This window comes from Nocardia terpenica (genome assembly GCF_013186535.1).
Classification (GTDB): Bacteria; Actinomycetota; Actinomycetes; order Mycobacteriales; family Mycobacteriaceae; genus Nocardia; species Nocardia terpenica.
The window spans coordinates 1,257,410-1,368,895 of the sequence record NZ_JABMCZ010000005.1 but is presented as its reverse complement, the minus strand read 5'-3'; the positions used below and the strand labels follow the sequence as shown (position 1 = coordinate 1,368,895).

Annotated in this window: 116 protein-coding genes and 3 pseudogenes (2 of these 119 only partly in view); 68 read left to right on the top strand and 51 right to left on the bottom strand. The window is 68.5% G+C overall.

Translation table 11 applies throughout. The annotated features are described in order from the left end of the window. Positions 1–1,157, top strand: partial view of an ABC transporter permease gene (locus HPY32_RS42095; RefSeq protein WP_067586578.1) — the 3' portion only. It extends 49 nt beyond the left edge of the window; only the last 1,157 of its 1,206 coding nucleotides appear in the window; its start codon lies off the left edge, out of view; the stop codon is at positions 1,155–1,157. Positions 1,158–1,176: 19 nt separating this feature from the next. Here the strand turns inward: HPY32_RS42095 and HPY32_RS42090 are convergent, their stop codons facing one another. Continuing rightward, a complete protein-coding gene (locus HPY32_RS42090) occupies positions 1,177–2,055 on the bottom strand; it encodes a hypothetical protein (protein WP_156674379.1) in 879 nt (292 codons plus the stop codon). Positions 2,056–2,461: 406 nt separating this feature from the next. Between HPY32_RS42090 and HPY32_RS42085 the strand changes: the two genes are divergently transcribed. The 3 genes from HPY32_RS42085 to HPY32_RS42075 all read left to right on the top strand — a co-directional run bounded on the left by HPY32_RS42085 (position 2,462) and on the right by HPY32_RS42075 (position 4,435). Further along, positions 2,462–2,629 (top strand): hypothetical protein, encoded by a 168-nt coding sequence (locus HPY32_RS42085; protein ID WP_156674380.1) that lies wholly within the window; start codon positions 2,462–2,464, stop codon positions 2,627–2,629. Positions 2,630–2,675: 46 nt separating this feature from the next. After that, complete coding sequence (locus HPY32_RS42080) at positions 2,676–3,695, top strand: helix-turn-helix domain-containing protein (RefSeq protein WP_067586584.1); 1,020 nt, start codon at positions 2,676–2,678, stop codon at positions 3,693–3,695. Between the two features lie 146 nt (positions 3,696–3,841). Continuing rightward, positions 3,842–4,435, top strand: a complete 594-nt coding sequence (locus tag HPY32_RS42075) for a hypothetical protein (RefSeq protein WP_197696467.1) — start codon at positions 3,842–3,844, stop codon at positions 4,433–4,435. Between the two features lie 11 nt (positions 4,436–4,446). On the opposite strand, the gene HPY32_RS42070 is transcribed toward HPY32_RS42075, so the two are convergent. Together HPY32_RS42070 and HPY32_RS42065 are read right to left on the bottom strand one after the other, a co-directional pair. Then, positions 4,447–4,944 (bottom strand): DUF3830 family protein, encoded by a 498-nt coding sequence (locus HPY32_RS42070; protein WP_067586588.1) that lies wholly within the window; start codon positions 4,942–4,944, stop codon positions 4,447–4,449. Between the two features lie 19 nt (positions 4,945–4,963). Next, a complete protein-coding gene (locus HPY32_RS42065) occupies positions 4,964–6,205 on the bottom strand; it encodes an aspartate aminotransferase family protein (RefSeq protein WP_067586592.1) in 1,242 nt (413 codons plus the stop codon). 226 nt (positions 6,206–6,431) lie between these two features. Here HPY32_RS42065 and HPY32_RS42060 point away from each other — a divergent pair, with 226 nt between their 5' ends. Together HPY32_RS42060 and HPY32_RS42055 are read left to right on the top strand one after the other, a co-directional pair. Beyond that, the gene (locus tag HPY32_RS42060) at positions 6,432–7,802 is read left to right on the top strand and encodes an NAD-dependent succinate-semialdehyde dehydrogenase (protein WP_231951913.1); all 1,371 of its coding nucleotides are present in this window, start codon (positions 6,432–6,434) and stop codon (positions 7,800–7,802) included. After that, positions 7,799–8,851, top strand: a complete 1,053-nt coding sequence (locus HPY32_RS42055; RefSeq protein WP_067586595.1) for a tartrate dehydrogenase — start codon at positions 7,799–7,801, stop codon at positions 8,849–8,851. Before HPY32_RS42060 ends, HPY32_RS42055 begins: the two co-directional genes overlap by 4 nt. A 19-nt stretch (positions 8,852–8,870) precedes the next feature. Here HPY32_RS42055 and HPY32_RS42050 read toward each other — a convergent pair whose 3' ends face one another. Then, positions 8,871–9,635: a metal-dependent transcriptional regulator gene (locus HPY32_RS42050; RefSeq protein ID WP_373686719.1), complete on the bottom strand. Its 765-nt coding sequence runs from the start codon at positions 9,633–9,635 to the stop codon at positions 8,871–8,873. Between the two features lie 157 nt (positions 9,636–9,792). On the opposite strand from HPY32_RS42050, the gene HPY32_RS42045 reads away from it, so the two are divergent. The 5 genes and pseudogenes from HPY32_RS42045 to HPY32_RS46725 form a co-directional block, all read left to right on the top strand. Beyond that, positions 9,793–10,776, top strand: coding sequence for a bifunctional riboflavin kinase/FAD synthetase (locus HPY32_RS42045; RefSeq protein ID WP_067586598.1), 984 nt, complete (start codon positions 9,793–9,795; stop codon positions 10,774–10,776). A gap of 198 nt (positions 10,777–10,974) precedes the next feature. Beyond that, a complete protein-coding gene (gene rpsO / locus HPY32_RS42040) occupies positions 10,975–11,244 on the top strand; it encodes a 30S ribosomal protein S15 (RefSeq protein ID WP_067595569.1) in 270 nt (89 codons plus the stop codon). A 370-nt stretch (positions 11,245–11,614) separates the two neighbouring features. After that, the gene (locus tag HPY32_RS42035; protein ID WP_067586601.1) at positions 11,615–13,879 is read left to right on the top strand and encodes a polyribonucleotide nucleotidyltransferase; all 2,265 of its coding nucleotides are present in this window, start codon (positions 11,615–11,617) and stop codon (positions 13,877–13,879) included. Between the two features lie 73 nt (positions 13,880–13,952). Then, on the top strand, positions 13,953–15,266 hold the full coding sequence (locus HPY32_RS42030) for a M16 family metallopeptidase (RefSeq protein WP_067595570.1): 1,314 nt from the start codon (positions 13,953–13,955) through the stop codon (positions 15,264–15,266). A 443-nt stretch (positions 15,267–15,709) separates the two neighbouring features. Continuing rightward, a pseudogene (locus HPY32_RS46725) lies at positions 15,710–16,012 on the top strand (tetratricopeptide repeat protein); the annotation flags it as partial. A gap of 1,104 nt (positions 16,013–17,116) precedes the next feature. Here HPY32_RS46725 and HPY32_RS42025 read toward each other — a convergent pair. Then, entirely contained in the window at positions 17,117–17,443 is a 327-nt protein-coding gene (locus HPY32_RS42025; RefSeq protein WP_082871810.1) for an ArsR/SmtB family transcription factor, read from the bottom strand. 94 nt (positions 17,444–17,537) lie between these two features. Between HPY32_RS42025 and HPY32_RS42020 the strand changes: the two genes are divergently transcribed. Together HPY32_RS42020 and HPY32_RS42015 are read left to right on the top strand one after the other, a co-directional pair. Next, complete coding sequence (locus HPY32_RS42020; protein WP_067586607.1) at positions 17,538–18,758, top strand: MFS transporter; 1,221 nt, start codon at positions 17,538–17,540, stop codon at positions 18,756–18,758. Between the two features lie 112 nt (positions 18,759–18,870). Next, a complete protein-coding gene (locus HPY32_RS42015; protein ID WP_171983300.1) occupies positions 18,871–20,271 on the top strand; it encodes a pentapeptide repeat-containing protein in 1,401 nt (466 codons plus the stop codon). 24 nt (positions 20,272–20,295) lie between these two features. Here HPY32_RS42015 and HPY32_RS42010 read toward each other — a convergent pair whose 3' ends face one another. Both HPY32_RS42010 and HPY32_RS42005 read right to left on the bottom strand, forming a co-directional pair. Then, the gene (locus HPY32_RS42010) at positions 20,296–20,499 is read right to left on the bottom strand and encodes a DUF397 domain-containing protein (protein WP_067586613.1); all 204 of its coding nucleotides are present in this window, start codon (positions 20,497–20,499) and stop codon (positions 20,296–20,298) included. Further along, positions 20,432–21,373 (bottom strand): helix-turn-helix domain-containing protein, encoded by a 942-nt coding sequence (locus tag HPY32_RS42005; RefSeq protein WP_082871253.1) that lies wholly within the window; start codon positions 21,371–21,373, stop codon positions 20,432–20,434. The genes HPY32_RS42010 and HPY32_RS42005 overlap by 68 nt, the downstream gene beginning before the upstream one ends. Before the next feature lie 480 nt (positions 21,374–21,853). Between HPY32_RS42005 and HPY32_RS42000 the strand changes: the two genes are divergently transcribed. Continuing rightward, entirely contained in the window at positions 21,854–22,036 is a 183-nt protein-coding gene (locus HPY32_RS42000; protein ID WP_067586619.1) for a hypothetical protein, read from the top strand. Positions 22,037–22,053: 17 nt separating this feature from the next. Here the strand turns inward: HPY32_RS42000 and HPY32_RS41995 are convergent, their stop codons facing one another. After that, positions 22,054–23,139 carry an S-(hydroxymethyl)mycothiol dehydrogenase gene (locus HPY32_RS41995; protein ID WP_067595574.1) on the bottom strand — a complete coding sequence of 362 codons (1,086 nt, stop codon included), beginning with the start codon at positions 23,137–23,139 and terminating at the stop codon, positions 22,054–22,056. A gap of 149 nt (positions 23,140–23,288) precedes the next feature. Further along, complete coding sequence (locus tag HPY32_RS41990; RefSeq protein WP_067586622.1) at positions 23,289–23,855, bottom strand: TetR/AcrR family transcriptional regulator; 567 nt, start codon at positions 23,853–23,855, stop codon at positions 23,289–23,291. A gap of 263 nt (positions 23,856–24,118) precedes the next feature. On the opposite strand from HPY32_RS41990, the gene HPY32_RS41985 reads away from it, so the two are divergent. Continuing rightward, on the top strand, positions 24,119–25,597 hold the full coding sequence (locus tag HPY32_RS41985) for an FAD-dependent monooxygenase (RefSeq protein WP_231951600.1): 1,479 nt from the start codon (positions 24,119–24,121) through the stop codon (positions 25,595–25,597). A 12-nt stretch (positions 25,598–25,609) separates the two neighbouring features. Here the strand turns inward: HPY32_RS41985 and HPY32_RS41980 are convergent, their stop codons facing one another. Beyond that, positions 25,610–26,521 carry an alpha/beta fold hydrolase gene (locus tag HPY32_RS41980; protein ID WP_171983299.1) on the bottom strand — a complete coding sequence of 304 codons (912 nt, stop codon included), beginning with the start codon at positions 26,519–26,521 and terminating at the stop codon, positions 25,610–25,612. A gap of 85 nt (positions 26,522–26,606) precedes the next feature. Next, positions 26,607–27,131: a hypothetical protein gene (locus HPY32_RS41975; protein ID WP_067586628.1), complete on the bottom strand. Its 525-nt coding sequence runs from the start codon at positions 27,129–27,131 to the stop codon at positions 26,607–26,609. Positions 27,132–27,288: 157 nt separating this feature from the next. Between HPY32_RS41975 and HPY32_RS41970 the strand changes: the two genes are divergently transcribed. Beyond that, entirely contained in the window at positions 27,289–27,843 is a 555-nt protein-coding gene (locus HPY32_RS41970; RefSeq protein ID WP_067586630.1) for a TetR/AcrR family transcriptional regulator, read from the top strand. A 35-nt stretch (positions 27,844–27,878) separates the two neighbouring features. Here the strand turns inward: HPY32_RS41970 and HPY32_RS45440 are convergent, their stop codons facing one another. The 6 genes from HPY32_RS45440 to HPY32_RS41940 form a co-directional block, all read right to left on the bottom strand. Beyond that, positions 27,879–29,369 (bottom strand): glycoside hydrolase family 76 protein, encoded by a 1,491-nt coding sequence (locus HPY32_RS45440; RefSeq protein WP_067586634.1) that lies wholly within the window; start codon positions 29,367–29,369, stop codon positions 27,879–27,881. Positions 29,370–29,656: 287 nt separating this feature from the next. Next, the gene (locus HPY32_RS41960; protein WP_082871256.1) at positions 29,657–32,239 is read right to left on the bottom strand and encodes an ATP-binding protein; all 2,583 of its coding nucleotides are present in this window, start codon (positions 32,237–32,239) and stop codon (positions 29,657–29,659) included. Then, on the bottom strand, positions 32,236–33,114 hold the full coding sequence (locus tag HPY32_RS41955; RefSeq protein ID WP_231951601.1) for an esterase/lipase family protein: 879 nt from the start codon (positions 33,112–33,114) through the stop codon (positions 32,236–32,238). Before HPY32_RS41955 ends, HPY32_RS41960 begins: the two co-directional genes overlap by 4 nt. A gap of 35 nt (positions 33,115–33,149) precedes the next feature. Beyond that, positions 33,150–33,557 (bottom strand): helix-turn-helix domain-containing protein, encoded by a 408-nt coding sequence (locus HPY32_RS41950; RefSeq protein WP_067595577.1) that lies wholly within the window; start codon positions 33,555–33,557, stop codon positions 33,150–33,152. 320 nt (positions 33,558–33,877) lie between these two features. Next, complete coding sequence (locus HPY32_RS41945) at positions 33,878–34,297, bottom strand: hypothetical protein (protein ID WP_156674381.1); 420 nt, start codon at positions 34,295–34,297, stop codon at positions 33,878–33,880. A gap of 61 nt (positions 34,298–34,358) precedes the next feature. After that, a complete protein-coding gene (locus tag HPY32_RS41940; protein WP_067586646.1) occupies positions 34,359–35,369 on the bottom strand; it encodes an ArsR/SmtB family transcription factor in 1,011 nt (336 codons plus the stop codon). Positions 35,370–35,428: 59 nt separating this feature from the next. Between HPY32_RS41940 and HPY32_RS41935 the strand changes: the two genes are divergently transcribed. Then, positions 35,429–36,670, top strand: a complete 1,242-nt coding sequence (locus HPY32_RS41935; protein ID WP_067586649.1) for an MFS transporter — start codon at positions 35,429–35,431, stop codon at positions 36,668–36,670. Between the two features lie 18 nt (positions 36,671–36,688). On the opposite strand, the gene HPY32_RS41930 is transcribed toward HPY32_RS41935, so the two are convergent. Beyond that, complete coding sequence (locus HPY32_RS41930; RefSeq protein ID WP_067586652.1) at positions 36,689–37,591, bottom strand: YihY/virulence factor BrkB family protein; 903 nt, start codon at positions 37,589–37,591, stop codon at positions 36,689–36,691. 144 nt (positions 37,592–37,735) lie between these two features. On the opposite strand from HPY32_RS41930, the gene HPY32_RS45435 reads away from it, so the two are divergent. The 4 genes from HPY32_RS45435 (at position 37,736) to HPY32_RS41910 (ending at position 40,208) form a co-directional block, all read left to right on the top strand. Beyond that, positions 37,736–37,876: a hypothetical protein gene (locus tag HPY32_RS45435; RefSeq protein ID WP_156674382.1), complete on the top strand. Its 141-nt coding sequence runs from the start codon at positions 37,736–37,738 to the stop codon at positions 37,874–37,876. After that, positions 37,873–38,637 (top strand): SDR family NAD(P)-dependent oxidoreductase, encoded by a 765-nt coding sequence (locus HPY32_RS41920; protein ID WP_171983298.1) that lies wholly within the window; start codon positions 37,873–37,875, stop codon positions 38,635–38,637. The genes HPY32_RS45435 and HPY32_RS41920 overlap by 4 nt, the downstream gene beginning before the upstream one ends. A gap of 271 nt (positions 38,638–38,908) precedes the next feature. Continuing rightward, positions 38,909–39,829, top strand: a complete 921-nt coding sequence (locus HPY32_RS41915) for an SDR family oxidoreductase (protein ID WP_067586655.1) — start codon at positions 38,909–38,911, stop codon at positions 39,827–39,829. Between the two features lie 58 nt (positions 39,830–39,887). After that, complete coding sequence (locus HPY32_RS41910) at positions 39,888–40,208, top strand: alpha/beta fold hydrolase (RefSeq protein WP_067586658.1); 321 nt, start codon at positions 39,888–39,890, stop codon at positions 40,206–40,208. On the opposite strand, the gene HPY32_RS41905 is transcribed toward HPY32_RS41910, so the two are convergent. Together HPY32_RS41905 and HPY32_RS41900 are read right to left on the bottom strand one after the other, a co-directional pair. Beyond that, a complete protein-coding gene (locus HPY32_RS41905) occupies positions 40,195–41,343 on the bottom strand; it encodes an epoxide hydrolase family protein (protein WP_067586661.1) in 1,149 nt (382 codons plus the stop codon). The genes HPY32_RS41910 and HPY32_RS41905 overlap by 14 nt on opposite strands. Next, the gene (locus HPY32_RS41900) at positions 41,340–41,948 is read right to left on the bottom strand and encodes a TetR/AcrR family transcriptional regulator (protein WP_082871258.1); all 609 of its coding nucleotides are present in this window, start codon (positions 41,946–41,948) and stop codon (positions 41,340–41,342) included. Before HPY32_RS41900 ends, HPY32_RS41905 begins: the two co-directional genes overlap by 4 nt. Before the next feature lie 189 nt (positions 41,949–42,137). Here HPY32_RS41900 and HPY32_RS41895 point away from each other — a divergent pair, with 189 nt between their 5' ends. Further along, positions 42,138–42,665 carry a DUF4142 domain-containing protein gene (locus tag HPY32_RS41895; RefSeq protein WP_067586665.1) on the top strand — a complete coding sequence of 176 codons (528 nt, stop codon included), beginning with the start codon at positions 42,138–42,140 and terminating at the stop codon, positions 42,663–42,665. A gap of 15 nt (positions 42,666–42,680) precedes the next feature. Here HPY32_RS41895 and HPY32_RS41890 read toward each other — a convergent pair whose 3' ends face one another. Together HPY32_RS41890 and HPY32_RS41885 are read right to left on the bottom strand one after the other, a co-directional pair. Next, positions 42,681–43,097: a hypothetical protein gene (locus HPY32_RS41890; RefSeq protein ID WP_067586667.1), complete on the bottom strand. Its 417-nt coding sequence runs from the start codon at positions 43,095–43,097 to the stop codon at positions 42,681–42,683. Positions 43,098–43,131: 34 nt separating this feature from the next. Further along, positions 43,132–43,644 (bottom strand): DUF2231 domain-containing protein, encoded by a 513-nt coding sequence (locus tag HPY32_RS41885; RefSeq protein ID WP_067586669.1) that lies wholly within the window; start codon positions 43,642–43,644, stop codon positions 43,132–43,134. 131 nt (positions 43,645–43,775) lie between these two features. Here HPY32_RS41885 and HPY32_RS41880 point away from each other — a divergent pair, with 131 nt between their 5' ends. Continuing rightward, the gene (locus tag HPY32_RS41880; RefSeq protein ID WP_067586671.1) at positions 43,776–44,471 is read left to right on the top strand and encodes a helix-turn-helix transcriptional regulator; all 696 of its coding nucleotides are present in this window, start codon (positions 43,776–43,778) and stop codon (positions 44,469–44,471) included. Between the two features lie 87 nt (positions 44,472–44,558). Here HPY32_RS41880 and HPY32_RS41875 read toward each other — a convergent pair whose 3' ends face one another. Next, a complete protein-coding gene (locus HPY32_RS41875) occupies positions 44,559–46,055 on the bottom strand; it encodes a sialidase family protein (RefSeq protein ID WP_067586674.1) in 1,497 nt (498 codons plus the stop codon). 302 nt (positions 46,056–46,357) lie between these two features. Between HPY32_RS41875 and HPY32_RS41870 the strand changes: the two genes are divergently transcribed. The 4 genes from HPY32_RS41870 (at position 46,358) to HPY32_RS41855 (ending at position 49,703) form a co-directional block, all read left to right on the top strand. Continuing rightward, positions 46,358–47,209 (top strand): SDR family NAD(P)-dependent oxidoreductase, encoded by an 852-nt coding sequence (locus tag HPY32_RS41870; RefSeq protein WP_309247580.1) that lies wholly within the window; start codon positions 46,358–46,360, stop codon positions 47,207–47,209. A 37-nt stretch (positions 47,210–47,246) separates the two neighbouring features. Beyond that, the gene (locus HPY32_RS41865) at positions 47,247–48,362 is read left to right on the top strand and encodes an alcohol dehydrogenase catalytic domain-containing protein (protein ID WP_067586679.1); all 1,116 of its coding nucleotides are present in this window, start codon (positions 47,247–47,249) and stop codon (positions 48,360–48,362) included. 118 nt (positions 48,363–48,480) lie between these two features. Next, positions 48,481–49,221 (top strand): 4-hydroxy-tetrahydrodipicolinate reductase, encoded by a 741-nt coding sequence (gene dapB, locus HPY32_RS41860; RefSeq protein ID WP_231951915.1) that lies wholly within the window; start codon positions 48,481–48,483, stop codon positions 49,219–49,221. After that, on the top strand, positions 49,218–49,703 hold the full coding sequence (locus HPY32_RS41855; RefSeq protein ID WP_171983297.1) for a hypothetical protein: 486 nt from the start codon (positions 49,218–49,220) through the stop codon (positions 49,701–49,703). Before dapB ends, HPY32_RS41855 begins: the two co-directional genes overlap by 4 nt. Here HPY32_RS41855 and HPY32_RS41850 read toward each other — a convergent pair. After that, entirely contained in the window at positions 49,619–50,620 is a 1,002-nt protein-coding gene (locus tag HPY32_RS41850; protein WP_067586682.1) for a GlxA family transcriptional regulator, read from the bottom strand. The two genes, HPY32_RS41855 and HPY32_RS41850, sit on opposite strands and share 85 nt — an antisense overlap. 188 nt (positions 50,621–50,808) lie before the next feature. Between HPY32_RS41850 and HPY32_RS41845 the strand changes: the two genes are divergently transcribed. After that, a complete protein-coding gene (locus tag HPY32_RS41845) occupies positions 50,809–51,477 on the top strand; it encodes a DJ-1/PfpI family protein (RefSeq protein ID WP_067586685.1) in 669 nt (222 codons plus the stop codon). 61 nt (positions 51,478–51,538) lie between these two features. Here the strand turns inward: HPY32_RS41845 and puuE are convergent, their stop codons facing one another. The 5 genes from puuE to HPY32_RS41820 form a co-directional block, all read right to left on the bottom strand. After that, a complete protein-coding gene (gene puuE, locus HPY32_RS41840; protein WP_067586687.1) occupies positions 51,539–52,450 on the bottom strand; it encodes an allantoinase PuuE in 912 nt (303 codons plus the stop codon). Between the two features lie 2 nt (positions 52,451–52,452). Next, positions 52,453–53,475: an allantoicase gene (gene alc / locus HPY32_RS41835; protein ID WP_067586689.1), complete on the bottom strand. Its 1,023-nt coding sequence runs from the start codon at positions 53,473–53,475 to the stop codon at positions 52,453–52,455. After that, positions 53,472–54,686 carry a DUF6986 family protein gene (locus HPY32_RS41830; protein WP_309247579.1) on the bottom strand — a complete coding sequence of 405 codons (1,215 nt, stop codon included), beginning with the start codon at positions 54,684–54,686 and terminating at the stop codon, positions 53,472–53,474. Before HPY32_RS41830 ends, alc begins: the two co-directional genes overlap by 4 nt. Then, positions 54,683–55,423 carry an aspartate/glutamate racemase family protein gene (locus tag HPY32_RS41825; RefSeq protein ID WP_067586693.1) on the bottom strand — a complete coding sequence of 247 codons (741 nt, stop codon included), beginning with the start codon at positions 55,421–55,423 and terminating at the stop codon, positions 54,683–54,685. Before HPY32_RS41825 ends, HPY32_RS41830 begins: the two co-directional genes overlap by 4 nt. 98 nt (positions 55,424–55,521) lie before the next feature. After that, positions 55,522–56,262 (bottom strand): GntR family transcriptional regulator, encoded by a 741-nt coding sequence (locus HPY32_RS41820; protein WP_082871261.1) that lies wholly within the window; start codon positions 56,260–56,262, stop codon positions 55,522–55,524. Between the two features lie 86 nt (positions 56,263–56,348). On the opposite strand from HPY32_RS41820, the gene HPY32_RS41815 reads away from it, so the two are divergent. From HPY32_RS41815 to HPY32_RS41800, 4 genes are all read left to right on the top strand, one after another. After that, positions 56,349–56,717, top strand: coding sequence for a flavodoxin family protein (locus tag HPY32_RS41815; protein WP_067595586.1), 369 nt, complete (start codon positions 56,349–56,351; stop codon positions 56,715–56,717). Between the two features lie 158 nt (positions 56,718–56,875). Continuing rightward, positions 56,876–57,532 carry a response regulator transcription factor gene (locus tag HPY32_RS41810; protein ID WP_067595588.1) on the top strand — a complete coding sequence of 219 codons (657 nt, stop codon included), beginning with the start codon at positions 56,876–56,878 and terminating at the stop codon, positions 57,530–57,532. A 107-nt stretch (positions 57,533–57,639) separates the two neighbouring features. Then, positions 57,640–58,923: a sensor histidine kinase gene (locus tag HPY32_RS41805; protein WP_067586696.1), complete on the top strand. Its 1,284-nt coding sequence runs from the start codon at positions 57,640–57,642 to the stop codon at positions 58,921–58,923. Then, entirely contained in the window at positions 58,910–59,938 is a 1,029-nt protein-coding gene (locus HPY32_RS41800; protein WP_067586699.1) for a DUF8320 family protein, read from the top strand. The genes HPY32_RS41805 and HPY32_RS41800 overlap by 14 nt, the downstream gene beginning before the upstream one ends. Positions 59,939–59,940: 2 nt before the next feature. On the opposite strand, the gene HPY32_RS41795 is transcribed toward HPY32_RS41800, so the two are convergent. Continuing rightward, the gene (locus tag HPY32_RS41795; RefSeq protein WP_067586702.1) at positions 59,941–60,390 is read right to left on the bottom strand and encodes a hypothetical protein; all 450 of its coding nucleotides are present in this window, start codon (positions 60,388–60,390) and stop codon (positions 59,941–59,943) included. A gap of 146 nt (positions 60,391–60,536) precedes the next feature. Here HPY32_RS41795 and dapA point away from each other — a divergent pair, with 146 nt between their 5' ends. The 5 genes from dapA to HPY32_RS41770 all read left to right on the top strand — a co-directional run bounded on the left by dapA (position 60,537) and on the right by HPY32_RS41770 (position 67,796). Beyond that, positions 60,537–61,445, top strand: a complete 909-nt coding sequence (gene dapA, locus HPY32_RS41790; protein WP_067586705.1) for a 4-hydroxy-tetrahydrodipicolinate synthase — start codon at positions 60,537–60,539, stop codon at positions 61,443–61,445. Beyond that, a complete protein-coding gene (locus HPY32_RS41785) occupies positions 61,442–63,448 on the top strand; it encodes a ribonuclease J (RefSeq protein ID WP_067586708.1) in 2,007 nt (668 codons plus the stop codon). The genes dapA and HPY32_RS41785 overlap by 4 nt, the downstream gene beginning before the upstream one ends. A 15-nt stretch (positions 63,449–63,463) precedes the next feature. Beyond that, on the top strand, positions 63,464–64,087 hold the full coding sequence (locus HPY32_RS41780; protein ID WP_067586711.1) for a TIGR03085 family metal-binding protein: 624 nt from the start codon (positions 63,464–63,466) through the stop codon (positions 64,085–64,087). A gap of 73 nt (positions 64,088–64,160) precedes the next feature. Continuing rightward, positions 64,161–65,141 carry an AfsR/SARP family transcriptional regulator gene (locus HPY32_RS41775; RefSeq protein WP_156674383.1) on the top strand — a complete coding sequence of 327 codons (981 nt, stop codon included), beginning with the start codon at positions 64,161–64,163 and terminating at the stop codon, positions 65,139–65,141. Between the two features lie 72 nt (positions 65,142–65,213). Next, positions 65,214–67,796 (top strand): FtsK/SpoIIIE family DNA translocase, encoded by a 2,583-nt coding sequence (locus HPY32_RS41770; RefSeq protein ID WP_067586717.1) that lies wholly within the window; start codon positions 65,214–65,216, stop codon positions 67,794–67,796. A gap of 94 nt (positions 67,797–67,890) precedes the next feature. Here HPY32_RS41770 and HPY32_RS41765 read toward each other — a convergent pair whose 3' ends face one another. Continuing rightward, the gene (locus HPY32_RS41765) at positions 67,891–68,598 is read right to left on the bottom strand and encodes a cupin domain-containing protein (protein WP_067586720.1); all 708 of its coding nucleotides are present in this window, start codon (positions 68,596–68,598) and stop codon (positions 67,891–67,893) included. Positions 68,599–68,811: 213 nt separating this feature from the next. On the opposite strand from HPY32_RS41765, the gene HPY32_RS41760 reads away from it, so the two are divergent. After that, entirely contained in the window at positions 68,812–69,471 is a 660-nt protein-coding gene (locus HPY32_RS41760) for a thiaminase II/PqqC family protein (RefSeq protein WP_067586723.1), read from the top strand. A gap of 6 nt (positions 69,472–69,477) precedes the next feature. Here the strand turns inward: HPY32_RS41760 and HPY32_RS41755 are convergent, their stop codons facing one another. Next, complete coding sequence (locus HPY32_RS41755; protein WP_067586726.1) at positions 69,478–69,909, bottom strand: TIGR03668 family PPOX class F420-dependent oxidoreductase; 432 nt, start codon at positions 69,907–69,909, stop codon at positions 69,478–69,480. 21 nt (positions 69,910–69,930) lie between these two features. Beyond that, positions 69,931–70,347: a nuclear transport factor 2 family protein gene (locus HPY32_RS41750; protein ID WP_067595590.1), complete on the bottom strand. Its 417-nt coding sequence runs from the start codon at positions 70,345–70,347 to the stop codon at positions 69,931–69,933. Between the two features lie 130 nt (positions 70,348–70,477). Here HPY32_RS41750 and HPY32_RS41745 point away from each other — a divergent pair, with 130 nt between their 5' ends. Then, on the top strand, positions 70,478–71,062 hold the full coding sequence (locus HPY32_RS41745; protein WP_067586730.1) for a TetR/AcrR family transcriptional regulator: 585 nt from the start codon (positions 70,478–70,480) through the stop codon (positions 71,060–71,062). On the opposite strand, the gene HPY32_RS41740 is transcribed toward HPY32_RS41745, so the two are convergent. Further along, entirely contained in the window at positions 71,063–71,344 is a 282-nt protein-coding gene (locus HPY32_RS41740) for a YciI family protein (RefSeq protein WP_067586734.1), read from the bottom strand. It lies immediately after the preceding gene. A gap of 17 nt (positions 71,345–71,361) precedes the next feature. Further along, a complete protein-coding gene (locus HPY32_RS41735) occupies positions 71,362–71,904 on the bottom strand; it encodes an amino-acid N-acetyltransferase (protein ID WP_082871262.1) in 543 nt (180 codons plus the stop codon). 155 nt (positions 71,905–72,059) lie between these two features. On the opposite strand from HPY32_RS41735, the gene pgsA reads away from it, so the two are divergent. The 6 genes from pgsA to HPY32_RS41705 all read left to right on the top strand — a co-directional run bounded on the left by pgsA (position 72,060) and on the right by HPY32_RS41705 (position 79,062). Continuing rightward, a complete protein-coding gene (gene pgsA / locus HPY32_RS41730; RefSeq protein WP_373686718.1) occupies positions 72,060–72,722 on the top strand; it encodes a CDP-diacylglycerol--glycerol-3-phosphate 3-phosphatidyltransferase in 663 nt (220 codons plus the stop codon). Further along, on the top strand, positions 72,719–73,225 hold the full coding sequence (locus tag HPY32_RS41725; RefSeq protein ID WP_067586740.1) for a CinA family protein: 507 nt from the start codon (positions 72,719–72,721) through the stop codon (positions 73,223–73,225). Before pgsA ends, HPY32_RS41725 begins: the two co-directional genes overlap by 4 nt. Before the next feature lie 79 nt (positions 73,226–73,304). Further along, a complete protein-coding gene (locus HPY32_RS41720; protein ID WP_067586744.1) occupies positions 73,305–73,664 on the top strand; it encodes a helix-turn-helix domain-containing protein in 360 nt (119 codons plus the stop codon). Positions 73,665–73,872: 208 nt separating this feature from the next. Beyond that, positions 73,873–74,688, top strand: a complete 816-nt coding sequence (locus HPY32_RS41715) for a PspA/IM30 family protein (RefSeq protein WP_067586748.1) — start codon at positions 73,873–73,875, stop codon at positions 74,686–74,688. Between the two features lie 37 nt (positions 74,689–74,725). Next, positions 74,726–75,946 carry a phage shock envelope stress response protein PspM gene (pspM, locus tag HPY32_RS41710; RefSeq protein ID WP_253950101.1) on the top strand — a complete coding sequence of 407 codons (1,221 nt, stop codon included), beginning with the start codon at positions 74,726–74,728 and terminating at the stop codon, positions 75,944–75,946. Between the two features lie 56 nt (positions 75,947–76,002). Continuing rightward, the gene (locus tag HPY32_RS41705) at positions 76,003–79,062 is read left to right on the top strand and encodes a glycine--tRNA ligase (protein ID WP_067586755.1); all 3,060 of its coding nucleotides are present in this window, start codon (positions 76,003–76,005) and stop codon (positions 79,060–79,062) included. On the opposite strand, the gene HPY32_RS41700 is transcribed toward HPY32_RS41705, so the two are convergent. From HPY32_RS41700 to HPY32_RS46715, 4 genes are all read right to left on the bottom strand, one after another. Beyond that, on the bottom strand, positions 79,059–79,514 hold the full coding sequence (locus tag HPY32_RS41700) for an SRPBCC family protein (protein ID WP_067586758.1): 456 nt from the start codon (positions 79,512–79,514) through the stop codon (positions 79,059–79,061). The genes HPY32_RS41705 and HPY32_RS41700 overlap by 4 nt on opposite strands. 54 nt (positions 79,515–79,568) lie before the next feature. Then, the gene (locus HPY32_RS41695; RefSeq protein ID WP_067586761.1) at positions 79,569–80,792 is read right to left on the bottom strand and encodes a M1 family metallopeptidase; all 1,224 of its coding nucleotides are present in this window, start codon (positions 80,790–80,792) and stop codon (positions 79,569–79,571) included. Positions 80,793–81,532: 740 nt separating this feature from the next. Then, entirely contained in the window at positions 81,533–81,961 is a 429-nt protein-coding gene (locus tag HPY32_RS46720) for an HIT family protein (protein ID WP_067595594.1), read from the bottom strand. 46 nt (positions 81,962–82,007) lie between these two features. Then, complete coding sequence (locus HPY32_RS46715; RefSeq protein ID WP_373686726.1) at positions 82,008–82,943, bottom strand: GntR family transcriptional regulator; 936 nt, start codon at positions 82,941–82,943, stop codon at positions 82,008–82,010. Between the two features lies 1 nt (position 82,944). Here HPY32_RS46715 and HPY32_RS41680 point away from each other — a divergent pair, with 1 nt between their 5' ends. The 7 genes from HPY32_RS41680 to HPY32_RS41650 are packed head-to-tail and all read left to right on the top strand — an operon-like array spanning position 82,945 to position 87,309. Beyond that, positions 82,945–83,202, top strand: coding sequence for a hypothetical protein (locus tag HPY32_RS41680; protein WP_067586764.1), 258 nt, complete (start codon positions 82,945–82,947; stop codon positions 83,200–83,202). A gap of 2 nt (positions 83,203–83,204) precedes the next feature. After that, entirely contained in the window at positions 83,205–83,483 is a 279-nt protein-coding gene (locus HPY32_RS41675) for a hypothetical protein (RefSeq protein ID WP_156674384.1), read from the top strand. Continuing rightward, entirely contained in the window at positions 83,480–83,791 is a 312-nt protein-coding gene (locus HPY32_RS41670) for a hypothetical protein (protein ID WP_067586770.1), read from the top strand. The genes HPY32_RS41675 and HPY32_RS41670 overlap by 4 nt, the downstream gene beginning before the upstream one ends. Continuing rightward, the gene (locus tag HPY32_RS41665) at positions 83,788–84,177 is read left to right on the top strand and encodes a hypothetical protein (protein ID WP_067586773.1); all 390 of its coding nucleotides are present in this window, start codon (positions 83,788–83,790) and stop codon (positions 84,175–84,177) included. Before HPY32_RS41670 ends, HPY32_RS41665 begins: the two co-directional genes overlap by 4 nt. Beyond that, positions 84,174–85,847, top strand: coding sequence for a replication initiator (locus HPY32_RS41660; protein WP_067586775.1), 1,674 nt, complete (start codon positions 84,174–84,176; stop codon positions 85,845–85,847). Before HPY32_RS41665 ends, HPY32_RS41660 begins: the two co-directional genes overlap by 4 nt. Before the next feature lie 8 nt (positions 85,848–85,855). Next, on the top strand, positions 85,856–86,086 hold the full coding sequence (locus HPY32_RS41655) for a helix-turn-helix transcriptional regulator (protein ID WP_216675889.1): 231 nt from the start codon (positions 85,856–85,858) through the stop codon (positions 86,084–86,086). Positions 86,087–86,139: 53 nt separating this feature from the next. Then, positions 86,140–87,309: a tyrosine-type recombinase/integrase gene (locus HPY32_RS41650; RefSeq protein ID WP_231951604.1), complete on the top strand. Its 1,170-nt coding sequence runs from the start codon at positions 86,140–86,142 to the stop codon at positions 87,307–87,309. A 6-nt stretch (positions 87,310–87,315) separates the two neighbouring features. Here the strand turns inward: HPY32_RS41650 and HPY32_RS41645 are convergent, their stop codons facing one another. Beyond that, positions 87,316–87,852 carry a hypothetical protein gene (locus HPY32_RS41645; RefSeq protein WP_156674385.1) on the bottom strand — a complete coding sequence of 179 codons (537 nt, stop codon included), beginning with the start codon at positions 87,850–87,852 and terminating at the stop codon, positions 87,316–87,318. 296 nt (positions 87,853–88,148) lie between these two features. On the opposite strand from HPY32_RS41645, the gene HPY32_RS41640 reads away from it, so the two are divergent. Then, positions 88,149–88,325 (top strand): hypothetical protein, encoded by a 177-nt coding sequence (locus HPY32_RS41640; RefSeq protein ID WP_171983295.1) that lies wholly within the window; start codon positions 88,149–88,151, stop codon positions 88,323–88,325. A gap of 6 nt (positions 88,326–88,331) precedes the next feature. Here HPY32_RS41640 and HPY32_RS41635 read toward each other — a convergent pair whose 3' ends face one another. Continuing rightward, positions 88,332–88,802, bottom strand: coding sequence for a cupin domain-containing protein (locus tag HPY32_RS41635; protein ID WP_067586788.1), 471 nt, complete (start codon positions 88,800–88,802; stop codon positions 88,332–88,334). 82 nt (positions 88,803–88,884) lie between these two features. On the opposite strand from HPY32_RS41635, the gene HPY32_RS41630 reads away from it, so the two are divergent. The 8 genes and pseudogenes from HPY32_RS41630 to HPY32_RS46710 all read left to right on the top strand — a co-directional run. Then, positions 88,885–90,048, top strand: coding sequence for a glycosyltransferase (locus HPY32_RS41630; RefSeq protein WP_067586791.1), 1,164 nt, complete (start codon positions 88,885–88,887; stop codon positions 90,046–90,048). Positions 90,049–90,107: 59 nt separating this feature from the next. Then, on the top strand, positions 90,108–90,302 hold the full coding sequence (locus HPY32_RS41625) for a DUF3046 domain-containing protein (protein WP_067595598.1): 195 nt from the start codon (positions 90,108–90,110) through the stop codon (positions 90,300–90,302). 4 nt (positions 90,303–90,306) lie between these two features. Continuing rightward, complete coding sequence (locus HPY32_RS41620) at positions 90,307–91,041, top strand: aminoglycoside 3'-phosphotransferase (RefSeq protein ID WP_067586794.1); 735 nt, start codon at positions 90,307–90,309, stop codon at positions 91,039–91,041. A gap of 27 nt (positions 91,042–91,068) precedes the next feature. Then, complete coding sequence (locus tag HPY32_RS41615; RefSeq protein ID WP_067586797.1) at positions 91,069–91,962, top strand: pyridoxamine 5'-phosphate oxidase family protein; 894 nt, start codon at positions 91,069–91,071, stop codon at positions 91,960–91,962. A 63-nt stretch (positions 91,963–92,025) separates the two neighbouring features. Beyond that, entirely contained in the window at positions 92,026–93,060 is a 1,035-nt protein-coding gene (locus HPY32_RS41610; protein ID WP_067586800.1) for an Lrp/AsnC family transcriptional regulator, read from the top strand. Positions 93,061–93,218: 158 nt separating this feature from the next. After that, positions 93,219–94,262 (top strand): recombinase RecA, encoded by a 1,044-nt coding sequence (recA, locus tag HPY32_RS41605; protein ID WP_067586803.1) that lies wholly within the window; start codon positions 93,219–93,221, stop codon positions 94,260–94,262. 231 nt (positions 94,263–94,493) lie between these two features. Beyond that, positions 94,494–95,060: pseudogene (gene recX / locus HPY32_RS41600) on the top strand (recombination regulator RecX); the annotation flags it as partial. Between the two features lie 63 nt (positions 95,061–95,123). Beyond that, a pseudogene (locus HPY32_RS46710) lies at positions 95,124–95,285 on the top strand (recombination regulator RecX); the annotation flags it as partial. 10 nt (positions 95,286–95,295) lie between these two features. Here HPY32_RS46710 and HPY32_RS41595 read toward each other — a convergent pair. Genes HPY32_RS41595 through HPY32_RS41585 form a run of 3 tightly spaced genes read right to left on the bottom strand, consistent with a single transcriptional unit; the run spans position 95,296 to position 96,987 of the window. Next, entirely contained in the window at positions 95,296–96,144 is an 849-nt protein-coding gene (locus HPY32_RS41595) for a helix-turn-helix domain-containing protein (RefSeq protein ID WP_082871269.1), read from the bottom strand. Beyond that, a complete protein-coding gene (locus HPY32_RS41590; protein ID WP_082871270.1) occupies positions 96,141–96,677 on the bottom strand; it encodes a DUF6879 family protein in 537 nt (178 codons plus the stop codon). Before HPY32_RS41590 ends, HPY32_RS41595 begins: the two co-directional genes overlap by 4 nt. Continuing rightward, positions 96,658–96,987 carry a hypothetical protein gene (locus HPY32_RS41585; RefSeq protein ID WP_067586809.1) on the bottom strand — a complete coding sequence of 110 codons (330 nt, stop codon included), beginning with the start codon at positions 96,985–96,987 and terminating at the stop codon, positions 96,658–96,660. The genes HPY32_RS41590 and HPY32_RS41585 overlap by 20 nt, the downstream gene beginning before the upstream one ends. Before the next feature lie 252 nt (positions 96,988–97,239). Here HPY32_RS41585 and HPY32_RS41580 point away from each other — a divergent pair, with 252 nt between their 5' ends. Both HPY32_RS41580 and HPY32_RS41575 read left to right on the top strand, forming a co-directional pair. After that, the gene (locus HPY32_RS41580; protein ID WP_156674386.1) at positions 97,240–97,446 is read left to right on the top strand and encodes a hypothetical protein; all 207 of its coding nucleotides are present in this window, start codon (positions 97,240–97,242) and stop codon (positions 97,444–97,446) included. Between the two features lie 65 nt (positions 97,447–97,511). Then, positions 97,512–99,974 carry a valine--tRNA ligase gene (locus HPY32_RS41575; RefSeq protein ID WP_067586811.1) on the top strand — a complete coding sequence of 821 codons (2,463 nt, stop codon included), beginning with the start codon at positions 97,512–97,514 and terminating at the stop codon, positions 99,972–99,974. 21 nt (positions 99,975–99,995) lie between these two features. Here HPY32_RS41575 and HPY32_RS41570 read toward each other — a convergent pair whose 3' ends face one another. Together HPY32_RS41570 and HPY32_RS41565 are read right to left on the bottom strand one after the other, a co-directional pair. Beyond that, positions 99,996–100,583 (bottom strand): GrpB family protein, encoded by a 588-nt coding sequence (locus HPY32_RS41570; protein ID WP_067586813.1) that lies wholly within the window; start codon positions 100,581–100,583, stop codon positions 99,996–99,998. A gap of 51 nt (positions 100,584–100,634) precedes the next feature. Then, entirely contained in the window at positions 100,635–101,402 is a 768-nt protein-coding gene (locus tag HPY32_RS41565; protein WP_067586815.1) for an SDR family NAD(P)-dependent oxidoreductase, read from the bottom strand. An 86-nt stretch (positions 101,403–101,488) separates the two neighbouring features. Between HPY32_RS41565 and HPY32_RS41560 the strand changes: the two genes are divergently transcribed. Continuing rightward, positions 101,489–102,346, top strand: a complete 858-nt coding sequence (locus HPY32_RS41560) for a helix-turn-helix transcriptional regulator (RefSeq protein ID WP_067586817.1) — start codon at positions 101,489–101,491, stop codon at positions 102,344–102,346. Positions 102,347–102,465: 119 nt separating this feature from the next. Here the strand turns inward: HPY32_RS41560 and HPY32_RS41555 are convergent, their stop codons facing one another. The 4 genes from HPY32_RS41555 to HPY32_RS41540 are packed head-to-tail and all read right to left on the bottom strand — an operon-like array spanning position 102,466 to position 105,656. Beyond that, positions 102,466–103,353, bottom strand: a complete 888-nt coding sequence (locus HPY32_RS41555; RefSeq protein WP_067586819.1) for an amino acid ABC transporter permease — start codon at positions 103,351–103,353, stop codon at positions 102,466–102,468. Continuing rightward, positions 103,350–104,027: an amino acid ABC transporter permease gene (locus HPY32_RS41550; protein ID WP_067586822.1), complete on the bottom strand. Its 678-nt coding sequence runs from the start codon at positions 104,025–104,027 to the stop codon at positions 103,350–103,352. Before HPY32_RS41550 ends, HPY32_RS41555 begins: the two co-directional genes overlap by 4 nt. Positions 104,028–104,049: 22 nt before the next feature. Next, positions 104,050–104,877 carry a glutamate ABC transporter substrate-binding protein gene (locus tag HPY32_RS41545; protein WP_067586825.1) on the bottom strand — a complete coding sequence of 276 codons (828 nt, stop codon included), beginning with the start codon at positions 104,875–104,877 and terminating at the stop codon, positions 104,050–104,052. Between the two features lie 50 nt (positions 104,878–104,927). Further along, positions 104,928–105,656 (bottom strand): amino acid ABC transporter ATP-binding protein, encoded by a 729-nt coding sequence (locus HPY32_RS41540; RefSeq protein WP_171983336.1) that lies wholly within the window; start codon positions 105,654–105,656, stop codon positions 104,928–104,930. 244 nt (positions 105,657–105,900) lie between these two features. Here HPY32_RS41540 and miaB point away from each other — a divergent pair, with 244 nt between their 5' ends. Together miaB and HPY32_RS41530 are read left to right on the top strand one after the other, a co-directional pair. Then, entirely contained in the window at positions 105,901–107,436 is a 1,536-nt protein-coding gene (gene miaB / locus HPY32_RS41535; protein ID WP_067586831.1) for a tRNA (N6-isopentenyl adenosine(37)-C2)-methylthiotransferase MiaB, read from the top strand. A 226-nt stretch (positions 107,437–107,662) separates the two neighbouring features. Beyond that, positions 107,663–108,244 carry an Rv2732c family membrane protein gene (locus HPY32_RS41530; protein ID WP_067595605.1) on the top strand — a complete coding sequence of 194 codons (582 nt, stop codon included), beginning with the start codon at positions 107,663–107,665 and terminating at the stop codon, positions 108,242–108,244. A gap of 534 nt (positions 108,245–108,778) precedes the next feature. On the opposite strand, the gene HPY32_RS41525 is transcribed toward HPY32_RS41530, so the two are convergent. Beyond that, entirely contained in the window at positions 108,779–110,251 is a 1,473-nt protein-coding gene (locus tag HPY32_RS41525) for a DUF349 domain-containing protein (protein WP_067586834.1), read from the bottom strand. 355 nt (positions 110,252–110,606) lie between these two features. On the opposite strand from HPY32_RS41525, the gene HPY32_RS41520 reads away from it, so the two are divergent. Then, positions 110,607–111,365, top strand: coding sequence for a class III extradiol ring-cleavage dioxygenase family protein (locus HPY32_RS41520; RefSeq protein WP_067595607.1), 759 nt, complete (start codon positions 110,607–110,609; stop codon positions 111,363–111,365). Beyond that, positions 111,362–111,486: the 5' portion of a tRNA (adenosine(37)-N6)-dimethylallyltransferase MiaA gene (miaA, locus tag HPY32_RS41515; RefSeq protein ID WP_067595609.1), read on the top strand. The gene runs 805 nt beyond the window's last position; 125 of the gene's 930 nt are visible here — the first part of the coding sequence; its start codon is at positions 111,362–111,364; its stop codon lies off the right edge, out of view. The genes HPY32_RS41520 and miaA overlap by 4 nt, the downstream gene beginning before the upstream one ends.

The window sequence follows — 111,486 nt, the reverse complement described above, 5'->3', positions numbered from 1 at the left end:
GTGAGATCGATGCCCGGCTGCGGTCGCGGTCCTTCCTGGTGATCACCGCGGTGCTGGTGCTGGCCGTGGTGGGCACCGTGCTGCTGTTCCACTTCCTCAACCGCAACAACGCACCCGCCGCGCAGCAGGTGGGGGTGACGGCGAATACCGCGGCGTTCCAACAGGTTCTGGTCGCCGCCGGGCAGACGGCCGGGCAGCGGATCCACACCGCGGTGGTCGACGGGACCGCCGGTGAACAGCAGGTGCGCGACGGCGGCCTCGCGGCCGTGGTGGTCGGCGCCGACGCGGGACGGCTACAGGTCATGACGAAATCGACGCTGCCCGGCGGACTTCAGACCGCCTTCGACCTGGCGGCGCGGCAGATCGCGTTGAACCAGCAGATCACCGCGCTGCACGGCGACCCGGTCGCGGTCGAGCGCGCGGTGGCCTCGGCGTCGGTGAATGTGCGGGCGCTGCAACCGGTGGACCAGCATCACAGCGCCCGCATCGGCATGGCCTCGGTGATCGGCATCCTCACCTACGTGATGCTGGTGATCAGCGTGCAGCTCACCGGCCAGGGGGTGGTGGAGGAGAAGGCGAACCGGATCGTGGAGCTGCTGCTGGCGACCATCCGCCCGTGGGAACTGTTGGCGGGCAAGGTACTCGGCATCGGCGTGGTGACCATCGTGCAGGTCATGCTGCTGGCCGTGGCGGGCGCCGGGGCGGCGATCGCGACCGGGGTGCTGCACCTGTCGGTGGGCGTGGTCGCGAGCGTGGCCGGGTGGGCGCTGCTGTGGTATTTGCTCGGATACTTCCTCTACGCCTTGCTCATTGCGGCGGCGGCCTCGCTGGTCTCCCGTCAGGAGGATCTGGCCTCGGTCGCGACGCCGGTCACGGTCGTGATCATCGCCGCCTATCTGATCGGGCAGACCGTCGTGCCCAGCAACCCGAACGGCCCTGCGGCGACGGCGCTTTCGCTGATACCGTTCTTCTCCCCGGTGGTGATGCCGATGCGCGCGACCTACGGCGTCGCGGGGTGGCAGATGGCCGTCGCCATCGTGCTGACGATCGTCACGCTCGGCATCGTCGCCGGGGTGGCGGGCCGGATCTACCGCAATGCGGTGCTGCTCACCGGCAGCCGGGTATCGCTGCGCACCGCACTCGCCCTGGGGCGCTGAGCATTCCGCCGGTGACCGCTCACCGCGGCCACGGCAGATCGTGCAGCACGGGGAGGATGTCGAAGGCGGCCTCCACCGGCGGGCGGACGGCCTGCTCGACGGGCGGCGGGAGCTGGCCGAGGAAGCGGTCGACCGCGTCGGGCAGCGGTCGCTTGGCGGGCGGCGCGGGTGCCGGGGCGGGCGGACGGCGGTTGTCGTCGGGGCGATTGCCGTTGCGGTTGATACCTCCGCGGTTGTTCCCGTTGCGGTCGTTGCCCCAGCGGTCGTACCCGTTGCGGTCGAAGCCCGCCCGGTCGTATCCGGCGCGGTCGCGGCCCCAGCGGTCGAAGCCCGAGCGGTCGTACCCGTCGCGGTCGCGGCCCCAACGGTCGAAACCCCATCGGTCGTAACCGAATTGGTCGTAGCCGTCGCGGTCGTATCGGCGGTCGTCGTCGGTGGGCCGCGGCTTGCCCCAGCGGTCGTAGCCGTCACGGTTGTATCCCTGGCGATCGAAACCTTGGCGGTCGAAGCCCTGGCGGTCGAATCCTTGGCGGTCGAACCCGGACTTGTCGTATCCGTCGGGACCGTAGTCCGGATCGGGGTTCGGGACCGGAGGTTTCGTCGTCGGCGTGTCGATCGGGTCCGTCTGGGTACCGGAGTCGGTGGTGTGTGTGGCCGTGCCGGATGTGGCGGGCTCCGTGGTGGTGTCGCGTTCGGCGGGCCTGACGGTGGTGTCGGGTCCGGCGGGCTTGGCGGTGGTGTCGGGCTCGGTGGTCGTGGTGGACGAGTCGGGTGCGGGCGCGACGGTTCCCGTCGGCTGGGTCGCGGCCGGGTCTGCGGAAGCCGGTACGGCGGCAACGGCAATCGGACCCACCGCGATCGCCGCGGCGACCACGGCGGCCGTAGTTCTGTTCTTCATTCCCGAAACCGATCTCGTTCTCACGGGCAACTCATTTCAATTCAGCGTTGGAGAGATCCGCCCAAATCGGGCGGGCAATGTCAGCAAACCAAACGATCCTGAGAACCGCCTGACAGACCTGAGAGTAACCTTGTAGCTCAGGCAAAAAGGCTGGTCGGAAGGCTGGCTATCGATGAAAAAGATTCGCAGCAAATTGAACTCGGAATCATGCGGTTGAATACTGAATCGAATAATGAGAGGTAGGCCACTTCGCACCGCGTGCGCTATCGATGGGGTGTCGCGCCGCCGGGAGGAAGACCGACACGGCGTCGGGTTGCCGGGGTGTTTCGGTCTGAGCCGAAAGAGGGTGCGGGGTGGATCGTGCGTTCATACGCTGGCCCACGGTGTCGAAATTCGGGAGGTCGGAATGACGCAATGCATGGAAGCGCACGCCGAAGAGGTTGTCGGGCGGCGGCGCGGGTGGCGAATCCCGCGGTGGCAGGTGAGCGAGCCGGAGCGGGTGCGGCCGGTGGCGTCGGCGCCTACGGTGGGAGAGTTGCTGGTGCGGTTGGATCCGTTCCTCGCGGCGCGGTAGACGAGGACCGGCCGTAGTGGCGGAATGGTGACGGGAGGAGCGGTGCATGAAGCGGATCCACTTCACGCCCGATGATCTGATGCGGGTCCGCGTCGGCGCCTCGCTCGGCGCGTTCGGGGAGACGGTCCTGGCCGCCAGGATGTTTCAGCACACCGGCGCGGCGCTGTTCGACGGCTGGCGGCGGCAGGTGTGCGCGGGGATCCCGGACGATTTCGGGTTGCTCGCCGAACTCCTCCCGCCCGACTCCTGTTTCGTCGATCTGATCACCCCCGTCCGGAGCACGCGGTCGTTGCCCGAGGGCGTCGAGGCGCTACGGCTGGCCTCGCGCGACGAGCTCCGCCGCGAGGTGGACGAGGCACTGAATCGGCGGATTCGCCAGGGCGCCAGGGTGATTCCCGAGTGGGCGGTGAAACTGTCCGACCGCGACGGCGGGACGCTGCGCGAGGTCGTGACCGCGGTCGAGACGTTCCACTCGGTGGCCTTCGCCGGTCGCTGGGTGCACGTGCAGACCCACCTCGACCTCGCCTACGAGCGGATGGCCCGGACCCTGGCCACCGAGGGCGTCGAACGCCTGCTCGCCGAGCTGCCGGGCCGTTGGCGCGCACCGGTTCTCGACATTCCCATCCGCTACTCCTCGGGCGACCTGCACCTCGGTGGTCGCGGGTTGGTGGTTGTCCCGTCCCTTTTCGCGTGGCCCGATCCGGTATTGCTGAAATCCACGGTCGATGCCGATGCCTCGCCGCAGCTCGTCGTTCCCGTGCTGCGGCAGCCCTCGGATCTGGTGGCGGCGTGGGGTCCCCGCCCCGGCGGCGAGGCGCTCGTCGCGCTGCTCGGGCGCACCCGCGCGGCCGCGCTGGAGGCGATCGCGGCGGGCTGCACCACCACCGAACTCGCTCGCCGCCTCGGTATTTCACCCGCGACGGCGAGCGAGCACGCCTCCATCCTGCGCCGCGCCGGACTCGTCGACAGCCGCCGCTACCGCAACACCATGCAGCACGAGGTGACCACGCTCGGCGCCGCGCTGCTGGACGGCGAGCCGGACCGCCGCGGCGTACGCATCGCATAATCCCGGCGACGAATTCGACGCGCATCGAGTGATACCGCTTCGACATCGGGGATCGCCGGTGCGGCAAGGCAATTCGGGGGGATTATTTTATCGTGAAGAAATTACTCGTTCTGGTATCCATATTCTTTGTCTGCCTATTATGGGCGGTGCCAAGCGCCGCCGCGGATCCGATCGGACCCGGACAGTGGACGCCGGACTCCCCGCAGTACGACGTGCAGCTGTGCGCCGGAGGCCAGGCCGACGGCCTGACCTTCACCCTGCCCGCCAGCTCCGGCGGCCTGCGCGACGCGTGTAGCAATGGCAAGGAGCGCGCCGAACGCCGATTCAAGAACTACGCCGACGACGGTCAGAACTACTCCACCGGAACCCGCCAGTTCGCAGGAACTTTCACCATCCAGAGCATGACCGGCGATCGAATCTCGTTGAAGCAGACCTTCAACGGCGACAACGGCCCCTACTTCATGCTGGCCGTGGACAAGTCCCGCCGCCTCTACAACGTCGAAGGCGGCGCCGAGATCGCCCCCGCGGGCACCGCCACCGACGGCACCCCGGTCCAGGTCGACACCATCCACAACACCGCCACCAACGACCTGAAGGTCTACATCAACGGCAACCTCGCCTACGAGGACACCAACGCCCCCGGCGGCGACTTCTACGACAAGTTCGGCGCCTACGAAACCGCCAGCGGCACCGGACCTATCGCCGTGACCTGGAGCAATGTGAATTTCTGGTACCAGTGAGAGGTTCGGCGCTATTCGGCGCGGGCGAAGGCGAGGGTTTCGCCCTCCACTCCCCGCAGCCACAGGGCGTTGCAGGCAGTCGCGATGTCCGCCAAGCCCTCTTCGATGGTCGCGAAGACATTGCCGGGGACCCACCCCATGTCGCCGTTGATCAGTAGGTTGTTGCGGCCGTAGAAGAGGGCCAGGTCGGTGGCGCCCTGGCTGGCGTGGGCGGTGGAGCCGGGGGTGTAGCCGTAGGCGGGGTTGCCTATTTCCCAGGGTTCGAAGTCGAAGAGGCAGACGTCGCCGGGAATCGGTGTGACCGTGGGGTTTTCGCGGTGCGGGGCGGCGGTGAGGCGGGGGACCAGGGTGTAGACCTCGTTGCGGGCGTATTTGGCGTGGAAGGCGTCGCCCTCCTGGGGGAGGGCGTCCCAGACGGCATCGCAGGTGTGCGGGGCCTCGGCGTCGAGCAGGCGGGCCCGGCAGGTCACACCGGCCTTGGTGAGGGTGATCGTGATGTAGCGGGGCATCGGGATCTCCTGTCGGGGGTCACAATTCGGCGAGGACGGCGGACCAGATCTCGAGCGCGTCGTCGATCTGGGCGGCGGACACGATGAGCGGCGGGATCATTCGGACGACATTCATGTGGGCGCCGCAGGTGAGCAGCAGCAGGCCCTTGTCGACCGCGAGCCGCTGGGCGGCGACCGCGGTGGCGGTGTCGGGTTCGCCGGTGGCTGAGACGAATTCGGCGCCCACCATGAGGCCCAGGCCGCGCACGTCGCCGATGGCCGCGGTGGCGCGGTCGCGGACGCCGGTCAGCAGTTGCTGCCCGCGCTTTGCCGCATTGTCCACCAGCCCTTCGGATTCGATGACCTCGATGGTGGCGAGCGCGGCCGCGCAGGCGACCGCATTGCCGCCGTAGGTGCCGCCCTGCGAGCCCGGCCACGCCTGGGCCATCAGCTCCTTGGACGCCGCGATGCCCGACAGCGGGAACCCGCTCGCCAGGCCCTTGGCGATGGTGATGACATCCGGCCGCACGTCGAAGTGCTGGTGCCCGAAGAACTTTCCGGTTCGCCCGAACCCGGTCTGGATCTCGTCGAACACGAGCAGGATGCCGTGCCGATCCGCCCGCTCGCGCAGCCCCTGGAAGAACCTCGTATTGCCCGGAATGTAGCCGCCCTCGCCGAGCACCGGCTCGACGAACAAGGCCGCGGTCTCCGCGGGCGAACTCTGCGTCGCGAACAGATAATCCAGCTCGCGCAGCGCGAAATCGGTGGCCTGCTCCTCGCTCCAGCCGTAGCGGTACGCGGTCGGGAACGGCGCGACGTGCACCCCCGCCATGAGCGGGCTGAACCCGGCCGAGAACCGCGTCCCGGAGGTGGTCATGGTGGCCGCGGCCACCGTGCGGCCGTGGAAACCCCCCTGGAACACAATGACATTCGGCCGTCCGGTGGCCTGCCGCGCCAGGCGCAGCGCCGCCTCGATCGCCTCGCTGCCGGAATTGGAGAAGAACAGCGAGTCCAGCCCGGTGGGCAGCACCTCGCCCAGCCGCTCGGTCAACGCCAGCAGCGGCCGGTGCATGACCGTCGTGTACTGGCCGTGGATCAGGCTGCCGACCTGTGCGCGGGCCGCCTCGACCACCCGCGGGTGGCAGTGGCCGGTGCTGGTCACGCCGATCCCGGCGGTGAAGTCGAGGTATCGGCGGCCGTCGGTGGCGTGGAGATAGCACCCTTCGCCGTGGTCGACGGTGATCGGTGTGGCCTGCTTGAGAACGGGGGAAAGTGCCGTCACGGGGATCCGCCTCCCAGAGGTGTCCGCGGATTGTCTATTGTCGGATTGTTGACAATATGCATAACATGGCGGGCAGGGCCGCAGCAATGGGTTCCGCGGCCACGCGGGTGAGGAGCAGGCGGTGACGCAGACCGACACGGGCCTGGACCGGGCCGAGCAGGCCGCGGTCGACAGCGTGCCCAGCGGGCTTTACATCGGCGGGCGCTGGCGCGAGACGGCCGCGACCATGCCGGTCCACGACCCCGCGACCGGGCGCGTGCTGCGCGCGGTCGCCGACGCCACGCCCGAGGACGGCCTCGCCGCCCTGACCGCCGCCGCCGACGCGCAGCGCGACTGGGCGCGCACGCCGCCGCGCACCCGCAGCGAGATCCTCCTGCGCGCCCACCGGATGCTGCTCGACGACACCGAGCGCCTCGCCCTGATCGCCACCCTGGAGATGGGCAAGCCGCTGGCCGAGGCGCGCGGCGAAATCGCTTATGCCGCAGAGTTCTTCCGCTGGTTCGCCGAGGAGGCCGTGCGCCTGGACGGCGGCTACACCACCGCACCGGCCGGTGGGTCGCGCTTTCTGGTGACACGGCAGCCGGTGGGGCCCAGCCTGCTCATCACGCCCTGGAATTTCCCGATGGCCATGGCGACCCGCAAGATCGGGCCCGCGCTGGCCGCCGGGTGCACCAGCGTGGTGAAACCGGCCGAGCAGACCCCGCTGTGCACGCTGGCGCTCGCCGAGATCCTGCACGCGGCCGGGGTTCCGGCGGGTGTGGTCAATGTCGTCACCACCTCCGACCCGGGTGCGCTGATGACGCCGATGATCCTGGACGAGCGGTCGCGCAAGCTGTCGTTCACCGGCTCCACGGCGGTGGGCAAGGCGCTGCTGGAGCAGTGCGCGCGGACCGTCATGCGGACCTCCATGGAACTCGGCGGCAATGCCCCGTTCCTGGTCTTCGACGACGCCGACCTCGATGCCGCCCTCGAGGGCGTGCTGGCGGCCAAGATGCGCAATATCGGCCAGGCGTGCACGGCCGCCAACCGGATCTTCGTGCAGCGCAGCGTGATCGACGAGTTCGCCGCACGGCTCGCGGAGCGGATGGCGGCGCTGCCGATGGGGCGCGGCACCGAACCGGGCGTCGTGGTGGGCCCGCTGATCGACGCGGCCGCGGTCACGAAGGTGACCGAGCTGGTCGCCGACGCCAGGGCCCGCGGCGCGCGGGTGCTCACCGGTGGTGATCCGGTCGATGGTCCCGGAAACTTCTATCCCGCAACGGTTCTGGTGGATGTCCCGGACGACGCCCGGATGTGCGGCACCGAGATCTTCGGCCCGGTCGCGGCTTTGGCGCCGTTCGACACCGAGGACGAGGCCCTCGCCCGCGCCAACGACACCCCGTACGGCCTGGTGGCGTACGTGTACACCGAGAGCCTGCGCCGTGGGCTGCGGGTGTGCGAGGCGCTGGAGACCGGTATGGTCGGCCTCAATCAGGGCGTGGTGTCCAATCCCGCCGCGCCGTTCGGCGGGGTGAAGGAGTCCGGTCTCGGTCGCGAGGGCGGGCCGACCGGCATCGACGAGTTCCTCGAGACCAAGTACATCGGAGTGCAGCTGTGACCTATCGCATTGCCACCATTCCCGGCGACGGTATCGGGGTCGACGTGACCGCCGAGGCCGTCAAGGTGATCGACGCGGTCCTGCCCGGTGTCTCCTGGACCGAATTCGACTGGTCCTGTGAGCAATACCTGCGGACCGGGGCCATGATGCCGGAGGACGGGCCGCAGCTGCTGTCCCGCTTCGACGCGATTCTGCTCGGCGCGGTGGGCTTTCCGGGGGTGCCGGACCATATTTCGCTGTGGGGCCTGCTGATTCCGCTGCGCCGCGCCTTCGGCCAGTACGTGAATCTGCGGCCGGTGCGGCTGCTGCCCGGTACCGAATCCGCGCTGCGCGACCGCACCGCGGCGGATCTGGACATTCTCATCGTGCGGGAGAATTCCGAGGGCGAGTACTCGGAGATCGGCGGCATCCACAATCCCGGCCGCCCCGAGGAATTCGTGCTCCAGGAGTCGGTGTTCACCCGGGCCGGATGCGAGCGCATCGTCCGCTACGCGTTCGAGCGGGCCCGCGAGCGCGGCCGGAAGGTGTGCTCGGCCACCAAATCCAACGGGCTCATCCACTCGATGCCGTACTGGGACAGCGTATTCGAGCGCATCGCGGCCGAATACCCGGATGTGCGAACCCGGCAGATGCACGTGGACGCACTGGCCGCCGAGATCGTGCTGCACCCGGACCGCCTCGATGTGATCGTGGGCTCGAACCTGTTCGGCGACATCCTCTCCGACCTCGCCGCCGCCGTCACCGGCGGCCTCGGCCTGGCCCCCTCGGGCAATATCAACCCGAATCGGGACGCCCCCTCCATGTTCGAGGCCGTCCACGGCAGCGCCCCCGATATCGCCGGGCAGGGCGTCGCGAATCCGGTGGCGCAGATCCTCGCGGGGAGCATGATGCTCGATCATCTGGGTGAGCGGGCAGCCGCGGCGGCCATCGACCGTGCTGTATGTGAGGTGTTGGCCGACAACAGTATTCGCACCCCGGACCTGGGTGGTACGAGTACGACGACAGAACTCGGCAATGCGATCACCAAGCGCGCGGCCGATCTTGTGTAGCTGAGACGCACCTCATGAGTCAGTGCGTCAGCCAGATGGCCTCTGCCGCAGGGCTTCCCAGGTCGATGGTCCGGTCCGCGATGCGGATGGCGATGGTGCCCGCGAAATCGCGGCGTTCGACGACCGTGATGGGCGTATCCAGGGCGATGCCGACCGAATCGAAGTAGCGGAGCATGGCCGGGTCGAAGTCGGAGATGCGGGCGACGCGGCCGGACTCCCCGGCCTGGAAGGCGCTGAGCTGGCGCGCGGGCGGGGTGGGGACCGCGCCGTCGACCGACGGGATGGGGTCGCCGTGCGGATCCCGGTCGGGGTGGCCGAGTTTGGCGTCGATGCGCTCGACCAGGGTTTCCGAGACGGCGTGCTCGAGCACCTCGGCCTCGTCGTGCACCTCGTCCCAGCCGTAGCCGAGCTCGTTGACCAGGAACGTCTCGATCAGGCGGTGGCGGCGCACCATGGCGATCGCGGCCCGGCGGCCGTTCTCGGTGAGGGTGATCGACCCGTAGCGGGCGTGCTCGACCAACCCCTGGTCGGCGAGCTTGCGGACCGCCTCCGACACCGTCGACGCGGACACGCCGATACGTTCGGCCAGCAGCTTGGTCGACACCTTCTCCGACGACCATTCCTGCGCCGTCCAGATGACCTTCAGATAGTCCTGGGCCACGGACGACAGCACCGGCGCGGCGGTCACGGTCCCGCCGCGGGATTCGTGTGTCGCGGAGGGATCGGCCAGCTCTCGTCGGGTGGCGATATCTCGTTTTCCGGGCACGTCAACGAGCTTAGGCACACCTGCGCCGGTTTCCCACATCGGCGCGCGTCCGATCCCGGCCCGGTAATAGCCGAGTGACGTGAGTGTGACGTCGGGCAGATCGCCGTCTCTCCGCGCCGTGAACATCCGCACCGCCGCATGCCCGTTGTAATACGGCTTGCGTAGGCTGCGGTGTGTGCAGAGATGGCGAAGTCTCGAGGAGATGCCCGCGGATTGGGGCCGGTGCGTGCTCACGATCGGGGTGTTCGACGGTGTGCACCGCGGTCACGCCCAATTGATCAGTCGCGCCGTGAAATCCGCTGCGGTGCGCGGGGTTCCCTCGGTTCTGATGACCTTCGACCCGCACCCGATGGAGGTGGTGCGGCCCGGTTCGCATCCGGCGCAGCTGACCACGCTGACCCGCCGCGCCGAACTGGTCGAGGAACTCGGTATCGACGTGTTCTGCGTGATGCCGTTCACCCAGGACTTCATGAAGCTGACCCCCGCCCGGTACGTGCACGACCTGCTGGTCGAGCGGCTGCACGTGACCGAGGTCGTGGTGGGCGACAACTTCACCTTCGGCAAGAAGGCCGCGGGCACCGTCGACACCATGCGCGAGCTGAGCACCCGCTTCGGTTTCGAGGTCGACGGGGTGAAGCTGGTCGGCGAGCACGCGGTGACGTTCTCCTCCACCTACATCCGGGCCTGCGTGGACGCCGGGGACATGGCCGCGGCCGCCGACGCGCTGGGCCGCCCGCACCGGGTGGAGGGCGTGGTCGTGCACGGCGACGGCCGCGGCCGCGAACTCGGCTTCCCGACCGCCAATGTCGCCCCGCCGATGCACGCAGCCATTCCGGCCGACGGCATCTACGCGGGCTGGTTCACCGTGCTGACCCCCGGCAAGACCATCGGCACCACGCTGCCCGGCAAGCGCGCGATGGCCGCCATCTCGGTCGGCACCAACCCGACCTTCTCCGGCCGCACCCGCACCGTCGAGGCATACGTGCTCGACACCGACGAGGATCTGTACGGCCAGCACGTGGCCGTCGATTTCGTGGAACACGTGCGGGGACAGCGCAAATTCGCCTCCGCCGCCGAACTGGTCACCGAGATCGCCAAGGACGTCGAGCGCACGCGCGACATCCTCGCAACCGCGGACCGAAAGGCCGACGACAAGTAGCCCCCCTTGCTCCCGGCGTGCGACAAGTAGCCCCTTGCTCCCGGCGTGCGACAAGTAGCCCCTTGTTCCCGGCGTGCTTTTGGCCGGGAACCCCCCATCCGGTAGGCTGGCTCGTCGGGTTTGCTGCGGTCCGTGGTGGCGCCCGCCCGGGGTTTCCCGGTTCTTCCGAGCGCGGACTGGAATATCAGGAGTGAATTCGTGGCTCTGACCACCGAGCAGAAGAAGGCGATTCTCGCCGAGTACGGCGTGCACGAGAAGGACACCGGTTCGCCGGAGGCCCAGATCGCGATGCTGACCAAGCGGATCTCCGACATCACCGAGCACCTCAAGAAGCACAAGCACGATCACCACACGCGCCACGGCCTGATGCAGCTCATCGGTCGTCGCAAGCGCCTGTCGAAGTACCTGCAGGACAAGGACATCGAGCGCTACCGTGCGCTGATCGAGCGGCTCGGACTGCGTCGCTGAGTCTGCGACACACGATCTGCACGAGGCAGTTCACAAGGCAGCCGATGGGGAGGCATAGAATCTCCCCGTCGGCTAGTCGTGTATAGGCCAATCGGCCGGTACCCGACGACCCGCACAGCCGTATGCACCCGTCCGCGTGGCGTCGGTCTTCGGTAGTGGTCTTTCGGCAGGAAAGGATTGCCGGAGGGCTTCGATCGATGACCGCCTCCGCGTCGCCGCTTCCACGGGGAACGGCCGGGTGTGCGCGTCGCGGCCAGGAGGGCCGTAGCGCGCCCGAGCCGGGTACGGCTGCACCCCTGCCAAGGGACACACTGCTGGATCGCGCGTATTCGCGCTGGATCCGGCGAAGACGAGAGGTTGAGAAGAGAAAATGTCCGATACCGTGACCAGCTCCGCCGTCGAGGTCGAACCCGGCGTGTTCGAATCGGTCGCCCTGATCGACAACGGCAAGTACGGCACCCGCACGGTGCGTTTCGAGACCGGTCGCCTGGCCAAGCAGGCCGCCGGTTCGGTCGTCGCCTACCTGGACGACGAGACCATGCTGCTGTCGGCCACCACCGCCGGCAAGCACCCCAAGGATCAGTTCGACTTCTTCCCGCTGACGGTCGACGTCGAGGAGCGCATGTACGCTGCGGGCCGCATCCCCGGCTCGTTCTTCCGTCGTGAGGGCCGCCCCTCCACCGACGCGATCCTGACCTGCCGCCTGATCGACCGCCCGCTGCGCCCGTCGTTCGTCGACGGCCTGCGCAACGAGATCCAGGTCGTCGTGACGGTCATGAGCCTGGATCCCAAGGATCTCTACGACGTGGTCGCCATCAACGCGGCCTCGGCGTCCACCCAGCTCGCGGGCCTGCCGTTCTCCGGCCCGGTCGGCGGCGTGCGGGTGGCGCTGATCGAGGGCCAGTGGGTGGCGTTCCCGACCACCGAGCAGCTGGAAGACGCCGTGTTCGACATGGTCGTGGCCGGGCGCGTGGTGGAATCCGGCGACGTCGCCATCATGATGGTCGAGGCCGAGGCCACCGAGAAGGTCATCGCGCTGGTCGAGGGCGGCGCGCAGGCGCCGACGGAAACCGTTGTGGCCGAGGGCCTCGAGGCCGCCAAGCCGTTCATCGCCCGGCTCTGCCGCGCCCAGGCGGACCTGGCCGGTCTGGCCTCCAAGCCGACCGAGGAGTTCCCGGTCTTCCCGCCCTACGAGCAGGACGTGTACGTCGCCGTCGAGGGCACCGCGAAGCGGCCGCTGGCCGAGGCGCTGTCCATTGCGGGCAAGCAGGAGCGCGAGGAGAAGATCGACGAGATCAAGCTGGAGGTGCTGTCCAGCCTCGCCGAGGATTTCGCGGGCCGCGAGAAGGAGATCGGCGCGGCGTTCCGCTCGGTCACCAAGAAGCTTGTGCGCCAGCGCATCCTGTCCGACGGCTTCCGCATCGACGGCCGCGGGCTGGCCGATATCCGCGCCCTGTCCGCCGAGGTGGCCGTGGTCCCGCGGGCGCACGGCTCGGCGCTGTTCGAGCGCGGCGAGACCCAGATCCTGGGCGTCACCACCCTCGACATGGTGAAGATGGCGCAGCAGGTCGACTCGCTCGGCCCGGAGACCTCCAAGCGCTACATGCACCACTACAACTTCCCGCCGTTCTCCACCGGTGAGACCGGCCGCGTCGGTTCGCCGAAGCGGCGCGAGATCGGCCACGGCGCCCTCGCCGAGCGCGCCCTGATCCCGGTGCTGCCGAGCCAGGACGAGTTCCCGTACGCCATCCGCCAGGTGTCGGAGGCGTTGGGCTCCAACGGTTCCACCTCGATGGGTTCGGTGTGCGCGTCGACCCTGTCGCTGCTGAACGCCGGTGTGCCGCTGAAGGCGCCGGTGGCCGGTATCGCCATGGGCCTGGTGTCCGATGCGGTCACCAACGACCGGGGCGAGGAGGAGATCCGCTACGTCGCGCTGACCGACATCCTCGGCGCCGAGGATGCCTTCGGCGACATGGACTTCAAGTGCGCCGGCACCCGCGATTTCGTCACCGCGCTGCAACTGGACACCAAGCTCGACGGCATTCCGTCGAAGGTGCTGGCCGGTGCGCTGAACCAGGCGCGCGACGCCCGTCTGACCATCCTGGACGTGATGGCCGAGGCCATCGCCGACCCGGACGAGATGAGCCCCTACGCGCCGCGCGTCACCGCGATCAAGATCCCGGTCGACAAGATCGGCGAGGTGATCGGGCCCAAGGGCAAGGTCATCAACCAGATCACCGAGGACACCGGCGCCAACATCTCCATCGAGGACGACGGCACCGTGTTCGTCGGCGCGACCGACGGCCCGTCGGCGCAGGCCGCGATCGATGCGATCAACGCCATCGCCAACCCGCAGCTGCCGAAGGTCGGCGAGCGCTTCCTCGGCACGGTCGTCAAGACCACCGCCTTCGGCGCGTTCGTCTCGCTGCTGCCGGGCCGCGACGGCCTGGTGCACATCTCCAAGCTGGGCAACGGCAAGCGCGTGGGCAAGGTCGAGGACGTGGTGAACGTCGGTGACAAGCTGCGCGTGGAGATCGCCGATATCGACAACCGCGGCAAGATCTCGCTGGTGCCGGTCGACGACGAGTCCGAGACCGCAAGCGACACTGCTGCGGCCGAGGCCGGTGCCGAGTAAACATTTCGGTGTGACGAAGAAGAAGTCTGTGGCCCCCTTGCTCGGCACCGAGCAAGGGGGTTCTTCTCTCCGACTGTCCGCGACGGATGCTCCGATCGCGGACAGTGGTGTGCGGAGATCCGTGCTGCCCGGCGGGCTGCGGGTGGTCTCCGAACACGTGCCCGGCGTCCGATCGGCATCGATCGGCGTGTGGGTCGGTGTGGGCTCGCGCGATGAGAGCCCCACCGTCGCCGGCGCCGCGCACTTTCTGGAACATCTGCTGTTCAAGGCGACTCCGACGCGATCGGCGCTGGAGATCGCGCAGGCGGTCGATGCCGTCGGCGGCGAGCTCAACGCCTTCACCGCCAAGGAGCAGACCTGCTACTACGCCCATGTGCTGGACGAGGACCTACCGCTCGCGGTGGAACTGGTGTCGGACGTGGTGCTCAACGGGCTGTGCCGCGCCGAGGACGTCGGCGTGGAGCGTCAGGTCGTGCTCGAGGAGATCTCGATGCGCGACGACGATCCGGAGGACATGGTCGGTGATGTGTTCCTCACGGCGCTGTTCGGCGACCATCCGGTCGGGCGGCCGGTGATCGGCACGGTGGAGTCCATCGAGTCGATGACCGCCGCCCAGTTGCGCGGCTTCCATCAGCGCCGCTACCGCCCGGAGCGGATGGTGGTCGCGGTGGCGGGCAACGTGGAGCACGAGCACACGGTGGAACTGGTGCGGCGGGCCTTCGCCGGGCGGCTCGATCCCACCCGGGAGCCGGCGCCGCGGCGGGAGGGCCACTTCCGCACCCGGACGCCCCCGCAGCTGCACTGGATCCATCGCGACAGCGAACAGGCGCACCTGGTGTTCGGCGTGCGGGCCTTCGGGCGGCACGACGGCGCCAAGCGCTGGCCGCTGTCGGTGCTCAACACCTTGCTCGGCGGCGGGCTGAGTTCGCGCCTGTTCCAACGGATCCGGGAGGAGCGCGGGCTGGCCTACTCGGTGTACTCCAGCGTGGACACCTTCGCCGACACCGGCGCGTTCTCGGTGTATCTGGGTTGCCAGCCCGAAAACCTCGGGCAGGTGGCGACTCTCGCGCGCGAGGTGCTCGAGGAGGTGGCCACCGACGGCATCTCCGACGCCGAATGCGCCCGCGCCAAGGGCTCGCTGCGCGGCGGACTCGTTCTGGGCCTGGAGGACTCGGGCTCCCGCATGAACCGCATCGGCCGCAGCGAGCTCAGCTACGGCAACCACCGCAGCGTCTCCGAAACGCTGGCCCGCATCGACGCGGTAACCACCGACGAGGTCTCGGCCGTAGCCCGAACCCTCCTGTCCCGCCCCTTCGCCGCCTCGGTAGCGGGCCCCTACCGCCGCACCCGCGACCTCCCCTCGGCGGTCCGCCGCCTGGTGAACTGACGAGAATCCCGGCACCCCAATGGTTCCGGCCAAAAACACGCCGGAACCATTGGGCCGGAGGCGCGCCGGGACCGGTACTCGCCCTGTCATTCCGGCGTCTCGTGTCAACGTTGTCATTCCGGCGTCTCGTGTCAATGTTGTCATTCCGGCGTCTCGTGTCAATGTTGTCATTCCGGCGTCTCGTGTCAATGTTGTCATTCCGGCGTCTCGTGTCAACGTTGTCATTCCGGCGTCTCGCGTCAACGTTGTCATCCCGGTGTCTCGCGTCAACTCTATGATCCCGGCGTGCTTTTGGCCGGGATCCATCCGTAACCTGCTGCTTACCAGTAGATTCCGGCCAAAAGCATGCCGGAATCACGGGTGTCGGTGGGAATGGCGGGGGCGGTGGGGATGACGGGGCCGTAGGGTCGTGGGGTGCGTTGGAGTTGTGGGGCGGGGGAGATGTGATCGAGGTCGAGCGGGTGCTGGCGCGGGCGGATGCGGCTCGGGAGCTGGGGCGGGTCGAGGAGGCTCGGCGGATTGTGGGGGAGGCGCTGGTTGTCGCGCCGGAGGATCCGGCGCTGCTGGAGCGGATGGCCGATATCGCCTATCGGTTGGGGCGGATCGATGAGGCGGTGCGGGTGGCGGGGGCGGCGCTGGCCGCCGATCCGGGACGGACCGATGCGCATTTGACGGCGGCGCTGGCCTTCGAGGTGCGGGGGCGGACCGAGGCGTCGATGCGGCACGCGCGCACGGCCGTTGCGCAGGCCCCGCACGACACCAGCGTGCAGTTGACCGTGGCGGGGCTGCTGGCGCGGTCGCCGGAGCGCACCGAGGCCGATGCCGAACAGGCGCGGGATCTGGTGGTGCGGGCGATCGAGCGGTCCCCGTGGTCGGCGGGGGCGCAGCTGTCGGCGGCGCGGGTGTATCTGCTGCTGCGCGACGACGCGGCCGCGCGGCGGCACATCGCGGCGGGGCTCGAGCTCGACCCCGTACACGCCGATCTGCTTGCCCTCGAGGCGCGCACCGAATTCGAGCAGCCGCTGTCGCCGACGCGGGCCCGGGCGGTCGGCATTCTGCGCGGGCTGCTGGGCGCGAATCCCGGGCACGCCGAGGCGCGTCGGCTGCTGTCGATCATCACGTGGCGGGCGCTGCTGCGGCTGGCCGGGTGGGTGTGGGCCTACGTGCTGGTGCTGGTGCTCGCGTCGGAGTGGTTGGGGCACGGGGGATTACACGTGGTCGGCAGGCTGTCGTTCTGGGTGATCCCGCTCGCGTGGATCGGCGTGTTCCGCAGGCTGCGACGGCAGCTGCCGCGGCAGTATCTGCGGCGTCGCCTGCTGAGCCGCCCCGAAGCCCTACTGGCCCTGCCGATTCTGATCCTCGCCGGTCTGATCGTCGATATCGGCACCGCGCTGCTGTACTCCGACACGATCGCCGCGCCGCGCGGTGGCTACGTGCTGCTGCTGTTCGGCGTCGCGGGCGCGGCCCTCGGCCATTTCCTGCTGTTCTGCGCCTGGTTGCGCCGCGCCGACGGCGAGGAGGACCGCGGCAACAGCTTCGACTACGCGGGGCTGGGCACCATTACCGTGCTGGCGTTCGCCCTGCTCGTCGGCATTCCCGCCGCCGCCCTCGCGCCCTGGTCGCACCAACCCGCCGCGATGTGGGTCTACGTCGCCGTCGTGGGGCTGGTGGCGGGCACCCTGGTGCTCGAGGTGCTGGTCGTGGCGATCATCGCCCGCGCCGACTACGAACTGCGCCGAATCCTCGCGGTGCTGCTCCCCGTCGCGCTGCTGCTCGCCGCCGGGACCTGGTGGGGCACGCATCATCTCACCGCCGACCACTTCCGCTCCGATGGTCGAGTGGTCACGAGTTCAGCCGGTCGCTCGGGCGCTGTTGGCGGCGGCGATGACCGCGTCGATGAGGCCGGGGAGCGCGGAGTCCAGCTCGTCGGTGCGCAGCCGGGCGTAGGTCTGACCGTCCTCGACGATGCGCTCGGTGACACCCGCCTCGCGCAGAATCTTGAAGTGGTGGGTGGCGGTGGATTTGTTGATGCCGTCGTAGAGCAGGCTGCATCGCACCGCCGCGCGCGCATTGCCGAGGCGGCGCACCATTTCCAACCGCACGGGATCCTGGAGGGCACCGAGTACCGCCTGCACGGTGCCGACCGGATGGGCCTCCACGGTCGCTTTCGTGTGCATGATGATCTTCCTCACTACCGGTTCGATGGGAATCGTACCGAGGGCTACGGTTGTTGAGTTCGATCAGAATCGAACTTACCTGACGGAGAGAGTGATGGCAGCGATCGTGGCAACCGCCCCCGCCCAGCGGACGGCTCAACCCTGGGCGTACGCGCTGATCCTGGCCGCCAGCGGGGTGGCGCTGGGAGTGTCCGGAGCCCCCGCACCGCTGTACGGCCTCTACCAGAAGCAGTGGCATTTCTCGCCGCTGACCACCACGATCGTGTTCGCCGTGTACGCCGTCGCCGCGCTCGCGGCCGTGCTGGTGTCGGGCAAGATCTCCGATGTCGTCGGGCGCAAGCCGGTGCTGCTGGGCGCGTTCGTCACCATGGTGATCGGCCTGGTGGTGTTCCTGCTCGCCGACAATGTGGCGATGCTGCTGCTGGCGCGGGCGCTGCACGGCATCGCGGTCGGCGCCACGGTGGTCGCCGGGGCGGCGGCGCTGCTGGATCTGCGGCCGCAACACGGTGCCCGGTCCGGACAGCTCAGCGGCGTCGCGTTCAATGTCGGTATGGCCGTGGCCATTCTGGGCTCGGCGGTGCTGGCGCAGTACGTGCCGCATCCGCTGCGCACCCCCTACGTGGTGATCACGGTGCTGTGCCTGCTGATCGCGGCCGGGGTGGTGCTCATGGAGGAGACCCACACCGCGCGCGTCGCGGGCCCGATCCGGATCGCGAAACCCGCCGTGCCGCAGGAGATCCGGTCCGACTTCTGGTTCGCGGCGCTGGGCGTGATGGCGGCCTGGTCGGTGCTGGGCGTGCTGCTGTCGCTGTATCCCTCGCTGGCGACCGAGCGCACCGGCGTGCACAACCTGGTCTTCGGCGGCGCGGTCGTCGCCTCCACCGCGACCGCCGGGGCGACCGTGCAGCTGCTCGCCACCCGAATCCCGGCCCGGTGGGCGGCGATCGGCGGCGACACCGGCATGGCGATCGCGCTGCTGCTCACGATTCCGGCGTTGGCCAGCCACAACTGGGTGGTCGTGCTGCTGGCCGGGGTGCTGCTCGGCGGCACCTTCGGGCTCGGCTTCGGCGGCTCGCTGCGGCACCTGGCCAACGTTGTGCCGCAACACAAGCGGGGCGAGACCATGTCGGCCTACTACCTGCTCGCCTACTCGGCGATGGCGCTGCCGACCGTGGTCGCGGGCTGGGCGGCGACCACCTGGGGGATGGGCCGGGTGTTCCCGTGGTTCGTGGTGGCGGTCGCGCTGGCCTGCCTCGGCGCGGCGGCGATCGGGTTGCGGGGCAACCGAACCGTGACCACCACCTCCGTGCGCTGAAACATATTGTGATGTAACGGAATCGCCGCTCATTCCGCACCGAGCGGCGTTTTCCGGTTACTATGCGGCTATGCGGCGGCGGGGGCGGTTCGTGGAACGGATACACCGTCGGATGCAGCGGTCGGCGCTGTTGCTGTCGGTGGTATCCGCGGTGGTCGGCGGCCTGTTGATCGCCGGGCTCACCTGGTGGCTGTTGTATTTTCTGTTCGGCGCCGAGACCGAGACGCCCAATCAGGTGGACCTGACCAAGATCTCGCTGTCGGTGACGGCCGGGGTGGGCGGCGCGGTCGCCCTGGTGGTGGCCTACCGGCGGCAGCGCGACAACGAGCGCGGGCGCTTCGCCGAACTGTTCGGGGCGGCGGCCAAGCAGCTGGGTGACTCCGACGTGGCGGTGCGCATCGCCGGGGTGTACGCCATGGCCGGTGTCGCAGACGAATTCAGCGCCCGCGGGCGGCGGCAGCAGTGCATCGATGTGCTGTGCGGGTATTTACGCATGCCGTTCGATCCCGCCGAGGGGGCCAGCCACCTGGCCACCCGCGCCGAGACCGAGTTACGGCCCGAGGCCCGGGTGGAGCGGATCTACCGGGTCCGGCAGAACGACAGCGAGGTGCGCCGCACCATCGTCGCGGTGATCGTCGCGCACATCCGTCCGGGCGTCGAAACCTCGTGGTCGACATACAATTTCAACTTCGACGACGCCGTGCTCGAGGATGTCGACTTCCGGTACGTGGTGTTCGCGGGGCGGCACACGCACTTTCGCGGGGCGGTGTTCACCGGCACCCGGATGACGAACTTCGAGCAGGCGCAGTTCCGCGGCAAGCACACCACCTTCCACGGCGCGAAGTTCCGGGTCGCGGTGTCGTTCCGCAATGCGCGCTTCGTGCCCGACCATATCGACGATCCGTCCGATCTGGGCCGCACCGGAACGAGTTTCGTGCATTCGATGTTCTCGGGGCCGACCACGTTCGAGGGCGCCCGGTTCGCTGGGCCGCGCACCCGATTCATCGACGCCACCTTCGCCGGCGACCAGACCGTGTTCAGCCGCGCCCATTTCAGCGCCGAGTCGACCACGTTCGAGGGCGCCACCTTCGACGGCGGCCGGGTGCGCTTCGACGGCACCGTATTCGACGGCGCCCGAATCAGTTTCGCGTCCGCGCACTTCTACGCGGGTCGCGTCGGCTTCGACGACGCACACCTGGGCGCCCGCGCCCGCTGGCGGCACAGCCCCACCGACCGCACCGATTTCACCAGCGCCGACTACCACGGCACCGTCTCCTTCGACGACGCCGTCCTCGCGGGCCGCCTGGCCGACTTCTCCGACGGCGACTTCTTCGGCGAAATCTCCTTCCGCCGCACAGCTTTCGCGGCGGACGAGGTCCGATTCGACTACCCGAAGGCGTGGGTGGGGCTGCACTTCCTGTGGGACACAGACCCTTCGTTGAAGCCCGCCAATGTCAAGCCCGACACCTGGCCACCGACACCGGCGGAACTCCCTCCGGTACCGGCGGATTGAGTGCTCCCGGTGCCCTGGCGGTTGTTACGGCCGGTCGAACTCGCCGTCTTTCACGCCTGCGGTGAAGGCATCCCACTCACCGGGGGTGAAGACGAGCGCGGGGCCGGTCGGGTCCTTCGAGTCGCGCACGCCAACATGGCCGCCCCCCAAGTGCGCCGCTTCAACGCAGGCGTCCTTGGTCGGGCTCTTCGTCGACTTGAACCACTGGGCTTCGCTCAGGTCGATCACGGACTAGCTCCTTCGCGATTTGGAGGATGCGCCGATACGACTCGTCCTCGCTCAGCGCCACCGCTTCGATGGCCTCATACGCTTCACGATACTTGGTGATCTCACCCTCCCCGCCGAGGTACAGATCGCCCGTGGGCCGTTCGACGTAAACCATTGGGGGCTCGTTCATCCACTCCAATTTTTGTGCGGGGAATTCCAGCAGTACGAACGGGCCTATCAGCAGGCCGAGATGCTCACCAGCCTCCTGCGGAACGACGCGGATGGATACGTTCTCGAGCCTGCTGATGTTTGCGAGGTGGGTCAGTTGCTCGGCCATGACTTCGACGCCACCAACCTGCTGGTGTAGGACGGCTTCCGACAGCAGAACCCGAAGCCTGAAGCCGCCCGGGTCGTCCTCCAGTCGCTTCTGTCTCTTTGTTGCCAGTTCGATTGCCCGCACCATATCTTCATCGCTGATCCCGGGTTTGGCCACCCGCAGCATCGCGGTTCTGTAGGCCGGAGTCTGCAACAGACCTGGCGGTAGGACTACCTGGTACGTCATTACGACACAGGCCGAGTCCTCCAGTCCGAGGTACATGTCGAAGTCCTCCGAGAACGCCTCGCCGAACTTCTGCCACCACCCAGCGTCGCCCGCGTCGTTGGCAAGGGCGAGCACCACCTGAACCATCTCGGGGGGTGCCTTGTAGAGCTTGCACAACCCCAACAGTGAGAGCTTCGCGGGAGGCTTGGCGCCTTGCCCGGTCTCCCAGCTCCACAGGGTCTGTCTGCCGACACCGGCCTCACGAGCTGCCTGAGTTTGGCTCATCTTGGCCGACTCTCTAAGGCGTACAAGGGTTTTCGCCAGAAGTCTACGAGGAAGCGTCGAACCTGCCATGCGACACCTTCTTTAGCCTAAGTAGATGTGCTGTTCCAACTTCGAACAATCCTAGTTTGTACTGAAAGGGCATGGAACGTTCCATCTTGTTCCCGATAGGTGTGTACTGGACGCATAGCGAACCCAAACATCCATGTACGCAATGAATTTGGAGGGTATCCGTGACCGTCCAAGGCGATCCATCCAGTCGAACGCGCGCGAGGAAGTTGTGTCCGGACTCGGTCGGCTCGGCGGCCGAGATGGCTGTGCTGAAGATTCTTGCGCCCGGTGGGCTGCTCACGTGTGACCAGCTTGCCGCGCAGGCTCGTCAGACCATGCGGACTACGCGGGGGGCCATTCTCCGGCTTCAGGGGCGTGGTCTGGTCGTGCCGACCTACAACCGGGCGCGGTGGCAGATCACCGCGCGTGGGCGGGCGGTGGAGGCTGCCAAGGGCCGCCGGTTCGCTTGGATGTCATAGCAACAGGAGGCGAGAATTCGCGATGGACGACATTTTTCGGGTCACACGGGTGCGGGGGCTGACCGAGCGGGCGGCGCAGGCTGGTTATCACCTTGTGTGCGAGGCCCATTCATCGGTCAGCTGGATCTTGCTGGACAACGAGGACGGCGAACGTATCCACTCGGCGAAGACGCTCGATCAGATCGAGCGGATTCTCAGCGAATAATTCTCTGACAAAAGGGATTACAGTCGGATGACCGAGCGCAGCACCTCACGTCGGCGTGACTTCGACAGGGCCTGTTCTACCTCGCTCAATGAGATTGTCTCGGTGACAAAGGCATCCAGGTCGAGCAGGCCCTGCCGGTGGAATCCGATCAGGGCGGGGAAGTCGCGTGCGGGGAGGGTGTCGCCGTACCAGGAGGACCTGATCGAGCCGCCGCGCACGCGTAGCTCGTGCAGGGGAATGTCCACCTGCTCGTCGGGGGCGGGTAGGCCGAGCATGACGAGCGTTCCCGCCGGGCCGCGTGCGCGCAGCGCCTGTTTCCAGGTCTCGAGCCGGGCGGTCGTGTCGATGACAACGTCCGCGCCGAGCCCGCCGGTCAGTTCGAGAATCCGTGGCACCGGGTCGGCGACGCTGGTATCGATGGTGTGGGTAGCGCCGAAACCGCTGGCCCACTCCAGGTTTCGCGGGACATCGTCGATGGCGACGATGGGATCGGCCCCGGCCAGCCGTGCTCCGGCGATCGCGGCACTACCGATGCCGTCACAACCGAAAACCGCGACACTGTCACCCCGTTCGACCCCGCCGGTATTCAGGGCGGCGCCGATACCGGTGGCAATTCCGCACCCGAGCGGCGCGGCCGCGGTCGGCGGGACCGCCGGATCGACCTTGGTGCACTGTCTCGCGTGGACGAGGGTTTTCTCGGCAAAGCCCCCGACCCCGAGTACCGGAGTGAGCGGGGTGCCGTCGGTGAGGGTCATGGGCTGGTCGGCGGTCAGCGGCGACAGACAGTTCCAGGGTTTACCTCTGCGACAGGCGCGACAGATTCCACACACCGCCCGCCAATTCAGAATGACGAAATCCCCCACCGCCACCTCGCCCACCTCATCCCCAACCTGCTCCACCACACCTGCGGCTTCATGGCCGAGCAGAAACGGGAAACCATCACCAACCCTGCCGTCCCGGTAATTCTGATCCGTCTCGCACACCCCGCACGCCTGTATCCGGACCACCACCTCGCGCGGGCCCGGATCCGGAACCTGAATCCGCACCACCTCGACCGCCGCCTGCCTCGACCGTGCGATCACGCCATCAACCAGCTGCGCCACCGACTTTCCCTTCCCGTACACACACCCAGCCCACAGCGCTGGACAATCCCGGTGTGGTGGAACCGTCGACCATGCCCAGCCAGCATAAACACGGCCACCGACAATGCCGGGCTACCACCGGTCGTTTCCCTCGGGTCCGATGTCGGGGATCACAGCAGTCGGTCGACGAGCCTGTCGATGTAGTCCGCGGTGAGCGGGCCCATGTCGAATAAGACGCGGATGTACATCGGGGCCAGGATGTGATCCAGCACGTCGAACGCGTCGGGCGCGTGCTCGCCGCGGTCGTGGGCGCGATCGAGCATGGACTGTAGTTGCCGCATGCGTTCGGTGCGGAGGTTGTGAGCGGCCCGCAGGCCCTGCTGGCCGTTGCTCGACAGGGCGACGGCCAGGTGTAGCACCGCCGGGCCGTCGGGTCCGGTGATTTCGCGGGCCACTTGGGCCGCGTAAGTGCGCAGGTCGCCGTCCAGGCTCCCGGTGTCGGGCATCGGTGACACCGCGTTGAGGCGGGCGAGCGCCACCTCGGTGAGCAGGCTTTCCAGATTGCCCCACCGGCGGTAGATGCTGCTGTCGGCTACGCCCGCGCGGGCCGCGACCTCGCCGACGGTGAAGTTGCCGTAGCCGCGTTCGCTGATCAGGTCGGTGACGGCCCGGTGGACCGCCGCGCCGACGCGGGCGGCGCGCCCGCCGGGCCGTCGGAGTGGCTGTCGCTCGTTCACGCCACACACCTTAACGCAGTCGACGCTTGCGTTTACGAGGCAGCGCCCTTACACTCCTCTAACGCAGTCATCGACTGCTTTAGCGCGCCAGGGTGGAAACGCTGTTCGCGTCGGCCTTGGCCAGCGCAACCAACGATTGAGAGGAATTCCTTTTGGCTCCATCGGATCAGGCCGTAGGTGGTCGCGAGAGCCGGGCCGCCGACTACTCCGTGGTGATTGCCGGAGGCGGCCCAGTGGGCCTGATGTTGGCGTGCGAGCTGAGGTTGTCCGGCGTCGACGTGCTGGTGATCGAGCGGCTCACGAGTATCGACCCGACGATGAAAGCCGGGTACGTGAACTTGGCTACGGCTCAGGCCTTTCAGCGGCGTGGCATGTTGCCGCAACTGCAGGAGCGCCACGACGCCGCAGTGGAGCGGACGCGGAAGTTCTTGGCGTCCAAGGGAATCGAGAACGCTGGCGGCGGTCCGGTCGGAGCCCACTTCGCGGGTATTGTGCTCGACACCAGTCTGATTGATTTCACCGGTCCGATGTTCACGCATGCCGGACCGGCGGCGGGCGTAATCCTGGTGTCGCAGCAGGAGATCGAGGCGCTGCTGAACGAGCGTGCGGCCGACCTCGGCGTCACGGTGCTGCGCGGCGCCGAAGTCGCCGGATTCACCGCCGACGGTGACGGTGTCACAGTCGAATTGGGCGACGGGCGCACGGTTCGAGGCGAATGGCTGGTGGGCGCCGACGGTGGACGCAGTGTCGTGCGCAAGCTCGCCGGGTTCGAATTCCCCGGTGTGGACCCGGAAGTCACGGCGCGCCAGTTCGTTGTCGACATGATCGGTCACGAGAAACTGCGAGCGGGGTGGAATCGCACCGACGGCGGCGTCTATCTGCATGGGCCGTACCCGGGGCGGGTGGTCACCGTCGAGTTCGATGGTCCACCGGAAGATCGTGAAGCACCCATCACGCCAGCGGAATTGGAGGCGACGTTACGGAAGGTGGCAGGTGTCGACGTCGAAGTCACCGCGATCCACTCGGCTACTCGCTTCACCGACCACACGCGACAGGCGAACACGTATCGACTGGGTCGGGTGCTGCTGGCCGGCGATGCGGCACACGTGCATTCGCCATTGGGCGGACAAGGGCAGAATCTCGGCATCGGTGACGCGGTGAACCTGGGTTGGAAACTCGCCGCCGTTGTGAAGGGTACGGCGCCAGCGGATTTGCTCGACACCTACACCGCCGAGCGGCATCCGATCGGCCAGTGGGTGTTGGAGTGGACGCGCGCACAAGTCGCCGCCATGCGAACCGATGCGCGCAGCCTGGCACTGCGCAACGTGCTCAGCGACCTCATCTCCACGCCCGACGGCGCGACCTATGTGCTGACCAAGCTGTCCGGTGCACTGCACCGGTACGAGTCCGGGGACCACGAGTTGGTCGGAGCGCCCGCCCCGGACATCGAGTTGGCCGACGGCACACGCGTTGGCGACCATTGCGCGGACGGACGTGCGCTGCTGATGGATCTGGCCGATAACGCGACGGTGCGGGAGGCGGTCGATGGCTGGGCAGATCGGGTACGGGTGGTGTCGATCAAACCCGCGCAGCAGGTGGCGTGGTCCGCGCTGCTCGTCCGGCCCGACGGGTACGTCGCGTGGGCCGCCGACGAGAACCCGGATATGTCCGCCCTGTCGATCGCCCTGCGCCGGTGGTTCGGTGGGCCGACTCTTCGAGATTCTTCACCGTCGGCTCACTGATCTGCCGTGGCCTCAGCCGACGGCCCGGTCGAGGAGGTCGCGGATGGCCTGGGCGACATCGTCGGCCGCGTCGATGTGGATGGTGCTGTGGCTGGCGTTGGGCACGGAGCGGTATTCGCCCTGGGGTGTGGAGTCGGCCATGGTGGTGTAGAGGCGTTGTTTGGCCTCGGTGAGTTGGCGCAGGGTTGCGGAGTTCCTGTAGTAGAGGCGCATGCCGAGGTCTACGCCGAGGGCCGCGACGGTGATCATCGGGACGTCGGGAAAGGGTCCGCCGCTGCGGATTTCGTCGATCACGGCGTCCTGATTGCTGCGCTCGGCCGCGGCGATCAGGTTCCATTCCATGCTCGCGTGTGCGGCGACGAGCATTGTGCGGGGTGGGTCGGGCCAGTCGGAGAACATCTTTCGGTAGAACAGTCGCGCCGACAGGCTCAGCAGCCGCAGTTGCGTGGCGCCGGGCATCGGTTGCGGTCGCAGCTTCAGGGTGTCGGGCATGTGGCGGTCCCACTCTTCTGTGATCACGTCGAGTGCGAGCAGGGCCGCCACATCGTGGGGAAACAACTGTCCGAAGCGGCGGGCGTAGGCACCCCCGAGCGAATGCGCGACCAGCACATACGGTCCGGGAATCTCGGCCTTGCGCAACAGATCACGCAGTTCGATCGCGATATCGGTTGCCGGGCGGGGGAGTTCGAGCCGATCGCTCCAACCGGTGCCGCCGCGGTCGTACACCACCGAGGTGGTCCACCGTGCCACCCGCCGCTGCACCCCCCACCAGTCCAAGCCCACCCCACCGGCGCCCGGCACGAACACCACCGACGGACCGCCGCTACCCGATCGGCACAGGAACAACTTGCGACCATCGAGCGAATAATGCCGCCCGAGCTGCAATGCGGGCGCGCTCCATGGTGCGTGGCCTATGCGAGACAACCGAACCCCTCCCACCTGATCTGTATACCCATAACTATACGTATACATGCTCGGTTGGCAACCGCCACGCGGCCCGCGCTCCTTCTTATAACCGACGGCTCGACAGCGCCGGACTTGCCGGGCTCTCGCGCATGACGCCGAGGCGCATCAGCCACAGGTTGTAGCGGCGGATGCGGTGCGGTTTGCGAATCGAGCCGGTGAGCTCGAGCTCGGCGCGGTCCAGCAGCGACTCCACGCAGTCGTCGTGCAGCCATCGCATCATCGCGGGCCAGATCGCCCGGCCTGCTCCGGTCAGGCGGATGACCGTGGTGTGCCGCAGCTCGGTGGTGCCGTCATCGATGGGCCGGATGGTGAATTCGTGGAAGCCGGTCAGGGCGCCGGGGGCGAATTCGAAGCGCAGCCACCGTTCGGGTTGGTAGCCGACGACCGTATAGCTGCCTCCGCCGTGCCCACCGACCGTGCCGATGGCGAGCGGCCCGTGCAGGTGGGCGGGCGGGAACGGTGGCCCCGGCCAGATCCTGTCCTCGGCGCTGCCGAAGGTTTCGACCAACTCGCCCACTCGGTCGGCGGGGACGGGCAGCAGGCGAGTATGGACATTGAGAACCGGCATCGCGCAATACCTTTCGATGAGGGTGGTCGTTGTTTCTCGCGGGTTTCAGTGCGGCACAGGGGAGGTCCGTCTCTGATATACGGCACCGTATAAGATGAAGGTTAGGTCCTGTTATACGGTGGCGTATAGATGGTGGGAACGTGAAAGGAGTCACGTCATGGGTGTGCCTCGCACGCCGCGCGAGGCGTGGATCGAGCAGGGCCTACGGACGCTGGCCGCCAGCGGTGTGGAGGCGGTCCGGGTCGAGGTGCTGGCCAAGGCGCTCGGTGTGACCAAGGGCGGGTTCTACGGCTACTTCGCCGACCGCGACGCACTGCTGACCGCGATGCTCGACACCTGGGAGCACGAAAGCGTCGAGGAGGTGCTCGAGGTGGTGCAACGTGAGGACGACCCGCGCGACCGAATCGTCCTGGCCGGTCGACTGACCCTGTCCAGCGATCGCCTGCTGGGAGTCGACCTCGCCATCCGCAACTGGGCCCGCCACGACGAGGCGGTCGCCGCTCGCCTGCGCCGGGTCGACAACCAGCGCATGGACCTGGCGCGCGAGACGATCGGCACCTTCTGCTCCGACCCCGAGGAAATCGAGGCCCGCAGCCTGCTCGCGTTCTGCCTGGCCATCGGCAACCAATTCCTCGCCGCCGACCACCCCGGCCGCACCCGCGAGGAGGTCCGCGCCCGCGCCTCGGCGATCGTCCTCGACCGCCCGTCGTAGGCAAGCGGGCCGACGGGGCCGTGTCTGCCGTCGGTTCAGGATGCTGCGGCATTGAGCGCGTCGATCGCCGCTGTTTGGGTGGCGAAGTTCGGGTGGTCGTCGGCCTGGGGCGGTGCCTGCCAACGGAATCCGTAGTCGTCGGCGTCGCCGCTGAGCGTATTCGCTTGGCGGGTGAGGAAATCGCGTGTGGCGGCGGTGGAGCGGCCGGTGTCGAGGAGTTCTCGGTAGGAGCGGACGAACACGCCCTTGAAGGTTTCCGCGTCGTGACAGTCGGGGCCGGGGCACTCGGTGGCGGCGTATTCCCAGAGCACTCCGTCTCGAAGGAAGGGGGAGCCGGTGCCAGTGGTCGCGGCGGCAATCGCGTCGGCCTCGCCGAGGAGATCGGTGTTCGCGGTGGCCCGGTACAGCGCGACGAGTCCGCTGATCATGACGCCCTGGTCGTAGGTCCATCGCGAGTCGGGGTCGGCGAGTACGCAGGTGTCGCCGTTCTGGTCGAGATGGTCGTCGACCATTCCGGATCGGTCGAGCAGCGCGTGACCGGCGTGCCGGGTGAACCATTGCCGAGTCCGTTGCGCGCGTGCGAGATACGAAGGGCGGCTTTGTGGTTCGACGCGCGTGCTCAGCTGCGCGGTGACCGTCAGGTACAGCGCGTTGGTGATCGTGTTGATCTGGGTCCAGGGACGGTGTTGCGGGTCGGTTCCGACTCGCGCCCACGCCAGTCCGCCGTCGCAGGATGGGGCTCGCTGGTCGCCGACGCGGTCGGCGATGGTGCGCGCGGCGTCGAGGTAGCGTTGCTCGGCGGTGAGGTCGAAGGCCCGCAACCACGCCCAAGCCCACCACAGTTCGTCGTCGTTGTAGCCGGTGTCTCTGGGAACGCCTGTCCGCGCGACCGTTCCGTGTCTGTAGGTTTCGTCGAGATAGCCGAGGTACTGCCGATCACCGGTGCGTGCCATGTAATCGATCACCGCGATCAACGCGTTGGCGCTCTGCCAGGTGCTGACATCGTTGTCCCACAGACCGGTGGTGTGGTCGTAGCGATCCAGCAGCCGCTCCACCGCCCGCAGCCGACGGTCCGGGGCCGGGTCGTGCGGCCGGGTCCAACGTGTGCACCGAATCTGGTCCCTGTCACCGGCTTTCCCGCACGCACGCAACGCGCCACCGGCGTAGGTGTAGAACCGTGTGCGCGCCGACGTCGCGGTGGGCGCGACCGCGACCACACCGAGCCGATCCGATTCCGGCCGCTCGAGCCACACGCTGTCACCGGGCTGTCCGTTATCGATCGCCGCGGTCGCCCCGCCTCCCGCGTCGGTCAGCGTGATCACCCGCGAGAATTGCCGAACGTGCAGCACCGTCGTGGGGGGATCGGCCGACGGCGGCGGATCGCCTCCATCGCACACTCGCCCGGCGCAATCCGACGACCGCGCAGCCGATCCGTCGACACCGGAATAGGGGCGCACCACAAGGAATATCCCGGAAGCCACCACGACGCACACGACGATGCCCCATCGGAGCCTTCCCTCGATCACGACCGATACCGTAGCCGTCTCGGGCGTTCTCGACGCGCCGTGAGCCGCTGGTTCGGAAGCGCCGCAGGTCCCCCTCACGCCCGCGGCGCTTCTCACACCAGCTCCCAGGCCGTCGGCGCGCCGTTGCGCATGCGACCTGCCGATGCGTCGCCCATCATCACCGCGGCCGAGGCGTGCGGCTAGAACGAATCTGTCGTCTGTGCGACAAAGCGGCAGTTCGGAAGCCGTCTCCGGAGAATCCGGTCCGGAGGAAAACGACTGGTCCGAACGCACGACGACTGTGCCGATCAGCCGTTGTCGGTGTCTTGTTGCAGGGTGGTGAGATACGCTGCCGCGGATTCGGTTTCGGCTGCCCCGATGTGTTGGTAGATCGCGATGGCGTTCCGCAGTTCGGTGATCGCGGTAGCGGTATCACCGAGACTCGCCCGACTACGGCCCAGGCCCTCCAACGCGCGGGCCTCCTCCAGCGGACTGTGGATCCGACGCGCCAGCTGCAACCCGGTTGTGAACTGTGCCAACGCCTTCTCGTATTGGCGGGTCTCCGCGAGCAGCACACCGAAACGATTGAGTGCCTCCGCCTCTACGGCGGGGTCCCCGGCATCGTGCAACAGCGTCACGGCCTGTCGCGCCAGTTCGACGGCGGTCGCGAGGTCGCCGCCGCGTTGGTGCGCCAACCCGAGGATGCCGAGCGCCAGACCTTCGGTGAGGCGATTGCCAAGGTCACGGGCCACGGTCAACACGTGCTGTGCCACGTCGATGGCGGCCGGGGGGTCGCCACCGTCCACGAGCGCCATTCCCAGGTTGAGCAGAACGTAGAGTTCGTGATGGTTGCCGAGATCGCGGGACAGGGCCAGCGCTTGGCGCAGCAGATCGATGGCGCGCGGAAGGTCGCCACTTCGCCAGTGCACCATGCCGAGAACGGCGAGGCTGGTCGCTTGGCCCACTCGATCGCCGAGGTCGCGGTGGATGGTCAGGGCCCGCTGCAACAGATTCGTGGCGTCCCGATAGTTCGCGGTCCGGTAGTGCAGCGAACCGAGGCCGTTGAGGGCGTTCGCTTGTCCGAGGCGGTTGCCGAGTCGGCGGTAGATCGTGAAAGCCTGCTGGAGCGCCGGGGCGGCATCGTGGTGGTTGCCGGTTCGTTGGCATACGGTGCCGAGGTCGACGCGAGAGTTGGCCTCCGCGAGTCGATCATCGATCCGTTGGGCCAGAGCGATGGCCTGCCGGTGGAGCTCGGCAGCGCGGGGCCACGGCCCGTCCCAGGCGAGCAGGCTTGCCAGCGATTCGATCAGTGCTATCGCCCGCGACTGCTGGTGGCGGGATGCCGCATGGTCGAGGAAGGCCAGGAAGTTGGCTCGTTCCATGCGCATCCACGCCAACGCCTCCGCCACATCTCGAAGGTCTCTGGCCGGGAGATCCGGTGCGGGAGACGGTCGGACATTCTCCTGGGCGCCGGGGCGAGTGAGACGCCCGAGGTATCGACCGGCGACAGCCGCCGTGTGGCAGTAGTAGGAATGGAGTCGGTCCAGGGCATCGGCGCGTTCGCCGGAGGGGTCGGTGGCGGCAAGACTGCGCGCGTATTCACGCAGTAGGTCGTGCAAGCGGTAGCGGCCGGGTGTGGTCTCGTCGATGAGGTGGTCGGTGTAGAGGGCTTCGAGTTCGTGTCGTGCCGTGGTGAGTCCGATGTCGTTCAGCGCGGCGACAGCGTAGGCATCGAGGTCGGGGCCGGGGTGCACTCCCAATCGGCGGAACAACCGTTGCCGGGCGGGTGGAAGACTGTCGTACGAGGCGGTGAAAGCGGCACGAACCGCACGGTCGCCGGTATCGAGTTCGCCCAGCAGATCCTGCGCGGTCGCGAATTCCGCGGCCAGGTCGGTGAGGGTCCAGGCGGGGTGGTGCCGTAGCCGCCCGGCCAGCAGCACTATCGCCAACGGCAGGTACCCGCACAACCGGACGATCTCGGTGACCGCGGCCGTGTTGTCGCCGCCCGGATCACGTTGCGCCAAGCGGTGAAACAAGTCGGCGGCGCCGTCGGGGGAGAGGGTGTCCAGCGCCAGCGGCAGGGCATTGTCGAGAGCGATGAAGCGGCGACGACTGGTGATCAGGGTGAGACACCGCGGTCCGGTCGGGAGCAGTGGTTCGATCTGGGCGTGGTCGCGGGCGTCGTCGAGCACCACCAGTACCCGCTTGTCGGAGAGGCGGTCTCGCCACAGGTCACGACGCGCCTCGAGCGAGTCGGGTATCTGGCCCGGTGCGATTCCGAGGTCGATGAGCAGCGTGGCAAGCACATCGGCGGGATCGGCGGGAGCCTGCCCGGGGGTGTGGGTGTTCAGTTCGACGAAGAACCGGCCATCGGGAAAACGATCCGACAGCAGATGCGCCACACGGGTGACCAGAGCGGTTTTGCCGACGCCGGGCATGCCGTCGACGGTGTGGATGGACACCACCCGTCCCGGCCCTGCCGTCTCGAGAAGCTGGCGCACCTCGGCATCGCGTCCGATCAGCATGCCGATATCGCGTCGAAGGGCGGTGGTCACCGTGGGACGCGCCGGTTCTGCGCTCGCGGCCTTCCATAACCGCTGCCAGGCCGATCGGTTCGACAGGATGAACGGGACCGGACCCGATGCCGCTTCGGCCAGTCGAACCAACGTCACCAGCACCGGTTCGAACGATTCGAACCGGGAGGGCACATTGCGCCCGGCCCGCCAGTCGCTGATGCGCGGAACCGAGGGGCTGCGGCCGTGACCGGCTGCCCGGGTGGCCCGCATCCGCGCCTCGGAGGCGGCCGCGACTCTCTGCAGTGTGGGATTGCCTGCCGCATGCCACAGTTCCGCCAGTCTGGCCGCGAAAAGCGCTCGCGGCGAACGGCTCATCGCGGAGGTCCGAGGATGGGCAGGACCAGCGTGCACGGTGGCGGGGTGGCGTGGTCGGGGTCGAGGGCATCGAGCACCTCGTGCACCGCCACCGGATCGGACGGGAGCTCGTTGTGCTCGGTGAGATCGGTGGGGCACAGGTCCTGTAGCACGATGTTGTGCACGTTGGGACCGTCGAGCAGGCCCGTGGTGTACGGGGTGGAGATCTCGTCGTACCGGGTGACGATCGTGGTGAACGCCGTCTCGGGCGCGACACCGGCGTCGGCGCCGAGGTCCCGCACAAACGGTGAACCCGGCGAGAGCTGACACGGTCCGCACTGCTGCACCGCCGCCATGCCGCTGCCGGTGGATTCTGCCAGCGGTTGCAGGGCGGCGAGGCCGCTGATCGTGGAGCCGTGCAAGGGTGCGGCCAGGGCGACGAAGCGGCCGATCTTCGAGGCGCCGCCGAGTCTGTCCAGGTAATAGAACGCGACCACGCCGCCGATCGAATGGCTCACCACGTCGACCTTGTTCGCTCCGGTAATGGCGATCACCCCGTCGATGAACCCGGCGATTTGTGCGGCACTGTCCTGCACACGAGCGATCCCACCGATCGGGCCCAGCGGGCCGGTCCCGTAGGTCATGGTGAAAACGCAGTAGCCGTCCTGCGCCAGGACCGGCGACAGCGTCTGCCAGCTGATGGTGTCGTTGGACAAACCATGCAGCAGCACAACGGGATTCGGGTGCGCCGCGCTCGGGCGACAGGACCGGTCGTCGGCGCCCGGCGGTGGATGTCCGGGCTCGGCCAGCTCGGCCTGCAAACCGGCGAGGTAGCTGTAGGAGGGAGCGGGATCATCGGCCACGGCCGGACCGGCCGTCACCAAGAGCGCCGCCATGACGGCACCGCATATCGCCAATCGCATGGTGCTTCCTATTCCGTGCTGTCCGGCGGAATTTCGGGCAGGCCCTCGCTCGCCCGCAGCTTCTCGGCCATGGAGGTCAGGAGGTTCTGCGACTCTTCGGACAAATCGAACGCCCTGCTCGACAACCGGCGCAGTCCGTAGCCCTGTAGCTGGGACAGCAGCTCCAGATCGTGATCGATCTTGGCGGCGTAGATGTCGTTGAAGAAGTAGTCCGGTTTGACCTTGAAGAACTTAGCCAGCGCGGCCACCGTCTCATCCGAGGGGTTGGTCCGCTGGCCCGAACGTAACTGCGCCAGATACGGTTTCGAGATCGGATGGCCGTCGGCCGTCAGCGCGGCCGCCACCTCGGCATTGGTGTGCGGCTTACGCCCCGGGGGATGCACGGTTTCGAACAGCTTGTTCAGCCGTCCGGCAATGTCCCCGTGTGTCCGGTATCTCGACCATTCCCCGAGCTCGGGGCGACTCGTGGCCTCGTCCGCGGGCGTACCCGCGCCTCCGACGCTGCGAAATCTCCGATAGCTGATGCTCGGCGGCCGTGATACGGGTGGATCCGCCGCTTGACTCGCGACGGTCTGCCCGGCATCGATATCGGGTAATGCCACGCCCAGCAGCCCTGCCAGCACGCGCCTGCCGATCGAATACCCCTCCGTGACAGGGGGATTCACCTCACCCAGTGAGCGCCGCGGGACGCCGAGCAGCCCGGTCAGTACCCGGCGATGCAACGAGTTGTTCGGCATCAGCCGACCTCCTTTCCCGGTGGCCGCGGCTGTTGCGGTGGGTCCGCCTCCGCTGACGATCCGACCGAACGCGTGGGCGGTGGACCGGAGATCACGGACGCCAACTGGGGGACGGAACCCAACTGGGCCAACACCGACGGGGCGGCGAATCCGAGCGCGACCGCCACATACGCGCCGCTGATCTGACCGGTTGCGCCGAACAGCGCCGCCGTGCCAGCGCCGAGCAGCGTCCGGACCACCAGCATCCATGCGTGCACCGGCAGGTCGAGATACGTGCTCACCTGCGGCGGCTTGCCCTTCACCCGCCCCGTCGGTGTCCGCCGGGCGTCTCGCCACACGGCGAGCCAGCGAAAAACCGCCAACGCTTCGACGCCAGCGCCGCCGCACGCGCCGAGCAACGAGAACTCCCACCATTGCACGATGCTCTCCCCCAGTCGATGGCATTGCAGGACACCATCATCGCGCACATGGCGATCGATCTCACGAAGGTCCGCGATTGTCGATGGCTCGGCTGGGTGTGGCGAGGATGGTGACGAGTCGTTCGCCGCGGTCGGTGAGTCGGTAGACGACGTTCTTTCCGGTCCGTGTCCCCGTGACGATGTCGGCGTCGCGGAGCACCGACAGATGTGCGCCGACCGTGCCCAGGGAGATGCTCAGGATGGCGGCGAGTTGGGTGGTCGTGGCCGGTTGGATCAGCTCGCGCACGATCCGGGCGCGACCGGTGCCCAGAAGCGTTGCCAGCGCATCGGATTCGGCGCGATGGCTGCCGGTGCCGACGCCGCGGGCGGGATACACCAGCGCGTATCGCGGTGGCTGTTCGCAGGTCCACCAGCCTCCGCCGGTGGTGCGTGGGACGAGAATCAGTCCGTCGTCGGTGATTTCGCGGTCGGGCAGGCTCTGGTTGCTGAATCGGATCGCGGTGTCCTCGGGTGACCAGACGGGTCTGGTTCGCAGCGATTCGATCGCGTGCTGCCACCCGTGTTCGGCGACAAGCGTTGTGCGGTAGGTGATGTCGCGTTCGAGAAGTGCGCGGCGCCGCACCCAGTCCGGTGCGATGAAATGTTCCCAGCCGTACCGCAGCATGTCGGCGATTCGCGGGCCGAGCCCGTTCAGCGTCAGCCAGCCGGTCCGCTGTGGCTGCCAGCTCGCCTCGAGCGATGCCGCCACCATTGCCCGCACCTGCGCGTCCGAATGTGCTGCGACGGAGGATAATTCGTCGGATATCCGGGTGCCCGAGCCGTCCCGTGGCGGCTGAGCGACCAGGTCGGGGAAACGCTTGGTCGCGGCGATGAGCGGCAGCAGTCCAGCGGCCACCGGATCGCGCGCGAGCCAGTGCTCGTAGTCGGCCAGGTATCGGGCGTGCCATGCTTCGTGGCCCGGGAGGATGTGTCGGCGCTGCAGTGTGATCAGCGCGCCGATCGTCTCCGCGAGGGGTGACAGAGCGAACCGGCACCGGGTCAGGGCGCCGGCGGTCAGCTTGAGCAGGGTCATCGTTTCGTCTTTCTCCGAAGGGTTAGCGTAGCGGCGGCGCTCGTCGACAGCATTGCCCGGTGCATCAGACTCCGACCCGGTTGACCCCGCGGTTTCGCCGGTTTCTCCTGATTCGACTGATCTCGCTGCTGGGCAGCGCCATGACGCCCGCCGCGCTGGCCCTCGCCGTCCTCACAGCGTCCCACCGGCTCGGCGACCTGGGGTTCGTGCTGGCCGCACAGCTCCTCCCGCATCTGGCGCTGCTGGTGATCGGAGGTGTGGTCGGGGATCGGTGCCGCCGCCGGATCGTGCTCATGGCGGCGAACTTCGGCGCGGGCCTGACCCAGGCGGCGGTCGCGGCCGTATTGCTCACCGGGCATTACAGTCTGTCGGTCGTGGCCTGCCTGGAGCTGGCAAACGGAGCGCTGGAAGCCTTCGCGGCCCCGGCCTTACGCGCAATCGTGCCGGAACTGGTCGGTGCCGGTGCGTTGCAGCGAGCGAACTCGCTGCTGACCGGGACGAAGAACGCCACCAAGATCGCCGGGCCCATGGTCGCGGGAATACTGGTCGCCACCGTCGGCGGCGGCTGGGCCATCGCCGTGGACGCGGCGACGTTTTTGGTCGCTGCCGCATTGCTGTCGGGTATGTCTCTGGATGCCGCGATGCCGACTGCCCGCACCGGCGGCGTGCTCGCCGACCTCCGCGACGGCTGGCGTGCGTTCCGCGGCACCCAGTGGGTGTGGGTGACGACGCTGTCGTTCTTCCTGATCAACCTGTGCGTCACCGGTGTCTGGCAGATTCTGGGGCCTGCGCTGACCGGCTCCCGCGACGGCGCGTTCGCCTGGGGTCTGGTACTCGGTATCCGCGCGGTCGGACTGCTCGCCATGACCGCGTTGATGTTTCGGTACACACTGCGGCATCTGCTGCGCGCCGGGCAACTGGCCGGTGCGTGCGGCGGGTGCGCACTGCTGGCCCTGGGACTGCACGCCGACCTGCCGTGGCTGCTCGCCTGCGCCTTCATCGCCGGGATGGGGTTCACCGCGGTAGCCGTGGCGTGGGAGGTCTCGGTGCAGCAACACATTCCCCGCGACCTGCTCTCGCGAGTCGGCGCTTACAGCGATCTGTTGTCCTACACCGCGATTCCGATCGGCCAACTTCTCGTCGCACCCGCCGCGACGTGGTGGGGCGCCGACCACGTCGCGCTGGGCAGCGGCATCGCCTTCGCCGCCGCGGCCCTCGCCCCGCTGCTCTCACCCGCGGTCCGCAACCTCCGCACACACCCCACACCCACAACAGTCGCGGGCGGTCGGCTTACTTGGTGAGAACGGTTCGAGTCACGATCAGTCCCGACAACGGCCTGGCGGCCATGAGCGATCACTGCCGCGCCCGCGGGCGAGTTCTGCATCGATGTCCGCTCCGATCAAGACGGCGAGGTTGGTGATCCACAGCCACATCAGGAAGATGACCGCGGCTGCCAGCGAGCCATAGACCCTGTTGAAGGAACCGAAGTTCGCGACGTAGAAGGCGAAACCTGCCGAGGCGGCGATCCAGATGAGGACGGCGAGCACGCTGCCCGGTGTCAGCCAACGGAATCCGGGTTGACGCACGTTCGGCGCAGCCCAGTACAGCAGGGCGAAGGCCAGGCTCACCAACAGTGCCAGCACGGGCCATTTGAGGACATCCCACACTCGCATTCCCGCTGAACCGACGCCCAGCCATTGCCCGACTTTGCGTGCCACAGTTCCGGTGACCACCACACCGACCGCGCAGGCCGCCGCTACCGCCAGCATGATGAGGGTGAGCCCGAACCGCAGCGGTAGCGTCTTCCAGATCGAACGTCCCTCGTCGATCTCGTAGAGGGAGTTGGCCGCGCGGATGAACGCGCCGATGTAGGCGGACGCGGTCCATACGGCGGTGACCAACCCGACCAGCGCCAACGGCCCGGACAACGACTGTGTGTTCCGCAGGTTCTCCAGTGCACCGACCACGAATGCCGTCTCGCTGCCCGGCCCGACCTGGCGCACGGTAGCGATCATCGAATCGGTCGTGGCACGCCCGAGTAATCCCAGCAACGCGGTGAGCAGCAATAGTGCCGGAAACAGTGACAGCACACTGTAATACGTCAACGCCGCGGCCCAATCGGTCAGTTTGTCCGACCAGAAGGCACCGAACGTCCGCGTCAGCGCTCCACGCCAAGACCGCCATCGCAGATCCATCGGTCCCGATACCCGCTCCTGCGCCATCCTCCCACCTCCCGACGGACGCCGGATACCCGCACCTCAGGGCCGGAAACACGTGGGGGCGTTACTCCCACGAGAACGGCGGCCTCCCACGGCGACCGTGATCCGGCCATCGTGGTCGATATCGACCAGCCACCGGAAGGAATCATGACTACCACGACCGTCCCGTCCTCCTGGGACCTCACCGACGAGGAATCGGCCCGCGCCGCAATGAGATTGGCCATCGAACGGTTGGGGCGGCCCGAGGAGATCGCCGCGACCGTCGACGGCGGAGGGACCGCGCAGTGAACGCGCCGATCGGACGACTCACCGGCAAGGTCGCACTGATCACCGGCGCGACCGGCGGTATCGGGCTGGCCACCGCGGAACTGTTCGCCCGCGAGCAGGCGCGGTTGGTCGTCACCGACATCGACGAACGTGGGATCGAGACCCTCGCGGCCCGGCTTCGGGCCGAGGGCGCCGACGTTCTGGGCATCGCGCTGGACGTTTCCTCGGCCGAGCAATGGGCGCGGGTCGTCGAGTCCACCCGTCAGCGGTTCGGCGGTCTGGATATCCTGATCAATGTCGCGGGGGTCGTGGACTGGAGCGGGGTCGAGGACACCGGGCAACAAGCATGGGATCGCGTGATCGCGGTCAACCAGACCGGTACCTGGCTCGCAATGAAAACGGCGATGCCGTTGCTGCGCGCATCCGGCGCCGCCTCGATCGTCAACACCTCGTCGGTTCTCGGCATCGTCGGCAGTGGCGCAGCCGCCGCCTACCACGCCTCCAAGGGAGCGGTACGGCTGCTGACCAAAACCGCCGCCGTCGAATACGCAACCCGAGGCGTGCGGGTAAATTCCGTGCACCCAGGCGTCATCGCAACACCCATGATCCAAGACATTCTCGACGAACAAGGAGACCAGCAACCAGACATCGTGCGCACCCCCATGCGCCGGGCCGGTCTCCCCAGCGAGATCGCCCACGCCATGCTCTTCCTCGCCAGCGACGAATCCTCCTACGTCACAGGCGCGGAACTCATCGTCGACGGCGGCCTCACCGCACACTGACAGTCCTGACACTACAACGGCCGCCGCAGCCCGCCCAGGCAGGCACGCAACCCGTAATGCCGCGCCTTGGCCAACCATTCAGATCTGTTGGGCGACACGACCTTCCAACATCAAATGCCGGGAACGATGACCCACGATGACCGCGCGCGACACGGGCGGCCAACGAAGCCGGACCGCAGCCACGTTCACGGCGGCCAGGGCGACGCATACGACGACTGCGAGAGAGACGTGCGACATCGGACCGTTTTGACGAACATGTCAGACTTGCCGTATGCCTTGGTCGCCGTCTCGTGGCGCGCTGCGTGGGCGCGTTGCTTTGGTCGCGGGCGCGACCCGGGGGGCGGGGCGTGGCATTGCTGCTGCACTGGGTGAGGTTGGCGCCACCGTTATCTGCACGGGACGTAGCAGCGTGACCGGCACGATCCGGTCGGATTACGACCGTGCCGAGACCATCGAGGAGACCGCCGAATTGGTGACGGACCTGGGCGGGACGGGGATCGCCATCCAGGTTGATCATCTCGACCCCGTACAGGTACGACGACTTGCCGAACGTGTACGGGACGAACACGGCCGTATCGACGTGCTGGTCAACGACATCTGGGGGGCCGAACGGCTCAAAGGTGGTCCCGCCGACTGGAACACCCCGATCTGGCGGCATGATCTCGACGCGGGCCTGCGCATCCTCCGGCTCGGCGTCGAGACACACCTGATCACCTCGCATCACCTGTTGCCGCTTGTGATCACCACATCCGGCGGTCTACTGGTCGAGGTCACCGACGGCACCACCGCCTACAACGCGGCACGGTATCGGATCTCGGTGTTCTACGACCTGACCAAAGCCGCGGTCAACCGGCTGGCCTTTTCCCAAGGCCACGAACTCGCGCCGTACGGTGCCACGGCGATCGCCATCACCCCTGGCTGGCTGCGCTCGGAGATCATGCTCGACAACTACGGTGTCACCGAAGAGAACTGGCGCGACGCGCTGCGCCCGAACCGGCCCGCCGGATATCCGACCGCCCCGCACGGGTTCACTGCCTCGGAATCACCACGCTATGTCGGTCGCGCCGTCGCGGCCGTGGCTACCGACCCGGACCGGGCCAGATGGAACCAGCAGTCACTCACCTCCGCCCAACTCGCCCGCGAGTATGGATTCACCGATATCGACGGCTCCCAGCCCGACAGTTGGGCCTGACACTGAAAATGCGATTACCACGCATTTTCGGCGAGTCGTGCTGTCCTGGTAGGTCCCTGTGCGGGAGGCGCTCGCGCGAGCGCTGCGTCGCAATCTCGCCCGGCGAACCGAGCCCGCCGAATCCGCGCCCGATCCCCTCGCCGCCGACAACTGGTGGGCGACAACGACAATGCCCGCCCGTATTCTGCACGGGGCCGACGACATGCCGGACTTCTCGGAAGGAGCAAGGCGACTCGTGCGTGTCCTGGGCGCGCCGGAAGTCACCGTTGTCGACGGTGCCGGGCACCTCCTGCCGCTCGAGCGGCCCGCTGCCGTCGCCACCGCAATCCTCGACCTGATCACAGAGCCGCGCGGCACCTCCCGGCTCAGCTCGGGGTGAGTGTGCGGAAGAAGCGGCGTATGTCGCCGACCAGGAGTTCTGGTTGCTCCATCGCGGCGAAGTGGCCGCCGCGGTCGAACTCGGTCCAATGCACGATGTTGTCGAGGCGTTCCACGAACGCGCGGACCGGCAGGGTGATATCGCCCGGAAACACCGCCATGCCGGTGGGTACCCGGGACGGCTCGGCCTCGGCCCAGTTTCTGGCCGATTCCTTGTACAGCCGCGCCGACGAGCCCGCGGTACCGGTCAGCCAGTACAGCATGACGTTGCTCAGCATGTGGTCACGGTCCACCGCGCTCTCGGGAACGTCGTCGGAATCGGTCCACTCCTGGAACTTCTCGACGATCCAGGCGAGCTGTCCCACAGGCGAATCGGTCAGCCCGTACGCCAGGGTCTGCGGTCGGGTGGCCTGCACGGCGGTGTAGCCGGACGTCTGCGCCCGGTGCCGCTCCCAGGTCAGCAAGCGTGCGCGGTCGAGGTCGTCGAGTCCGGTCGGGTCGCCGGTGGGAAAGGTCGGTGTCCCGTTGAGATGGACGCCGATGACCTGGCCGGGCGCGATCACGCCGAGCTCGCGGGAGATGCCCGCGCCCCAGTCGCCGCCCTGGGCCCCGTAGCGCCGGTAGCCGAGCCGGTTCATCAGCTCGGCCCAGGCGCGGGCCACGCGGCGGTAGTCCCAGTGCGTTTGACGTGTCGGCCCGGAGAAGCCGTACCCCGGGATGGACGGCGCCACCACGTGGAAGGCGTCGGCCGGATCGCCGCCATGGGCGCGGGGGTCGGTCAGCGGGCCGATGATCTCCAGGAACTCCAGGACCGACCCGGGCCAGCCGTGCGTGATGATCAGCGGCACGGCGTCGGGCTCGGGCGAGCGGACATGCACGAAGTGCACGTCCGCGCCGTCGATCTCCGTCGTGAACTGCGGGAAGGTATTGAGCCGCGCCTCATGGACACGCCAGTCGTAGGCGGTGCGCCAATATTCGGCCAGCTCTCGCAGGTAGCCGCGCGGCACGCCGTAGTCCCAGCCGACGCCGGGCAGTTCGTCCGGCCACCGGGTGCGGGCCAGTCGGTCGCGCAGGTCCTCCAGGTCGGCCTGCGCGATGTCGACGCGGAAGGGACGTATCTCGTTCGCCGGTGTCATCGGGTTCTCTCTTCTGTGGAGCGAGGGCCGAGGACACGGTTGAGCAGTGCCTCTTCGAGCTCGCGGAGGGGGAAGGTGGGATCTTCGGCGGCGAGCACAAGCCCACCGCGGATACCGGCCAGCAGCAACAGCCGGTCGCCTACCGGATCGAGTGAGCCGGAGGCGAGCAGCGCGTCGTCCAGCACCCGAAACAGGTCGGAGGCCGCGTCGTCGGCTCCGGCCGCCCGCAGCACCGCACGGGCTTCGGGATCGGCGAGCAGCGCACAGACGGCTCGCCCCTCGTCGATCTCCTCGGCGGAGGTGTCCAGCCCGAGAAGTGCCGAGCGAACGAGCAATCGCAGCGAGGCGGCAGGGCTGTCACCCTGCTGGGCCGCCAGGGCCGAGCGGGTGCGTTCGCGCCATCCGTCGGCCACGTCGATCAGCAGCCCCGCCTTGCTGCCGAAGTACCGCGACGGCAGGCCGGCAGCGACCCCGGCCCGTGCGGCGACCTGCCGCAGTGTCGTCGCGCGATAGCCCTGCTCGGCCATCAACAGGACGGCGGCCCGCCGGATCCGGGCCCGCGTCGTGTCCCGGACCGCGGCCGAAGCCTCAGGGCTTCGGGGCATGAGGGAATTTTCGTTGAACCATGGTTCAATCTAACCATGCGCGTTCGACGTGTCCACCAAACCGGTGGCGGCACAAGGATCCTCGATGATCTCCGTCCCCGCATTACCGTCGCCGCGCAGGCGTATGTCGCGCAGAGCCGGGTAATACGGGCGGCAGCAAGCACGCTTCGGTACGAGAGGGGTTTTGCCATGCGAATACGCCACTATGTGCTGGTTGCGGCGGCGGCTGTCGCCTCGACCGGTTTGTCCGGGCCTGTCGGCAGTGCCGAACCGGTCGCGCTGGCCGGGCAGGACCAGCAATTCTTGATGGCCGCTCATCAGGGCAATCTCGCGGAAACGCTGTCGGGAGCCCGGGCCGCGCTCACCGGGCAGGGCGTCTGCGATGCTGTTCCGAGGATCGGCCGGATGCTGGTCGCCGATCACACCCAACTCGATGCCCAGGGTGCGATGGTCGCGGTACGGACCGGCACACCGCTCCCGCTGACACCCACCCCTGACCAGACACAGCAGCTACTGGCCACGGGTATGAAGACCGGCCGGGACTTCGACGTCGCGTGGCTACAGATGCAGCAACGATTCCACACCGAAACCCTTGCCGCCGTACGCCAGGAGATCACCGCTGGCGCCTCCGACGAAGTCCGGACGCTGGCCCGCCAAGCCGAGCCGGTCGTACTCCGCCACCTCGACGCGGTCCAGGAGGCACTGACGACGTGCTGATCGATGGGCCACCGGTCAGCTTCCGCCGACGCCGAGTGCGGTGAGCAGGACCAGCACGACCGTGGCGACGGCCAGCACACCGTGTCCGCCGACGATCGCGACGGGGAAGTGCCGTTCGGCGGGTTCGGCCGTTCCCGCGGCGGCGGCCGCGCGGTAGACCGGTATCCACCGCAGCAGCATGGCGAATCCGAGCAGCGCGACCGGGACCAGCAGGGCGAACCCGACCCAGGCGAGGACGTCGTTGTCGGCAACCAGATAGATGATCCACACGATCAGTCCGGCCGCGGCCAGCAGGAAATGCCCGAACACGACCGGTGCGGGCAGCCGGGTGGTACTGCCTTGCCGTACACCGCCTTTCGCGATCCACGTGCCGAGCAGGACGAAACCGCCGGCCGCGGTGAGTAACCAGAGGATCAACGCCGCGATACCCATGAGATCTCCCGAAGTTGTGAGGGACAGCGAGAATTCAGCGCCGGTATCCGGCGGCCTGGCTGGCTTCGTCGGCCACCCGGACGCCGTAGCGGTAGGCCAGTTTGCCACCGAGATAACCCGAGACCGCCAGCGCCGCCAGGCTCACCACCGACAGCGCCAGCGGGCCCGCCGCGACGGCACCGTGCGGGCCGCCGCCGGACCGCCGCCACAGGAAATCGGCCGCGAAGGCGACCGTGACGGCCAGGTTCACACCCATGTGCAGCAGTCCGGTGCGGAATGCGGTCGTACCGGTGGGAATGGCCAGCAGATCGAGCAATCCGATCATCGCCGCCGCCAGGGCGCCGAGTACCCCGATCGCGATCAGCCACAGGGCGCCCTCGGCGAGGAAGTCGGGGTCGCCCACGAGGTGCGAGCCGATGTCGAACACCAGGCTCGCCACCCACGCGCCGATCGGCACGGTCACCAGGATCGGATGGAACGGATGCCCGTAGGGCCCGGCCAGTACCGCGCTCACCGGGCGCTTGGCTTGCTGTGGATCTGCGGTCACGACAGCCTCCCAACCAGCATCTGGTTTCGCCAATCATTATTGGCGTAATTGCCTTTGGTGGTCAAGATTCGACACACCAGATGAGTACCCGGATAGATTTCGGCTAACACGATCGGCGTTATTGTGGTCATGTGACCGATGATTCGGCTATCGCGGCAGTGGCCGCGCTCGACGACGAGTGGCGGCGGCGGATGTACGGGTTCATCCGTGGCGCCCGGCGCCCGGTCACCCGCGACGAGGCCGCCGCCGAGGTCGGCATCTCCCGCAAGCTGGCCGCTTTCCACCTGGACAAGCTGGTCGATGCCGGGCTGCTGCGTGCGCGGTACGAACACCTCGGGGGTGTACGCCGGGTCGGCCGTACGCCGAAGGTGTACGAACCCACCGATACCGAAGTGCGCGTGAATATCCCGGAGCGCCGCCACGAGATCCTGGCCCGAATACTGATGGATGCGGTACTCACCGAGGGCGCGGGAGAGACCGCGCGCGAGGCCGCGGTGCGTGTCGCCGGGCAGCGCGGTGCGGAGCTGGGCACGGCGGTTCGAGAGCGCCTGAAGCCCGGCCGGTTGGGGGCCGAACGCGCCCTGACCCTGACCCGGCAGCTGCTCACCGAGCAGGGCTTCGAACCCGACCGAGACCGGCCGCTGTGCCTACGGCTGCGCAACTGCCCATTCCATCCGCTGGCGGGCGCGGCACCCGAACTGGTATGCGGACTCAACCACGCCTACCTGCACGGCATGCTCACCGGCCTCGGCGCCGACACCGTGCAGGCGGTCCTGGCACCGAAAGCCGGTGAATGCTGTGTCGAACTGCGTTCGGCCCCGGGCTGACTCCTCTCACGCCGCCCAGCCGAGGACCCGTGCTCTCGGAAGGCGACGACGTCGACTGATCTGCTGCCGGTCACGACCGCGGCTTTCTCATCGGGTGATCGTCGTACTGTCGGTGGTCGCGGTGAAGATATCGGTGCGGTTGTCGAGGTTGTTGTCGTTGGTTGCTGCGAACAACGGGCGGAAGCCGGTGGGGGTGGCGGCGAGGCCGTCGTAATCGCCGAGGAAGTAGCCTTCGGCGTTCGGGGCGGTGAACATGTCGAACGAGCCGGCAATGTGGGTTTCGGACCAGGTGGCCCCGTTGTCGGCGGAAGTCACCAGCCAGTAGTCGGTGGGCAGCGTCGTCGTGTTGTCCGCGGCGAGGTTGCGGAAGTCGTAGTAGGACACGGCGATCGATCCGCCGACTCCCGCGCGCACGGTGGGGGTGAAGGCGGGAGTGTTCGGGGACGTGTTGACCTGAATGGGGGCGGACCAGGTCGCTCCGTTGTCGGTGGACTTCGAGAAGGCGATGCCGTCGTGGTCGCCACCGCTGAACCTGTTGTCCTGCCAGGTGAGGTACAAGGTCCCGGTGCGGGAGTCTACGGCGATCTCCGGGATGGCGCCGCCGGTCCTGATCGCCGCGCCGGTGTTGGGGTCGGTGACACCGCTCTCCTGTTCCTGGCTGACAGTGGTGGGCCCGGACCAGGTGGCTCCGTGGTCGGCCGAGGTGATGATCGCGAGGCTGGAGCTCCCGTTCGAGATCAGCTCGAAGGCGTCGACCAGGGTTCCGTTGGGCAGCACCACGATCTGATTGCCGATGGTCTGGGCGTTCTGTCCGGGGTCGAAGATGGTCGTCGTGGACCAGGTGGCGCCACCGTCGGTGGTTCGGGCGAACATCGTGGGGCCGCTGCTCGCCTGCGCTCGTTCGTGCAACGCCTCGGCGGCGCTGCGGTTGGCCTTGGAGGTGGTGAGCCGGTCCCAGGTGGCGTAGACGTAGTGGGCGTCGGTGGGGTCGGCGGTGATGGAGACCTTGTCGTTGAGGACACCGGTCTCGGTGTCCTGGATGAGGGAGACGGGGTCACTCCAGGTGTCGCCGCCGTCGGTGGACCTGCTGACAGACATCCCATTGGTCGGGTTGGAGCTGTTGAACGGCTGCGAGATGTAGTACAACGTCCCGTCGGGGGAGAAGGTGACCCACGGGTCGGTGGCGCGCTCGTAGTCGCCGCCGTTGCTCGAATCGCCGCCGGCGCAGTGGGTGATGTGCGGAATGACGACCTGCTTCCAGGTCGCTCCGCCGTCATGAGAGACGCCCGCCATGTCGCTGTTGGCGCCGCCGTCGGACCACCGATCCTGCTGGTAGCCCGCGACGATGTTGTTCGGATTGGCCGGATTGATCGCGATCTGTGGCTCAACCTTGGTGTTGGGGTAGTTGGTCCCGGTCTGCGGGGCACCGTTACAGCCGGAGGCGAACGGGGTTGGGCCGGAAACGGTAACGGGTGGAGTGGCGGTGGAGGCGAAGGCGAGCGGGGTACCCAGGCCCACACTCGCGGCGACGGCGGTCGCTGTGGCGAATGAGGCGGTGAACGCGGTGAACAAGGGACGACGCATTGGTTCTCCCGGCGTACTCGGTCGGCGCGGCCGTCACTGCGGCGGACCATCCGACACGTATTGTGAGACGATTGTAGATCTCGTTGTCCCACAACATAATCAATGTTCACTTGGGGAAGCGCCGTGCCGGATTACGTTGTTAGGGGCAATCTTTCGTTATGGGTAATGATTGTTCGAAGAGACGTTTTACAGGCGGCGAAATATAGCGGTGTGCAGCGGCAGTACACGCTGCGTCCGTGCCGGGATGGGTGACCGTGGTTGACTGGCGGCGTAGGCGCGGCGAATGGAAGGAGGGTGGGGCTGTGACGGTGCGGGAGCGGATCGGCCGGGCGTTGCTGGCGCGGTCGTTGGGGCCGGTGGGTGGCGTCCGGCGGGGGCGGGGCGGGGCGGAAGTTGTTGTGGGGAAGCGGATTTTGTTGACGGGGGCGTCGGCGGGGGTGGGGCGGGCGGCGGCGGTTCGGTTGGCGGGGGCGGGGGCCGAGATGGTTTTGGTGGCGCGGCGGCGGGATGAGTTGGAGCGGTTGCAGGGGGAGATCCGCGCGGCGGGCGGCAAGGTCGAGTATCGGGTGTGTGACATGTCCGAGGCCGGACAGGTCGAGGAACTGGTGCGGTGGGTGGTCGATACCTACGGCGGGGTGGACGTGCTGATCAACAATGCCGCACGGTCGATTCGGCGGCCGCTCACCGAATCGTTCGATCGGATGCACGACTATCACCGCACCATGGCGGTCAACTACTTCGGCGCGGTGCAGCTCACGCTCGGTCTGCTGCCGGACATGATCGCGCGCGGTACGGGGCACGTGATCAATGTCGGGACCTGGACCGTGGCCGCCGATACCTCGCCGTGGTTCACGGCCTACCACGCCTCCAAGGCCGCGCTCGCGGGCTTCGGCCGCGCGGCGGGCGGCGAGCTCGAACGCGCCGGGATCGCCGTGACCTCCGTGCATTACCCGCTGGTGCACACCGCCATGAGCGCGCCCACCGAAAAGTTCCGCGCCATGCCGGGACTCACGCCCGAGCAGGCGGCCGAATGGCTGGTGACCGCGATCCGCACCCGGCCGGTGCGGATGGTGCCGCAGTATGCCGCGTTCCTGCGGCTGCTCGGGATCGTCTCGCCGCGCACGGTGGATCGCATGGTCGCGCGCGGGGGCTGACGGGTCTCCGGCGGCGATTCGCGGTAGCGTCTCGAGAATGAGGATTCGCGGTGCTGTCCTGGAACGAATCGGTGACCCCACCCCGTACGCCGACTCCCGCCCGATCGTCATCGACGACCTGGACCTGGGAGATCCGGGCCCGGGGGAACTGCTGGTGCGGATCGAGGCGGCGGGGCTGTGCCACTCGGATCTGTCGGTGGTGGACGGCAATCGGGTGCGGCCGCTCCCGATGCTGCTCGGGCACGAGGCGGCCGGGCGGATCGAACAGCTCGGGCCCGGCGACAGCGATCTGCGGGTCGGGCAGCGCGTGGTGATGACCTTCCTGCCCCGGTGCGGGCGGTGCGAGGGCTGCGCGACCAACGGGCGCACGCCGTGCCTGCCGGGCAGCCTCGCCAATAATGCGGGGGAACTGCTCGCCGGTGGGCGGCGGCTGCTGCGCGGCGGCGCACCGGTCCACCACCATCTGGGCGTGTCGGGCTTCGCGACCCATGCCGTGGTGGATCGCCACTCGGTGGTGCCGGTGGACGACGACGTGCCGCCGGACGTGGCGGCCGTGCTCGGCTGCGCGGTGCTGACCGGCGGTGGGGCGCTGCTGAATTCGGCCCGGCCCGGCGCGGGCGACCGGATCATGGTGGTCGGGCTGGGTGGGGTCGGCATGGCCGCGGTCCTGGTGGCGGCGTCGCTGCGGGAGGAGCTCGGCGGCGAGGTCATCGCCGTCGACACGCTGCCCGAAAAGCTGGATCTGGCAAGCAAACTCGGCGCCACCCAGGTGTACACCCCGGCGGAGCTGAGCGAGCGGGGCATCCAGGCGGAGGCGGTGGTGGAGGCGGCGGGCACCGTGCGCGCCTTCGAGACCGCCGTGGCCGCGACCGCGCCGGGCGGCACGACCGTCACCGTCGGCCTGCCCAATCCCGAAGCGCGGGCGAGTATTTCGCCGCTCGGGCTGGTGGCGCAGGGCCGCTCCATCGTGGGCAGCTACCTGGGTTCGGCGGTGCCCGCCCGCGACATTCCCGAGTACGTGCGCATGTGGCGCGCGGGGCGGCTGCCGGTGGAGCGGCTGGTGTCCGCGCGCATCGGCCTCGAGGAGATCAATCACGCCATGGACGAACTGGCCGCGGGGCACGGGCTGCGGCAGGTGATCGTCTTCGATTGATGCCGACCGGCTATCGGTCATTCCGGTGCTGGGGGTGCCACTCGCCGATCCGCGGGCGCAGTAGGCTCGGCGGGGATTGTCGGACAGCATGTGAGGAGTTCAGGTGACCACGAACCGGATCCGGGTGGGTGTGCTCGGCGCGCGCGGCAAGGTCGGGCAGGCGATCTGTGCGGCGGTCGAGGCGGCCGACGATCTGGATCTGGCCGCCGCCGTCGACAAGGGCGACGCGCTCGACGCGTTCACCGAGTCCGGCACCGAGGTCGTGATCGACTTCACCCATCCCGATGTGGTGATGCCGAATCTGAAATGGCTGGTGGAGCACGGAATTCACGCCGTGGTCGGCACCACCGGCTTCGACGAGGGGCGGCTCGGCGAGGTGCGGGGCTGGCTGGCCGGTAAGCCGGAGGTCGGGGTGCTGATCGCCCCGAACTTCGCCATCGGCGCGGTGCTGTCGATGCGGTTCGCCGAGCAGGCGGCCCGCTGGTTCGACTCGGTGGAGGTCATCGAGCTGCACCACCCGAACAAGGCCGACGCGCCGTCGGGCACCGCCTACCGCACCGCGGGCATCATCGCCGACGCGCGGCGCCGCGCCGCGGTGGGACCGAGCCCCGACGCCACCACCACCGAGCTGGACGGCGCGCGCGGCGCGAGCGTCGACGGCGTGCGGGTGCACTCGGTGCGGCTGGCCGGGCTGGTCGCCCACCAGGAGGTGCTGTTCGGCACCGAGGGCGAGACCCTGACCATCCGCCACGATTCGCTGGACCGCAGCTCCTTCGCGCCCGGTGTGCTGCTGGGCGTGCGGCAGATCGGCGCGCGTCCGGGCCTGACGGTCGGTCTCGACCCGCTGCTGGACCTGTGAGCGGGCGGACCGACGGGGCCGTGCTGCGCACGGTCGGCCTGCTCGTCTTCCTGGTCGTCGCGCTCGCGTTCTATTTCCTGCTGCTGGGACGGATCGCGGTCGGCCTGATCGGCAGCGGCAAGGCCGTCGGCGTCGCCATGGGTATCGGCGTGCTGATCCTGCCGATCATCGGCGTGTGGGTGGTGGCGACGAGTATTCGCGCCGCCCTCGCCCATCAGCATCTGGCGCGGCGGATGCATGCGGAGGGCGGCGAGCTCGACACCTCGCAGCTGCCGCGCCGACCGTCCGGCCGCATCGAGAAGCCCGCCGCCGACGCCCTGTTCGAGCAGGTCAAGCGGGAATGGGAAGCGGACCCGGACAATTGGCGCACCTGCTACCGGGTGGCCCGCGCCTACGACTACGCGGGCGATCGTGGCCGGGCGCGCGAGACCATGCGCCGCGCGGTGGCGCTGGAACGGCTGGAGCGGAACGAGCTGCGGTAGCTCTGCGGGGTGACGCCGACGATGCGTTTGAAGCGGTCGCGGAAGGCGGTGGGGGAGCCGAAACCGGCTTGGGCGGCAATGCGTTCCACGCCGTGATCGGTGGTTTCGAGCAGGTATTGGGCGCGGCGCACGCGGGTGTGCAGCAGCCACTGGACGGGTGTGGTGCCGAGTTGGTCGCGGAAGCGGCGGCTGAAGGTGCGTTCGCTGAATCCGCTGCGGCGGGCGAGATCGGCGAGCGTGAGATCCTCGGCGAGGTGCTCCTCGATCCAGGACAGCACCGGCTCGAGCTGTGAGCCTCGCGGGGCGGACGGGGTGGGGCGCACGATGAATTGTGCCTGTCCGCCTTCGCGTTCCAGCGGCACCACCGACAGGCGGGCGGTATCGGCGGCGACCGCGGAGCCGAGGTCGCGGCGAATCATGTGCAGGCACAGGTCCAGGGCGGCCGCCGCGCCCGCCGAGGTGAGAATGCGGCCGTTGTCGACGTAGAGCACATCGGGGCGCACCTCGATGCGCGGATACCGTTCGGCGAGCAGGTCGGCGGCCTGCCAGTGCGTGGTGGCGGCGAGCCCGTCCAGCAATCCCGCCGCCGCCAATACGAACGCGCCCGTGCAGACGGAGGCGATGCGGGTCCCGGAGGCGGCGGCCGCGCGCAGCGCGTCGAGCGCCCGAATGTCCGGTGGCGCAGCGTTTTCCGAGCAGCCGGGCACGATGATGGTGTCGGCCGTGCGCAGCGCGTCGAGCCCGTGCGGGGCGACGATCTCGAAGGTTTCGGTGACCACCCGCGGCGTCGGCGCGCAGACCCGGACCCGGTAGGGCCGCCGCCCGTCGGCGAGCCGCGCCCGGCCGAACGCCTCGATGGGCGTGCTCAGATCAGCGGGCACCACATGATCGAGGGCGAGAACGGCCACGGTGTGCATGCGGCCACGATAGGTGAATTCCCGCCGGGGTAGAAGGTCCAGGTCATAGGGCTGTGGGCTGGATAGCTGCTGAATGGGGTCATGGCGAGAATCCGTGGATGATTGACGATTTCGCCACTGTGATCACGGAATCCGGTGCTCTTACGCTGATTCGGCAACCCGCCCATACCCACAAGGAGCACCCCCGCATGTATGCGCAATTCGTTCTGTTCGACGGCTTCGACCCATTGGATGTCATAGCCCCGTTCGAGGTCCTGCACGCCGCGGGCATGGCGACCGGCGGCGCGGTGGCGGTCGAGCTGGTCAGCGCAGAGGGGGCTCGCGAGGTACCCAGCAGTCTGCCCGCGATAAGCCTGCGCGCCACCGCAATCCTCGACCCGGTACGCGCGGACGTGATCGTCGTCCCCGGGGCGGCGGGCGACCTGCCCTCCGACAACGACAGTGCCGCAACCGATTCCGAGAACTCCATCGCGGCCATCCTGGCTCGCGCCGCCCGAACCGACCTCGCCTCGCTCCTGGCCGCCGCCATGGAACGCGACGACACCCTGGTGGTAACGGTCTGCGGGGGCTCGCTGATCCTCGCCATGGCGGGCCTGCTCACCGGCCGCCCCGCCACCACCCACGACCTCGGCGACCCCGTTCTGAAAGCCACCGGCGCACAGGCGATCTCCGCCCGCGTGGTGGACGACGGCGACCTGGTCACCGGCGCGGGGGTAACCTCCGGCCTCGACGTGGCGCTGTATCTGGTCGAGCGAGAGATCGGGCCGCAGGTAGCCCACGCGATCGAGAAGGTATTCGCCTACGAACGCCGCGGCACCGTCTGGTCCCGTCTGGGGGCGGTGCCGAGCTTCGGGTAGATCCCGGCCAAAAGCATGCCGGGATCATTAGCAGCCGGGATCACTGTGGCGCATGCCGGGATCACTGTGGCGGATGTACCCGGGCCCAGTGTTCGGCGATGTCTATTCGTCTTGCCAGCCAGACCTTTTCGTGGGATTGGACGTAGTCCAGGAAGCGGTGTAGGGCGGCGGCGCGGGCGGGGCGGCCTGCTATGCGGCAGTGTAGGCCTACCGAGAGCATTTTGGGGGAGCCTGCGGCGCCTTCGGCGTAGAGGACGTCGAAGGCGTCGCGGAGGTAGGCGAAGAATTCGTCGCCGTTGGCGAATCCGGCGGGGGAGGAGAACCGCATGTCGTTGGCCTCCAAGGTGTATGGCACTACCAGGTGATCCGCGTCGCCGACTCGTACCCAGTAGGGGAGGTCGTCGGCGTAGGAGTCGGAGTCGTAGGTGAAACCGCCGTGCTCGACCACCAGTTCGCGGGTCTGCGGGGAATCCCGGCCGGTGTACCAGCCGCGCGGCGGGGCGCCGAACAGGTCGGTGATGATGCGCACCGCCTCGGCCAGGTGCTGGCGCTCGACCTCCGGATCGACCAATTGATAGGAGATCCAACGCAATCCGTGGCAGGCGATCTCGTGGCCGAGCCGCGTGAACGCCGCGACCGCCTCCGGATTGCGTTGCAGCGCACGGGCAACCGCGAAGATCGTCAGCGGGATGCCGCGACTTTCGAAGGCCCGCAGGACCCGCCACAGCCCGGCGCGCGAACCGTACTCGTACAGCGACTCCATGCTCAGGTGCCGATTCGGGAACGCCTGCGCCGGAACGATATCCGACAGGAACGTCTCCGAGGCCGGGTCACCGTCGAGGACGGAGTTCTCGCCGCCCTCCTCGTAGTTGAGCACGAACTGCACCGCGATATTCGCCTCGCCGGGCCAGTGCGGATGCGGCGGTCGCGGCCCGTAGCCGACCAGATCGCGGGGGTAGCCGGGTTCGCTCATGGTCACTCCTGTTCGGCGCGAAGCTTATCGCGGGCCGCGGCGGTCAGCGTGCCGAACAGGCGCAGCCGGGCGAAGCCGCCGTCGGGATACACGTCCAGGCGAATCTCGGTGACCGGCTCGGCCGCCGCGATCGCGAAGCGGTGCCGGGTATCGGGCAGCAGATCCGTGCGCGGCAGCAACTCCACCTCGGCGCCGTCGGCGCGAAACCCGGTGAGCCGGGCCGCGCCCGGGCTGTTGGACAGGAAGTAGGAGGTATCGATCTCCACCAGGCCGGGCACGCTCTCGCCCGCCAGAAGCACTCGGACCCAGTCGTTTCCGCCGTCGCGGCGGCGGGCGGTCTCCCAGCCGTCGCCCATGACGCGGGCCCGGCCGGGCAGCAGCAGATTCTGCGGATGCGAGTAGAACCGATTGGAGCAGTCGACCACCCGCCCGCCGTTCTCCAGCGCGGCCAGATCGAACGGACCCGAATCCAGCCAGCGCAGATCGGGTTTCGCCGTGCCGTGCACCCGCAGCCGGGCCACGCCGCCGTCCGGGTACATGCGCAGTCGCACGTGGGTGACGCGGCGCGTGGACTCGACCGGGAACGGATTCTCCGCGTCGCCGTTCACCTTCGCGCGCTCGACGAGGGTGAACCAGTCCGTCCGCGCGGCGATCTCCGCGGCCGCGGGATACCCGTCGACCACCAGTCCCTCGACGGAGATCTCCGGCGGATAGTTGCCCGTGAACCAGGCGGTGTCCACCACCACGCCGTGCACCACGCCCGGAACACCCAGCCGCACAACGGCTTCGTCGCAGTCCTCCGGCCCTGGCGCGGTGCCACCGGGACGGCGGCGACGCCGGGTCTCCCACCCGTCGTACACCTGTCCCTTGTGGCCGAAGGTGGCCGCGGTGAAGGTGGCGGCCTCCGGGCGGATCAAATTCTCCTTCTCCGCGAAGGATTCGTCGTTCGCCCAGATCACGGCGCCACCGAGGGGGCGTTGCGCCAGGTCGGGCAGCAGGGTGAAATCGATTGGCGCACCGGTCATCGCGTCGGTGACTTCCTTTCTCGCAACTGGGTGAGCACGTCCACGGTCGCGGCCGGGGCCAGCGCCGTGACGTCGTCCGGGCCGAAGGCCCCGCAGTCCAGGCCGCGCAGCACCACGGTGGCCAGCGCCTGCGCGGTGGCCGGTTCGTCGACCACCGCGCCGCCCTGGCGCCGCAGATAGCGGTCGATGCGCGGGGCGGCCACCGGCAGCGCGCCGCGGAAGAACGCGAACGTCGCCAGCCAGCGCGTCACCAGGTGGCCGGGGTGCATGTCCCAGCCCTGGTGGTAGCCGTGTTCGAGGGCGCGGGTGACCAGCCGGAAGTGGCGCGACACCGCCGCGGCCACCTCGTCGTCGGCGCCGATCGGCAGCACCTGGGTGGAGCCGTCGCACACCCACACCCCGGTCTGCGCGGCGGCGGCCTGCATCACCGCCTTGGCGTGGTCGGCCACCGGATGCTCGAGCGACTGGAACTGCGGGGAGATGCCGCACGCCGCGCTGTAATCGTAAGTGCCGTAGTGCAATCCGGTGCAGCGCCCGGCGGAGCGGTGGATCGCGCGGGCCACGGTCGCGGTGCCGTCGGCGGCGATCACGGCCTGCGGGCTCTCGATCTGTAACTCGAAAAGCAAAGCGCCGGAGGGCAATCCGTGCGCGAACTCCAGCGCCTCGCACAGCCGCACGGCGACGTCGACCTGCTCGGCCGCGCGCAGCTTCGGCACCGTGAACACGAATCCGTCGGGCACGCCGCCCGCCCCGTCCAGCACCCGCTCCAGGGTGCGGATGGCGCGCCCGTATTCGCCGCCGGTGAGGCCCTTGATGCGGATGCCGCGCGAGAACACCGCGGGCGGCAGCGTCGCCAGCACCTGCCCGGCCCGGGTGGCGTCGCGGTCCTCCGCCTCGTCGCCGCGGGTGCCGTAGCCGTCCTCGAAATCCAGGCGCAGATCCTGAATAGGCCGCCGCGCCAGCGTCTCCCGCACCCGGGCCAGGGTCTCGGCATCGGACAGGTCGGTGAGCAGACCGGCGTGCCGGTCGGCGAGAGCCGTTGCGGCCGCGCCCCATTCGTCGGGCAGATCCTTGCTCGCGTCGGCGGCGCACACGTAGGCGGTGTGGATCGGCTGGCCGGGCCGATCGCCCGAATAGTCGCGCGCCAGGTCGGCGTCGACCGCCCGGACCCGGGCGGCGAGATCGGACAGGACTTCCGGGGGCAGGTTCACGATTCGGCTCCGTCGGTGGCGAATTCGGACAGCAAACCGGTGTAGCGCTTCGGTGGCGGCGACGCGAACTCGCCGCGGCCGGACTTGCGCAGTCCCAGGGTGACCAGCGATTGCACCGTCACCGTCGCCGCGGCCACGCCGTCGATCACCGGCACCCCGATCTCGTCGGACAGCTCATGGCACAGATCGGCCATGCCCGCGCAGCCCAGCACCACCGCGTCGGAATCGTCGGCGGCCACCGCCGCGCGGCAGGCGTCGGCGATCACGCCGCGCACCTTCGGGTCCTCGAGTTCCAGCACCGGGATGTCGGTGGCGTGCACGCCGCGGCAGAAGCGTTGCACGCCATAGCGTTCGGTGAGGTCCACGGCCTGGCCGACGGTGCGGGCCAGCGTGGTCACCACGCTGAAGCCGCGGCCCAGGTGGGTGGCGGTGCGCATGGCGGCCTCCGCGATGCCGAGCACCGGCCCGCGCGCCAGCTCGCGCGCCGCGGACAGGCCCGGGTCGCCGAAGCAGGCGATCACATAGCCGTCCACGCCCTCGGCCTCGCCGCGGGCGATCTCGGCCAGCAGCCCGGGCACCGCCAACGCCTCGTCGTAGTGGCTTTCGATCGAGGCCGGGCCCATCGGCGAGGTGACCGCCTCCACCACGGTGCCCGGCGCGGCCACGGCCCGGGCGCACCGCCCGATGACGGCCGTCATGGCGGCCGTGGTATTGGGGTTGATCACACGAATTCTCATGCGGTCCCGGTCATATCGCACATCCCGTCGGTCGGATCCGCGCGGCGGATCGATGGGCGCGACGTTATCGATCCGGTATTGCCGGTTTGTTGCGAAAACTATATATCTTCCGCGGCCGGTGCGGCAGGCTCGGCGAACAGGCCCAGATCGGTCGGCAGTCCGGCCACCACCTGATTGAGCCGGGCGTGGTGGCGATCGGTGGCGGCCAGCAGCGCCCCGGCGTCCCCGGCCAGGAACGCCGCCAGCTGGCGGCTGTGGTCGGCGTGCAGCACCGCCCGCTCGGCGGCGCTCACGTGCACCATCGGCTGCACCGGTTCGGTGATGTTCCAGGCGTATTCGAGCATGTGCACCAGCCGCGCCATGCCCGAGGCCCGCACCAGCGCGAGATGGAAGGTGCGGGTCTCGCGATGATAGGCGGCCGGATCGTCGTCGAGCACCGCCCGTTCCAGCCGGGCGTGCGACTCGGTGGCCAGCCGGTGATCCTCCGGCCCCGCCCGCGTCACCGCCGCGGCCAGCGCCGCCGACTCCAGCCGCTCCCGCGCCACGTACAGCTCGCGCAGTTCGGCGGCGGTCAGCCGGGTGACCGTGTACCCGAAATTGGGCCGGTGCTCGACCAGGCCCTCGCCGATCAAGGTCTGCAGCGACTCGCGCACCGGAATGGCGCTGACCGCGAACACCCGCGCGAACTCCCGCAGCGGCAGCCCGGTCCCCGGCGGCAGATTCCCGTTGAGGATCAGCCGCCGCACCTCGGCGAGAATCTCGTGCTGCGCATAGCCGCGGCGCGCGTCGCCCGGCGGCGTGAGATCGGGCAGCCGGGGAAGACGCGAACGGGAAGGCACGCTCGTACCGTAGCCGCCCGCACTAGTCTCGAGGTGTGCCGACGCTGCTGATCATCCACCACACGCCGTCTCCGTTCCTGCAGGAGATGTTCGAGGCGGTCCTGTCGGGCGCCACCGCCCCGGAGATCGAGGGCGTCACCGTGGAACGCCGCGCGGCCCTGTCGGTCACCGCCGCCGACGCCTACCTCCTCGGCTACATGTCCGGCGCCCTCAAACACGCCTTCGACACCTTCTACTACCCCTGCCTCGACTCCACCCGAGGCCGCCCGTTCGGCTACTACATCCACGGCAACCAGGGCACCGAGGGCGCCCAGCAGAGCATCGAAACCATCACCACCGGCCTCGGCTGGGAACAGGCGGCGGCCCCGGTCGTGATCACCGGCGCCCCCGACAAGGCCGTCCGAGAGCAGTGCTGGGAGTTGGGCGCGACGGTATCCGCACAGTTGACGGTTTGATTACCCCCGAATTCTGGTGGCTGACAACCGCTGGAAGGAGTCCGTCATACTCGACACGAGCATGTTTCGGGGCCGACAATCCGTGTCGTCGGACGTTCGTGCGAGGTGTTCGGGATTTGGGAAGAGGTGAGAGCGCCGTGGAGGCGACACAGCAGGGGATGTCGGGGCCGCGTCGGATCGGGCTTGTCGAGGACCACGAGTCCGTGGCGCTGGGGCTGGCGACGATGCTGGCGCCCGAACCCGATCTCGAGCTCGTCATCACCGCCGGGACCGTCGCCGAACTGTTCGCGGCCGCACCGGAATTGGATCTGGTGGTGCTGGATCTGCGGCTCGCCGACGGGTCCAGCCCCGAGGACAATGTGCGCGCCCTGCGCGGGCGCGGCGTCGAGGTGCTGGTGTTCACCGGCGCCGACAACCCGTTCCTGGTGCGCTCGGCCGCGAAGGCCGGGGTGCTCGGCGTGGTCCGAAAATCCGAGGACGTGCAGACGGTGGTGTCCGCGGTTCGCGCGGCCGCCTCGGGCGAACAGGTGGTGACCACCGACTGGGCCGCCGCCATCGATAGCGACCCGCAGCTGTCCGATGTCGGCCTGAGCCCGCGCCAGCAGGAGGTGCTCACCCTGTACGCGTCGGGGGAGAAGGCATCGCGGGTGGCCCGCCTGACCGGTCTGTCCGAACAGACCGTCAACGACTATCTGGGCCGCATCCGGCAGAAGTACGCCGATGCCGGTCGCCCGGCGCCCACCAAGACCGACCTGTACAAGCGGGCGGTCGAGGACGGCTGGCTGCCGGTGCCCGAGCGCAACCCGCGGACATGAGCGAGCGAACGATGGGCACAGCCGGGCAGTCGCTCGTGCTGGCGCCGAGCGCACGCTCGTGCTGGCGCCGAGCGCTAGCGAGGGGGCGGCATGAGTGAGGCACCGGCATGATCGCGTCCGGCGCGCTGGATGCCTCGCTCGCGCGTTCGGGAATGCTGGTGCGGGCCGGTGCGTGGTGGCGGAGCCGATCCGTGCTGGAGGAGGACGTGAACGCGGTCGCGTTCGACCGGATCATTCGGCGGCTCGGATTATCGGTGGGATGCGGCGGCGTGATCATGGGGCTGTTCGACATCCCGGAGATCGCCGAGCAGTCGCGCGTCGCGCCCGGCTGGTGGACGCCGACGGCGATGATCCTGGCGTTCGGCCTGTTCCCGGTGTTGGCAGGGGTCTCGATTCGGTCCGCGCCCAGGGTGATTCGCTACGTGGCGGGGGCGGCGGCGGTCGCGTTCCTGCTGGCGCTGGCGACCACGCCGTTCGCGCTGCACGCCCACATGATCGACGCCTCGTCGCTGTGGCTGTACCGGATGCTGCCGCTCGGCCTGGTGGCCGCGGCGCTGGCCTGGCCGGTGGCGGTGTCGATCGGCTATCTCACGGTCGGTTCGGCGGCGGTGGCGCTGACCGACGTCTTCCTGGTGGAGCCGATCACCTCGACCGCGGCGCTGAATTCGTTCGCCCGCTCCTTCGGGCTCTCGGCGCTGTTCCTGTGGTGCGTGACCTGCGCGCTCGGCGCGGCGGCGCGGGTCGACCGGGAGTCGGCGATCGCCAGCCGGCGCGCGGCCTCCGCGGCGGCCGCGGCCGCCCGCGATCACGAGCGCGGCCGGTTCGCCGCGCTCATCCATGACGCGGTGCTGTCCACGCTGCTCGACGCCGCCCGCGGCCACGAGCGCTCGGATGTGCTGCGCCGCCAGGCCGAACACACCCTCGAGCAGCTCGACGAGATCCGCGTCGACGTCCGCGAGCCCGATGTGCTCGACGCCCGGGCCGCGGTGATCTTCTTGCGTTCGGCCGTGCACGACATCAATCCCGGCATCCGGTTCGCCACCCGGACCTGGCCCGGCTTCGACGATCTGCGCATGCCGGTGCAGGCCGCGGGCACCCTGGCCGCGGCGCTGGGCGAGGCGGTCCGCAACAGCCTGCGCCATGCCGCGGTACCCGGCCGCGCCGTGCATCGCATCGTGACGTGCACGATCAGCGCGGGCAGCATCCGCATCGTCTTCGCCGACGACGGTGCGGGTTTCGACGTGCGGCAGGTGTCGGCCGATCGGCTGGGCATCTCGGTCAGCATCCTGGGCCGCATGCGGCAGCTGGCGGGCGGCGCGGGATTCGTGGAGTCGCAGCCCGGTGAGGGCACGATGGTGACGCTGGTGTGGGGCGGCGATGGATCGCACTGATCCCGGGCGCGACCTCGACGCCGGATTCGGCCTGCGGGATCTGCTCGGCCTGCGCGGCGGCATGGCCTGGCTGTTCCTGCTCATCCTGGAACTGACCATCTCGCTGTACATGCTGCGCAACCTGACCGCCGCGTCGACGGTGGAGGTGCTGGCGGGCCTGGCGGTGATGGTAGTGGCCGGGGCGGTGGTGCTGGTCGTCCCGATCGATCCGCTGCCGCTGCCGTTCGCGGTGTTCGTGGCCGCGGCCGGACCGGTGGCCACCGCGCTGACCGTGGCGAATCTGAGCTCGGAGCAGGCCCACTACATGGGCTGGACCAGCTACGCCAGCTCGTATGTGCTTGCCGCGCTGGTGCTGCGCGGCCGGATGGGCTGGGCCTGGCTCGGCGTGGCGGCCAGCGCGGTCGTGATCCTGGTCGCGGGCCTCAAGGGCGAGGCCGCGGTCGGCGCGATCGTGCCGGTCGGCACGGTCATCGCGATCTCGGTCTTCGCGCTGATCATGCGGTCCACCCAGCGCTCGCTGCGAATGTTGCGCGAGGAGGCCACGATTCGGGCCGCCTCGGAGGCGACCATGGCCGCCGCCGAGGGCGAGCGGCTGCGCCAGCTGACCCGGCTGGACCGGGTGGCGCGCCCGATCCTGGAGCGGATCGCCGAGGGCGTCGAGCTCACCGCCGCCGAGCGCGAGGAGTGCCGCCTGCTGGAGGCCGAGCTGCGCGACGGTCTGCGCGCGCCGCAGCTGGTGACCGACGAGCTGAGCGGCGCCGCCCGCGGTGCGCGGGCCCGCGGCGTCGAGGTGGTGCTGCTCGACGACGGCGGCTTCGCGGGGGTGCCGCATTGGATTCGGCAGCGCGTGATCGACGCCGCCACAAAGGAATTGGATGCCGCCAACGCCGGTGCGGTGACCGTGCGGGTGCTGCCGCTGGGCCGCCGGGTGCTGGCGACCGTGCTGGCGCACGCGCCCGATCACGATCGCCGCACCGAGATCGATACCGACGGCAATATCACCGTCTCGACCTGAGCTCACTCGTCGTCGTAGCGACCGGGCCCGCCCCTGCGCATCTGATCGCGCAGCGCGCCCTGCACGGCGGTGGACAGCCACGAGTTCAGCGACTGCCCGCTCTGCGCGGCGGCCTCCTCGGCGCGCGACTTGATGTTCTCCACCAGCCGCAGCGTGACGCGGCTGATGTCGCCGGTCATCTCCTCGAAGGTCGGGTGCTGTTCCTCACCCTGGTCGCGGCGCACGTCCACGTGGGCCGCGGTGCCGTCCAGGGTGACGCGCACCGTCCGGTCGCCGAGCGCGGCGCCGATCTCTCCGGCCAGCTCCGAGAGCGCGGCCAGCAGCGTCAGCCGGGCCGAATTCTCGGTGGCCGCGGCCAGGGCGGCGGCCGTGGCCTGTGTCTTCTCGTCGCCGAGGGCAGCGGCGGCGATCAGGTCCTCGCGCAGCCGGGCGGTGTACTTGTCCAGATCCATGACACCAGCATGGCGTCATTTACGACATCATTCAAGGAAAAATCTGATGTCATAGATGATGTCATCGTGACGGAAAGGGTCGCCGCAGATAGTTGAACCGGACAAGGATTCAAGATCGTTTCCGGGACCGGGTAGCCTTTCTGACCATGACGAACGGTGAAACGACGCGATCGAGCCCGCGCGCGTCCGGCACGGTCGGTGTCGCGATGGTGACCCCCTTTACCGCCGACGGCAAGCTCGATGTCGATGCCGGCGTCGCCCTGGCCGCGAATCTGGTCGATCGCGGCGTGGATCTGCTGGCCATCTCCGGCACCACCGGGGAGTCACCGACCACCACCGAATCGGAGAAGTTCGACCTGCTGCACGCCGTCGTCGACGCGGTCGGCGCGCGTGCCACCGTCATCGCCGGCGCCGGTACCTACGACACCGCGCACAGCATCGAGCTGGCCCGCAACGCCCAGCGGGCGGGCGCGCACGGCCTGCTGGTGGTGACCCCGTACTACTCGCGCCCCTCGCAGGACGGCCTGCTCGCGCACTTCACCGCCGTCGCCGACGCGACCGAGCTGCCGGTCACCCTCTACGACATTCCCGCGCGCTCGGTGGTGCCGATCGCGCCCGAGACGATCCGGCGGCTCGCCGAGCATCCGCGCATCGTCGCGGTCAAGGACGCCAAGGGCGACCTGGGCGCGGGCGCCGAGCTGATCGCCGACACCGGCCTGGCCTACTACTCCGGCGACGACGTGCTGAACCTGCCGTGGCTGTCGATCGGCGCGACCGGATTCATCAGTGTGATCGGGCATCTCGTGCCGGAGCGGCTGGTGCAGCTGCGCGAGCTGTACGCCGCCGGTGACGTGCTGCGCGCCCGCGAGGTGCACGCCAGCATGCTGCCGCTGATGCGGGCCATGGCCCGGGTCGGCGGTGTGGCGCTGGTCAAATCGGCGCTGCGGTTGCTCGGCACCGAGGTGGGTGAGCCGCGCCTGCCGCAGCTCATGCCGGCCGGCGAGGCGCTCGACCTGATCGCCGCCGAGCTGCGCATGGCGGAGGTGCTGGCATGAGCGAGCCGGTGCGTCGTCGTCCGCGCCGAGGCGCGAGCCGCGCCGCGGGCGCGCCCCCGCCCGCCCCGGAACCCGTGCAGCCGCAGCGCAAGTCGCCCGCACGGTCGGGAAGCGAAGCGCCGCAGCAGGTTCCGGTCGAGGCCGAGATCGCCGCGGCGCCGCCGGCGACCGCTCCGGCGGAGACCGAGGCCCGGGTCCGCGGCCGGGCACAGTCGGGCCGCGAGTCCGACCGCGGCGCGACGACCCGGCGTGGTGGCCGGGGTCGGCAGACCGGCCGCGACCGAGGCCGCGCCGAACAGGCCGCGCCGCAGGAGGTTCCGGTCGATCCGCACAGCCTGCCGGTGCCCCCCGCCGCGCCGAAGCACGGCCTGCGCGTCTTCGCGCTCGGCGGGATCGGCGAAATCGGCCGCAACATGACGGTTTTCGAGTACGGCGGCAAGCTGCTGATCATCGACTGCGGCGTGCTGTTCCCGGAGGACCAGCAGCCGGGCGTCGACCTGATCCTGCCCGACTTCCGGCCCATCGAGGACCGGATGGGCGATGTCGTCGCGGTGGTGCTGACCCACGGCCACGAGGACCACATCGGCGCGGTGCCGTTCCTGCTGCGGCAGCGGCCCGACATCCCGGTCGTCGGCAGCAAGTTCACCCTCGCGCTGGTGGCGGCCAAGTGCCGCGAACATCGCCTGCAGCCCAAGCTGATCGAGGTCACCGAGGGCGAGCGGACCACGCACGGCCCGTTCGAGTGCGAGTACTTCGCGGTCAACCACTCGATCCCGGACGCCCTCGCGGTCGCCGTGCGCACCCCGGCGGGCCTGGCGCTGCACACCGGCGACATCAAGCTGGATCAGTTACCGCTGGACGGGCGGCTCACCGACCTGGCCGGGTTCTCCCGGCTCGGCGACGAGGGCGTGGACCTGTTCCTGGTCGACTCCACCAATGCCGAGGTGCCCGGCTTCGTCACGCCCGAGCGCGAGATCGGCCCGGTGCTCGACAGCGTGATCGGCAAGGCCCGCGGCCGGGTGATCGTCGCCTCGTTCGCCAGCCATGTGCACCGCATCCAGCAGGTGGTCGACGTGGCCCAGCGCTACGACCGGCGGGTGTGCTTCGTCGGCCGGTCCATGGTCCGTAATATGCAGATCGCGCAGGACCTGGGCTACCTGAACATCCCCGACCAGATCGTGGTGGACCTCGATCAGGCCGCGACGCTGCCCGGCCACAAGCTGGTGCTGATCTCGACCGGATCGCAGGGCGAGCCGCTGTCGGCGCTGTCGCGGATGGCGCGCGGCGACCATCGCCAGATCAACATTCGCGCCGACGATCTCGTGGTGCTGGCCTCCTCGCTCATCCCGGGCAATGAGAACGCGGTGTTCGCGGTGGTCAACGGCCTGGCCCGGAAGGGCGCGACGGTGGTCACCCAGCAGAGCGCGAAGGTGCACGTGTCCGGGCACGCCTCGGCCGGTGAGCTGCTGTACCTGTACAACGCGGTGCGGCCGACCAATGCCATGCCGGTGCACGGCGAGTGGCGGCACCTGCGCGCCAATGCGGCACTGGCCGTCGCGACCGGTGTGCCCGAGGACCGGGTGGTGCTGGCCGAGGACGGCGTGGTCGTCGACCTGGTGGACGGCATCGCCTCGATCGTGGGCCGCTACCCGGTCGGTCAGGTGTACGTCGACGGCCTGTCGGTCGGCGACGTCGGCGAGTCCACGCTGTCGGACCGGCTGATCCTCGGCGAGGGCGGCTTCATCTCCATCACCGTCGCCGTCGACGAGGCCACCGGTAAGACCGTCACCGAGCCCGAGGTCAGCGGCCGCGGTTTCTCCGACGACCCCGGCGCCCTGACCGACGCCCAGAAACTGGTGGAGGCCGAACTGCATCGCCTGGCGAGCGAGGGCATCACCGACACCCACCGCATCGCCCAGGGCGTCCGCCGAGTCGTCGGCCGCTGGGTCGCCGAAACCTACCGTCGCCGCCCGATGATCGTCCCGACGGTGATCGGCGTTTAACGCTAGTCTCGGCGCATGAGTATGGCTCAGCGGGAGCGTCGCGCCCTGGTGGCGGCCATGGCGGCGGCCGGGGCGGACGCGCCCACCCTGTGTGCCGGGTGGGATGTGCGAGATCTGGCCGCGCACCTGGTGATTCGGGAGCGGCGGCCCGATATCGTGCCCGGGATCGTGCTGAAACCGTTCGCGGGGTACGTCGAGGCGGTGCAGGCCCGCACCGCTCGGCGCCCGTTCACCGAGCTGCTGGAGCTGATCCGCACCGGGCCGCCCTGGTACTGGCCGATGCGTCCGCTGGACGCCATCGCCAACCTCTCCGAGATGTTCGTGCATCACGAGGATGTGCGCCGCGCCCAACCAGGCTGGGAGCCGCGGGAATTGAGCGATGAGGACGAGGCCGCGCTGTGGCGGCTGCTGCGCCGCACCGCCCGGTTCAACTACCGCAAATCCCCGGTCACGGTGGTCCTGGCGACACCGGGCGGCGAGCGGGTCACCGCGCATCGATCCGGCGCGGCGGAGGTGGTGCTCACCGGCCCGCCCTCGGAGCTCATGCTGCATGCCTTCGGCCGCAACGAGGTTCGCATCGACGCCCAGGGCGCCCCGGCCGATGTGCAGGCGGTTCTCGGGAGCGACCGGCGCTTCTAGTCATGAAACGGTCACGGAGGCATGGATATTTTCCGTTTCGCAAGTGATGTTGTGACGGGAAGTAGGAGTGCTGATGTCCGGGCTGCTGTCGGTTCTCGGGCCGGTGGAATTGACGATCGATGGCGAGACGGTCCGCCCCATGCCGCCGAAACAGCAAGCCGCACTGGTGATGTTGGCGTTGGCGCGGGGGCGCACGGTCTCGGCGGCGGAGCTCATCCGCGGGATCTGGGGGTCGCACCGCCCCCGGTCGGCGCTGGGCGCCCTGCGCAACTACGTGTGGTCGGTGCGCAAGGTGCTGGCCGCCGGGCCGATGACGCTGCGGTCGGGGTCCGGCGGCTATCGGCTGGACGGCCCGCTGGAACTCGATATCGACCGCGTCGAACGCTTCCGGGCCGAGGCCGACGCCGCCCGGCTGGCGGGACGGCTGGAGGAGGCCGAGGCCGCGCTGCGGCGCGCCTTCCACTGCTGGCGCGGCGGCGCGCTGACCGGGGTGCCCGGCCCCTGGGCGAGCGCCGAGCGGGCCCGGCTGCGGCGGCTGCACGGCACGTTGCAGGAGACGGCGGTCGAGATCGCGATCCAGCGCGGCGACCACGCCCGGGCCTTGGCCGACCTGGACGCCCTCATCGTGGCCGACCCACTGTCGGAGCGGCTGCGCGCGCTGATGATGACGGCGCTGTACCGGTGCGGGCGCCGCAGCGAGGCGCTGGAGGTGTATCAGCAGATCCGGCGGCTGCTGGTGCGCGACCAGGGCATCGAACCCGGCCCGACGCTGGCCGAACTGCACCGGCAGATCCTCACCGACCAACTGTCCGCCGCGCCGGTGCCGAAACCGGCTGCGTCACCGCTGGATCCGGGCGATCTCGTGCAGGGGTTGTGGCAGGACCTGTCCGGCCCCGGCGTGCCCGACTCGGTGGCGGTGATCGTGTGCGACGAGCGGCGGGCCGACCAGTTCTGTCGCGAACTGGCCACCCGCGGCCTGCTGGAAGCCGCCGGTCCGGGTCGATACCGCTACCAGGACCTGATGCGGATTTTCATCCCCGGCGCGGCGCTGTGATCTCGATTCGATCTCGGTGGTGTGGGTGTTGCGGATGGTCCGGATGGGGCGATTGCCGCTAGCCTGAGCACCATGGCAGGTAAGTCCCGCGGCACCACGTCGGCACGTTCGCGGGCGGGAACGACTCGGGGCCGGGCTCCGGTGCGGTCGCGTTCGGGCGGTTCCCGGTCGGGGGCGACGCGGCGCGGGCGGACCACCCCCGCTCGCCGCCCGGCGCGCGCCCGGTCGAACACCGCCCCGCTCGCCGTCTTCGGCCGCGGCATCGGAAACGGCTGGAACATGCTCGCCCGCGGCATGGGCGCCACCACGCGGACGCTGAGCCGGGCCGGAGAGATCGAGCACGCGCATCGCCGCGACGGTGTCGCGCTGGCGCTCATCGCGTTCAGCGTCGTGATCGCCGCGGCCGTCTGGCTATCGGCCGGTGGGCCGATCGGGCACTGGGTCGAGAACGGCATCCGGTGGATCTCCGGATCGGCCTCGGGCGCTTTGCCTTTCGTCGCCACCGGCATCGCGGTGGTGCTGATGCGCACCGAGCCCCGCCCGGAGATCCGGCCCCGGCTGGTGCTGGGCGGGCTGCTGGTCGGGATGCCCGCGCTGGGCCTGTGGCATATCGCGTCCGGCGCGCCCACCGATCCGCACGGCCGCGCGCACGCCGCTGGTTTCGCCGGATACGTGGCGGGCGGCCCGCTGCGCGAGGGGCTGACCGCGTGGCTGGCGGTGCCGTTGTTGTTGCTGGCCATCGTGTTCGGCGTGCTGCTGCTGACCGGCACCACGGTGCGCGAGGTGCCGGAGCGCTTACGGGAGCTGTTCGGCGCCGGCGGCGGCGAATACGACTCCTACGACGACCGTTACGGCCTCTACGATCCGGAAAACTATGACGCGGACGGGTTCCCGGCGCACCCGAACGCCAAGCGCCGCCGCCGCGGCCGGACCCCGGCCGAGAACTATCCCACCGACGAATTCGCCGACGCCCGCACCGAGGTGATCGGCGAACCACCGCTGCGCGACGCCAAGGAGATCGAGCCCGATCCCGAGGCCAAGTCCGCGGCCAAGCCCAGACCGAAGAAGGCGCCCAAGGTCGTCGACCAGACGCCGGAACCGCCCGCGCCGCAGCAGCTGGAGTTCGTCACCGAACGCCAGATCGAGGGCGACTATCAGCTGCCGCCGCTGTCGCTGCTCACCGACGGCGATCCGCCCAAGAAGCGCAGTGCCGCCAACGAATCGATGATCGAGGCGATCACCGAGGTGCTGGTGCAGTTCAAGATCGACGCAGCGGTCACCGGTTTCGTGCGCGGCCCGACGGTCACCCGCTACGAGGTGGAGCTGGGCCCCGGCGTGAAGGTCGAGAAGATCACCGCGCTGGCCCGCAATATCGCGTATGCCGTTGCCACCGAGAACGTTCGGCTGCTGGCGCCGATTCCGGGCAAGTCCGCGGTGGGCATCGAGGTGCCCAACGCCGACCGCGAACTGGTGCGGCTGGCCGACGTGCTCAAGGCGCCCTCGACCCGAAACGACCACCACCCCTTGGTGATCGGCCTCGGCAAGAACATCGAGGGCGAATTCGTCAGCGCCAACCTGGCCAAGATGCCGCACCTGCTGGTGGCCGGTTCCACCGGTTCGGGCAAGTCCAGCTTCGTGAACTCGATGCTGGTGTCGCTGCTGGGCCGGGCGACGCCGGACGAGGTGCGGATGATCCTCATCGACCCGAAGATGGTGGAACTGACGCCCTACGAGGGCATTCCGCATCTGATCACGCCCATCATCACCCAGCCGAAGAAGGCCGCCGCCGCGCTGGCCTGGCTGGTGGAGGAGATGGAGCAGCGCTATCAGGACATGCAGGCCAGCAAGGTGCGCCACATCGACGACTTCAACAAGAAGGTGAAGTCGGGGCAGATCACCGCGCCGCTGGGCAGCGAGCGGGTGTACCGGCCCTACCCGTACATTCTCGCCATCGTCGACGAGCTGGCGGACCTGATGATGACCGCGCCGCGCGACGTCGAGGACGCCATCGTGCGCATCACCCAGAAGGCCCGCGCCGCGGGTATTCACCTGGTGCTGGCGACGCAGCGGCCCTCGGTGGACGTGGTCACCGGCCTGATCAAGACCAATGTGCCGTCCCGGCTGGCGTTCGCGACCTCGTCGCTGACCGACTCGCGCGTCATCCTGGACCAGCCGGGCGCGGAGAAGCTGATCGGCATGGGCGACGGCCTGTTCCTGCCGATGGGCGCGTCGAAACCGACTCGCCTGCAGGGCGCGTTCATCTCCGACGAGGAGATCCACGCGGTCGTCGAGTTCGCCAAGAACCAGGCCGAGCCGGATTATCAGGACGGCGTCACCACCGCCAAGGCGGGCGAGAAGAAGGACGTCGATCCCGATATCGGCGACGACCTGGACCTGCTGCTGCAGGCCGTGGAACTCGTGGTGACCTCGCAATTCGGTTCCACCTCCATGCTCCAGCGCAAGCTGCGGGTCGGCTTCGCCAAGGCGGGCCGCCTCATGGACCTGATGGAGACCCGCGGCGTCGTCGGGCCCAGCGAGGGGTCGAAGGCGCGGGATGTGCTGGTGAAACCGGATGAGCTGGAGGGGGTGCTGTATTCCATCCGGGGTGGGGGAGGGGAGCCAGCGGGCGAGTCGGAAGAGCCCGGGGCCCAGTAGATTCCGGCGTGCTTCCCGTAGATTCCGGCGTGCTTTTGGCCGGAATCTTCCGTGAGGTCCCGGCCAAAAGCACGCCGGGACCATGGATAGAGCGTCAGCCGTGCTGGCCGATGACTATCGGCTCCAGCTTCGTCGGTAGGGCGGCGAAGACCGACTCCGGGACGCCGAAGGCGGCGGCGAGCACGTTGCGGGGGAGCGCGCTCAGCGTGGCCACCACGCCGATGTCGTCGTCGGGTTCCTTGGCGCTGGTGTTGAACACGACCAGCACCTCCAGCGGCATATCCGTGCGGGCGTTCTCGAAGTAGTGGAGGTGGCCCTGCGGAGCGAAGACCAGATCGCCCTGCTCGGCCTGGAACACAGTATTGCGGTAGGCGCCGTCGGAGTGGGTGCCGAGGATCGTCCACTTCGCCGTCCCGGAGACGACGAAGTTCAGCTCCCAGGCGGTCGGATGCCAGTGCGGCTCACGGAATCCGCCCACCTCCAGCCGCACGAAGTACACCGAGCCGCGCTGCCCCTGCAGGATCGGGAAGGTGTCCTCGTTCGCGCCCTGGAGATACCCGCCGCGGTAGGCGTCCTTCTCCGATCGCGTCAGCTTGAACAGATGCGGCGCGGCATTGAGGTTCTTGTCCAGCGGACCCTCCGCGGCCACCGGCGCGGTGGCGGCCGCGGCCGAACTCGCCTTCGCCCCGACCAGTCCGCCACCGACGGCGGCCGCCGCGGCCGCACCCGCGCCGAGGACCAGTCTGCGGTCCACTCCCTTGCGATTTCCGTTGTCCTGCTTGATGTTCGGCTGTTCCGGCATGTCGCCGTCCTCTCTCGGAGAACCATTCGATCGATTTCGCAACTGCCAACCCGGGATGACGATGTCGAGCGTAATCAGTTCATCCCATGAATCACACATGGGACTTATCACAGAGATCGAGGAATGATCGGTATTAAACGTTACGCGCGATAAATAGACCCGATCTGCCGGGAAACGAGGCGCGCCGACGGGCGGTGCGCCGACAATGCTGATATGGCCGACAATCTCACCGAGGCTCGCGCGCTGGTCCGGCGCGCACGAGACGAGATCGATTCGTCCGCAAATCATTTCGTCGATCTGCTGGAGGCCGGGCAGATCCCGTCGGAGCGGCTGCGCCGGTTGGCGGGGGAGCAGTACAGCATCCTCGCCAGCGACCGGCGCAGTTTCGCGCTGCTGGCCGCGCGCTTCCCCGAACCCCCGGCGGGCCCGGTGTTCCTGGGCCTGGCCACCGGGGAGGGCGAGGCCGCCGGGCTGCTGACGACGTTCGCGACCGCGCTCGGCTGGGGCGAGGAGGACCTGCGCGCCTACGAGCCGCACCCCGGCGCCCAGGCGTATCCGGCCTACCTGGCCCAGCAGGCGGTCTTCGGCACCTGCGGCGGCGTCGCCCTCGCCATGCTCGCCAACCTCGACGAGTGGGGCTCCTACTGCCGCCGCATCGCCACCGCCCTCGCCGACAAATACGGCCTCCCCGAGGAATCCGTCGGCTTCTTCCGCTTCTTCGCCGAGTCTCCGCCCGGTTTCGCCGACGAGGCGACCGCCACCGTCGCCCAGGGCCTCGGCATGGGCGACGACCCCGGCCACGCCCTGCGCGCCGCCCGGATGCTGCACGCCTACGAGACGGATTTCTGGAACAGCCTCGCCGCCGGGCTGTGAGCCGGATCAGTCGGTGTAGGCCCAGCCGGAGACCGTGTCGACGACGATCCGGATCACCGGCCCGGTCGGCGAATTATCCTGGTACTGCGGATATTTCGCGGTTAGCCAGGCGATGGACGCGGCGCGGTCCGGGCCGTCGGTGAGGATGCGGGCGGTGCCGTCCAGGCGGACCCACCACAGCTGCGTCCAGTCCTCGGAGTAGTCGTCGGCCAGCAGCGCGACCCGCGGATTGTCGGCGATATTGCGGAGCCGCCGCAGCCGGGTGGTGGTCTTGGGTTTGTGGTCGATCGCGATGACCGCCACCGGATTTCGTGGGTCCGGGTCGGTCGCGAACGTCACCGGAACCAGGTGCGGCCGCCCGTCCGCGCCCGCGGTGGCGAGCCGGGCGACCCGGGCCGCGCGAAATCGGTCCCAGGCCGTGGCCTCGTCCAGTCGCACCGGGTCAGCGTAGTGCAGGCGCTACGCCTGCGCGGCCTCACGCCGCACCTGCTCGGCCGCCTCGCGCTGGATGCGGTCGAACTGGGCGCCCATGGCCTCGGCCAGGGCGGTCGCGGCCGACAGCGGGCGCACCATCACGGTCAGCTCGTCGACCTTGCCCGCCTCGTCGAGATGGACGAAATCGCATCCGGTGAGCCGCTTTCCGGCCACCGTGGCCTCGAAGACCAGGGCCGCGTCCCGGCCGTTCGGGTCGGCGATCTCGCGCACGTAGCGGAAATCCTCGAACACCCGCAGCACGCCGCGCAGGATCGCGCTCGTGATCGCCCGCCCCGGATACGGCTTGAACGCCACCGGGCTGGTGAACACCACGTCGTCTGCCAGCAGCGCCTCGATCGCCGCCGCATCGTGTGCCTCCACGGCCTGCCGGAACGGATGCATCGCCACCTCGCATATGCAACTGGTTGAATAGCCTCCCGGCATCCTAGCGGGATCGCCCGAACCGCGCGCGGCAGGAAACTTCAGCGGATAAAATTCTTGTATGACTAAGAAGGCGCGATAGGGTGGCGAGATGAGCGGACTCCGTGAGCGCAAGAAGGCACAGACCCGGCAGGCGCTCGCCGACGCGGCGTTGCGACTGTTCCTGGAGCGCGGCTACGACGCGGTGAGCCTGAAGGAGATCGCCGAGGCCGCCGACGTCTCGGTGCCCACGGTATTCGCGCACTTCCCGGACGGGAAAGAGTCGCTGGTGTTCGACCTGGACGCCGACCGGGAGCGGCAGCTGGTGGCGGCCGTGCGCGACCGCGCCCCCGGGTCGGGCGTGCTGGACGGCCTGCTCGAGATGTACCTCGCCGGGCCGCTCACCGGCGAATCGGCGGAGATGCGGGACTTCCTCCGGCTGATCGAGTCCACACCCGCCCTGCGCGAGTACTCGCGCAGAATGTGGCAGCGCCACGAGGGCGCGCTGGCGGGCGCGCTGGCGGCGGAGCTGGGAGTGCCGCCCGGCGATCCGGCGGCGACGGCGCTGGCGCACTTCGCGCTGGGCGCGGTGCAGGTCGCCCGCGCCGCCGACGATCCGGCGGCGGCCGTCACCCGGATCTTCGAACTACTCGAATCCGGTTGGGGGCCGCTGCTTTCCGGACAACGGGGCCGCTGATCAGGCGAACGCGCCCATTACCGGCAGCCACTCGACGGCTCGCTTGTCGTCGATGACGTCGTGCCGCGCGAACGGGTCCTGCGCCAGCAGGGCGTCCATGGCCGCGGCGTCGTCGGCGCGGAACAGGATCAGCGCGCCGGAACCATCCGGATAGAAACCGCTGGACAGCACCGTGCCCCGCTCGACCAGGTCGGCCAGCCACTGCCGATGCGCCGGGCGATGCTCGTCGCGACCGGCGGCGGTGGCCTCGGTGTAGGTGTAGTGGACGGCGAAGATCGGCACGGGGGTTCCTTTACGCGCTACAGGGTCAACAGCATTCGAGTATTGCCCAGGGTGTTCGGCTTGACGTAGCTGAGGTCCAGGAACTCGGCCACACCGGTGTCGTAGGACCGGCACATCTCGGCGAACACCTCAGCGGTCACCGGCGTCCCGTCGATCTCCACGAAGCCGTGCCGGGCGAAGAACTCCACCTCGAAGGTGAGCACGAACAGCCGCCGCAGCTGGAGCTCGCGGGCGGTCTCCACCAGCCGCTCCACCAGCAGCCGCCCGATGCCGGTGCCCTTGGCGTCGGGGTGCACCGCCACCGTGCGCACCTCACCCAGGTCCGCCCACAGCACGTGCAGCGCGCCGCACCCGATCAGTCGGCCGTCCAGTTCGGCGACCCAGAACTCCTGGACCGCCTCGTACAGCGTGACCAGGTTCTTCTCCAGCAGGATCTTGCCCGCGTACACGTCGACGAGGGCCTTGATCGCGGGCACATCGGAGGTTCGAGCGCGTCGGACGACGGGTGTTCCCGCCTCCGCGACGCCGATCGAATCCGTATGTGGTGCCCGAGTTGTCATGGGGTGCACAGTAGTCGTCCCCGTTACCGATAGTCTGGTGGAGTGCAGCACACTCCGACCGACCGATCGTTCGCGCGTGTTCGGATGCGCGGCGTTCGCGTCCGGTCCGCGACCACGGCGCCGGGTATCCGGGCCGTTGCCGGTCGGGGGTGCCGGTGAGCGTGCAGAGCGACGATATGGATCGCGCCTGGACCGACGCCACGCGAGCGCGAGCGAATCTGGTATCCGCCCCCGTCGCGCGCACGGTCGAACCGTCGGCCGTGCCGCTGATGAACATCGCCAATATCCTGACCATCCTGCGCATCCTGGCGGTGCCGCTGTTCCTGCTGGCCCTGTTCGCCGCGGGCGGCCACGACACCGCATGGCGGATCGGGGCGGCGGCGCTGTTCGGGCTCGCGGCCATCACCGATCGCATCGACGGGCAACTGGCCCGCAAGTACGGCCTGGTCACCGATTTCGGCAAGCTCGCCGATCCGATCGCCGACAAGGCGCTGATCGGGTCCGCGCTGATCGGGTTATCCCTTCTCGGCGATCTGGCCTGGTGGATCACGCTGGTCATCTGCGCCCGCGAGATCGGGGTGACGCTGCTGCGGCTGGCGGTGGTGCGCCGCGGGGTGATTCCGGCCGGGCGCGGCGGCAAGCTCAAGACGCTGGTCCAGTCGCTGGCCATCGCGGTCGTGCTGCTGCCGCTGTCCGGCGGATTCGAGACCGCGGGCCTGATCCTGATGTACGCGGCCGTCGTCCTGACGGTCGTCACCGGCCTGGACTACGTGGTGCAGGCGGCACGGTTGTGGTCGGGCCCGGTCAAACGTTCATGACCGATCCGCTCACCACGCTCGTCCCCGCCGTCGATCTGGTGCGCCTGCTGCGAGCCGGGAATCGGACCGTGGCCACGGCGGAATCGCTGACCGCGGGCCTGCTGTCGGCCACCATCGCCGGGGTGCCCGGCGCCAGCACGGTGCTGCGCGGCGGGATGATCGTCTACGCCACCGACCTCAAGCACACGCTCGCGGGCGTGAGCGAGGACACACTCGCCGCCGACGGTCCCGTCGCGGCGAGCACCGCCGAACAGCTCGCGGTCGGCGCGCGCACGGTCTGTCGCGCCGACTGGGGCGTGGCGCTCACCGGCGTGGCGGGGCCGGATCCGCAGGACGGGCAGCCGGTCGGCACGGTGTTTCTCGGGCTGGCCGGACCGGACGGCACCGAGGTGGTGCGGTTGAAACTCACCGGCGACCGGTGGACGATCAGGATGGAAGCGGTTCGTGCCGCGGTCACCGAGCTGATTCGCGGCCTCGGTGGCGCGCACGATCCGCCGGGGTGAGCGGGAACCAACGGGGTGGCGTGTGACGTTGTCACAACAGACGCTCGGTCCGGTCGGGAGAGAACGTAAGGAGAACGAGATGACGCTGCTGCGAGAGGCCATCGGGGAGAGTCTGCGGCGTGCTCGGATCGCCCAGAGCCGGACCCTGCGGGAGGTGTCGAATTCCGCGCGGGTGAGCCTGGGCTACCTATCCGAGGTGGAGCGCGGACGCAAGGAGGCCTCCAGCGAACTCCTGGCGGCCATCTGCCAGGCATTGGATCTGCCGCTGGCGCGGGTGCTGTCCGACGTGAGCACCGCCATGGCCGAGGCCGACGACCTCGCCGCGCGCGCCCAGCGCGAATGGGTCGACGCCGGGCCCGTCGGCAAGATCGCCGATCGCACCCGGATCGTCATCCCGGCGCCCAAGCCGGACAAACTGGTCCTGGTGCAGGCGAATTGAGCCCGCGCCGGTGGCCGCGATGTGATCGGCGTCGGCGACGCTGTACGAACGAGCGGAAACGGATAGATTCTCTGTAAGCGTCGCACCCGGCGGGTTCTCCCCGCCTCGGGCGCGGCGCCGTGGAGGATAGGGACATTAGCGGTGCGTGACGGTCGCGCACTACAGTCGCGTGGGAGCGCGGCGCGTCAGATGGAGGCGGGATCAATCGATGGCTAATCCGTTCGTCAAGGCCTGGAAGTACATGATGGCCCTCTTCGATTCCAAGATCGAGGAGCACGCGGATCCGAAGGTCCAGATTCAGCAGGCTATCGAGGAAGCCCAGCGCCAGCATCAGGCCCTGTCGCAGCAGGCCGCGTCGGTCATCGGCAATCAGCGCCAGCTCGAGATGAAGCTCAACCGCCAGCTCGACGAGGTGGAGAAGCTCAACGCCAATGCCCGCCAGGCGGTCATGCTGGCCGACCAGGCCACCGGCGCCGGCGACACCGAGAAGGCGATCCAGTACACCAACGCCGCCGAGGCGTTCGCGGCGCAGCTGGTCACCGCCGAGCAGGCCGTCGAAGACCTGAAGGTGCTGCACGACCAGTCGCTGCAGGCCGCCGCGCAGGCCAAGAAGGCGGTCGAGCAGAACGCCATGCTGCTGCAGCAGAAGGTCGCCGAGCGTACCAAGCTGCTCTCGCAGCTGGAGCAGGCCAAGATGCAGGAGCAGGTGTCGGCCTCGCTGCAGCAGATGGACTCCACCCTGTCCGCGCCCGGCTCCACGCCGAGCCTGGACGCGGTGCGCGAGAAGATCGAGCGCCGCTACGCCAACGCGCTCGGTGCCGCCGAGCTGGCGCAGAACACGGTGCAGGGCCGCATGATGGAGGTGCAGCAGGCCAGCGTCCAGATGGCCGGCCACAACCGCCTCGAGCAGATCCGCGCCTCCATGCGCGGCGACTCCCTGCCGTCGGGCGGCGGCCAGCAGGCCGTGCCGAACCCGGCCGCGCAGCCGCAGATCAACAACAAGGGCCAGGCCGCCCAGCAGTAACCGACGGCGGTCCGATCCGCTCGAAAGGTTTGGCGTGATGGGGAAATCGCGGGCGCACGACGAGCCCGCGATCCCCCGCGCCCACTCCCGCCGCCCGAGCCGCCCGCTACCGGCAAACCCGACCTCCGGCATCGCACCGGAGGTCGCCCCGTCTCCGGCCGACCCCCGCTCGTCCTGGAAACTCTCGCTCCCCTTCGGCTCCCGCCCGACCCCCGGCCCCACCCTCCCGGCCGTACCCACCGACGAATCCAAGGCCCGGACCGATGCCTTGTCCGAGTCGTCACGCGGTGCGGCCGGTGCAGACAGGTCGCGGCAGGTTCGAGGCGAGTCACGGCGACGCGAGGATGCGGACCGGGCGCGGCGGTCCGAAGGGCGAGACAGGTCGCGGCAGGATGCGGAGCGTGCCGAGCGGGCGCGGGGTGGGCGGTTCGCGGGGCTGTGGGATGTGTTGGGGGAGCGGGGAATCGAGGGGGAGCGAGTCTCGGACGGGTTGCGCGAGGCGGGGGAGCAGGCGCTACTCGCGGTGCGGAAGTGGGCGGATCCGCGGGAGCGGGAGTTGCGGCGGCGCCGGAAGGTGCGGCGGCGGGGGTTGCGGTTGGGAGCCGCCTCGGGGCTGACCGCACTGGGGACCGCGGGGCTGGTGGTGGTCTCGGCTCCGGCGTGGGCCGTCATCGTCGTCGGCAGTGGGGCGGCGGCATTGGTGACGGGGGCGGCCGTGACCACGCGCCGGTATCTGGAGATGCGGCGAAATCCCTTGCCGCCCGCGGCATTCGTGCCGCGGAAGCTGCCGCCGATCCGGTCCGCGGCCCGGCCGCACATCGCGCGCCTGGTTCGGGCCGAACGTGCCCTGCACAGCCTCGGCCGCCGGATCGCCCATCGCGGCGCCCTGCCGCCGGACGATCTCGCCGACACCCTGGAGACCGCCGGGTCCGCGGCCGCGGCCCTGCATGCCCTGGCCACCGATGTGACCGCCATGGAGAAGGCCATCGGCGTTGTGGGCCGGGCACATTCGGCCATCACCCCGGGCCTGGGCGACGATGTCCGCGCCGTCGTGGCCCGGCTGGGATCCGGCGTCGTCGAATACGAGCAGTTGGTCGCCGCCGCGGGCCGAGTCCTGGCCGTACCCGAATCTCCCGCTCTCCCCGGCGATCTCGGCTGGGCCCTGGTCGAGCTCCGCGACGCCGCCGATCGTCTCGACGGCTGGGCGCACGCGCTCACCGAACTCGCCGACCGCGGGGACGGTCCGGCGGTCCGCTGATCGTCGCGGTCACGGCCGAGGCGGCGGTGCCCTGGTCGGCAGGTAACATTCGGCCAATGGCCGACCATGCAACCGCCCCTTCGAGCGCTCCGCCGACCCTGTCCATGCAGGATGCGATCCTGCGGTTGCAGAACTACTGGGCGGGCCACGGTTGTGTGATCGCGCAGCCGTTCAACACCGAAGTCGGTGCGGGGACGATGAATCCGGCCACCATTCTCAGTGTGCTCGGTCCCGAGCCGTGGCAGGTCGCCTACGTCGAGCCGTCGGTGCGGCCGGACGACAGCCGCTACGGCGAGAACCCGAACCGGTTGCAGACCCACACCCAGTTCCAGGTGATCGTGAAGCCGGAGCCGGGGAATCCGCAGGAGCTGTATCTGGGGTCGCTGGCGGCGCTCGGCATCGACCTGGATGCCCATGACGTCCGGTTCGTGGAGGACAACTGGGCCCAGCCCGCCATCGGCGCCTGGGGCCTGGGCTGGGAGGTGTGGCTGGACGGGATGGAGATCACCCAGTTCACCTACTTCCAGCAGGTGGGCGGGCAGAACCTGGACCCGATTCCGGTCGAGATCACCTACGGGCTGGAACGCATTCTCATGGCCGTGCAGAAGGTCACCCACTTCAAGGACCTGCTGTACGCGCCCGGCGTCACCTATGGCGAATTCCTCGGGCAGTCCGAATACGAGATGTCGCGGTACTACCTCGACGACGCGGACGTCGACGCCACCCGCACCCTGCTCGATCTCTACTCGCGCGAGGCCGATCGCATGATCGGACTGCGGCTGCCGGTTCCGGCGCACACCTTCGTGCTGAAGAGTTCGCACGCGTTCAATGTGCTCGACGCCCGCGGCGCGATCTCGACCACCGAGCGCGCCAAGTGGTTTCAGACCATGCGCACCCAGTCCCGCTCGGTCGCCGAGCTGTGGACCGAACTGCGCGCCGAGGCCGACCACCCGCGCGGCGTGTACGAACCGCTCCCGCTCGCCGTCGCCGCCGTCGACCCCGCCACCCTGCCGGTGCGCGGCGGCCTGGCGCTGCTGGAGATCGGGACCGAGGAGCTGCCGCCGCACATCGTCGACGCCGCCGTCGCCGCCGTCACGGCGGAACTGACCCGGCTGCTCGGCGAAACGGCCTTGCCGCACGGCCCGATCCGCGTCGCGGCCACGCCGCGCCGCATCGCCGTGCACCTCACCGACGTCGCCGACCGCGAACCGGATCGGCCGCAGGTGCGCCGCGGCCCCAAGGTCGCCGCCGCGTACGCCGCCGACGGCACGCCGAGCAAGGCGCTCGCGGGATTTCTCCGCGGCCAGCAGGCGACCGCCGACGAGCTCACCCGGGTCACCGTCAACGGCGCGGAACATGTTGCGGTGGAACGCATTCAGCCCGGCCGCAGCGCCGCCGAACTGCTCACCGCCGTCTTCTCGCAGCTGGTGTCGGGGCTGCGGTCGGACAAGAACATGCGGTGGAACGATCCGGCGCTGACCTTCAGCCGCCCGATCCGCTGGCTGGTGGCGCTGCTGGACGACACCGTGCTGCCGGTGACCGCCGGGGCGCTGGCCGCCGATCGCATCACCCGCGGCCATCGGCGGTCGGAGCGGGCCGAGATCGTCATCGAGCGCGCGGCCGACTACGACGTGGCGCTGCGCGGTGAACAGATCCTGCTCGACCGCACCGAGCGCCGCGCGGCCGTGGTGCGCGCCGCCACCGAGCTGGCCGAAAAGCACTCGGGCACCGTCGATGTCGACGCCGAGGCCGATCTGGTCGAGGAGATCACCAACCTGGTCGAAACCCCGGTCGGCATCCTGGGCCGCTTCGACGGCACATACCTGGACCTGCCCGAGCAGATCCTGACCACGGTCATGCGCAAGCATCAGCGCTACCTGCCGGTGCGCGCGGGCGACGGCCGCCTGCTGCCGCTGTTCGTCACCATGGCCAACGGCGCCTGCGACGCCGAGGTGGTCCGGGAGGGCAACGAGAGCGTGCTGCGCGCCCGCTTCGAGGACGCCACCTTCTTCTGGAACACCGATCTGCAGACGCCGCCGGTCGAGTTCCGCAATCGCCTGGGCGAGCTCACCTTCGAGCAGCGCCTGGGCTCGGTCGCCCAGCGCGCCGACCGGATCGCGGCCGTCGCCGACCGTCTCGCCCGGCGAGTTGTCCTGTCCGGCAACGACGCCGACACTCTCGCCCGCGCGGGCGAGCTGGTGAAGTTCGATCTGGCCACCCAGATGGTCGTCGAGATGACCTCGCTGGCGGGCACCATGGCTCGCGAATACGCCCGCCGCGCAGGGGAATCCGAGGCCGTGGCCGAGGCCCTGTTCGAGGCCGAGCGCCCGCGCCACCACGGCGACGGGCTCCCCGCGACCACGCCGGGCGCGCTGCTGGCGCTCGCCGACCGCTTCGATCTGCTGGTGGCCATGCTCGCGATCGGCGCCAAGCTGACCGGCACCTCCGACCCGTACGGGCTGCGCCGCGCGGCCCTCGGCATCGTCCGCATCCTGCGCGACCACCCGGAACTGGAGCCGATCTCCTACCGCGACGGACTCACCGCCGCCGCGGAAGTGCTTCGCGCCCAGGGCATCACGCTCCCCGATACGGTGCTCGACACCGCCGCCGACCTGCTCGTCACCCGCTACGAGCAGCGCCTGCGCGACGAGGAGGTCCCGATCCCGCTGATCGAGGCCACCCGCCCCTCGGCCGGAAACCCGCGCCGCGCCGACGATCTGCGCGCCGAGATCGACAACACCCGCGCGGCACACGGCCAACGCTTCGCCGATCTGGTGGAGGCCCTGCAGCGCATCGTCCGCATCCTGCCCCCCGAAACCGCCGCCACCCTCGACGAGGCTCTGCTGACCGAGCCCGCCGAGCGGCGGGTCCTCGCGACCCTGACCACCCTGGAATCCACTTGGGGACAGGCGCTTTCGGACTGGACCCGATCCGCCGAGCCTCTCACCGAGGCCCTGCAGACCTTCTTCGACGACATCCTCGTCATGGCCGAGGACCCGGCGCTGCGCGCCGCCCGGCTGGGACTGCTCGCGACGGTCCTGGATGCGGCCCCGTCCGGAATCGATTGGAAGGCAGTGCATTCGCTGCGGTCCGAGGTGGTCGAGGTGGCCTCCTAGCCCTCCGCGATCGCGGCCAGCTTGTCCAGTGACGCGCGGAGCTTGTCGGCGGTCGTTGCGCGGGCACGGGTCTGGCGTTTCTCGTCGGTCAGCCGGGTCCAGTCGTAGGTGTGGCTGACCCGGGTGTGCGTGTCGTCGAGGGGTTCGAGTTCCCAGCGCCACAGGTGGCCCGGGGGCTGCTTACCGGGTTCGGAGGGCCGCCACGCGATGCGGCGCCCCTCCTCGAACTCGACCACGTGGTTGTCGCGGTCCTGTCCGTTGGTGAGCGTCATGGTGAACATCTCGCCCACCCCGTGCGGACGCTGGCCCTCGGCGGCCTGCGCCAGATTGTCGTTGCCGTCCCAGCGCGGTTGCTGGGCGGGATCGGCGATCAGCTCGAAGATCCGCGCCGCGCCGGCGGCGATATCCCGGCTGGTGGTGACGACTCGAGGAGCATCGGTGTGATCGGTCATGCCCCGATCGAAGCATTTGTGACCCGCGTGGCGCCACCACCGCCGACCGGAGTGCTACCTCCGATCCTTCCGATCGCCCACGCCGTACGGCCAGTCCGCCTGGTCGGGCAGGGACTGGGCGTTCAGGTCCTGGGGTGCGGCGTGGTTGTGCAGGCTGCCGGGATACAGATATTGGTCGGCAGGCTTGGTGGTGCCGTTGAGCCAGGCGTCGAAGAATCCGGTCAGGTCCTGCGGGGTGCGGGACTGGATGAAGTCGCGGAATTCGGGGATCGACGCATTGGCGTTGCGGTGGTTCTCGTTGAAATCGCGGATGGCGGTGAAGAATACGTCGTCGTCAGCGATGGTCCGGCGCAGTGCGTGCAGGAACAGCGGGCCGCGCGAGTAGACCGTGGTGAATTCCTTTCCGGCACCGGGGTCGTAGAGCGGAATCGACCAGATGTCGCGGTGCTGCTTCTCGTAGCGGGCGAGGGTGTCGAGATAGAGCTTGTCGGAGTCCTTGCCGTCGATGCGTTCCGGCCACAGGATGTCGGCGGTGTAGCTGGCGAAGCATTCGTTGAGGCAGACATCGCGCCAGGTCTGCACCGACATCGAATCGCCCCACCACTGATGGGCGTTCTCGTGGACCAGGGTGTCGAGATCGGTCCACGGCGCGTAGGTCGGCCGCGTCTGGGTCTCCAGCGAGAACTGCAGATTGGTGTCGACGTAGATGCCGCCGCCGGAGGTGAACGGATACTTGCCGTACAGCTGCTCCTCGAAATCGATCACCTTCGGCAGATTCTGCTCCAGCGTCTGCTTGTTCTGGGCCGCGCCCGGGGCGAAGAAACTCTCCAAAGGCGTTCCGTCCGAGGTCGTCTGCTCCAGGCGGGTGAACTTGTCGATCGCGATCGTGCTCAGATAGCCGATGATCGGATCCCGCTCCTCCCAGGTGACGACGTGGTGATCGGGGTCGAGCGGCAGATCGGAGGTGCGAATGCCGTTGGACGCCACGTCCCAGCCGTTGGGCACGGTCGCGTGCACCGTGAAAGTTGCCTTGTCCAACGGTGTGTCGTTGATCGGATACCACGTCGTCGCCGAATGTGGTTCGCCCGCAGCGAAAGCCCCGCCCGACGGCGAATACGTCCAGCCGTTGCCCGCGGTGTCGGGCTCGGCGCCCGCGTAGTCGACGACGATGGTGAACGGCAGCTGGTTGGGAATCGGCATCGGGGGTGTGATGACGAGTTCGTGCTCTTCCGCGTGTTTGAACTGTGCCGCTTGACCATTGATGGTGACCGAGCTCACCTGGGGCCCGTTGTAGTCCAGCTCGAATTACGTCCTGGGCTTTTGCGATTGATGGATTGTGATGGCTCAGGGCGTCTACCTGCATGTTCGATGATTGGCGGCGTTGGTGGACGGTGGTCCAAGTAAGAGGCGCTGCGGACGAACTGCGGACGAAACTGGGCCTGGTGCCCGGAGGATAGGTTGTCTATCCGACCCTCCTGACTACTCTCCCCCGCCTTCCTCATACTGGCCATCCCTCAGCGGAAGACGGATGGGTCAAGGATGCCGTAGGCACCGCGTAGCGGACACCGAAGGTGGTCCTTGATGCGTCCGGCTGGAGCGAGACAATCGGGCCATGAGGAAGGTGGGGGAACTCCCGACCGGACCACTGCCAGCAGGAAAACGGATGGATCGACGGACCGAAACCGCCCCGGCCGAATCCCAGCCGGGAATGTCGTCGGAGTCGAGCACTTGGTGTGTGAGGTCGAATGCCAGATCGGCTATCAGGAGCTCCGGTGCGATGCGCGGGCCGCGACGCGCCCGACGCTCCGGTGGGCCGGAGCGAAGCGGAGGCCCTTGCCGCAGTGCGGCCGGTTGCGTGGCGCGGCGCGCGCAGCGCGCCGCCTTGACTCTATATAGCTAAATTCGGCAAAGAGCTTGCACGCGAAGGGCGTTGAGTACGAGAGTCGGGAACGGCTGGGACTTCCGCCCGAAGGTTAGGCGAACGGAGAATCTCAGCCGTTGGTATGACTGGACGGGGGTTAGTGGCGAGAGTGACCCAAGGCTGTCGACAATGCCTTGCCGTCCTGCTCGAGCTCTTCGCCCGAGATGGCAGGCTCGGAACCATCCAGCGGCAAAAGTGGAAAGGGTCGGCCTGGTGCTGGGTCTTCGACATATCGCGGAAGCATATGAGTGTGTAGATGAGGGAGGCTGTTTCCGAGCGTCTCGTAGTTCATCTTCAGCGGCTGGTAGTAGTCCGTCAGGGCTGCTCCAACGGTCATAACGGCGTGCCAATACTCCAAAGCTTCCGATTCGGAGAGCTCGAATGGTTCGTTGACGTGTCGACCGCGCCAGATGACCAGGGTGTAACCTCGCTGCACATTGGCACGCTGGAGAATGGCGTCTACGTGTTCGGAGCGGAATATCCGAATACCATGGCGATCATTATCGGGGCGGCTCGAATTACACATTTCGCAGCCGATTCCGCTGGTCAGGTCATCCCAATTGGATGGCCAACTAAGGTTGCTCATGTCGGATATCACCTTCAGACCACTCGTAGGCAAATTCATGTCGATCACCTGCGTATATGTCATGCGCCGCTTGAAGTGTTCGACCTTGAGAATTGTAGTCCACATCCCACATGTGAACGACTGGAACGCCCGCTGGAAGCTGTAAGAGATCAGCTTCTTCGGGTGTGGGCATTCGTGCCTGAAATACTTCCACGCCGCGGTAGAAGTCATGACCTAGCGACTCGATAAGTTCATCCGGACCTTCCGGGAGAGGCTCCGGAGACTCAAGTCGTGTTCCCGCTGCGACCCAGAGCGGATAGTAGCTTGTTGACAATACGGCTGGTTGATCATCCAGCAACTGGAGACGTTTCCGAATTACAACTTCGTCTCCAGGTGAGATTTGGAGCCATTGTGCAGCTTCGGCCGGTATCTCGATGCGTCCGATATGGAGCATTCGCCGAGATGGAACCTGGCCTTGTTCGATCGCCATGGTATCGAAAATCGGCTTTCCGGACTGGCGGTGCTCGGCATGTCGGCGGGCGGCCGAGACACGGCGTATTGCTGGTCGTTTACGAACGAAAGTTCCACGCCCGAACTGGCTTTCGAGAAGACCTTCGGAACGAAGAAGGTCGATTGCCTTGTTCGCGGTGCTCTTCGAAGTCCGGTAGTGCTCGACGAGCTCCCGCTCAGACGGCAGCAACGATCCTGGTTGGCGCTCCCCCGACAGGATGGAGTTCCGCAGGTCCGCTGCGATCCGCCTACTGAGCGGTTGCTTATCCGTCGTCAATGCATCCACCTCCTGTCTACCAGGGTAGTGCAGCCACCCTAGAGAAGTCTCCTCAGGGAAGATTCCGCCAGTCTCTTGACAACCTCCCCAGGGAGGGTCATTGTTAGAGATGACCCTAGGGAGGTCGCCCCAGGGAAGTTGAGATCGGGAGGTCATCATGCAGGCGCTTCAGCTTCAGGGGATGGGCGACGTGGTCCGTCCGGCTCGGCTCAATGCGGCGGGTTGGTGCATGTGGTGCCTGGAGCGCGGTTGCTCCAAGGTGCGGTGCATCCAGTCGCACGAGCGGTCGGCGTGGGCGGTGTGCCCGGTGTGTGATGGCACCGAGTGGAGTGATCCGGCTACCGCGACTCGGTGCACGAACTGCATGTACGGCGTGGTCGAGATCGATGCTCCCTGCCTGTCGGTGGTGCGGTGATCATGGCTGAGGTACTCGCGCCTGCGGGCTGGATGGCTCCGGATCGGGAACTGCTGCTCAGTGTCCGGCAATCGATGGGTTTGGGCCGCAAGGCTTTCGCTGAATGCCTCAACGACGTCATCGGCCCGGTGGAGTATCCGGCGGTGCCCGTGTCGTGGCATGCGGTGCACGTGTGGGAGACGGCCGTTCGACCGCCTGCCTACGTCGTGGATGCGGCCCTGATGGCGCTCCGCGGTTCTCGTCCGGTGGTGGACCTGGATGTCCTGGAGGTCGCGGCATGAACTCCGGGACGGTCCTGAAATGGTTTCTCGGGCAACGGCATTGGCAGTCCTACCAGTCGTTCCGGCGGGAGTGGGACAAGGCTGCGGCGACGGTGGATGCGTCGCTGACGGCTCCGGGGGAGCGGACGTTGCGTCGTTGGAAGTCCGGCGGCATTCATGTTCCGCATGCGGAACGGTGCCGGGTCCTGGAGTCGATGTTTCCGGGCTACACCGCTGATCAATTGTTCGCCCCGCTGCCCAAGCGGAAGCCTCGTGCGCGCCGCTGCGAGTGCCGGGGTCAGATGACTCTCTTCGAGGTGATGGCATGAATTCCGGCACCGTGATCGCCCTGCCCTCCCGGCAGGATGCCGACGTGGTCCGCCCGCCCCGGCTGACGTTCGCGGGCCGCTGCGTCTATTGCGGCGCTATCGACTGTGCTGACGCGAATTGCATTGCCCTGCACGAGATTTCCGAATGGGCGGTGTGCGGGCATTGTCACGGCACGGGGGAAGGCTTCCGGTCGGAGTCCAAGGGCTGCACGTGCGCGTTCGGGCTGGCGCTGGTGGCACCGGAGATCGAGCGCCGCCGCAACCTGCCCGGTACCGGGCTGCACCAGATCGACGAGGGGCACTGGTCGTCCTACAACCACATCACCTACGGCGTGCCCGTGGTCCGTGAGGGCTTCACCGTGCGTGCCGGGAAGGCGGCGGCATGACCGAGACGAACGTGGTGGACCTGGACGAGACCAGGGCGAAGCGGGAGACGGCGGCGGATCGGCGATCGCAACCGAACCTTGCCGGGATCGCTGAGGCGCTGGCGGACAAGTACGGCACGTGCCGTCGCCCGTTGGTGATGTACGCCTACGACCCGTCGACGGGGGACTCGAAATATGTTGGCGCACCGTGTAAATCAACCCAGGAGTGCCAGTGCCCGGGATGCGCCGCCCGGGCCTTGCGTTTGCGGCAGCAGCAATGCCGTGAGGGCTGGCACATTGAGGAGGAACCCGTGAATCCGAAACCCGAACCGACCGAGCGGCAGATAGAGCTGTTCGCGGCGCGTGCTCAGATGCAGGTCGATTACGACCAGGCGAAAGACGCTGGCGACAGTGAGGCCATGGACGGTATTCGGGAGGTGGTGCACGACCTTGATGCAGAGCTCCGCTCGACCGGGGTCCGGGGCCGTCTCCCGGGATTGGATCCGCAACCTACGACCAAGCGCCAGCGCAGTACCAAGCGTCGCCAGGATGCCGCCGACCTGCCGCGTAAGAAGGTCGCTCGCTCGACCATCGGCCGCCAGTTCGCGGGCAAATACAGGCCCTCGATGTTCATGACGTTGACCCTGCCCAGCTACGGCAAGGTCTACGCCCATGGTCATCCGGACGCAGGTGCGCCGATCAACCCAGAGACCTACGACTACCGGCGGGCGGCCCGTGACATCGTCCATGCGCCGGCACTTTTCGATCGGTTCATGCAGAACTACCGGCGTGCGGTCGGCTACGACGTGCAGTACTTCGCCACCGTGGAACCCCAGAAACGCGGTGCCCCTCATTGGCATGTCGCGGCCCGGGGCACCGCGGAGAAGGAATTGATTCGGCAAGTGGTGGCAGGCACCTATCACCAGGTGTGGTGGCCCAACTTCGACCACGAGGAATACAGCGACGGGCACATGCCGACCTGGGATTACCACGCCAAGACCTTCGTCGATTCCGATACCGGGCATCCGTTGCCGGGCTGGGACGAGGTGATGGAGCTGATCGACAGCGTGGACGAGTACGAGCCTGCGCACGTGGTCCGGCTCGGTAGTCAGGTCGATGCTCAGGGCGTGCTCGGCGGTACCGAGGAGGCGGGGCAGAAGGTTGGCTACCTGACCAAGTACCTGACCAAGTCCATCGGCGAGATCGTGGAAGCCGATACCGCCCGGCTGGCGCGGCATTACGACCGCTTGCACGAGGAGCTGTGCAAGACGCCGTGCTCGCCCAAGTGCGGCGTGTGGCTGCGTTACGGCATTGTTCCGAAGGGCGCCACCGAGAAGATGGTTCCGGGCCGCTGCAAGGGCAAGGCCCATCGTCGCGAGACCTTGGGAATGCGGGGCCGTCGGGTCCTGGTGTCGCGCAGGTGGACCGGGAAGACGCTGGCGGACCATCAGGCCGATCGGGTGGATTTTGTGCGCGAGATGCTCAGGGAGGCAGGCATTTCCCGCCCTGACGATCGGGATCGGTGGGTGGTGCGGCCGTCGGATCCGGGTGACCCGAACAAGCCGCCCCGGGAACACCTGATCATGAACGATGTCACGACCAGGCTGGCGTGGCGCTACGAGTACGACAAGGCCAGATTGTTCGAACCACCTACGCCGCAAGGTGATTCGGCAAACCAGGATGCGGCATAGGGGGAATCATGATCGAGGAAGAGACGTACCTGCGGGCGACGCAGTTGGAAGCACTGACCGGGATTCCGGCGGCAACCTGGCGGTGGTGGGCGTATGTCGGTGATCCGACCAAGCCGCCCAGCTTCAAGCTCTCGGCTCGTCGGCGCGTGTGGAAGAAAACCGCCGTGCTGGCTTGGCTGGCGGATCAGGAACGCGTGGGCCTGGAGCTGGAGGCACAGCGTCGCCGGATGGTGGCCTGATGGCTGGGATCCGGAATCGGCGCGGTGGTGTCGAAGATCGCTGGCATAAGACCGTGACCAAGGTCGATTCGGACGGCACCAGGAAACAGGAGAAGGTGCCTTCGGCGAACTACGGGTGCGCGAAGCGGTGGCGTGCCCGTTACGTCGATGATTTCGGCAATGAGCACGTCCAGGGCTTCCGTCGAAAGACTGATGCTGAGCAGTGGCTCACGAATCAGATGTCGACGCTGGTGCAGGGTACGCATGTGGCTCCGCGTGATGCCGCGATCACAGTGCAGCAATGGTGTGATCAGTGGATTCTGGGCTACGAGATTCATCGCAAAGGCACCGTGCGCGAGGCCAAGACACACATCAAACGGATTACCTCGGAATTCGGCAAAGTGCAGCTCTCGGCGGTGCGGCCGTCCTCGGTGAAGGCGTGGGTTGCCAAGCTGAAAAAGGAAGGGCTGAAGCCGAGCTACGTCTACGCCCTGCACGCTCGGCTGTCGCAGATCATGACCGATGCGTGGCATGAGGGACTGATCGCGCGAAATCCGTGCTCGCGCAAGACATCTCCGCCGATGGGTAAACAGAAACCCTACATCGCAACCACTGAGCAAGTTTGCCAATTGCATGCTGCGTTCCCGAAACACATGCAGGCGGCGGTACTGCTCGGAGCGTTCGCGGGCCTGCGAGTCGCGGAAGTGGCAGCACTGCGAGTGGATGACATCGACTTCATGCGCGGCGTGATTCATCCGAAACAGCAGTGGCCGAACGAGCCGCTGAAATCGGAGACCAGCGAAACACCGATCCCGATCCCGCGTGAGCTGACGCTGCTGCTGTCGGCATCGAAACAGCGCTGGCCACACGAGAACATGATCACCAATGGGGAAGCGGGGCCGTGTCCACCGTGGCAGATCGAACGGGCGTTGCGGGACCTTCGTGAGAATGGCGAATTAGCCAGTCTCCCAGAGGAATTCAGCTTCCATGACCTGCGGCACTACTTCGCGTCGCTGCTGATCTCCAAGAAGGCGGACGTGAAGACCGTGCAGGCCCGGCTACGTCACGCATCGGCCCGGACCACCTTGGACACCTACGGACATTTGTGGCCGGACGCAGACGAGTCCACCCGAACCGCCATCGGTGAAGTGATCGCGGAACGGATGGACTCGCTGATCGCTACTGCGGACGAACTGCGGACGGAAGATCGTGTAAAGGCAGTGCGCCGCAGGTCAGAGGGCTAAGCCGACTTACACGTCGTAGTACAGCTCGAACTGCGACAGATCCTGGGTGGCGCTGGCCGAGAGCGTGGCCTTGCCGATCAGATTGTGCGTCGGCGGATCGTAATCGACGGCCAGATCGTAGTGATTGATGGTGTAGCCGCCGTTGCCGTCCTTCGGATAATAGGGGTCGTTCAGCCCGTCCGAGCCGGGAGTCGGATTGCCCCACGGCGGGTCGGCCAGCGCCGGTACGCCCGCCAGGCACAATGCCATGGCGATCGCGGGCGCGAGCAGATATCGCCGATGTCGTCCGACAAGGGGAGAGATACGCCGAACTTCCGAGTACTGAATTCCCATGGCAATCAACGCCTTCGGTGGGGGCGAGTGAACGGAAACCACCGGGCGGCCAACCATCGACGCCCGATGTAATGCGTAATCGACTACGGGACACGTCGATTCGCGGAAAGGGGGGATCCGCGACGAGGCGGGGGAGTGGGGTGAGTCAACTTTCACCTGAAAGAATACAAGTCCGTTGCGCCCGATGTGACCGAATCCCTTGCCGTCCACGACAATAGGGGTTCGGCAGCGATGTGGTCGGCGACACTACCGCGCCCGTTTCCCGGCACCTACGCTCCCCGTTTCCCGGCACGTGCGCTCCCCGTTTCCCGGTACGTGCGCTCCCCGTTTCCCGGTACGTGCGCTCCCCGTTTCCCGGCATGCTTTTGGCCGGGATCCCTCAGGGTAAACCCTGAAAGTTCCCGGATTTCCGCCTTGACCTGGTGCTTTTCCGCTTCGGGCTTGCCAGTATGGAGGGTGTCGGATCGCGCTGACGGCGGTTCGGGAAACCTTCGGGAGGAATGGACATGTTCTGGAAGATCGTTGGCGTCGTCGCGCTCGTGTGGCTGGCGTTGATCGTGATCGGCGCGCTGATCAAGGCGCTGTTCCCGATCCTGATGATCAGCGTTGTGGTGTTCGGCCTGTTCCTGCTGTACAAGGCGGTGTCGAGCTCGAACGACAAGACGACGGCCGGTAAGTTCTAGCGGGCCTCACGCCGGTGGGTGGTGCGGATCGACCCAGGGCACCGTCTCCGGATCCGCCTCCACCTCGGCGATCTCGAGATTCACCACCACCGGCTCCTGATCGCTGCGCACCACCACGCAGCGCAGCGTCTCGTTCGGCAGCGCATTGATCTCCTGATGCGGCACGAACGGCGGCACATAGATGAAGTCACCGGGCCCGGCCTCGGCCAGATACTCCAGCCGCTCGCCCCACCGCATCCGGGCCCGGCCCTCGACCACGAAGATCACACTCTCCAGCGGTCCGTGATGATGCGGCCCGGTGCGGGCATTCGGTTCGATCGCGACCGTGCCCGCCCAGATCCGCTCGGCCCCGACCATGGCCCGGCTGATCGCGGCCTCCCGGTGCATGCCCGGTGTCTGCGCGGTATTCGCGTCGAGCCGGTCGCCGGGCACGACCCGCACACCGTGCTGCCGCCAATCGGGGGTGGGTTCGGACATGACGCTCCCTCCGGCCGGTATTTTCCCAGCCTAGCCGCGGGTCGGATGTGGCGGGCGGTACCGCGGGTGGCAGGCTGGACCAATGCGAGTGGCTGTCGTCGCGGGACCGGATCCGGGTCATGCGTTTCCGGCTGTCGCGCTGTGCCTGCGGTTACTGGCCGCGGGCGACGAACCCGTGCTGTTCACCGGACCCCGGTGGTTCGAACCGGCGCGCGCGGCCGGGATCGCCGTGCGCCGCCTGAAGGGCCTGGCCCCGCGGCCGGACGACGACGATCGCGACGCCGGGCGGCGCATTCACCAGCGCGCCGCCTACATCGCCGCCGAGATCCTGCCCGACCTGAGCGCCATGCTGCCCGAACTGGTGGTGTCGGACGTGCTCACCGTGGGCGGTGGGCTGGCCGCCGAACGGCTCGGGGTGCCGTGGCTGGAGCTGTCGCCGCATCCGCTGTATCTGCCGTCGAAGGCGTTGCCGCCCATCGGAAGTGGGCTCGAGCCGGGGCAGGGACTGCGCGGCCGGGCGCGAGACGCGGTGCTGCGCGGCCTGACCGCGCGCGCCATTCACCGCGGCGAGCGGCAGCGATCGGCGGCGCGGGCGAGTATCGGCCTGCCCGAGGCGGATCCGGGCCCCGACGCCCGGCTCGTCGCGACTCTTCCGGCGCTCGAGGTGCCGCGCCCGGACTGGCCCGAGAACGCCCATCTGATCGGCCCACTGCTATGGGAGCCGACCGCGGACACGCTGCCGCTGCCGCCCGGCGGCGAGCCCCTGGTCATGGTGGCCCCCTCGACCGCCCACACCGGGGTGACCGGCATGGCCGAAGCGGTGCTCGAGGCCCTCGACGGCGCGGGCCTGCGCGTGGCGCTCTCGATGCTCGACACCCCGCCCGCCGCGCTGCCGCCCTGGGCGACCGCGGGCCTGGGCCGCCAGGACGAGCTGTTACGCCACGCCGCGGTCGTGGTCGGCGGCGGCGGTCACGGTCTGCTGGCCAAGACGCTGCTGGCCGGGGTCCCGATCGTGACCGTCCCCGGCGGCGGTGACCAGTGGGAATTGGCGAATCGCGCCGCCCGCCAGGGCAGTTCGATCCTGATCCGCCCCTTCGACCCGACCGCGGTGCGCGACGCGGTGCACCGAGTGCTCGCCGATCCCGCCTATCGCGCCGCCGCGGCGCGCGCGGCCGCCACCGCCGACGCCGTCGCCGACCTGGTCGAGATATGCCACCGCGTTCGCGATACCGCGGGGGCACGGTGACCGCAGGCTGCGGAGGTGCGGATTCCGGGATGGGCGCGGGCACAGGTAGCCTCGGTACGGTGCGATTGACCGACTTCAAGGAAATGCTGCACACCGAGTTCGGGGTGGCTCGCGGGGATGCGCTGCTGGCCGATCACACGCTGCTGTCCCTGGGCGGGCGGACCGGGGCGGAGGCGATCGAGGCGGGCGTCGAACCTCGCGACGTGTGGCGCGCGCTGTGCGCCGAGTTCGATGTGCCTCGCGTCCGCTGGTAGCCGGATGCCGGAGGAGAACCCGGATACCGCGCTGCCACCGGGGATCATCGCCGTGCTCGGCGACTCGCCGACCCGCTCCCGCGATCACGAAGGCCGCAGCGGCAGCGTCGAATTCGTCGACGGCGGCTACTGGATGAAGCGCGGCCCGGCCGCGGTGGCGGAGCGGCCGCGGCTGAACTGGCTGGCCGGGAAGGGCATTCCGGTGCCGCCCGTCGTCGCCTTCGAACGCGATGTGCTGATCCTCGCCGATGTCGGCGCGCCGAGCCTGTCGGCCGCCGCGGACGAATCCGTCGGCGCGACACTGGGTACCGTCCTGCGCCGCCTGCACGCCATCCCGATTGCCGAGTGCCCCTTCGACGGTCGGCTCGACGTGGTGCTGGAGCGGGCCCGGCACCTGGTGGAGCAGGGGCTGGTCGATCCGGAGGACATGGACAACGATCACTACGGGCTGACTCCCGAACAGGTCCTGGACCGGCTGTACGTCGAGCGGCCCGAGGAAACGGACCTCGTTGTCGCCCATGGTGATTACACCTCCGGGAATGTCCTTCGGGGCGGGATCGTTCTGGATGTGGGCGCCCTCGGCATCGCCGATCGATACCGGGACCTGGCGCTGGCGCGCCGGGACCTGCTCGACCATCACGGCCTGGGCCAGGTGGAGGAGTTCTTCGCCGCCTACGGGCTGGTCGACCCGGATCCCGTCCGCCTCGATTACTACCGATTGCTCGACGAATTGTTCTGAGTCGGCGGCCCTGGGAGGAGGGGCGAGATGACCACACCATTTCACCGGGGAGAGCTCGCCGTTCAGGAACGTATGGGGCAGGCCGATATTGCCGCGCAGGTCGGGCGCATGATTCAGGCCGATATTCCGGATCGGGCCGCGGAATTCCTGGCCGAACAGCCGATGGTGGTGGTCGCGGCGGCCGACGACGCGGGCCGCGTGTGGGTGAGTCAGCTGATCGGGTTGCCCGGGTTCACCCGCGCCGTCGACCGCCGGACCGTGGCGATCGAGGCGCACCCGGCGCCGGGCGACCCGCTGGCCGGACCGCTGCGCACCCGCCGCCCGATCGGGATGATCGCGCTGCAACCCCAGCGGCGGCGGCGCATTCGCGTCAACGGCCTTGCCGAACCGACCGGCGACGGTCTCCGGATCACCACCGATCAGGTGTACCCGAACTGCCCCAAATACATCTCGCGGCGGCTGATCCGGGAGTTCCGCCCCACCATCGCCGGTGAGCCCGTCCGCTCCCGGTCGCTGAATGCCGCACAGCAGCAGACGATCTCGTCGGTGGACACCTTCTTCATCGGCAGCATCGACACCGCCGGACATGTCGACGCCTCCCATCGCGGCGGCAGTCCCGGCTTCCTGCAGGCGCTTTCACCGGCCCACCTGCGCTGGCCGGACTACCGGGGCAATTCGATGTTCATGACCCTCGGCAATATCGCCAGCGATCCCCGCTGCGGCCTGCTGATCCCCGACTGGCGGACCGGCGCGATCCTGCAACTCACCGGAACCGCCGAGATCAACTGGGACACCGAGACATTCGCGCCCGGCGCACAGTGCTCGATCGACTTCACGATCACCGAGGTGGTCTCGATCGACCGCGCCGGTCCGCTGCGCTGGGGGCCGGTAGAGCTCTCACCGGTCAACCCGCCCGCCTGAAACAGGCTGGATCATGCTTGAATATCCACCTGTCCAGTCCGCACTGTGCATCGGATTCCTCCCATGACCGTGGAAGAACTGCAAGAATCTTCCGACCTCGACCTGCTCGACCGGCAGATCCTGCACGCCCTGGTCTGCGACGCCCGCATCCCGTTCGCCACCCTGGCCGGGATCCTGGGCGTCTCCGAACAGACCGTGGCGCGGCGCTATCGCTCGATGCGGCGGCGCGGCATCGTCCACGTGTGCGGGCTGGTGAACGCCGTGCCGCTCGGGCACACCCGCTGGATTCTGCGGCTGCGCTCCACCCCCGACCGGGCGCTGCGGCTGGCCGAATCGCTGGCCCGGTTCCCGGATGTGAGCTGGGTGTCGCTGCTGTCGACCGGCTCCGAGGTGACCTGCGTGAGCCGCCCGCAGTCGATCGAGCGGCGCGATGAGCTGCTGCTGCACACGCTCCCGCGCGCGGCGCAGCTGACCGGGATGATCGCGCACGAGGTCATGCACCGGTTCCCGCTGGAGGAGGAGTGGCCGCGCTACGGCCGCCTGCTCACCCCCGAGCAGCGCCGGGCCCTGGGCGAGCGCCCGCCGGTCCGCGACGACGGACCGCCCGCACCGGTGGACCTGTCGGCCGCCGACACCGCCATGCTCGCGGTGCTGGCCCGCGACGGCCGCGCGCCCTACGCCCAGCTCGCCGCCGAAACGGGCTGGAGCCCAACGCGAGTCGCGCGCCGCATGCACGAGCTCGCGGAGTCCGGGGTGCTGTATTTCGACCTGGATTTCGCCACCGAGAAGATGGGGTACGGGGTGCGGGCGTCGCTGTGGCTGCGGGCCCGCCCGGCCGACCTCGAGGCGGTGGGCAGCGCCATCGCCGAACATCGCGAGGTCGCCTTCGTCGCCGCGACCACCGGCCCGACCAATCTGATGGCCTCGATCGTGTGCCGCGACACCGCCCACCTCTACCGCTACGTCACCGAGCGGCTGGGCTCGATCGCGGGCATCACCGATATCGAGGTCACCCCCGCGCTGCGGACGCTGAAACAGGCCCAGGCGCTGGTGAACGCCGACCGGGTCACCCTGGTGCCCGAGCCGCCACGCCGATAGCACGCCGATTGCGGGGCGGGTTTCGCGTGTTCGCGGGCGCGTCGCTTGCCTCGAACAGGTGTTCGTCTAAGCTTGCCCGCAGAACTTGTCGGTGCCGCCCTCTAACGTGGGCGCCAACCACACCACGAGACCCACCCGGCGAGAAGGGGAACCACACGATGGCACCACAGGCCTACGACCGCGACAAGGCGCTCGAGCTCGCGCTCGCGCAGGTCGAGAAGAGCTTCGGCAAGGGCGCGGTCATGCGTCTGGGAGAAGAGGCGCACCAGCCCATCTCGGTGATCCCGACGGGCTCTATATCGCTGGACGTGGCCCTGGGCCTCGGCGGCCTGCCGCGCGGTCGCATCGTGGAGATCTACGGTCCGGAATCCTCGGGTAAGAGCACGCTCGCCCTGCACGCCATCGCCAACGCGCAGGCCAACGGCGGCGTCGCGGCCTTCATCGACGCCGAGCACGCCCTGGACCCGGACTACGCCCGCAAGCTCGGCGTCGACACCGACGCCCTGCTGGTCTCCCAGCCCGACACCGGCGAGCAGGCGCTCGAAATCGCCGACATGCTGGTGCGTTCCGGCGCGCTGGACATCATCGTCATCGACTCGGTGGCCGCCCTGGTGCCCCGCGCCGAGATCGAGGGCGAGATGGGCGACAGCCACGTCGGCCTGCAGGCCCGCCTGATGAGCCAGGCCCTGCGCAAGATGACCAGCGCGTTGAACAACTCCGGCACCACCGCCATCTTCATCAACCAGCTGCGCGAGAAGATCGGCGTCATGTTCGGCTCCCCCGAGACCACCACCGGTGGTAAGGCGCTGAAGTTCTACGCGTCGGTGCGCCTGGACATCCGGCGCATCGAGACCCTGAAGGACGGCACCGACGCGGTCGGCAACCGCACCCGCGTCAAGGTCGTCAAGAACAAGGTCTCGCCGCCGTTCAAGCAGGCCGAGTTCGACATCCTGTACGGCGTGGGCATCTCCAAGGAGGGCTCGATCATCGACATGGGTGTCGACCAGGGCTTCATCCGCAAGTCCGGCTCCTGGTACACCTACGAGGGCGACCAGCTCGGCCAGGGCAAGGAGAACGCGCGCAAGTTCCTGCTGGAGAACACCGACGTGCGCGACGAGATCGAGAAGAAGATCAAGGAAAAGCTCGGTATCGGTGCCGATGTCACCGCAGACGCGGGTGCCGAGGCGCCCGTCGACTTCTAACCGATGCCGGACCGGGAAGCGTCGGGGCCGGGGTCGTCACCGAGCCTCGACGCGACTCGGCTCGAAGCGGTGGAACGGCTCCGCCGGCAGCTGGCCGATATGGAAGCCACCGGCGGCCGTCCCACTCGCTCCCACCCCCGCCCGAAGCGGCGCAGGGATTCCGAGGGGTCGAGCGGATTATGGCGCTCCGACGATGGGCCGCACCCGTCGGTCGAGCCCGATCCCGCTCGTATCGAGGGAGCGAGAAGCCTTCGCGGCCAGGGCCGTTCGGCGTCGGATCGGGAGGAATCCGACGCCCACGGCCGCAGGACTTCCCCGGGCGGCGGCACCGAGGCGCAGGCCAAGGATGTCTGTCTACGCCTGCTGACCGATCGTGCGCGCAGCCGCGCCGAACTCGCGGACAAGCTGACGGCCAAGGGTTTCGCGCCCGAGGTCATCGAACGCACCCTCACCCGCCTCACCGAGGTCGGCCTGATCGACGACGCCGCCTTCGCCGAACAGTGGGTGCACTCCCGCCACACCTACTCGGGCAAAGGCAAGAAGGCCCTGGCCCTAGAACTACACCGCAAAGGCATAGCCCCCGAACACGCCGAACCCGCCCTGTCCACGGTCACCCCCGCCGACGAACAAGCCCGCGCCACCGACCTCGTCCGCCGCAAACTCCAGACCCTCCCCCGAGACCTCGACCGCGACAAGGCAATCCGCCGCCTGGTAGGCATGCTCGCCCGCCGCGGCTACAACCCCTCCACGGCCCATTCGGTAGTCCTGGCCGAACTCGCCGAGGCCGGTTTCGAAAGCACCCCTGCGCCGACCCGCCCCACCGAGAACAAACCCTCCGTCGCCCCCGACGACCACGACACCGCCGCCGACCTGGTCCGCCGCAAAATCCGCACCCTCCCGCGAGACCTGGACCGCGACAAGGCAACTCGCCGCCTGGTGGGCATGCTCGCCCGCCGGGGCTTCAGCCAATCCGTTGCCTACTCGGTGGTGCGGGAGGAACTGGCAGCAGCGTCCGACACCTGAATCTCCGAGATCAAGCATGTGACTTCCTGCTCCGCCTATCGAGTGCCTTCCGAATAAGCTCCCGGGCCGTCTCTCCGGTCACCGCCTGGTTCGCCAATACATCGAATGCGCGACCGTACAGAGCGATTTCTCGTGGCTGTGTGATGCGCAGCTCCGCGCTGACGCTTTCGACAAGGACGAGGCGATTGTCGTACATCCCGAAGCTGTTCGCGACGACGAGCGCTTCCGTTTCGGCCGGGATGATTCCAAGGGTCACTCGAGGCATGCCGATGATCGCATGCAATCTGTCCAACTGCCCGGTCATCACTGCATCGTCACCTACCGTGGTCCGCAGCGACTGCTCACCGATCAGGAAGTGGAACCGGCGAGTTCTTTGATAGAGGATCTGCTGTCGCTCCATGCGTTTGGCTACGCCCGCGTCCAGATCGACTGGAATGCCATGGAATTCCATAGCCCGTCGCAACTTGGCTTCGGCGTACTCCGCTGTTTGCAGCAGGCCCGGAACGATCTGCGGCTGATAGTTACGAATGAATGTAGCCTCTGCTTCCAGCTTCAGATACTTCTGCTGCCTTTGCGCGAGCCCGGAGCCGAGGGCACGCCGCCATTCCATGTACGCGGTGTCGATGTGGTGCAGGGTGGCGAGAAGGTCGGGAAGCTGATCGCCCGATCCGGTGTACTCACAGTACGCGCGGACATCGGCGGTGGTCGGTTTGGTCCGGCCGTACTCGATCTTGGACACCTTGGATTCGTGCCATCCCGACAGGTCCGCCAGCTGGCGGCCGGACAGCCCGGCACCACGGCGAAGCTCTCGGAGTCGTGCCCCGAGAGCTTCCCGTGCCTCATGAACGCTACTTGTCACTGCTGGATGGGCTCGCCTCGAACATAATCAGCATACGGAATTGCCAACTCCCAGAGCCGCTCTCGCACACTCCGGCAGTAGGCGACAATTCCGGGATCGGTAGTCACCGCGAGACCGGCCGGAGCTCCGGCGCCGTCGACGAGGTTGTAAGCGACCAGCTGATTATCCATAAGCCACCAGTCGTCGGTCGGTACGTCCCCGGCGACATGCCGCGGCGCGTACCGGATATCTTCCCCGGCTGCGACATTGCTACCGGTAACCGACAACAGCCAGCGCTGATAGTCACTGTGCGGCACAGTGACGACTCGGACCCGGCTCACGGAAACACCGCGTGAGGTCGACTCCCGGATGAGCTCGGTCCAGCTGTTCTTGTACGAATCGGGCAGTGGCGGTAGCCCCTCCAGGAACCGCCGGATGCGATCCGACTCCTCCGGCACCCCGTAGGAGTCTTTCGTCTCGAGATGGAATGCGTCGTTCTTGCAGTCCCGGAAAAGATCGACCCAAAGTGACGAGTCACGCGGCAGTAGTTGCACCGTAGAACCTCTGCTCTCCCTTGGGGACCTCAACAGCCGCTTCGTTCCCAGCTAGATCGAGTTGATTCAGCGTCTCACAATCGGTGACCGGCCGACCGGTGAGCCTGAATGTTCCCCGCCCGGTGTCGACGAGCTCGGCACCGATGAAGGTGCCCGGCTCGGCGAATCCGGTGAGAAGATGGGGGATTTCGATGGTACCCACCTCCCCCGTCTGCCAGCCCTGCACGAGGTAGTTGCCGTTGTCGGTTGCGTACAAGGTCGGGCATTCGCCTACGTCGGAGCCGCCCTTGCCGAGGAATATCAGTTGCATGATCTTTCCCCCAATCCGATTCTGTGCGTAAGTTTTCCCACGCTCCGTCTATAGTCTCTCGATTCGACGAGGATGTGGCCAGTTCAGTCGATTTGAGCAAGATGGAGCAAGATACTGGACGGCTTCGGTCTCGGACGCTTAGCTTCGCTACGTTGCTCAGGGCTCTGGTAGAGCCCCAACCGATTCGATCGGCTGGACGGACTCCCGGTCCTGAGCTGCCTCACCAGCTGCGCGGGACGTAGAGGAGTCGGTATGACCGCACGTTCGAGGACGTTCTTCTTCCCCGGTGGGATGCTGCAAGTCGCTGCCTACGACGATGACGACGAGGACAATCCTGGGGTTTACCTCCAACTGCACGACTGCGCCCTGGCCGCGGGCAGGGCGCACGGCGGCACCGATGCAGACGGTGGCGATTCGGCGGTCTCGGAACGGCGGGGCAGCGCCGATGTGGCGGGGTGAGCCGTCCGGGCCTGGGCGGAAAAGCAGGTGAATCCGTCGGTGGAGCGGTCATATGCTGCCGGACTATGACCGATGACCATCGCACAGACAGGATCACTTCGACGCTGCCGACTACGTTTGTACCGGCGGAGATGGAGCGGGGACTGTATGAGCGGTGGGTAGCGGGTGGGTACTTTCGGGCGGATTCGGGGAGTGGGAAAGACGCGTACTCCATTGTTATTCCGCCGCCGAATGTGAACGGGCGGCTGCATGTGGGGCATGCGTTCGAGCACACGCTGATCGATGTGCTGGCTCGGTGGAGGCGGATGCGGGGGTTCGAGACCTTGTGGTTGCCGGGGATGGATCATGGGGGGATTTCTACGCAGAACACCGTTGAGCGGGAGTTGGTGGGGGAGGGGCTGTCTCGGCACGATCTCGGGCGGGAGCGGTTTGCCGAGCGGGTGTGGGAGTCGGCCGGGAGGTCGGGGGAGCAGATTGTGCGGCAGATGCGGCGGCTGGGGGACGGGGTGGATTGGGGGCGGGAGCGGTTCACTCTGGACGATGGGTTGTCGCGGGCGGTGCAGACGATCTTCAAGCGGCTCTTCGACGATGGGCTGATCTATCGGGCGGAGCGCATTATCAACTGGTGTCCGCGGTGTGCTACGGCGTTGTCGGATATCGAGGTCGACTATCGGGATGTCGACGGGGAGTTGGTGTCGATTCGGTACGGCGACGCCGACGAGCACGTGGATCCCGAATTCGGTACCGGCGCAGTCAAAGTCACCCCGGCGCACGATCCGAACGATTTCGAGATCGGGCGGCGGCATGGGCTGCCGTCGCTGACGGTGCTCGACGAACTCGGCGCGATCACCGCGCACGGGCCGTTCCAGGGATTGGATCGGTTCGAGGCTCGGGCCGCCATCGTGGCGGCCCTGCGGGAGGAGGGGCGGATCGTCGCCGAGCAGCGGCCGTACGGGCATGCGGTGGGGCACTGCTCCCGCTGCGGCACCGCCGTCGAACCTCGGCAATCGTTGCAGTGGTGGGTGCGGGTGGCTCCGCTCGCGCGGATGGCGGGGGATGCGGTTCGCGACGGGCGGGTGCGAATTCATCCGGACGCCTTGGCATCTCGGTACTTCGCGTGGGTGGACAATATGCGCGACTGGTGTATCTCGCGGCAGCTGTGGTGGGGGCACCGCATCCCCGTCTGGTACGGCCCCGAGGGGGAGACCGTGTGCCTGGGCCCCGGCGAGACGCCACCCGCGGGGCAGGGCTGGACGCAGGATCCCGATGTGCTCGACACCTGGTTCTCCTCGGGACTGTGGCCGTTCTCGACGCTGGGCTGGCCGGAGCGGACCGAGGCGCTGGCGAAGTTCTATCCGAACAGCGTGCTGTTCACCGGATACGACCTGATGTTCTTCTGGGTCGCGCGAATGATGATGTTCGGCCTCTACATCAGCGACGGACAGACGCCGCCGTTCGGGGCGATCGCGTTGCACGGCATGGTGCGCGACGGGAACGGCCGGAAGATGTCCAAATCGTTCGGCAATGTCGTCGACCCCGACGACTGGATGGACACCTACGGCACCGACGCCCTGCGCTTCGCCCTCGCCCGTGCCGCCAATCCCGGCGCGGACGCCCCGATTGCCGAGGAGTCCGTGGCGGGTGCGCGCAACTTCACCACCAAGATCTGGAATGCCACCCGCTTCGCACTCCTCAACGGAGCTACGGTCGACGGGGGACTTCCTGCGGCCGAGCAGCTTCCGACACTCGATCGCTGGATTCTGTCGCGGCTCAACAGGATTGTCACCGAGACCGACGCCTACCTCGACGACTATCAGTTCGCGAAGGCGGCCGACCTGCTCTACCACTTCGCGTGGGACGAGATCTTCGCCTGGTACCTCGAGCTGGCCAAACCCGCACTTGCCCAGCCCAATTCCGCAAAAACCCGTCGAGTGCTCGGGCACGTCCTGGATACGCTCCTGCGGCTGCTGCACCCGATCATCCCGTTCGTCACCGAACAGCTGTGGACCACCCTCACCGGCGGCGAGTCCGTGGTGATCGCCGCCTGGCCCACCGACACCGGATTCCGCGATCCGACGGCGGAGACGGAAGTCGTTGCGGTGCAAGGGTTCATCGGCGAGATCCGGCGGTTCCGCTCCGAGCAGCGCATCCCGGCCAGCCGGACCGTGCCCGCCCGGCTCGAGCTCACCGCGGCACTGTCCGCACACGAAGCCGCCATCCGGCGGCTGGCGCGCCTCGATTCCCCCGGTGCGGACTTCCGGCCGACGGCGACACTGCCGATCGGCCGGTCCCGCATCGAAATCGACCTGTCCCGGGCCATCGATGTCGACGCCGAACGCAGACGCCTGGAGAAAGACCTCCACACCGCGCGGAAGGACCTCGATGCCACCGGCCGCAGGCTCGCCGACCGGAACTTCCTCGCCAAGGCTCCCGCGGACGTGGTCCAGGGAATCCGCCGACGAAAGGACAGGGCGGAGCGCGACATTCGCGGCATCGAGGAGCGGCTCACCGGGTTGTCCGCCGACTGACGCCGCGAAACACCGTGCGCGCTACAGCATTCCGGCGGCGCGGAACATGCGCTCGTAGATCTCGCGGATGACGTCCTGCTTGCGGAGGTTGTACGCCATCATCGTGCCGCCGCCCGGGATCGCCGCCCGTTTGCCCCGCTCGTACAGCGCGCGATCGTCGGGATTGTCGCGCAGCCAATCGCGGAACATGCGGTGCCGGATGATTTCCGGGCAGTCGGGCCCGAACACGTGCAGGTTGGCGGCGGGGTCTTCGAGCCTGAGGCAGCGGTGCTCGTGCCACCACGGTTCGCGAATGACGAGAACGTAACCGATCCGTTCCAGCGCGGGAACATACGCGGCCTCGTCGCGGGGGTCGGCGACGGTCAGATCGATATCGATGACATCCTTCGCCGCGAGGCCCGGCACCGATGTCGATCCGACGTGCTGGGTAGCCAGCACCGCCGTCCCCAACGCCCCGCGCACCGCCTCGACCAGATCCCGATAGCGTTGCGGCCACTGCGGGTTGTACGGCACCAACTCGACCACGGTCGGCGGGGGAGGTCCCTGCACCCAAGGGTTTCCGTCCGGATCGGGATCAGTGTGCCTGGTGATTTCCTCGAACGTGGGCATCGCGCCAGGCTAATGGCGGCCCGCCGAATCGTGAAGCCAATATTTCGGCCGTCACGCCGCCGCGCCGCCGTCCACCCGAAGAACCACGCCCGTCACGAACGACGCACGATCGCTGAGCAACCAGGCCGCGGCCTCCGCGATCTCCTCGGGTGCGGCCTGGCGGCGCAGCGGGGTGGCGGCGGCGATCTGGTCGATGATGCCGGGGGAGCGGGCATTCCAGTCCCGCAGCATCCGGGTGGCGGTGCCGCCGGGGGCGATGGCATTGACCCGGATGCCCTCGGGTCCGTACAGGATGGCGGCGGATTCGGTGAGGCTGTTGAGGGCTCGCTTCATGGCGCCGTAGACGGGCAGGCGCGGATTGCCCCGGATGCTGCCGACGCTGGAGTTGTTGACGATGGCGCCGTGGCCCGAAGTCGTTCGGATGGCGGCGATTTCGGCGCTCATCGCTACCCACTGCCCTTTGAGGTTGACGGTATACAGGTTGTCGAAGTCGTTCTCGCCCACCAGCTCCAGCGGATCGGGCGGGCTGGCGATGGCACCATTGTTGAAGGCGATGTCGAGACGGCCGTAGCGGTCCACGGTCCGGTCGACGGCGGCGCGGACCTGGGCCGGGTCGGCCAGGTCGCAGCGAATGTAGTCGGCGGTGCCGCCCTCGGCGCGGATCTCCTCGGTCACCGCCTGCAATTGGTCCTCGGTGCGGGCCGCGAGCAGGACGCGGGCGCCCTCACGGGCGAACAGCCGGGCCGCGGCGGCACCGATGCCGCGCCCGGCCCCGGTGACGAAGGCGACCTTGTCGGTCAGCAGGGATGCAGTGCTCATGGCATCGAGCCTGCGGCCGGGCGCGATCGGTAGCCAGGTACCGACAGGTCCTGGCTGGCGCCGCGGCGCCTGGGCAGACTGGCGGCGTGGACACTCGCGAGCTGGCCGAATTCCTGCGCAGCAGGCGGGAGCGGATCGCCCCGGCCGAGGTCGGGCTGCCGGGCGGCCCGCGCCGCCGCACCCCGGGGCTGCGGCGCGAGGAGGTCGCGCAGCTGGCCTACATCTCGACCGAGTACTACGCGCGGCTCGAACAGGCCCGCGCCGCACACCCGTCCCGCGAGGTGCTCGCCGGTCTGGCGCGGGCGCTGCGGCTGTCGGACGCCGAGCGCGACCACCTGCACAACCTCGCGGGCGTGCCGCCCGGACCACCCCCGGGACCCTCGCGCGAGGTGCGGCAGAGCATTCTCGATCTGCTGCACCGCCTCCCGCACACCGCGGCGATCGTGGTCTCCGCCGTTTTCGAGGTGATCGCCTGGAACGATCTGGCCGCCGCGCTGCTGGACGACTTCTCGGCGCTGCCGCGTCGCGACCGCAACCAGGCCCGCCGGGCGTTCCTCGGCCCGCGCGCGCCGGGCTTGCGGCTGTACGGGGTGTCGGAGCGTGACCACGAGCATTTCTGCCGCAGCGCGGCACACCGGCTCCGCGCCGCGGCGGCCCGGTATCCCGACGACCCCGAGTTGGCCGAGCTGATCGCCGAATTACGCTCCGGCAGTCCGGAATTCGCGCGCCTGTGGGAATCGCACGACGTGCTGTCCGAGCCGACGCTCCGCAAGACCATCCACCACCCGGTGGTCGGCACGATCGTGGTGAACTGCGACGTGCTCCAGATCGCCGACCGGGACCAGCAGGTCGTGCTCTACACCGCCGAGCCGGGCTCACCCGCCGAGGAGGCGCTGCGCCTGCTGTCGGTGATCGGCACGCAGCGCATGGACGTGCCGGGCTGAGGAATGGACCCGCCCGTGGCGGACAGGAGTGGCGTGGCCCTTCCGCCCGGGCGGTGCGCGAGATCAGAATGCCGGACGCGGGCGCGGCGAGCGATGGTTGCGTTCAGGACGAACGAAACCTATTTCGCGCGACCGAGGTCCAGGCCGGGTACCGCATCGGTCAGCACCGAATCCGCGGCGACGACCGTCCGCCCCCGCTTGCGCCGCCGCAGACGGCGTTCCAGGCGGGTCGCGAAGACCGACAGCGACCAGTTCACCGCGATCATGATGACCGCGATGACGATCAGCGACGGAACCGTATTCTGCTGCGCCGCACCGAGCTGCTGGCCCTGGCGGACGATCTCCTGATAGGTGATCTGGTAGCCGAGCGCCGAATCCTTCAGCGCCACCACCATTTGCGAGATGATCGCGGGCAGCATGGCGGTAATCGCCTGGGGGAGTAGGACGATGCGCAGCAGCTGGGTCTTGCGCAGGCCCAGCGCCACCGCCGCCTCGGTCTGGCCCTGCGGCAGCGCCCGGATGCCCGAGCGCACGATCTCGGCGATGACCGAGCCGTTGTAGACCGTCAGCGCGACGACGACGGCCGCCAGCGCCAGCTGATCCGCCGGAAAGACCTGGCCGTTCGCGAAATAGGCGAACAGGAAGATCATCAGGATCAGCACCGGAATGGCCCGCGCGAACTCCACCACCACGCCCGCCACCCAGCGCACGACGCGATGATCCGACAGCCGCGCGAGGCCGAACACCATGCCGATCACGAGCGCGAACACGATCGACAACAGCGCGGCCACCACGGTTCCCCGCAGGCCCGGCAGCAGATACGTGCGCCACACCTCGGCGTCGACGAACGGCTTCCACTTGTCGGCGGTGAACTGCCCCTTGCTGTCGAACCCGCGATAGGCGAACCAGCCGATCGCGACGATCGCGATCGCGGCCGCGACCGAATAGGCGTGGTGGCGCCGCCGCGCGCGGGGGCCCGGCGCGTCGTAGAGGACGGAGGCACTCATCTCGCGACCTCGAATCGTCGTGCGAGCCAACCGAAGACGAGTCCGGTCGGCAGGGTGAGCAGCACGAAACCGAAGGCGAAGATCGCGCCGATCACCAGCACCTGTGCCTCGGTCTCGTTCATCGACGCCATCAGATACGCCGCCTCGTGGACGCCGATCGCCGACGCGATGGTGGAGTTCTTCGTCAACGCGATCAGCACGCTGCCGAGCGGGGCCACCACCGACCGAAACGCCTGCGGCAGCACCACCATTCGCAGATTCTGACCGAAGGTGAAACCCAGCGAGCGGCCCGCCTCGGACTGGCCCAGCGGCACCGTGTTGATGCCCGCGCGCAGCGACTCGCACACGAACGAGGCGGTGTAGACGCTCAATCCGACCAGCGCCCAGCGAAAGTTGTTCTGCACGAGCGCGTTCGGGCCGCTCGCCAGATTGATCTGCAGGGTGTTCTGCAGGCCCAGCGAGCAGAACACCAGGATCAGCGTGAGCGGGGTGTTACGGAACACGGTCACATACGCCGAGCCGATCCAGCGCGCCACCGGCACCGGCGAAACCCGCATGGCGGCAACGACAGTGCCGATGATCAGCGCGCACACCGCCGACAATGCCGTCAGTTCGACGGTCGTCCGGAACGCGTCGAGCAGCTGGGTGTCGTATCGGGAGATCAGGTCGAACACGGCGGACGTGCCCTCCCTCGGCTCAGTACCGGTCGAGCGTCGGCGGCTGCGGCGCCTGGAAGCCCGTGCCGCCGAAGTTCTTGTCCAGCGCGGCCTTCCACGATCCGTCGGCGAACATGGCCTCGATGGCGTCGTTGATCCGGTCGCGGGAGTCCTTGTCGCCCTTCTTCAGTCCGATGCCGTACTTCTCGGTGGTGAACGGCTTGTTCACCAGCTTCAGCTGGCCCGGCGACTGCGCGGCGTACCCGGCGAGGATGACGTTGTCGGTGCTGACCGCGTCCATCGAGCCCGACTTCAGTGCCTCGATGCACAGCGAGTACGTGTCGTAGGTCTGCAGCTGGGCGTCCTTGTAGTCCTTGGCCAGGTTCTGCGCCGGGGTGGAGCCCTTCACCGAGCACACCTTCTTGCCCTTCAGCGATTCCGGGCCGGTGATATCGGTGTTGTCGGCGCGCACCAGCAGGTCCTGGCCCGCGACGTAGTAGGGGCCCGCGAAGTCGACCTTCTCCTTGCGCTGATCGGTGATCGAGTAGGTGGCGGCGATGAAGTCGACCTGCCCGTTCTGGATCAGCGTCTCGCGCTGCGCCGACGGGGCCTCCTTGAAGGCGATGTTCTCCGGCTTCACCCCGAGCTTGCCCGCGACGTAGCGGGCCACGTCGACATCGAAACCGGAGAAGGAGCCGTCCTTGGTGCGCAGGCCCAGGCCGGGCTGGTCGAATTTGATGCCGACGGTGAGCTTGCCGTCGGCGGCGTGCTGGGCGGCGGTCTTGGAACTGCCGGCGCCGCACCCGGTCGCGACGACCGCGAGGGCGAGGGCGCCGACACCGAGCCGCAGTGCGCGAGTGATCCTCATCGTTGTCCTTCTCTCTGCGGAGGTAAGGAAGGGAAACTGATTGTCACGCGTCAGTGACTCAAGATCTTGCCCAAGAAATCCTTGGCGCGTTCGGAAGTCGGTGAGGTGAAGAAGGTTTCGGGCGTGGCGTCCTCGACGATCGCGCCGTCGGCCATGAACAGCACCCGGTCCCCGGCGCGGCGCGCGAAGCCCATCTCGTGCGTGACCACGAGCATGGTCATCCCCTCCTTGGCGAGGGAGACCATGACCTCGAGCACCTCGTTGACCATCTCCGGGTCCAGCGCCGAGGTCGGCTCGTCGAACAGCATGACCTTGGGGTTCATCGCCAGCGCGCGGGCGATCGCGACCCGCTGCTGCTGACCGCCCGACAGCTGGGCCGGATACTTGTCGGCCTGGTCGGCGATGCCGACCCGCTCCAGCAGCCGCATCGCCGTCTCGTGGGCCGCGGGCTTGTCGACGCGGCGCACCTTCATCGGCGCCAGCATCACGTTCTCCAGAATCGTCTTGTGCGCGAACAGATTGAACTGCTGGAACACCATGCCGACGTCGGCGCGCAGCCGGGCCAGCGCCCGGCCCTCGGCGGGCAGTTCGACACCGTCGACGGCGATGGTGCCCGAGTCGATCGGCTCCAGGCGGTTGATCGTGCGGCACAGCGTCGACTTGCCGGAGCCGGAGGGGCCCAGGACGATCACGACCTGCCCCCTGGGCACCTCCAGGTTGATGTCCCGGAGCACGTGCAGATTACCGAAGTGCTTGTCCACCTTGCGCATCGAGATCATCGGCGTGGTGGAGGACGGATCGGCGGCGGTGCCGGGCGTTGCGTCGGCAGCATCGGTCATGGTGTCTGACCATAGAGCGAAGAAGCGCAGAATGCTCAACTTTACGGGGGGTACGGCGAGGCCGCCGATTTTACTTAACCATTACTTGACATTGGTGATGCCTATCACCGCCGTCCGGCCGGGGCGAATCACCCCGTCGTTCGGCCGTTCGGGCAGCAGATACCCTGAACGGGTGAATTCGTCCATGCAGCTCGAGGTACGTTCCGGCGTCGAGGCAGCGCGGGTCCGCACCTACGAGGTGCGGACCTACGGCTGCCAGATGAACGTGCACGACTCGGAGCGGCTGTCGGGACTGCTCGAGGACGCGGGCTACGCCAAGGCCGCGCCCGGCGCGACCGCCGATCTCGTCGTGTTCAACACCTGCGCGGTCCGGGAGAACGCGGACAACAAGCTGTACGGCACGCTGGGTCATCTGGCCCCGATCAAGGCGGAGCGGCCGGGCATGCAGATCGCGGTCGGCGGCTGCCTGGCGCAGAAGGACCGCGACACGGTGGTGCGCAAGGCGCCGTGGGTGGACGTGGTCTTCGGCACGCACAACATCGGGTCGCTGCCGGTGCTGCTCGAGCGCGCCCGGCACAACGAGCAGGCCCAGGTCGAGATCCTGGAGTCGCTGGAGGCGTTCCCGTCCACGCTGCCCGCGCGGCGCGAGTCCGCCTACGCGGGCTGGGTGTCGATCTCGGTGGGCTGCAACAACACCTGCACCTTCTGCATCGTGCCGTCGCTGCGCGGCAAGGAGGTCGACCGGCGGCCGGGCGATGTGCTGGCCGAGGTGCAGGCGCTGGTCGAACAGGGCGTGCTGGAGGTGACCCTGCTCGGGCAGAACGTGAACTCCTACGGCGTCAATTTCGCCGATCCCGACGAACACCGCGACCGCGGCGCGTTCGCGAAGCTGTTGCGCGCCTGCGGAAATATCGACGGCCTGGAGCGGGTGCGGTTCACCTCGCCGCATCCGGCCGAGTTCACCGACGACGTCATCGAGGCGATGGCGCAGACCCCGAACGTGTGCCCGCAGCTGCACATGCCGCTGCAGTCCGGTTCGGATCGGGTGCTCAAGGCCATGCGCCGGTCCTACCGCAAGGCGCGGTATCTGGGCATTATCGAGAAGGTGCGCGAGGCGATGCCGCACGCCGCCATCACCACCGACATCATCGTCGGCTTCCCGGGAGAGACCGAGGAGGACTTCCAGGAGACCCTGGACGTGGTGCGGCAGGCCCGGTTCACCAGCGCCTACACCTTCCAGTATTCGATCCGGCCCGGCACCCCGGCCGCCACCATGGCCGACCAGGTGCCCAAGGCCGTGGTGCAGGAGCGCTACGACCGGCTGATCGCGCTGCAGGAGCAGGTCTCGCTGGAGGCCAATCAGGCGCTGATCGGCACCGAGGTCGAGCTGCTGGTCGCCGAGGGCGCGGGGAAGAAGAACGCCGCCACCGCGCGCATGAGCGGCCGCGCCCGCGACGGACGGCTGGTGCACTTCCGCCCGGCCGAGGCCGGTGCCATCCGCCCGGGCGACATCGTGACCGTCGACATCACCGGCGCCGCACCGCATCACCTCATCGCCGACGGCCCGATCCGCGGCCATCGCCGCACCCGCGCCGGCGACGCGCACGAGGCGGGCATCAAGCCCAAGACCGCCCCCATCGGCGTCGGCCTGGGCATTCCACGCATCGGCGCGCCCGCCCCCGAACCCGCGGCCGCATGCGGAACCGGTTGTGGCGCATGATCGATGCGTCCAACCCGAGCCAACCCGACGACAACCGGTGGTGAAGCCCGTGCCCGATCGTGAAGACGAGGCGCAACAGCAGAACCCGACACCCGAGGAGGCTCGCCCCACGCCGGGCGGCGCGCAGCCCGATGCGGAGGCGAGTGAAGGGGCGGGGAACCCGGTGGGGTCCGGGGCCGACAACTCATCCGGGGGTGATCCGCAGGCGCAGGCGAACGAGGAGACGATGAATCCGCAGCAGACGCAGGTGTTCGAGCAGTACCACGGGGATCTCGAGCAGGTCGAGCGCAAGATCGCCGGGGAGATCGATCCGGGGTATCGGGCGATGTTCGTGGCGGGCGCGGTGTTCATCCTGCTGCTGTCGCTGGTGCTGCCGCATGCGGGACACACACGCGGCCTGGACATTCTGCTCTCCGACCCCACCGCGAGCGCCGACCACATCGGCCTGCCGTCGCGGGTATTCCAATGGGACGTGCTGATCTTCGGCATCGGGTTCTCCTCGCTGGCGCTGCTGACCCGGCGCTGGACGCTGGCGTGGATCGCGGTCGCGGGCACGGCCGTCGGCAGCGTCTTCGGCGTGCTGTCCATCTGGCACCGCCAAACCCCCGGCATCGGCAACTACCACGGCGCGGGCCCCGGCATCGGCCTCATCCTGGCCACCCTCGCCATCGTCTTCCTGACCTTCCACTGGATCAAGGTCGTCTGGAGCCGCACCGCCCTCCAATTGGAGGCCGAGGAGCGCCGCCGCACCGCCGCCGCCGCCCAAGAGGAACACGACCGCCGCTGGCTCCTGGGCGAGGACAAGTAGCTCCAGCCATCCCGTCGTCCAGGCCCACCCCCCGTCATTCCGGTTGGCCGGAATCTGCTGACAAGATCCCGGCCAAAAACATGCCGGGATGACGAGTAGGCAGCATGCCGGTGTGGTGAGCAGGGCAGCATGCCGATGTGGTGAGCAGGGCAGTGCGCCGGGATCACGAGCAGGTAGCGCGTCGGGATGGCGGGTCGGATGACGTGCGAGGGTGACGAGTTGGGCAGTGCGTCGGGGTCATGAGCAGGCGGCGCGTCGGGATGGCGGGTCGGATGACGTGCGAGGGTGACGAGTTGGGCAGTGCGTCGGGGTCATGAGTAGGCAGCATGCCGAGATGATGAGTCGGGCAGCGTGCCGGGATCATGAGCACGGCAGCGTGTCAGGGTGATGAGTCGGGCACGTCGGGATGGTGAGTGGCGTCATGCCGGGGTGAGGGGTTGGGCTGCGTGTCGGAGTGACGAGGTGGGCAGCAGGCGGGATGGCGGGGAGGGATTGCTGGGGCGGCGGCCGACTTCGGGTCGGCCGCCGCTCGTCTCAGCGCTGGCTGACTGCGCCCTCGGCGGCCTCGGCCCACTCTCGCCACTGTTTGGCCTGTTCGAGGGCCTTTTCGGCGTCGCGGGTGCGGCCAGCCGCTTGGGCCTTGGCGGCCTGTTCCTCGAACTGGGCGACTCGTTCGCGGAACTGCGCGGCTCGGGCCATTGCCTCCGGATCGGTGCGCCGCCACTGCGCGTCGACGGCCTCGCGGACCCGCTTCTCGATGGCGCGCAGCCGGCCCTCCAGCTCCTGCATGCGCTCGCGGGGCACCTTGCCGAGGGCGTCCCACTTCTCCTGCAACTCGCGCAGCGCCGCGCGGGCGTTGTCGAGATCGGCGCCGGAGTCGATGCGGGTGGGGATCCGGTCCTCGTAGGCGTGCAGTAATTCCTCCTTGGCCGCCGCGTTCTGCTCGAACTCGGCGTCGCGTTCGGAGGCCGCCGAATTGCGGGCCGCGAAGAACACGTCCTGGGCGCTCTTGAAACGCCGCCACAGCTGCTCGTCGGCCTCGCGGGGCGCGCGGCCCGCGGCCTTCCACTCGGCCAGCAGGTCGCGGAAGATCGCGGCGGTGCCGGCCCAGTCGGTGGACGAGGACAGCTCCTCGGCGCGCACGCAGAGCTCCTCCTTGCGCCCCTTGGCCGCCGCCCGCTCCCGGTCCAGCTCGGCGAAGTGGGCGCCGCGCCGCCGGTTGAACGACTCGCGGGCCTTGGAGAAGCGCCGCCACAGCGCGTCGTCGACCTTGCGGTCCACGCCGCGGATGGTCTTCCACTCGTCGAGGATTTCGCGCAGCCGGTCGCCCGCGGCCTTCCACTGGGTGGATTCGGCCGCGATCTGCTCGGCCTCGGCGCACAGCAGTTCCTTGCGCTCGGTCTGCTCGTGCCGGGTGCGCTCCTTCTCCTCCTTGGCCTGCGCGGCAGCCTCGTCGGAATGCTCGATGATGGCCTGCAGGCGCCGCGCCAACCCGTCGATATCGCCGATCACCGCGGCGGTCGGCAACGATTCGGCAAGCGCGGTGGCGGCCGCGCGGGTCTTGCGGGCGTCGGTGCCGGCGGCCAGCCGCGCCTCCAGCAGTGCCACCTCGGTGGCCAGATCGTCGAAGCGCCGGCCGAAGTGGGCCAGGCCCTCGGCCGTGTCGCCCGCCTGCCAGGAGCCGATCACCCGTTCACCGTCGGCGGTCTTCACCCACGCGGTGCCGTCCTCGTCGACGCGGCCCCACTGGCTGGGATCGCTCTCCGACGGTACGACCACCGGATGCGGATGTTCCTGCGCCGGACCGGGGGTCGGTCGCATCGCATGCGGTTTGGGGGTTTCCGGCTTGTGCGTGCCCGGCTTGGGGACCCCGGGCTTAGGCGCAGTGGTGCCGGGATGGCCGGCGACATCGGCGGGCGTGGGCCGCTCGGCGGCTGAGTTGCTGGATTGCTGCGCCGCGCCGGTGTCCGGGTGGGTAGCCTTCTCGGTTCCGCTGTTGTCGGTCATCGCTCCTCGTCCCTGCCGCGCGTCACGGCTGCCTGGTTACGCCCTAGCTCATCCCATTCAACCAGCCAGATGGCAGATATGCCGTGTCTTGTCGTCGGTGGCGCTCCACGCGCGGTGGCCGTGGGCGGCAAAACCGTCTCCGGCGTGTTGCGGGAGGTCGAGGCGTCGTCGCGGCGACCGGGCCCGGCACGCCCGGTACCGGGAAAATGATCCTGGCGCTGGATTCATCCTGCACGAGATTCTCCGTCTGTCCAGCCGATGTCTTCGGAAGTGAAAAAACCGGCCGCATGTGACGGCCGTGACGCCGCGCCGGTGCCGCGCGGTCCGCCACGGCGCGGCAGATACGGTTGACGACGTGTTCCGTCTCGCCGCGCTGATCCCGTCGCCGCCCCTGTTGGTCCCCGAGCTGTGCGGGGGTTCGCCGGTAGCGGACGACTCCCATCCGGCGGCCCAGGTCCCCGCCCTCCGCGAGGCCGTCCTGTCGGCCGCCCGCACGCTGGCGGAATCGGCCGAACGCTGGACGATCGTCGGCGTGGGGAACGTGGAACAGGCTCTCGGTCCCGACACGGTCGGCACTTTTCGTGGGTTCGGGGCAGACGTCCGGGTCGCGCTTTCGCCTGCGTGGGGCGGGGAAGCGGATCCCTGGTTGCCGTTGTCTGTGTTGATCGGTGGGTGGGTGCGGGGGCGGGTTGCGCCCGGGGTGCAGGCTCGGGCTCGGGTTGTGGCGGGGGATGCCGGGGTGGAGCACTGTTTTGCGGTGGGGGCGAAGTTGCGCGGTGAGTTGGATGCGGAGGGCGCGGATAACGGTGTGCTGGTTGTTGCCGATGGGGCGGCGACGTTGTCGATCAAGGCTCCCGGATATCTGGATCCGCGGGCGGCGGGGGTGCAGGACGGGATCGACCGCGCCCTGGCGGCGGGGGATCGGGCGGCGCTGGCGGAGCTGGACAGTGGGCTGTGCGCCGAACTCGAGGTGTCCGGGCGGGCGGCGTATCAGGTGCTGGCCGGGTTGTTCGAGGCCGATGAGCGCGATCCGTCCGTCGAAACCCGGTATGCGGCGGCGCCGTTCGGCGTCGGATATCAGGTGAGCGTGTGGCGGCCCGGCGGTGGGCGATGACCGTCCCGATCGCGGTGGTCGGCCCGACGGCCACCGGAAAGTCCGAGCTGGCACTGGAATTGGCGCAGCGCCTGGACGGCGAGATCATCAATATCGACGCCATGCAGCTCTACCGCGGCAT

Bases quoted from the DNA above. Each gene is read 5' to 3' on its own strand.
- dapA (WP_067586705.1), top strand. From the start codon at position 60,537: ATGACGAACGGTGAAACGACGCGATCGAGCCCGCGCGCGTCCGGCACG.
- HPY32_RS41610 (WP_067586800.1), top strand. From the start codon at position 92,026: ATGACCGTGGAAGAACTGCAAGAATCTTCCGACCTCGACCTGCTCGAC.
- HPY32_RS41575 (WP_067586811.1), top strand. From the start codon at position 97,512: ATGACCGATGACCATCGCACAGACAGGATCACTTCGACGCTGCCGACT.
- HPY32_RS46720 (WP_067595594.1), bottom strand. From the start codon at position 81,961: ATGTGTAATTCGAGCCGCCCCGATAATGATCGCCATGGTATTCGGATA.
- HPY32_RS41640 (WP_171983295.1), top strand. From the start codon at position 88,149: ATGTTCTGGAAGATCGTTGGCGTCGTCGCGCTCGTGTGGCTGGCGTTG.
- HPY32_RS41775 (WP_156674383.1), top strand. From the start codon at position 64,161: ATGTCCGGGCTGCTGTCGGTTCTCGGGCCGGTGGAATTGACGATCGAT.
- HPY32_RS41875 (WP_067586674.1), bottom strand. From the start codon at position 46,055: ATGCGTCGTCCCTTGTTCACCGCGTTCACCGCCTCATTCGCCACAGCG.
- HPY32_RS41735 (WP_082871262.1), bottom strand. From the start codon at position 71,904: ATGACAACTCGGGCACCACATACGGATTCGATCGGCGTCGCGGAGGCG.
- HPY32_RS42025 (WP_082871810.1), bottom strand. From the start codon at position 17,443: ATGCACACGAAAGCGACCGTGGAGGCCCATCCGGTCGGCACCGTGCAG.
- HPY32_RS41785 (WP_067586708.1), top strand. From the start codon at position 61,442: ATGAGCGAGCCGGTGCGTCGTCGTCCGCGCCGAGGCGCGAGCCGCGCC.
- HPY32_RS41850 (WP_067586682.1), bottom strand. From the start codon at position 50,620: ATGCACACCGTGGCCGTTCTCGCCCTCGATCATGTGGTGCCCGCTGAT.
- HPY32_RS41825 (WP_067586693.1), bottom strand. From the start codon at position 55,423: ATGAGAATTCGTGTGATCAACCCCAATACCACGGCCGCCATGACGGCC.
- HPY32_RS46715 (WP_373686726.1), bottom strand. From the start codon at position 82,943: ATGACCTCCCGATCTCAACTTCCCTGGGGCGACCTCCCTAGGGTCATC.
- HPY32_RS45435 (WP_156674382.1), top strand. From the start codon at position 37,736: ATGACTACCACGACCGTCCCGTCCTCCTGGGACCTCACCGACGAGGAA.
- pspM (WP_253950101.1), top strand. From the start codon at position 74,726: ATGGGGAAATCGCGGGCGCACGACGAGCCCGCGATCCCCCGCGCCCAC.
- HPY32_RS41940 (WP_067586646.1), bottom strand. From the start codon at position 35,369: ATGACCCTGCTCAAGCTGACCGCCGGCGCCCTGACCCGGTGCCGGTTC.
- HPY32_RS41635 (WP_067586788.1), bottom strand. From the start codon at position 88,802: ATGTCCGAACCCACCCCCGATTGGCGGCAGCACGGTGTGCGGGTCGTG.
- HPY32_RS41930 (WP_067586652.1), bottom strand. From the start codon at position 37,591: ATGGCGCAGGAGCGGGTATCGGGACCGATGGATCTGCGATGGCGGTCT.
- HPY32_RS42070 (WP_067586588.1), bottom strand. From the start codon at position 4,944: ATGCCCCGCTACATCACGATCACCCTCACCAAGGCCGGTGTGACCTGC.
- HPY32_RS41895 (WP_067586665.1), top strand. From the start codon at position 42,138: ATGCGAATACGCCACTATGTGCTGGTTGCGGCGGCGGCTGTCGCCTCG.
- HPY32_RS41570 (WP_067586813.1), bottom strand. From the start codon at position 100,583: ATGCCCACGTTCGAGGAAATCACCAGGCACACTGATCCCGATCCGGAC.
- HPY32_RS41805 (WP_067586696.1), top strand. From the start codon at position 57,640: ATGATCGCGTCCGGCGCGCTGGATGCCTCGCTCGCGCGTTCGGGAATG.
- HPY32_RS41665 (WP_067586773.1), top strand. From the start codon at position 83,788: ATGAATTCCGGCACCGTGATCGCCCTGCCCTCCCGGCAGGATGCCGAC.
- HPY32_RS41660 (WP_067586775.1), top strand. From the start codon at position 84,174: ATGACCGAGACGAACGTGGTGGACCTGGACGAGACCAGGGCGAAGCGG.
- HPY32_RS41905 (WP_067586661.1), bottom strand. From the start codon at position 41,343: ATGACACCGGCGAACGAGATACGTCCCTTCCGCGTCGACATCGCGCAG.
- HPY32_RS41580 (WP_156674386.1), top strand. From the start codon at position 97,240: ATGACCGCACGTTCGAGGACGTTCTTCTTCCCCGGTGGGATGCTGCAA.
- HPY32_RS41555 (WP_067586819.1), bottom strand. From the start codon at position 103,353: ATGAGTGCCTCCGTCCTCTACGACGCGCCGGGCCCCCGCGCGCGGCGG.
- miaB (WP_067586831.1), top strand. From the start codon at position 105,901: ATGCAGCTCGAGGTACGTTCCGGCGTCGAGGCAGCGCGGGTCCGCACC.
- recA (WP_067586803.1), top strand. From the start codon at position 93,219: ATGGCACCACAGGCCTACGACCGCGACAAGGCGCTCGAGCTCGCGCTC.
- HPY32_RS41675 (WP_156674384.1), top strand. From the start codon at position 83,205: ATGGCTGAGGTACTCGCGCCTGCGGGCTGGATGGCTCCGGATCGGGAA.
- HPY32_RS42000 (WP_067586619.1), top strand. From the start codon at position 21,854: ATGGACGACATTTTTCGGGTCACACGGGTGCGGGGGCTGACCGAGCGG.
- HPY32_RS41770 (WP_067586717.1), top strand. From the start codon at position 65,214: ATGGCAGGTAAGTCCCGCGGCACCACGTCGGCACGTTCGCGGGCGGGA.
- HPY32_RS41700 (WP_067586758.1), bottom strand. From the start codon at position 79,514: ATGACCGATCACACCGATGCTCCTCGAGTCGTCACCACCAGCCGGGAT.
- HPY32_RS41615 (WP_067586797.1), top strand. From the start codon at position 91,069: ATGACCACACCATTTCACCGGGGAGAGCTCGCCGTTCAGGAACGTATG.
- HPY32_RS42015 (WP_171983300.1), top strand. From the start codon at position 18,871: ATGCAGCGGTCGGCGCTGTTGCTGTCGGTGGTATCCGCGGTGGTCGGC.
- HPY32_RS41800 (WP_067586699.1), top strand. From the start codon at position 58,910: ATGGATCGCACTGATCCCGGGCGCGACCTCGACGCCGGATTCGGCCTG.
- HPY32_RS41795 (WP_067586702.1), bottom strand. From the start codon at position 60,390: ATGGATCTGGACAAGTACACCGCCCGGCTGCGCGAGGACCTGATCGCC.
- HPY32_RS42090 (WP_156674379.1), bottom strand. From the start codon at position 2,055: ATGAAGAACAGAACTACGGCCGCCGTGGTCGCCGCGGCGATCGCGGTG.
- HPY32_RS41955 (WP_231951601.1), bottom strand. From the start codon at position 33,114: ATGGCGGCGCTCTTGGTGACGGCCGGTCCGGCCGTGGCCGATGATCCC.
- puuE (WP_067586687.1), bottom strand. From the start codon at position 52,450: ATGAGCGAACCCGGCTACCCCCGCGATCTGGTCGGCTACGGGCCGCGA.
- HPY32_RS41975 (WP_067586628.1), bottom strand. From the start codon at position 27,131: ATGCCGGTTCTCAATGTCCATACTCGCCTGCTGCCCGTCCCCGCCGAC.
- HPY32_RS41630 (WP_067586791.1), top strand. From the start codon at position 88,885: ATGCGAGTGGCTGTCGTCGCGGGACCGGATCCGGGTCATGCGTTTCCG.
- HPY32_RS41655 (WP_216675889.1), top strand. From the start codon at position 85,856: ATGATCGAGGAAGAGACGTACCTGCGGGCGACGCAGTTGGAAGCACTG.
- HPY32_RS41890 (WP_067586667.1), bottom strand. From the start codon at position 43,097: ATGGGTATCGCGGCGTTGATCCTCTGGTTACTCACCGCGGCCGGCGGT.
- HPY32_RS41720 (WP_067586744.1), top strand. From the start codon at position 73,305: ATGACGCTGCTGCGAGAGGCCATCGGGGAGAGTCTGCGGCGTGCTCGG.
- HPY32_RS41845 (WP_067586685.1), top strand. From the start codon at position 50,809: ATGTATGCGCAATTCGTTCTGTTCGACGGCTTCGACCCATTGGATGTC.
- HPY32_RS42080 (WP_067586584.1), top strand. From the start codon at position 2,676: ATGAAGCGGATCCACTTCACGCCCGATGATCTGATGCGGGTCCGCGTC.
- HPY32_RS41760 (WP_067586723.1), top strand. From the start codon at position 68,812: ATGGCCGACAATCTCACCGAGGCTCGCGCGCTGGTCCGGCGCGCACGA.
- HPY32_RS42060 (WP_231951913.1), top strand. From the start codon at position 6,432: ATGCCGGTCCACGACCCCGCGACCGGGCGCGTGCTGCGCGCGGTCGCC.
- HPY32_RS41900 (WP_082871258.1), bottom strand. From the start codon at position 41,948: ATGCCCCGAAGCCCTGAGGCTTCGGCCGCGGTCCGGGACACGACGCGG.
- HPY32_RS42035 (WP_067586601.1), top strand. From the start codon at position 11,615: ATGTCCGATACCGTGACCAGCTCCGCCGTCGAGGTCGAACCCGGCGTG.
- HPY32_RS41765 (WP_067586720.1), bottom strand. From the start codon at position 68,598: ATGCCGGAACAGCCGAACATCAAGCAGGACAACGGAAATCGCAAGGGA.
- HPY32_RS42020 (WP_067586607.1), top strand. From the start codon at position 17,538: ATGGCAGCGATCGTGGCAACCGCCCCCGCCCAGCGGACGGCTCAACCC.
- HPY32_RS41865 (WP_067586679.1), top strand. From the start codon at position 47,247: ATGAGGATTCGCGGTGCTGTCCTGGAACGAATCGGTGACCCCACCCCG.
- HPY32_RS41815 (WP_067595586.1), top strand. From the start codon at position 56,349: ATGTTCGAGGCGGTCCTGTCGGGCGCCACCGCCCCGGAGATCGAGGGC.
- HPY32_RS42005 (WP_082871253.1), bottom strand. From the start codon at position 21,373: ATGGCAGGTTCGACGCTTCCTCGTAGACTTCTGGCGAAAACCCTTGTA.
- HPY32_RS41750 (WP_067595590.1), bottom strand. From the start codon at position 70,347: ATGCATCCGTTCCGGCAGGCCGTGGAGGCACACGATGCGGCGGCGATC.
- HPY32_RS42085 (WP_156674380.1), top strand. From the start codon at position 2,462: ATGACGCAATGCATGGAAGCGCACGCCGAAGAGGTTGTCGGGCGGCGG.
- HPY32_RS41545 (WP_067586825.1), bottom strand. From the start codon at position 104,877: ATGAGGATCACTCGCGCACTGCGGCTCGGTGTCGGCGCCCTCGCCCTC.
- HPY32_RS41540 (WP_171983336.1), bottom strand. From the start codon at position 105,656: ATGATCTCGATGCGCAAGGTGGACAAGCACTTCGGTAATCTGCACGTG.
- HPY32_RS41745 (WP_067586730.1), top strand. From the start codon at position 70,478: ATGAGCGGACTCCGTGAGCGCAAGAAGGCACAGACCCGGCAGGCGCTC.
- HPY32_RS41960 (WP_082871256.1), bottom strand. From the start codon at position 32,239: ATGAGCCGTTCGCCGCGAGCGCTTTTCGCGGCCAGACTGGCGGAACTG.
- HPY32_RS41915 (WP_067586655.1), top strand. From the start codon at position 38,909: ATGCCTTGGTCGCCGTCTCGTGGCGCGCTGCGTGGGCGCGTTGCTTTG.
- HPY32_RS41970 (WP_067586630.1), top strand. From the start codon at position 27,289: ATGGGTGTGCCTCGCACGCCGCGCGAGGCGTGGATCGAGCAGGGCCTA.
- HPY32_RS41705 (WP_067586755.1), top strand. From the start codon at position 76,003: ATGGCCGACCATGCAACCGCCCCTTCGAGCGCTCCGCCGACCCTGTCC.
- HPY32_RS41620 (WP_067586794.1), top strand. From the start codon at position 90,307: ATGCCGGAGGAGAACCCGGATACCGCGCTGCCACCGGGGATCATCGCC.
- HPY32_RS41670 (WP_067586770.1), top strand. From the start codon at position 83,480: ATGAACTCCGGGACGGTCCTGAAATGGTTTCTCGGGCAACGGCATTGG.
- HPY32_RS41680 (WP_067586764.1), top strand. From the start codon at position 82,945: ATGCAGGCGCTTCAGCTTCAGGGGATGGGCGACGTGGTCCGTCCGGCT.
- HPY32_RS41530 (WP_067595605.1), top strand. From the start codon at position 107,663: ATGAATCCGCAGCAGACGCAGGTGTTCGAGCAGTACCACGGGGATCTC.
- HPY32_RS41810 (WP_067595588.1), top strand. From the start codon at position 56,876: ATGTCGGGGCCGCGTCGGATCGGGCTTGTCGAGGACCACGAGTCCGTG.
- HPY32_RS41725 (WP_067586740.1), top strand. From the start codon at position 72,719: ATGACCGATCCGCTCACCACGCTCGTCCCCGCCGTCGATCTGGTGCGC.
- HPY32_RS41565 (WP_067586815.1), bottom strand. From the start codon at position 101,402: ATGAGCACTGCATCCCTGCTGACCGACAAGGTCGCCTTCGTCACCGGG.
- HPY32_RS41585 (WP_067586809.1), bottom strand. From the start codon at position 96,987: ATGCAACTGATATTCCTCGGCAAGGGCGGCTCCGACGTAGGCGAATGC.
- HPY32_RS41525 (WP_067586834.1), bottom strand. From the start codon at position 110,251: ATGACCGACAACAGCGGAACCGAGAAGGCTACCCACCCGGACACCGGC.
- HPY32_RS41780 (WP_067586711.1), top strand. From the start codon at position 63,464: ATGAGTATGGCTCAGCGGGAGCGTCGCGCCCTGGTGGCGGCCATGGCG.
- alc (WP_067586689.1), bottom strand. From the start codon at position 53,475: ATGACCGGTGCGCCAATCGATTTCACCCTGCTGCCCGACCTGGCGCAA.
- HPY32_RS41715 (WP_067586748.1), top strand. From the start codon at position 73,873: ATGGCTAATCCGTTCGTCAAGGCCTGGAAGTACATGATGGCCCTCTTC.